This window comes from Leeuwenhoekiella sp. ZYFB001 (assembly GCF_011784865.1).
In the GTDB taxonomy this organism is placed as follows: Bacteria; Bacteroidota; Bacteroidia; order Flavobacteriales; family Flavobacteriaceae; genus Leeuwenhoekiella; species Leeuwenhoekiella palythoae.
In genome coordinates, this window is record NZ_CP050460.1 from 2,226,270 (window position 1) to 2,341,612 (window position 115,343).

Annotated in this window: 91 protein-coding genes (2 of these 91 cut by a window edge); 54 read left to right on the top strand and 37 right to left on the bottom strand. The window is 42.4% G+C overall.

The annotated features are described in order from the left end of the window. The 3 genes from HCN54_RS09690 to HCN54_RS09700 form a co-directional block, all read right to left on the bottom strand. Positions 1–246, bottom strand: partial view of a RagB/SusD family nutrient uptake outer membrane protein gene (locus HCN54_RS09690; protein ID WP_205881680.1) — the 5' end (the start) only. The gene continues 1,461 nt to the left of window position 1, outside the view; the window shows 246 of its 1,707 coding nt (coding positions 1–246); its start codon is at positions 244–246; its stop codon lies off the left edge, out of view. Positions 247–261: 15 nt separating this feature from the next. Then, positions 262–3,360, bottom strand: a complete 3,099-nt coding sequence (locus tag HCN54_RS09695) for a SusC/RagA family TonB-linked outer membrane protein (RefSeq protein ID WP_167597622.1) — start codon at positions 3,358–3,360, stop codon at positions 262–264. A gap of 1,158 nt (positions 3,361–4,518) precedes the next feature. Further along, the gene (locus HCN54_RS09700; protein ID WP_410503563.1) at positions 4,519–5,469 is read right to left on the bottom strand and encodes a glycoside hydrolase family 43 protein; all 951 of its coding nucleotides are present in this window, start codon (positions 5,467–5,469) and stop codon (positions 4,519–4,521) included. Between the two features lie 182 nt (positions 5,470–5,651). On the opposite strand from HCN54_RS09700, the gene HCN54_RS09705 reads away from it, so the two are divergent. Beyond that, positions 5,652–5,918 carry a YqiA/YcfP family alpha/beta fold hydrolase gene (locus tag HCN54_RS09705; protein WP_167597623.1) on the top strand — a complete coding sequence of 89 codons (267 nt, stop codon included), beginning with the start codon at positions 5,652–5,654 and terminating at the stop codon, positions 5,916–5,918. Positions 5,919–7,233: 1,315 nt separating this feature from the next. On the opposite strand, the gene HCN54_RS09710 is transcribed toward HCN54_RS09705, so the two are convergent. The 7 genes from HCN54_RS09710 to HCN54_RS09740 all read right to left on the bottom strand — a co-directional run bounded on the left by HCN54_RS09710 (position 7,234) and on the right by HCN54_RS09740 (position 19,290). Then, entirely contained in the window at positions 7,234–8,370 is a 1,137-nt protein-coding gene (locus tag HCN54_RS09710) for a cytochrome-c peroxidase (protein WP_167597624.1), read from the bottom strand. A 17-nt stretch (positions 8,371–8,387) separates the two neighbouring features. Next, positions 8,388–9,854, bottom strand: coding sequence for a hypothetical protein (locus HCN54_RS09715; protein ID WP_167597625.1), 1,467 nt, complete (start codon positions 9,852–9,854; stop codon positions 8,388–8,390). After that, positions 9,841–11,301, bottom strand: coding sequence for a RagB/SusD family nutrient uptake outer membrane protein (locus tag HCN54_RS09720; RefSeq protein WP_167597626.1), 1,461 nt, complete (start codon positions 11,299–11,301; stop codon positions 9,841–9,843). The genes HCN54_RS09715 and HCN54_RS09720 overlap by 14 nt, the downstream gene beginning before the upstream one ends. Positions 11,302–11,311: 10 nt before the next feature. Continuing rightward, positions 11,312–14,668: a SusC/RagA family TonB-linked outer membrane protein gene (locus tag HCN54_RS09725; protein ID WP_167597627.1), complete on the bottom strand. Its 3,357-nt coding sequence runs from the start codon at positions 14,666–14,668 to the stop codon at positions 11,312–11,314. A gap of 9 nt (positions 14,669–14,677) precedes the next feature. Beyond that, positions 14,678–15,790 (bottom strand): FecR family protein, encoded by a 1,113-nt coding sequence (locus tag HCN54_RS09730; protein ID WP_167597628.1) that lies wholly within the window; start codon positions 15,788–15,790, stop codon positions 14,678–14,680. Between the two features lie 70 nt (positions 15,791–15,860). Further along, complete coding sequence (locus HCN54_RS09735) at positions 15,861–16,472, bottom strand: RNA polymerase sigma-70 factor (RefSeq protein ID WP_167597629.1); 612 nt, start codon at positions 16,470–16,472, stop codon at positions 15,861–15,863. Positions 16,473–18,645: 2,173 nt separating this feature from the next. Continuing rightward, positions 18,646–19,290 (bottom strand): DUF6266 family protein, encoded by a 645-nt coding sequence (locus HCN54_RS09740; protein WP_167597630.1) that lies wholly within the window; start codon positions 19,288–19,290, stop codon positions 18,646–18,648. A gap of 565 nt (positions 19,291–19,855) precedes the next feature. Between HCN54_RS09740 and HCN54_RS09745 the strand changes: the two genes are divergently transcribed. Next, positions 19,856–20,116 (top strand): helix-turn-helix domain-containing protein, encoded by a 261-nt coding sequence (locus tag HCN54_RS09745; protein WP_167597631.1) that lies wholly within the window; start codon positions 19,856–19,858, stop codon positions 20,114–20,116. 104 nt (positions 20,117–20,220) lie between these two features. Here HCN54_RS09745 and HCN54_RS09750 read toward each other — a convergent pair whose 3' ends face one another. From HCN54_RS09750 to HCN54_RS09785, 8 genes are all read right to left on the bottom strand, one after another. Then, positions 20,221–21,477 (bottom strand): McrC family protein, encoded by a 1,257-nt coding sequence (locus tag HCN54_RS09750; RefSeq protein WP_167597632.1) that lies wholly within the window; start codon positions 21,475–21,477, stop codon positions 20,221–20,223. Beyond that, complete coding sequence (locus tag HCN54_RS17450; protein WP_205881681.1) at positions 21,470–23,851, bottom strand: McrB family protein; 2,382 nt, start codon at positions 23,849–23,851, stop codon at positions 21,470–21,472. The genes HCN54_RS09750 and HCN54_RS17450 overlap by 8 nt, the downstream gene beginning before the upstream one ends. Before the next feature lie 355 nt (positions 23,852–24,206). After that, a complete protein-coding gene (locus HCN54_RS09760; protein ID WP_167597633.1) occupies positions 24,207–27,509 on the bottom strand; it encodes an Eco57I restriction-modification methylase domain-containing protein in 3,303 nt (1,100 codons plus the stop codon). 480 nt (positions 27,510–27,989) lie between these two features. Then, complete coding sequence (locus tag HCN54_RS09765) at positions 27,990–29,159, bottom strand: PD-(D/E)XK nuclease family protein (RefSeq protein ID WP_167597634.1); 1,170 nt, start codon at positions 29,157–29,159, stop codon at positions 27,990–27,992. Between the two features lie 14 nt (positions 29,160–29,173). Beyond that, complete coding sequence (locus HCN54_RS09770; RefSeq protein WP_167597635.1) at positions 29,174–30,397, bottom strand: PD-(D/E)XK nuclease family protein; 1,224 nt, start codon at positions 30,395–30,397, stop codon at positions 29,174–29,176. Positions 30,398–30,417: 20 nt separating this feature from the next. Further along, positions 30,418–32,379: a DUF2779 domain-containing protein gene (locus tag HCN54_RS09775; protein WP_167597636.1), complete on the bottom strand. Its 1,962-nt coding sequence runs from the start codon at positions 32,377–32,379 to the stop codon at positions 30,418–30,420. 60 nt (positions 32,380–32,439) lie between these two features. Next, entirely contained in the window at positions 32,440–33,825 is a 1,386-nt protein-coding gene (locus HCN54_RS09780) for a PcfJ domain-containing protein (protein ID WP_167597637.1), read from the bottom strand. Positions 33,826–33,866: 41 nt separating this feature from the next. Beyond that, on the bottom strand, positions 33,867–34,823 hold the full coding sequence (locus tag HCN54_RS09785; RefSeq protein ID WP_167597638.1) for a helix-turn-helix transcriptional regulator: 957 nt from the start codon (positions 34,821–34,823) through the stop codon (positions 33,867–33,869). A 46-nt stretch (positions 34,824–34,869) separates the two neighbouring features. Between HCN54_RS09785 and HCN54_RS09790 the strand changes: the two genes are divergently transcribed. Continuing rightward, on the top strand, positions 34,870–35,046 hold the full coding sequence (locus HCN54_RS09790) for a hypothetical protein (protein ID WP_167597639.1): 177 nt from the start codon (positions 34,870–34,872) through the stop codon (positions 35,044–35,046). Between the two features lie 910 nt (positions 35,047–35,956). On the opposite strand, the gene HCN54_RS09795 is transcribed toward HCN54_RS09790, so the two are convergent. Both HCN54_RS09795 and HCN54_RS09800 read right to left on the bottom strand, forming a co-directional pair. After that, positions 35,957–37,054 carry a cadherin repeat domain-containing protein gene (locus HCN54_RS09795; protein ID WP_167597640.1) on the bottom strand — a complete coding sequence of 366 codons (1,098 nt, stop codon included), beginning with the start codon at positions 37,052–37,054 and terminating at the stop codon, positions 35,957–35,959. Between the two features lie 9 nt (positions 37,055–37,063). Next, a complete protein-coding gene (locus HCN54_RS09800) occupies positions 37,064–37,825 on the bottom strand; it encodes a hypothetical protein (protein WP_167597641.1) in 762 nt (253 codons plus the stop codon). 784 nt (positions 37,826–38,609) lie between these two features. On the opposite strand from HCN54_RS09800, the gene HCN54_RS09805 reads away from it, so the two are divergent. The 5 genes from HCN54_RS09805 to HCN54_RS09825 all read left to right on the top strand — a co-directional run bounded on the left by HCN54_RS09805 (position 38,610) and on the right by HCN54_RS09825 (position 53,070). Next, a complete protein-coding gene (locus HCN54_RS09805) occupies positions 38,610–42,866 on the top strand; it encodes a T9SS type B sorting domain-containing protein (RefSeq protein WP_167597642.1) in 4,257 nt (1,418 codons plus the stop codon). 739 nt (positions 42,867–43,605) lie between these two features. After that, positions 43,606–48,627: an ELWxxDGT repeat protein gene (locus HCN54_RS09810; protein ID WP_167597643.1), complete on the top strand. Its 5,022-nt coding sequence runs from the start codon at positions 43,606–43,608 to the stop codon at positions 48,625–48,627. Continuing rightward, positions 48,624–49,322, top strand: a complete 699-nt coding sequence (locus HCN54_RS09815; protein WP_167597644.1) for a hypothetical protein — start codon at positions 48,624–48,626, stop codon at positions 49,320–49,322. Before HCN54_RS09810 ends, HCN54_RS09815 begins: the two co-directional genes overlap by 4 nt. A 1,084-nt stretch (positions 49,323–50,406) precedes the next feature. After that, positions 50,407–51,831 (top strand): FAD-dependent oxidoreductase, encoded by a 1,425-nt coding sequence (locus HCN54_RS09820; RefSeq protein ID WP_167597645.1) that lies wholly within the window; start codon positions 50,407–50,409, stop codon positions 51,829–51,831. 459 nt (positions 51,832–52,290) lie between these two features. After that, positions 52,291–53,070, top strand: a complete 780-nt coding sequence (locus tag HCN54_RS09825) for a DUF1080 domain-containing protein (RefSeq protein ID WP_167597646.1) — start codon at positions 52,291–52,293, stop codon at positions 53,068–53,070. Positions 53,071–53,311: 241 nt separating this feature from the next. On the opposite strand, the gene hxlA is transcribed toward HCN54_RS09825, so the two are convergent. Together hxlA and hxlB are read right to left on the bottom strand one after the other, a co-directional pair. Next, positions 53,312–53,938, bottom strand: a complete 627-nt coding sequence (gene hxlA, locus HCN54_RS09830) for a 3-hexulose-6-phosphate synthase (protein WP_072980045.1) — start codon at positions 53,936–53,938, stop codon at positions 53,312–53,314. A 39-nt stretch (positions 53,939–53,977) separates the two neighbouring features. Next, positions 53,978–54,562 carry a 6-phospho-3-hexuloisomerase gene (gene hxlB, locus HCN54_RS09835; RefSeq protein ID WP_167597647.1) on the bottom strand — a complete coding sequence of 195 codons (585 nt, stop codon included), beginning with the start codon at positions 54,560–54,562 and terminating at the stop codon, positions 53,978–53,980. Between the two features lie 196 nt (positions 54,563–54,758). Here hxlB and HCN54_RS09840 point away from each other — a divergent pair, with 196 nt between their 5' ends. Then, complete coding sequence (locus HCN54_RS09840; RefSeq protein ID WP_072980463.1) at positions 54,759–55,604, top strand: helix-turn-helix domain-containing protein; 846 nt, start codon at positions 54,759–54,761, stop codon at positions 55,602–55,604. Here HCN54_RS09840 and HCN54_RS09845 read toward each other — a convergent pair. The 4 genes from HCN54_RS09845 to HCN54_RS09860 all read right to left on the bottom strand — a co-directional run bounded on the left by HCN54_RS09845 (position 55,601) and on the right by HCN54_RS09860 (position 59,089). Beyond that, positions 55,601–56,815, bottom strand: coding sequence for a porin (locus HCN54_RS09845; protein ID WP_167597648.1), 1,215 nt, complete (start codon positions 56,813–56,815; stop codon positions 55,601–55,603). The genes HCN54_RS09840 and HCN54_RS09845 overlap by 4 nt on opposite strands. 111 nt (positions 56,816–56,926) lie before the next feature. Then, complete coding sequence (locus tag HCN54_RS09850) at positions 56,927–57,802, bottom strand: DUF808 domain-containing protein (RefSeq protein WP_167597649.1); 876 nt, start codon at positions 57,800–57,802, stop codon at positions 56,927–56,929. 96 nt (positions 57,803–57,898) lie between these two features. Next, on the bottom strand, positions 57,899–58,354 hold the full coding sequence (locus HCN54_RS09855; RefSeq protein WP_167597650.1) for a hypothetical protein: 456 nt from the start codon (positions 58,352–58,354) through the stop codon (positions 57,899–57,901). A 285-nt stretch (positions 58,355–58,639) separates the two neighbouring features. Then, positions 58,640–59,089 carry a PepSY-like domain-containing protein gene (locus tag HCN54_RS09860; RefSeq protein WP_167597651.1) on the bottom strand — a complete coding sequence of 150 codons (450 nt, stop codon included), beginning with the start codon at positions 59,087–59,089 and terminating at the stop codon, positions 58,640–58,642. A 250-nt stretch (positions 59,090–59,339) separates the two neighbouring features. On the opposite strand from HCN54_RS09860, the gene HCN54_RS09865 reads away from it, so the two are divergent. From HCN54_RS09865 to HCN54_RS09875, 3 genes are all read left to right on the top strand, one after another. Next, positions 59,340–60,011 carry a response regulator transcription factor gene (locus tag HCN54_RS09865; RefSeq protein WP_167597652.1) on the top strand — a complete coding sequence of 224 codons (672 nt, stop codon included), beginning with the start codon at positions 59,340–59,342 and terminating at the stop codon, positions 60,009–60,011. Next, positions 60,012–61,280 carry a sensor histidine kinase gene (locus tag HCN54_RS09870; RefSeq protein WP_167597653.1) on the top strand — a complete coding sequence of 423 codons (1,269 nt, stop codon included), beginning with the start codon at positions 60,012–60,014 and terminating at the stop codon, positions 61,278–61,280. 81 nt (positions 61,281–61,361) lie between these two features. Further along, entirely contained in the window at positions 61,362–62,240 is an 879-nt protein-coding gene (locus HCN54_RS09875; protein WP_167597654.1) for an SdiA-regulated domain-containing protein, read from the top strand. A 315-nt stretch (positions 62,241–62,555) separates the two neighbouring features. On the opposite strand, the gene HCN54_RS09880 is transcribed toward HCN54_RS09875, so the two are convergent. After that, entirely contained in the window at positions 62,556–63,344 is a 789-nt protein-coding gene (locus tag HCN54_RS09880) for an SDR family oxidoreductase (RefSeq protein WP_167597655.1), read from the bottom strand. 200 nt (positions 63,345–63,544) lie between these two features. Further along, on the bottom strand, positions 63,545–63,817 hold the full coding sequence (locus HCN54_RS09885) for a hypothetical protein (RefSeq protein WP_167597656.1): 273 nt from the start codon (positions 63,815–63,817) through the stop codon (positions 63,545–63,547). 399 nt (positions 63,818–64,216) lie between these two features. On the opposite strand from HCN54_RS09885, the gene HCN54_RS09890 reads away from it, so the two are divergent. Beyond that, the gene (locus tag HCN54_RS09890) at positions 64,217–67,810 is read left to right on the top strand and encodes a metallophosphatase (RefSeq protein ID WP_167597657.1); all 3,594 of its coding nucleotides are present in this window, start codon (positions 64,217–64,219) and stop codon (positions 67,808–67,810) included. 679 nt (positions 67,811–68,489) lie between these two features. Here HCN54_RS09890 and HCN54_RS09895 read toward each other — a convergent pair. Then, entirely contained in the window at positions 68,490–69,296 is an 807-nt protein-coding gene (locus HCN54_RS09895; protein ID WP_167597658.1) for a helix-turn-helix transcriptional regulator, read from the bottom strand. Between the two features lie 74 nt (positions 69,297–69,370). Between HCN54_RS09895 and HCN54_RS09900 the strand changes: the two genes are divergently transcribed. The 14 genes from HCN54_RS09900 to HCN54_RS09960 all read left to right on the top strand — a co-directional run bounded on the left by HCN54_RS09900 (position 69,371) and on the right by HCN54_RS09960 (position 77,178). Further along, positions 69,371–69,589, top strand: coding sequence for a hypothetical protein (locus HCN54_RS09900; protein ID WP_167597659.1), 219 nt, complete (start codon positions 69,371–69,373; stop codon positions 69,587–69,589). A 10-nt stretch (positions 69,590–69,599) separates the two neighbouring features. Next, positions 69,600–71,603 carry a hypothetical protein gene (locus tag HCN54_RS09905; RefSeq protein WP_167597660.1) on the top strand — a complete coding sequence of 668 codons (2,004 nt, stop codon included), beginning with the start codon at positions 69,600–69,602 and terminating at the stop codon, positions 71,601–71,603. 2 nt (positions 71,604–71,605) lie between these two features. Further along, complete coding sequence (locus HCN54_RS09910; RefSeq protein WP_167597661.1) at positions 71,606–72,535, top strand: AAA family ATPase; 930 nt, start codon at positions 71,606–71,608, stop codon at positions 72,533–72,535. Next, entirely contained in the window at positions 72,536–73,171 is a 636-nt protein-coding gene (locus tag HCN54_RS09915) for an ATP-binding protein (protein WP_167597662.1), read from the top strand. Further along, the gene (locus tag HCN54_RS09920; RefSeq protein ID WP_167597663.1) at positions 73,168–73,479 is read left to right on the top strand and encodes a hypothetical protein; all 312 of its coding nucleotides are present in this window, start codon (positions 73,168–73,170) and stop codon (positions 73,477–73,479) included. The genes HCN54_RS09915 and HCN54_RS09920 overlap by 4 nt, the downstream gene beginning before the upstream one ends. After that, positions 73,476–73,715 (top strand): hypothetical protein, encoded by a 240-nt coding sequence (locus tag HCN54_RS09925; RefSeq protein ID WP_167597664.1) that lies wholly within the window; start codon positions 73,476–73,478, stop codon positions 73,713–73,715. Before HCN54_RS09920 ends, HCN54_RS09925 begins: the two co-directional genes overlap by 4 nt. Further along, a complete protein-coding gene (locus HCN54_RS17535) occupies positions 73,712–73,846 on the top strand; it encodes a hypothetical protein (RefSeq protein WP_262887885.1) in 135 nt (44 codons plus the stop codon). The genes HCN54_RS09925 and HCN54_RS17535 overlap by 4 nt, the downstream gene beginning before the upstream one ends. Continuing rightward, positions 73,806–74,075 (top strand): hypothetical protein, encoded by a 270-nt coding sequence (locus HCN54_RS09930; protein ID WP_167597665.1) that lies wholly within the window; start codon positions 73,806–73,808, stop codon positions 74,073–74,075. Before HCN54_RS17535 ends, HCN54_RS09930 begins: the two co-directional genes overlap by 41 nt. A gap of 1 nt (position 74,076) precedes the next feature. Further along, on the top strand, positions 74,077–74,727 hold the full coding sequence (locus HCN54_RS09935) for a DUF3164 family protein (protein ID WP_167597666.1): 651 nt from the start codon (positions 74,077–74,079) through the stop codon (positions 74,725–74,727). A 2-nt stretch (positions 74,728–74,729) separates the two neighbouring features. Next, entirely contained in the window at positions 74,730–74,915 is a 186-nt protein-coding gene (locus HCN54_RS09940; RefSeq protein ID WP_167597667.1) for a hypothetical protein, read from the top strand. Positions 74,916–75,211: 296 nt separating this feature from the next. After that, on the top strand, positions 75,212–75,649 hold the full coding sequence (locus HCN54_RS09945; protein ID WP_167597668.1) for a hypothetical protein: 438 nt from the start codon (positions 75,212–75,214) through the stop codon (positions 75,647–75,649). 145 nt (positions 75,650–75,794) lie between these two features. Next, positions 75,795–76,409 (top strand): hypothetical protein, encoded by a 615-nt coding sequence (locus HCN54_RS09950; RefSeq protein ID WP_167597669.1) that lies wholly within the window; start codon positions 75,795–75,797, stop codon positions 76,407–76,409. Then, positions 76,396–76,722 carry a hypothetical protein gene (locus HCN54_RS09955; protein WP_167597670.1) on the top strand — a complete coding sequence of 109 codons (327 nt, stop codon included), beginning with the start codon at positions 76,396–76,398 and terminating at the stop codon, positions 76,720–76,722. The genes HCN54_RS09950 and HCN54_RS09955 overlap by 14 nt, the downstream gene beginning before the upstream one ends. Continuing rightward, positions 76,723–77,178 (top strand): hypothetical protein, encoded by a 456-nt coding sequence (locus HCN54_RS09960; RefSeq protein WP_167597671.1) that lies wholly within the window; start codon positions 76,723–76,725, stop codon positions 77,176–77,178. It begins immediately after the preceding gene. A 4-nt stretch (positions 77,179–77,182) separates the two neighbouring features. On the opposite strand, the gene HCN54_RS09965 is transcribed toward HCN54_RS09960, so the two are convergent. Continuing rightward, positions 77,183–77,614, bottom strand: coding sequence for a hypothetical protein (locus HCN54_RS09965; RefSeq protein ID WP_167597672.1), 432 nt, complete (start codon positions 77,612–77,614; stop codon positions 77,183–77,185). A gap of 30 nt (positions 77,615–77,644) precedes the next feature. Between HCN54_RS09965 and HCN54_RS09970 the strand changes: the two genes are divergently transcribed. The 7 genes from HCN54_RS09970 (at position 77,645) to HCN54_RS10000 (ending at position 80,917) form a co-directional block, all read left to right on the top strand. Beyond that, the gene (locus HCN54_RS09970) at positions 77,645–78,112 is read left to right on the top strand and encodes a hypothetical protein (RefSeq protein ID WP_167597673.1); all 468 of its coding nucleotides are present in this window, start codon (positions 77,645–77,647) and stop codon (positions 78,110–78,112) included. A gap of 290 nt (positions 78,113–78,402) precedes the next feature. Continuing rightward, on the top strand, positions 78,403–78,876 hold the full coding sequence (locus HCN54_RS09975; RefSeq protein WP_167597674.1) for a hypothetical protein: 474 nt from the start codon (positions 78,403–78,405) through the stop codon (positions 78,874–78,876). 236 nt (positions 78,877–79,112) lie between these two features. After that, a complete protein-coding gene (locus HCN54_RS09980) occupies positions 79,113–79,334 on the top strand; it encodes a hypothetical protein (RefSeq protein WP_167597675.1) in 222 nt (73 codons plus the stop codon). A 4-nt stretch (positions 79,335–79,338) separates the two neighbouring features. After that, positions 79,339–79,566: a hypothetical protein gene (locus HCN54_RS09985; protein WP_167597676.1), complete on the top strand. Its 228-nt coding sequence runs from the start codon at positions 79,339–79,341 to the stop codon at positions 79,564–79,566. 9 nt (positions 79,567–79,575) lie between these two features. Beyond that, positions 79,576–80,136 carry a DUF4468 domain-containing protein gene (locus HCN54_RS09990; protein WP_167597677.1) on the top strand — a complete coding sequence of 187 codons (561 nt, stop codon included), beginning with the start codon at positions 79,576–79,578 and terminating at the stop codon, positions 80,134–80,136. A gap of 12 nt (positions 80,137–80,148) precedes the next feature. Next, positions 80,149–80,514 (top strand): hypothetical protein, encoded by a 366-nt coding sequence (locus HCN54_RS09995; protein WP_167597678.1) that lies wholly within the window; start codon positions 80,149–80,151, stop codon positions 80,512–80,514. Positions 80,515–80,593: 79 nt separating this feature from the next. After that, positions 80,594–80,917: a hypothetical protein gene (locus HCN54_RS10000; RefSeq protein ID WP_167597679.1), complete on the top strand. Its 324-nt coding sequence runs from the start codon at positions 80,594–80,596 to the stop codon at positions 80,915–80,917. Here HCN54_RS10000 and HCN54_RS10005 read toward each other — a convergent pair. The 6 genes from HCN54_RS10005 to HCN54_RS10030 all read right to left on the bottom strand — a co-directional run bounded on the left by HCN54_RS10005 (position 80,903) and on the right by HCN54_RS10030 (position 87,020). Further along, positions 80,903–81,343: a hypothetical protein gene (locus HCN54_RS10005; RefSeq protein ID WP_167597680.1), complete on the bottom strand. Its 441-nt coding sequence runs from the start codon at positions 81,341–81,343 to the stop codon at positions 80,903–80,905. The genes HCN54_RS10000 and HCN54_RS10005 overlap by 15 nt on opposite strands. Continuing rightward, positions 81,340–81,849 carry a phage virion morphogenesis protein gene (locus HCN54_RS10010; protein ID WP_167597681.1) on the bottom strand — a complete coding sequence of 170 codons (510 nt, stop codon included), beginning with the start codon at positions 81,847–81,849 and terminating at the stop codon, positions 81,340–81,342. The genes HCN54_RS10005 and HCN54_RS10010 overlap by 4 nt, the downstream gene beginning before the upstream one ends. Positions 81,850–81,979: 130 nt before the next feature. Next, positions 81,980–84,637 (bottom strand): DUF935 family protein, encoded by a 2,658-nt coding sequence (locus HCN54_RS10015; RefSeq protein ID WP_167597682.1) that lies wholly within the window; start codon positions 84,635–84,637, stop codon positions 81,980–81,982. A 27-nt stretch (positions 84,638–84,664) separates the two neighbouring features. Further along, positions 84,665–85,072 carry a phage protein Gp36 family protein gene (locus HCN54_RS10020; protein ID WP_167597683.1) on the bottom strand — a complete coding sequence of 136 codons (408 nt, stop codon included), beginning with the start codon at positions 85,070–85,072 and terminating at the stop codon, positions 84,665–84,667. After that, complete coding sequence (locus HCN54_RS10025) at positions 85,066–86,571, bottom strand: hypothetical protein (RefSeq protein WP_167597684.1); 1,506 nt, start codon at positions 86,569–86,571, stop codon at positions 85,066–85,068. Before HCN54_RS10025 ends, HCN54_RS10020 begins: the two co-directional genes overlap by 7 nt. Further along, positions 86,571–87,020, bottom strand: coding sequence for a YfeC-like transcriptional regulator (locus HCN54_RS10030; RefSeq protein ID WP_167597685.1), 450 nt, complete (start codon positions 87,018–87,020; stop codon positions 86,571–86,573). Before HCN54_RS10030 ends, HCN54_RS10025 begins: the two co-directional genes overlap by 1 nt. 170 nt (positions 87,021–87,190) lie before the next feature. On the opposite strand from HCN54_RS10030, the gene HCN54_RS10035 reads away from it, so the two are divergent. The 15 genes from HCN54_RS10035 (at position 87,191) to HCN54_RS10105 (ending at position 105,373) form a co-directional block, all read left to right on the top strand. Continuing rightward, positions 87,191–88,183, top strand: a complete 993-nt coding sequence (locus HCN54_RS10035) for a hypothetical protein (RefSeq protein WP_167597686.1) — start codon at positions 87,191–87,193, stop codon at positions 88,181–88,183. A gap of 58 nt (positions 88,184–88,241) precedes the next feature. Then, the gene (locus tag HCN54_RS10040; protein ID WP_240924849.1) at positions 88,242–89,357 is read left to right on the top strand and encodes a hypothetical protein; all 1,116 of its coding nucleotides are present in this window, start codon (positions 88,242–88,244) and stop codon (positions 89,355–89,357) included. A gap of 45 nt (positions 89,358–89,402) precedes the next feature. Next, positions 89,403–89,996: a hypothetical protein gene (locus HCN54_RS10045; protein WP_167597687.1), complete on the top strand. Its 594-nt coding sequence runs from the start codon at positions 89,403–89,405 to the stop codon at positions 89,994–89,996. Next, positions 89,990–90,421, top strand: a complete 432-nt coding sequence (locus HCN54_RS10050) for a M15 family metallopeptidase (RefSeq protein ID WP_167597688.1) — start codon at positions 89,990–89,992, stop codon at positions 90,419–90,421. The genes HCN54_RS10045 and HCN54_RS10050 overlap by 7 nt, the downstream gene beginning before the upstream one ends. Beyond that, entirely contained in the window at positions 90,418–90,936 is a 519-nt protein-coding gene (locus tag HCN54_RS10055) for a hypothetical protein (protein ID WP_167597689.1), read from the top strand. Before HCN54_RS10050 ends, HCN54_RS10055 begins: the two co-directional genes overlap by 4 nt. A 1-nt stretch (position 90,937) precedes the next feature. Then, positions 90,938–91,465 (top strand): hypothetical protein, encoded by a 528-nt coding sequence (locus HCN54_RS10060; RefSeq protein WP_167597690.1) that lies wholly within the window; start codon positions 90,938–90,940, stop codon positions 91,463–91,465. A 3-nt stretch (positions 91,466–91,468) separates the two neighbouring features. After that, entirely contained in the window at positions 91,469–91,987 is a 519-nt protein-coding gene (locus HCN54_RS10065) for a hypothetical protein (RefSeq protein ID WP_167597691.1), read from the top strand. Next, the gene (locus tag HCN54_RS10070) at positions 91,987–92,484 is read left to right on the top strand and encodes a hypothetical protein (protein WP_167597692.1); all 498 of its coding nucleotides are present in this window, start codon (positions 91,987–91,989) and stop codon (positions 92,482–92,484) included. Before HCN54_RS10065 ends, HCN54_RS10070 begins: the two co-directional genes overlap by 1 nt. Positions 92,485–92,685: 201 nt before the next feature. Next, a complete protein-coding gene (locus HCN54_RS10075) occupies positions 92,686–96,048 on the top strand; it encodes a hypothetical protein (RefSeq protein WP_167597693.1) in 3,363 nt (1,120 codons plus the stop codon). After that, a complete protein-coding gene (locus HCN54_RS10080) occupies positions 96,048–96,953 on the top strand; it encodes a hypothetical protein (protein ID WP_167597694.1) in 906 nt (301 codons plus the stop codon). The genes HCN54_RS10075 and HCN54_RS10080 overlap by 1 nt, the downstream gene beginning before the upstream one ends. Continuing rightward, the gene (locus HCN54_RS10085; RefSeq protein ID WP_167597695.1) at positions 96,953–97,513 is read left to right on the top strand and encodes a hypothetical protein; all 561 of its coding nucleotides are present in this window, start codon (positions 96,953–96,955) and stop codon (positions 97,511–97,513) included. Before HCN54_RS10080 ends, HCN54_RS10085 begins: the two co-directional genes overlap by 1 nt. Position 97,514: 1 nt before the next feature. Then, the gene (locus HCN54_RS10090; protein ID WP_167597696.1) at positions 97,515–100,013 is read left to right on the top strand and encodes a hypothetical protein; all 2,499 of its coding nucleotides are present in this window, start codon (positions 97,515–97,517) and stop codon (positions 100,011–100,013) included. A 2-nt stretch (positions 100,014–100,015) separates the two neighbouring features. Continuing rightward, entirely contained in the window at positions 100,016–102,829 is a 2,814-nt protein-coding gene (locus tag HCN54_RS10095) for a phage tail protein (RefSeq protein WP_167597697.1), read from the top strand. A 182-nt stretch (positions 102,830–103,011) separates the two neighbouring features. Then, complete coding sequence (locus tag HCN54_RS10100) at positions 103,012–103,842, top strand: DNA adenine methylase (protein ID WP_167597698.1); 831 nt, start codon at positions 103,012–103,014, stop codon at positions 103,840–103,842. A gap of 100 nt (positions 103,843–103,942) precedes the next feature. Beyond that, on the top strand, positions 103,943–105,373 hold the full coding sequence (locus tag HCN54_RS10105; RefSeq protein WP_167597699.1) for an exonuclease domain-containing protein: 1,431 nt from the start codon (positions 103,943–103,945) through the stop codon (positions 105,371–105,373). Here HCN54_RS10105 and HCN54_RS10110 read toward each other — a convergent pair. Further along, entirely contained in the window at positions 105,370–106,350 is a 981-nt protein-coding gene (locus HCN54_RS10110; RefSeq protein ID WP_167597700.1) for a bile acid:sodium symporter, read from the bottom strand. The two genes, HCN54_RS10105 and HCN54_RS10110, sit on opposite strands and share 4 nt — an antisense overlap. 256 nt (positions 106,351–106,606) lie before the next feature. On the opposite strand from HCN54_RS10110, the gene HCN54_RS10115 reads away from it, so the two are divergent. The 5 genes from HCN54_RS10115 to HCN54_RS10135 form a co-directional block, all read left to right on the top strand. After that, positions 106,607–107,632 (top strand): LacI family DNA-binding transcriptional regulator, encoded by a 1,026-nt coding sequence (locus tag HCN54_RS10115; RefSeq protein WP_072980073.1) that lies wholly within the window; start codon positions 106,607–106,609, stop codon positions 107,630–107,632. Between the two features lie 693 nt (positions 107,633–108,325). After that, positions 108,326–111,400, top strand: coding sequence for a SusC/RagA family TonB-linked outer membrane protein (locus HCN54_RS10120; RefSeq protein ID WP_240924851.1), 3,075 nt, complete (start codon positions 108,326–108,328; stop codon positions 111,398–111,400). Between the two features lie 56 nt (positions 111,401–111,456). Next, the gene (locus tag HCN54_RS10125; protein ID WP_072980465.1) at positions 111,457–113,259 is read left to right on the top strand and encodes a RagB/SusD family nutrient uptake outer membrane protein; all 1,803 of its coding nucleotides are present in this window, start codon (positions 111,457–111,459) and stop codon (positions 113,257–113,259) included. A gap of 72 nt (positions 113,260–113,331) precedes the next feature. Further along, the gene (locus tag HCN54_RS10130) at positions 113,332–113,997 is read left to right on the top strand and encodes a basic secretory protein-like protein (RefSeq protein ID WP_167597702.1); all 666 of its coding nucleotides are present in this window, start codon (positions 113,332–113,334) and stop codon (positions 113,995–113,997) included. 14 nt (positions 113,998–114,011) lie between these two features. Continuing rightward, positions 114,012–115,343, top strand: the 5' portion of a protein-coding gene (locus HCN54_RS10135) for a discoidin domain-containing protein (protein ID WP_167597703.1). Its footprint extends 495 nt past the window's final position; the window shows 1,332 of its 1,827 coding nt (coding positions 1–1,332); its start codon is at positions 114,012–114,014; its stop codon lies beyond the right edge, outside the window.

Sequence of the window (115,343 nt, forward strand, 5' to 3'; positions counted from 1 at the left end):
CCATAGCGCGTATTCAAAGCTTCGACCAAAACCGGGAACACTGCCATCTCCCTCTTTATTCGTGAGGCGCACACCTAAATAGCGGTTGATTACATAGGCCTCAAAAAGTGTGGAGTCTGCGAGTATTGCTGCGTCAGAAACACGATCTGTAGGTGTTATATCAAGATAATCGTCTTCACAACTTGTAAAAATTATGCAACTCAGTAATGCAGCATACATAAATTTCATATTCATAAAATAGTTCATAATGCGTTATTTTTTTTAGAATTGAACGTTAATTCCAAGATTAATAATTTTTTGCTGCGGATAAAATTGTCCGCTTTCACTAAAACCTTCAGGGTCGTAATCTTCTACATCTGTAAGGGTAAATAAGTTGAAAGCACTTGCATAGATCCTAGCACTTGCTAAGGTTAAACGCTCCATCAATGCTGATGGCAAGGTATAGCCCACCTGAATATTTTTTAAGCGTACAAAAGCATTATTATCTAACCAAAAATTATTGCGATATAAGCCTCCACTAATGGCAGAAGATGAGCGCTCGCTCACACGTGGGTAAGTTCCTGAGGTGTTGTTAGGACTCCATCTATTATCCGCCCAACTGCTATAAAAATTACCTACTGTTCCAGATTCGGGTAATACATATTGCCTTACTTGAGCCTGACCTGCAAATACTGTAGAAAAATCAAAGTTTTTATACGTTGCATTAAAAGTCAGACCAAAGGTCATACGAGGGATATTCCCAAATTTTGTACGGTATTGATCGTCTGCAGTAATTTGACCATCTCCATTGAGATCCTCATAAATCAAATCTCCGGGTTGAGCTCCAGGCACCGATGGAGTATTGTCAATTTGTTCTTGAGATTGAAAGATTCCTAATGTATTATAAACAAGATAGGTATTTAAAGACCTGCCGGTTTGCTGTTGATACTCAGGAATTCCTGCGGCTTCATCAATAAATTGAATTTCATTTTTAGCATAGGTAAAATTCCCCATTACACTAAAATCAAAATCACCAGTACTTTTTAATTGATACCCCACACTGGTCTCAAATCCATAACTATCTACTGCACCTATGTTCTCTGCAGGCACCAACGTTTGACCACCATACGGATTAACAATTCCGGTCACTCCTGGAATGGACGCATTTCTGTTGATTAAAATATCGGTTCTATTTTGAGAAAAATACACAAATTCTGTGTTGAAGTGCCCTAACCATTTTGCATTAATAGCAATATCAGTTTTCTTGGCAACCTCCCAAGTAATTGTAGGGTTTGCCAACCTCGTTAAGTCAATACCCGTAACCACCTCGTTGCCTATAACATATCTATTGTTAAAGGAGTAATTGTCATAATACTGAAATTGACCTATATTATCATTACCTAATTGACCATAAGACGCTCTTAATTTTAAATCATCAAAAAAGTCAACTTTAAACCATGATTCTTCAGATATTCTATACCCCGCTGAAATCGATGGAAAATAACCAAACCTTTTACCATCAGGGAAATTAGATGAGCCATCTGCACGCATTTGAAATTCAGCCAAATATTTTTCATTATAATCATATGCTATACGACCTAAGAAACTTTGACGAGTGAAATTAAAACTATACCCATAATTATTTCGATCTGTAGCTGCAGGTCCTCCTTGTGAAAGCTCTGGGGTTTCTGTTGTAGGATAATGAATACGACTCGCGCCTAACGTATTTGAATTGGTTTCACTTTGTTCATAACCTACAAAAGCATCAATACTATGACCATTAAAGTAGCCTTTATAGTTCAGTTTGAGGTTTGCTACACGTTGAGACTGATTGTATTGCTCCTCATTCAAAGAGGCTTGTTGATCTGGGCCTCCTCCTACAACTATAGGATCGTAAGTATCTCCCTCTCTATTGTAATTATATAGGGTATAAGGAGTTGCAAAGTTCTTGGTACTATTAAACAATTGATCTACTGAGAAAAAACCATCCACAGAAAGACCATCAACAAAAGGAAGATCATATTTTGCCTTTAAAATGCCATTAAAGACGTATTTAGGATTTTTATTAAGACCTCCTATATCAGTACCTAAAACAGCAGGATTGGCATTTTCGATTCCAGTTGAAGGCAACCCGTTAGGATAAAAAGCTGGAATGGTTGGATACGCTCTATAAATAGTTCTAAAAATATAACCTGCACCTTCGGTTGGGTATTGGCGTTCTTCTTTTCTTCCGTTCAATGACAAACCTACATTTAAACGTTCGGTCACATCAACATCAATATTCGAGCGAAAACTATACTGGTTGTACTTCGTCGCTCCATTTTCATATAAACCATCTTGAGATGTTTTTCCTATAGAGATGAAATAGTTGTTATTTTCCCCTCCCCCTTGTACATCTAGGTTGTGCTGTGTTTGAATAGCAACATCTTGTAGAGCTATATCGGCCCAATTGGTATTCGGATAGTTTATAGGATCTGCCCCTTCTCTAAAAAGAGCGATTTCGCTAGGATCGTAAATTTGATTAAAACCACCATCAGGATTGTTATAATAAGCAATCTCATTCCGAATATTCGCATAAGTCTCGGCATCCGCCATTTCTGGAAGTCGTGTAGGAGATGAAAATCCGATATCAAATTTATACGAAACCACCGGAGTCGCATTGTTTTTACCTCTTTTAGTAGTAACTAGTATGACTCCGTTTGCAGCTCTACTACCATAAATCGCAGCAGAAGCATCTTTGAGTACCGTTACACTTTCTATATCTTGAGGATTAAGACGTGAAAGCCCCCCTACTTGACCGGGAACTCCATCAACTACCACCAATACATCATTATTCCCGGTTGTAGCTAAACCACGTATAAGTATAGAAGAGTCATCATAGCCTGGTTCACCCGCTCTGTTTGTGGTGACAACTCCAGACATTCTACCAGCAAAAGAGTTAGAAAGGTTAGGCTGCGGACTCTGTGCTAAGGCCTCACCTTCTACCTCAGAGACTGAACCCGTTAAGGTGGCACGCTTTTTCCCTCCATACCCCACAACAACGATTTCGCTTAAGGATTGCTCATCTGGCATTAACGTAATGGTAAATGTAGTTTCATCATTAATAGGAAGTTCTTGAGTAGCAAAACTGATAAAAGAAATGACGAGTATTTTCTCATTAGGTTCCGAAACCGTTAATGAAAAATTCCCATCAAAATCTGTGGTAGACCCATTTGTGGTTCCTTTTATAAGCACCGAAGCCCCCGGCAAGGGCATACCGGTGTCGTCATAAACAGTACCTGTTATTTGACGATCCTGAGCCTGAACAAATGCCGTAAACAGGAAAAGTAAAAGAAAATACCTCAACCTTAAACTTGGAGGATTTTTAAAAACAGTATTCATATATGAAAGGTTTTGTAATACGATGTTCTCTGTGCAAATCAATAGCACAAGAAAACGTTTGCGTTAATTTATCGTTACAATGTTCTTAAACTTGCTGAATTTCCAACGGATGTTAATTGTCCATTTGTGGGGTACAAATCAACCTTAAATGGCAAGTTTACCACTTTTTATGCGTTAGATTAATAAAAGTGTAATTCTACCGACACTAAAAAGTGTTTACTTAACATTTGTAGTCCGAAAACGATTTATGACTTCAAGGCTGCTTTTGTTTTTATTCCGTTATTCGTGGTTTGTGATTTATAATTCGGGAATGCGTACCTAAGACTTTTTAAATACGGAGTTCAGAATTCAGTTGGCAGTAGGCAGTTGTTATGCTGCTGTTTGTTATTTCTAATCTATTATTTTGGATTGTGGGAATACGAAGTTAGAAATACGAAATACAAATAAGCAACGCACTGTTACTTCGAGTGATTCTCGAGCGCCTTAGCGCGAGAGGATTGTATCGAGAAGTCATATGAAGTCAGTAGTCCCGGTTGGCAGTTTGTTGTTCTCAGTTTACTGTTTGCTGTTTGCTGTTTGAAATACGAAAGTAGAAATACAAAATACCTCTTAAACGTCTTTTCGACCTTCGGGAGAAATCACATCTGCTGCGCACTTTGTCATAAGCCCTCATCCCCAACCCTTCTCCCGCAGGAGAAGGGAGCTTCTTTGCTAGTGAGATCTCTCCTAGCGTCGAGATGACTGCACACCTTTGAGAATGTTTTTATTCATACCCGAAGGGTTAGGGTTCTTTTTCTTCAGTATAGCAAGAGGCTCAGTTAAGAATTTCTGAAGCCTTGGAAGAAATTTAGGAGCCTTCTTGCGGTTTGCCTGATAAGGCAAAATACCTAAGAAAAAGGGTCTTTTCTTTTCTGCATCCGACGACCGCAGGGAGAGGAATGCACCTGTTGTGCTTTGTAATACTGTTAGTCGAATTAGTAATGGCAAAGAAAATGAATGAACATGATTTAAAACATAAATGTATCAAGCTAATAGTAATACATTAATACGAAGATCTCTCACCACCTATCCCAATGAATATAGAGAATGGTATCCCGCGTTGATGAGCACACACAGTTGAGAAATCACATCGTATTACATTGCAACCACGATCCCTGCTTACAACTTTATCTGTTTAAAACTATCTGGCACTAGTTCAAGTGTGCCGTCTTTCAAACGCAATTGAACACTACCGGTTTTACGCGGACCAACTTGATTCTTTGAGTTATGAGTATGCAGCACATAGCGCAGCATTCCGTTTTGATCTGTAAAGAGATCGCCGTGACCTATTCCCGGTTGTTGAGTAGTATTTTCACTGATTATGGGATTGCCTTTATACTTTGTCCAAGGCCCCAACGGATGGGTTGCTGTGGCATAGCCTACCGCATAATCAGGATTTCTGAAGTCATTAGCCGAATACATCAAGTAATAGGTTTTCCCCTTTTTAAAAACAGTAGGCCCTTCTGAAACCGGCCAATCGGTATTTTGTGTGTTTTCCCAACCTGTGGTGGCGTGTAAACATTCGTTTAGTGTTTCGGTTTTAATAGCTGAAAGATCTTCCGTTAGTTCAGCAACAAATATGCGGTTACCTTCTTGCAGACGCACATGATACAAATAGACTTTTCCACCATCAAAAAACACAAACGGATCGATCTGCTTTACCAATGCTGCTAAAGCAGTTCCGGAATTGGTAAAAGGTCCTAACGGACTATCAGCTGTTGCGATGGCGATCTGCTCGTTGGCGGTATACGCCATATAATAGCGTTCCTTATGCTTAAATACTTGCGGTGCCCAAAAGCCTTTGGTCCCAAAACCGGCTCCCTTCTTAAATGCATAACCGTCCGTTGCTCCCGCCGGACCCGACCAATGTTCCAAGTCGGTTGACGTATATACTAAAAATCCGGCTCCCGGTATTGTCGCATCCTCCTTGGTTCCATAGAGATAAAAGACACCTTCCTCTTCAAAGATCATTGGGTCTGCCAAAAGGATGTCATCTTCAGGTTGTTGGGCAACAACTGCACAATTTACAAGCAACAGAACTATAAGGCAAAAACGGATAGACAAAGGCACTGGTATTGATTTTTTAAATTAGCTATTTGTAAATATAAACTTCTTACACCAAGATCTTAGGGACTTCTTTTAAGCATCCTTAGGTTCGACTATCCCTTTCTATGAATTATTTACAAAGTGGCCTGTAAAACCGACGCGTTCTGACGCTTCCTCATACTACCTTTATAATATAAAATAAACCTATGAACATTCTTTACCTCCACGGATTAGACGGAAGCTTGAGCCAACCCAAGCGCAGTATCTTAGAACAGTATGGGGCTGTGTATGCGCCACAACTCGATTACCGTAACGAACCCAATTGTATGCGCTTGATTTATGAACAGTTTAAAGACCATAACATAGATCGCCTGATCGGAAGCAGTATGGGCGGTTATATGGGCTATTATCTATCAAATGCATTGGATTGTAAAGCCTGCTCTTCAATCCGGCATTGGCAGCACGCCCGGTAGAACAAGAACCCATGAATTTTAATCCACCTACGACACAGACCAAAACGCTCGTATAAGGTGCTGAGGATACTGTAGTTCCGCCGAAACAAACCCTGCAATTCTTAAGCAATCAAGCTTTATGCTGTGATTACCACATCAGCATACAACAAGGCTTGGCGCACCGCATTCCGATTACTATTTTTGAAACCGCGGTGCAACGCTTCTTTACTCACTTATGATCGCTGCCTAATATGTATTCCTTATTCTTAGATGATCTCCGAACACCGGAAATGATTTACCCGGCTTCCGCGGCTGAAACTTTTGTCGTGGTACGTAGTTGGCAAGGGCTATTGGATTATTTTTGTTGCTGATTTGTTATTCGGGATTGGGGAAATACGAAGTTAGAAATACGAAATACAAATAAGCAACGCACTGTCACTTCGAGTGATTCTCGAGCGCCTTAGCGCGAGAGGATTGTATCGAGAAGTCATATGAAGTCAGTAGTCCCGGTTGGCAGTTTGTTGTTTTCAGTTTACGGTTTGCTGTTTGAAATACACAAGGGTCTGTCACTTCGAGCGCATCCCGAAAGCTTTCGGGAGAGAAGCCTAGCTGATGAGATGCTGAAACAATCCCGATAGTTATCGGGACAGCACATCAGCTCTTATTCATAAGCGTTATACACTCATACCCGAAGGGTTGGATAAAATGAAAAATACAATAGTAGAAATACGAAATATCGCTTAAACGTCATTTCGACCATAGGGAGCAATTACACCTGCTGCGCACTTCATCATAAGGCCTCATCCCCAGCCCTTCTCCCGCAGGAGAAGGGAGCTCCCATGCGAGTGAGATCTCTCCTAGCGTCGAGATGACTGAACACCTTTGAGAAGGTTCTTATACATACCCGAAGGGTTGAACGCAATCAAAAATCCCTCGGTTCAGAATAGATGAAGGAAGCTCCGAAGGACAGGAGCGATAGCGACGCGGAGCTGACAAGGCGGTTTTTGCCTGGTAAGGCAAAAAATTCCTAAGCGAGGGCGTCGTTTCTTTTGGTTCGTTTTCTTTAGGCGAGTAAAGAAAATGAACAGAACATGGATTTAAAAATAAACTTTTATTCATCTTCCTTTCTTTTTGCATCGCCCAAAAAGAAACAATCCCGATAGTTATCGGGACAGCATGACAGCACTTATTCATAAGCCTTATACGCATTCTTACCCGAAAGGTTAAACACGATCAGCTCCCCTCCTCGTTGAGGATGATGGCAGCACGGCGCACGCCGTGTGCAACAGCTAGCGGGGTAGTATTGACACGAACGATCAAGAACCATCCCCTACTTTTACTTCGGTAACTTTGGTGCGCGAGTACGTAAATCACCGGAAATAAGCGTGTTTAAAAAGGCTTCTAAGGCATTCATCTCATCACGAGTAAGGTGGAGTTTTTGAAGGATGGGTGAGACTTCAGGGATCAGGGAATCCCGGGGAGTGCCCCGATAGCGTTTTTGAATCACTTGCGGATTTCCCAGATTATAATACTCTACCACATCACGCAAGCTTGGGAAATGTCCGTGATGCATCCAAGGGCCGGTACGCCCTACTTCGCGCAACGAGGGTGTTCTAAACTTTGCTATATCTGCCGTATCTCCGGTTACCGCAAATCTTCCGAAGTCTTCATCTTTGGTCCCAAACAATACCTGCCCATCGTTATGATACTGATTGTCGCTAAAATAACCACTATTATGACAATTGATACAGCGGGCTTTGGTACGAAACAAATGCAGCCCCAGCACTTCTTCATCGGTAAACTGATCTGCCTTGCCATCAATAAAGCGGTCAAACTTGCTGGTATGACTAATCAAGGTACGTTCAAACGTAGCAATAGCTTTTTGTATGTATTCTAAAGAAATAGTATCCTCCCCAAAAGCTTCCTGAAACAGGGGTTTATACCCTTCAACTTCAGCGATCTTGTCTACCGCCAGATTCAGGGTTTCATTCATCTCAACAGGATCGGCTATAGGAAAACGTGCTTGATCTTCCAGGCTGCTTGCACGCCCATCCCAAAATAACTCGTGCGCAAAAGCGGCATTCATAATGGTCATCGCATTACGCTTTCCATTTTGGCGGTCGTGCCCAAAAGAACGCGTGAGGTTATCCGTCCATCCCAATTCTGAATTATGACAAGAAGCACACGCTATTTGTCCGCTAACTGAAAGTCTAGGATCAAAGAACAGCTTCTTCCCGAGATCAGCCTTTGCTTTGGAGTACGGATTATCTTCAGGAAAAGGCACTTTGTCCAGATGGCCTATTTCTTGAAAATTGACGATGCTGCTGTCTAGATTGGGTGCAGGCCAGCGCTGCGGATCTCCCGAAGCATATACTTCACGAAGTTCGGCGATGCTGAAATATTCTTCCTGCTTCGTTTCCTTACAAGAACTCAAACAAAGCAACACGAGACACCATACAGACAGCTTATACATAATCAAAGAATTAAAATTTAAAGAGTGATCTCTGCCACACACGAATTACCAGACAAGTCTGCCGGGTCATCATAACCGCGATCACTATAGATATAATATTCTGAAGTGATAATTCCGCCGTACAGGGCATCATTGGTCACCCGCAGTTCTAGTTGCATTTCCCAAAGGTCTTCACTTACCTGACGGTAGCTTCCACTTCCTGAAATAGCCAGTTCAAACAGTTCGCCATCCCGGTTTGAAATAGTTAAGAACTGCGGAATCACCGCCACACTCCCTTGAGTGGTGCTGGTTCCGTTTTCGGGATAAAATTCAATAGCTGCATCGATATTAAAACCCGGTGATGCCGAAGCATCGGTGGCTTCATTATCAAACCAACGCTGCAGATTGAACGGATTGGTGGTTCTACCGGCCAATGGGGATCTAAACCCAATGCGATAAGCATCGTAATAAATATCATCACTAGGGTCTGCCGTGCCATTGTCTGAGCCTAAGATCGCGTTAGGATGGTCTGCATCTACCTCAACCGGTACTGCAAAAGCCGTCCAAGCACGCCAACTGCATACACCATCATTATCGTGATCCATCCAGTTTTCGCCACGAACTAAATAATACTGGTTACTGGTATCATAAAAATGCGAAGCCGGATTGGTAGCACGATCGCGGTCGGTTTGTATGGGTTTGATCACCAAAAGATTGGCATTCCCCGAAATGCTATACGCCGCTTGTTCTTGTAGGCTGATAATAGTCTGAAAATTAACATCAGAAGCACTCAAGTCCTCGTTTATGGTCAAGCTATACTGAATAAAATCAGTTCCCTGCTCGGTACGCTCCAAGGTATAGTCAAACCCATTTAAGAAGCTGAAAAGCGCTGCTTCATCTACCTCATCTTCAATATAGCCGTTAGGGAATTCTACACGAAAATCTACCGTTTCTCCCAGTGTTCCTGTAAGATCTATTCTGCTTGTGTTGAATTGATAGGTCGTGTTCACCGCACCTAAAGTAACTTCAAAGCGATCGCCAACCGTAGCATCGTTCAATGCTCCTAACTGAATGCTAGGATCAGAAACTCCGGTGAGACTAAAGGTTAAGCTTTCGCCAATACTCCAGCGCTGACTAAAACGCACCTCGATGGTATCAGTAGGTTGCGCAGCTGTAAATTGAAGTTCTTCAGGTTGCACCTCATAGGCTGTATCAGGCAAGTCACTGTTTACACTGTACGTAGCGGTCACCGTTTCCTTTAGTTCACTGGCACTCAACACCACAGGGATCTTTAAGGTGCGCAAGGAGGTATTTTCATACGTTGCTACCGGTAAAAAACTTCCACTTACTTCAGGGTATTCAAGAGGTTCTTGATTGTTGTTGACCAAAAAATTAAAACGCAACGATGCCGGCAGGTCTTGATTTTGCTGATTGCTCAAATCATCATCGGTACATCCTAAGATAAGGGCTAATGCCAAGAGAAATAGTAGTTTAGTAGCCTTCATTTTGTATCAAGTTTGCGTTGAGATTAATAGTACTTTGCGGGATAGGGAGCACAAAAAAGTTGGAGGGATAGTTCAGACTACAAGCAGTCGACAGACAACCGTCATTGCGGTTGACATCACGTCCCAAGCGTTTCAGATCAAAAAAGAGTTGGTTCTCAAAAGCGAGTTCGCGTCTGCGCTCTAAAAACAATTCTTCCTCGAGATTCTCAGTTGTTACTAAAGCAGGTAGGCCCGCACGCTCGCGTATCGCATTCAGGTTGCTCAGCGCGGCATCGGTATTGTTGCGTTGGTAAGCAGCTTCTGCAGCGATCAGGTATTGCTCGCTCAAGCGCAAGAGAGGATTCCCGGGATTCCCCTGAAACTTTCCGGTGAAATAATACGGGCGATTGACCAATTGCTCATTTTCTAACGTGGGTAATTCCTGCTCCACAAACAGCGCCCCACGTATATCTTCAGCAGCATATAGGTCAAGCAGGTCTTGAGAAGCTACATAGTCTGCATAGCTGGTTGCACTGCTATATCCGTATTGCGCAGCCCTACTCGCACCAATGGCGCCATCAGCGTCTACCGGAACTGATAGCTCCAATAAGATCTCCGATACCGGTTGCAGCGGTGCTTCCCAAGACTCCAGATAACTTTCTTTAGGCGTAAGCGTCACCCCTGAAGTTGCGATCACTTGCGTAGCGTGAGTATATGCATTCTCCCAGGCGCCTTGAGCCAGGTAAACGCGCGCCAGCAAGGCTTCGGTACTCATGGCTCTAAAATACGAGTATGCGGGGCCTTCCAGAATGGGAGCATCGGGAAACAGATTGAGTGCTTGTTCCAGATCGGCGACAATGGCCGTATAGGTTTCCTGCAATCCTAAACGCGGCGCGTAATCTAAGGTTTCCTGCAGCGTTTCAGTTTTATAAACGATTCCCGGCATATCAGCTTCGGGATAGTTGGTGTCCTGCGCATATACCTGCAGGAGTGCAAAATGCATCAGCGCCCGTACGCTCAATGCTTCGGCAGCAATAGCATCCCGTTCTGTAGCGCTTAAATAAGCTACTGCATCTAGGTGTTCTAACAGCAAGTTGGCCGCAGCGATCGTTGAATAACTGTTTCCGTAAAACGATTCCAGCTCGCTCTCTAAAGCCGTATCGCTAAAGTTATACACCTGTTGGACATTAAAAGGTACGCTGAGTTCGCCCTGATTGCTTCCTGAGGCTGTGGGCGAGAATTTTAAATTTCCGCCCTGCAGATCCGCATAAACCGTATAACGCTCAAAACGCAAGGTGCTTTCCATCAAGGAATACATGCCCGTTACAGCTTCTAGCATACCCTCACGGGTAGCCAACTGTTCATCAATCGAGATCTGACTTCCCGGTTGTTGTTCTAAAAAGTCACTGCAGCCTACCTGTACGAGCAGCAGCAACAAAAGACTTGTAGTATATCGTAATTTTTTCATCTTCATCTGTTTAAAAGCTGGTTTTAACCCCTAGTGAAATCGTGCGTGCCTGCGGATAGGTAAAACGAAATTCACGAATTCCGTTGCGGCCTTCCGGTGATTCATCTTTATACCAATAGGCTACATTAGACACATCGAGAAATACCGAAAGTTGGTCTACAGGAACCCTTAGTGTTCGTACCGGTACGTTGTACGTCAAGTTGATGTTACTCAGTTTGACAAACGTCGCATCGTATACATATTTACTCATATTTGGGGTTGTAGGATTGCTACTGCTCACTAAAGGCTGTAAGGCTGAGGTGTCTCCCGGGCCTCTCCAATAGTCAAACGCATTGACCGAAAGATTACGGTTTGTAGTGAGGTTGTACTGTGAGATCAGTTGGTAATCGGCCAAGTACTCCCCGCCTATTTGGTACGAACCTCTCACGCTCAGGCTTAAACTGTTCCCAAACTGAAAACTGGTGCTGAAGCCACCGTATGCATCAGGCTGACTGTCGCCAATAGGTTCCCAGTTGGCTTCAGTAAATAAAGAGCGGTAAGTGGCAAGGTCATAAACCTGATCGTTGTAGCGAATCAAGTCTCTTCCTGTTGCCGGATCAATACCTACCCAGTTCAGTCCCCAAATGGCCGAAGTACTATAACCGATGCGCTGTGCCAAAGCCCGAGCTGCAGTAGAATAATCGCTACCCAACCCAACTAGGTCGGTTACTTCATTTTTTAGGGTCGCTATATTGAAACTGGTATTCCATTTAAACTTTTTACTGTCTATCCATTGTATACGCGCACTAAACTCTAGTCCGGTGTTGTACATCTGCGCAGCATTGAGCTGTAGACTGCTAAACCCGTTTTCTGATGGAATATCACGCGAGGTGATCAGGTCTCTCAAATCGTCGTAATAGTATTCTGCCGTAAGCTGTAAACGCCCAAACAGATTAAGATCGAGCCCGGCGTTGTACTTGAGGTTGCGCTCCCAGCTTAACTGCGGATTGGGTGCAGCACTGGGCGTTGCTTCCGTCAGGCCATTGTAGCCCGAGTTGATGCTGCGGTTGTATAAGCCCAAAGCACGGTACGAACCAATACGCGAGTTGCCGGTGCTTCCGTAACTGGTGCGCAGTCTTAAAAAGTCTAACCAAGGGGTGTTGTTTAAAAAGTTTTCTTTAGACACTACCCAGCTTAAACCGGCACCGCCGTTGTAGGCAACATTGCTATCGCTCCCAAACACCGAACTCTCATCTCTTCGGAAGTTGGCTAAAAAGAAATACTTGCCTTTATAATCGTAATTCAACTGCCCGTAAAACGAAACGCGCGAGCTGTTATTGATATCGGCACGGTAGGTTTGATTGCTGAAACGATCATCGGCATTTGTATCGGGATCGTCATCCTGAATGGCATCGGCAACGGCATTGATCCTATCAGGATTTGTAAATCCGGTTCCTGAAGCATACTCCAGATCGGTTTGCTCCTCACTCAGTTCGAGTCCGCCCAGAACATCAAAACCGTGATCACCCCACTGTTTTTCATAAAAGGCTTGTGTTTGCCAGTTCCATCGGGTGCTGTTACGGCTGTTGATAAGGCGACGCCCCCAGCGTGGGTAGGTTGCTCCATCGAGTACAAAGGTTCCGTTACCTCTTCCGCTTTCATTAGCTCCTGAGAAATACCGGTCTTGTTCCTTATCTTTATAATCCAAGCCGAATAAAGACGAAATCTTTAAGCTTTCGGTTACCTTATAGTTGACATTAAAGCTTCCTAAGAGTCCGTAACCGGTGTTATCGTTTCGGTTTTGTGCGATGGCCGCTAGCGGATTGGCCACGGTATTTACACCAAGTAAGGCAAAGGAGCCGTCTTCATTATACGGACTCAAGCGTGGTACGAAAGCATAACCGTAATAAATGTTGGGCTGTGTACGTTGCTGATAATTGGGAGAAAGGGATAAGCGAAAGTCTAACTTCCCAAGGTCGTAACCCAAATTGATGTTGGCATTGATCTGTTTATTTTCATTCCCCATTTGTGGCTCATCGATATCCAGATAGGTCACACTCGCCCGGTAGTTGAAACGTTCTGAAGCGCCCGAAGCACTCAGGTTGTATTTAGTATATACGCCGGTAGTATTTAAGAGGTCAAACCAGTTAGTATCTATCCCGTTCTCGGGAAGTAAGGTCCCGCCGGTATTGCGTAAAAACTCATTGCGCAGTTGGGTGTATTGCGGTCCGCTTAAATACTGAATTTGGTTGATTGCTTCAGAGACCCCAAGCTGGGTAGAAAAGTTAAAACGGGTTTTGCCACGTTTTCCTTTTTTGGTGGTAATGATGATCACTCCGTTTGCACCATCAGCACCATAGATCCCTACCGCTGCAGCATCTTTTAATACGTTGATGCTCTCAATATCTCCGGGAGCGATCTTAGACAACGGATTAGTAAAAGATTCTCCGGCTACCCCTGCACCATCAAAAAAGTTATTATCAATCCCGGTTTCTTCGGTCATAATGACTCCATCAATAATGATGAGCGGCTGGGTAGAGGTTCCTAATAATGCATTGTTCAACGGTGTTAATGAACCCTGGCCACGAATATCGATGCGCACCGGTTCACCCACACCCGACGTATTTTCCACCAAAACCCCGGCAACCTGCCCTTCCAGCATTTTATCAATACTTTCAGAAGCCTGCTCAACAGGGATCTCATCGTCGGTAACGGTGACGATACTTCCTACCACTTCCTCCTTAAGCTTTTGGGTTCCGTAGGACGAAGTGATCACCACCTGATCCAGCTCGCTCTGGGCTTCTTGCAATTGAATGTTCAATCGGCTTTGCGATCCTAAGGTCACCACCTGCGTTTCCATCCCCAAGTATTTTACTTCTAACTGAACCGCATCAGGATTTGCAGCTTGCACCAAGTATTTAAAGTTACCGTCTGCATCAGTCATCGCTCCACGCCCGGTACCCAGTACCATCAAGGTCGCTCCGGGTAGTGGATTGCCTTGCGCATCTGTAACGGTCCCTTGCAGCATTCGGCTTTTTTGTGGAGCGGTAGTTCTTTTTTTAGACTGCAAGAGCATGACCTGCTTCCCTTTAAGCTCATAGGTATAGGGCAAGGATTTGAATAAGTTTTTTAAAAGTGTGGTTAAGTCCTGAGGAGTAGCAACCTCAGCTATTTGGGTATCCATATTGATCTTCCCTGCGTTATAAACCACGCGATAGTCACTTTGTGCCTCAATTGCTTCCACCAATTGGTTCAACGTATTTGGAGTACCGCTGGCAGGCAAACTGATTTGCTGTGCTTGAACTGCTGCCGAAAAGCAAAGCAAGAACAAGGCAATAACCCACACCGGATGTGTTACGCACCACCGCTTCTGTGTAATGTTTAGCATGTTAATAGATTAGTTGATTGTATTGGGTTTAGTGATTGTAATGTTGTTGTCTTCAATGTGATATTCAAAAGCCGTATCCAATTGAAGCAACTGCAAGAGGTCTTCAATAGGGACATCCAGTTTGAGCGTACCGCTAAAGCTTTGCTGGCCTAATTGCGTATATCGGTTGATGATCTGCACGTTGTAATGCCGCTCAAGGGTTTTAAACAGTTGCGCACTTGGAGTATCGTTTAACATGAGTTCGCCATAGATCCACGCGATCTTAGGCGCTACCTCTACCTGTTGCTTGCTCAACTGTTGAGTAGCCGTATGGTAATACGCCATCTCGCCCGGCACTAGACGTAACCCCTCTTTGCTGTTGAGCGCTTCAACGAGCACACTTCCTTCCTCTAGGGTCGCCGTAATATGCTGGGTGTCGGGATAGGCTTCTACATTAAACCGGGTTCCCAATACGGCTATCGTCATCGGCCCCGCAAGTACTTTAAAAGGTTTTTCAGCATTCTTAGCCACTTCAAAAAAGCCTTCTCCACTAAGTTGCACTACACGGATACTGTCTGCAAATACGTTAGGAAAGCGCAGGCTACTGCCCGCATTAAGGTGTACTCGGGTTCCATCGGCCAGTACCACCTTATAAGTTTTTCCGTAAGGCACTTTAAGGTATTGCTGCATTTGTGTGTTTCCTTCTGCCTGTTGGCTATAATCTAGTTGTCCTCCCGAGGCCTGTGCTAAGGGAATCCCGCTTGCGGTCGTGATCTGGGTAATCCCGGAATCTTGTAAGGTATACGTAGCGGCATCAGGCAGTGCTAACACCACCTCAGGTGTGGCAGTGGGCATCCCGGGAGTACGCGTGATATACCACGTGAGTGCGCCGCCCAACAGGAGTACCAAGATCGCAGCGTATTGCCACAGCTTCGTCTTTTTCTTTTTCGTAGGAAGCTGCGGACGGTAGGCCTTCAAGGTAGCGGCATCCATCGGTTCCTCTGCCGTTAAAGCCCAGGCGATTTTTAAGCGAATGAATTCACGTTTATGTTCCGAGTCTGCTGCGATCCACGCATACACCGCTTCGATCTCTACTTCGCTGGCTTCGTTATTAAAGTATTTATATAGAATAATGCGTTCCATTGCTATTTAAAGCGGGTTTATCTTACGTACAACTCAGCATTCGCAAACCCTATGTTAAATTGTGATTTTTTTAAGACTGACCCAATATCAGGGCCACAACGACCGCCGGTAGGTAGTCGCTTAAAGCTTGACGAAGATGGCTTAATGCCCGTGTCATATGGGCTTCCACCGTTTTTACAGAAATCTGAAGTTCTGCTGCGATCTCTGTGTTTTTTTTATGCTCCATACGCTTCATTTTAAAAATGGTTTGCGTTTGAGTGGGTAATTCGGCTATAAACCGATTGATGCTTTCCTGAAGTTCGTTTAAGCTGAGACTGTCATAGTCCATTGCCTGAAGCACCTCTAGATTGATGGCTTGCTCCTGCTCAGCCAACTTCTGGTTTTCGTACTTCCGTACCACCTGCTGATGCTTGATCAGATTCAGGCACTTGGAGCGTGCGGCGGTGTATAAAAAGGAAGGGATGCCGCCGGGCGTATCCAGCTTCTCCCTGCTCAGCCAAAGATTTACAAAGGCTTCCTGCGCTATGCTGCGCGCCTGTTCCTCGTCGTAAACAAACTGTTTACAAAAACCCGTTAAAGCGGGATAATGCCGCTCAAAAAAGTACGTAAACGCCTGTTCGCTTCCATTCTTCAATTGGGAGAACACTAAAGATTCAGCAGTGTGATCAGGTTTAGGGGACATGATAGGAAAACTAAGATGCAAATATACTCATTATTTAGAACGAGAATAAATAACTATTACTTTTTAAAATAGGAAGTTTAGTTAGGAGTGGCAGTTGTTATTCTATTGTTTGTTGTTTGGGATTTGTTATTCCGGATTGGGGAAATACGAAGTTAGAAATACGAAATACAAATAAGTAACGCACTGTCACTTCGAGTGATTCTCGAGCGCCTTAGCGCGAGAGGATTGTATCGAGAAGTCATATGAAGTCAGTAGTCCCGGTTGGCAGTTTGATGTTTTCAGTTTGCTTGTTTTCAACGTTACCGCGCTACCTGTCCCAACGAAGATTGGGAATGGTATTGCGTGTTCCGTATAATCTAAATACTAGTTCATAAACCAAAGGAGTAGCTCCCTTACTTGGAAGGAAGGGTTGGGGATGGATGTTAAATAAGAAACTAAAACATCCCTCTAAATCTCCCTTCAAAGGGAGACTTGGCTTATTGACTTTTTATAAAACACGGTGAACTCAAGTATTTTTTGATAGCAATAGAAAAACGAAATACAGAGTTCAGTTGGCAGGGGTAGTGGGCAGTTGTTATTCCATTGTTTGTTGTTTCTGATTTGCTATTCGGGATTGGGGAAATACGAAGTTAGAAATACGAAATACAAATAAGCAACGCACTGTCACTTCGAGTGATTCTCGAGCGCCTTAGCGCGAGAGGATTGTATCGAGAAGTCATATGAAGTCAGTAGTCCCAGTTGGCAGTTTTCTGTTTTCAGTTTGCTTGTTTTCAACGTTACCGCGCTGCCTGTCCCAATGAAGATTGGGAATTGTATCACATATTTTAGAGTTGGACAACTATCCGCACCTCTAACGCGATCAGCTCCCTCCTTGATGAGGAGGGGTGGCAGCGAAGCGCACGCGGTGCGCAGTAGCTGACGGGGTGGTGTTGCCGCAACTGTACTAGACCCCCCCTGCCCTGCTACGCGGGCTTTCCCCTCCTTCAAAAGGAGGGGAGCTTTGTTGTATTCTATTATTAATAATCCTTGTAATGTGATGCTGAAACAATCCCGATAGTTATCGGGACAGCATGACAGCTCTTATTCATAGGCGTTATACGCATTCATACCCGAAAGGTTGGATAAAATAAATAATACGAAAGTAGAAATACAAAATATATCTTGATGTTCGCGCGCGATTGTATCGCGTGTTTATGAGCAAGCACAGTCATTTCGACCATCGGGAGAAATCACATCTGGTATACTCTTATTCATAAGCGTTATACGCATTCATACCCGAAGGGTTAAACGAATCAAAAACTCCCTCGGTTCAGAATAGACACAGGAAGCTCCGAAGGACAGGAGCGGTAGCGACGCGGAGCTGACAAGGCGGTTTTCGCGATAGCGAAAAATTCCTAAGCGAGGGGCTCTTTTCTTTTGTTACTTTTCTTTGGAGAAGCAAAGAAAAGTAAAGAACAAGAATAAAGATACACTTTCTGTTCTTTTGCCTTGATGCCAAAGAACCAAAAAATCAAGGCTTATTTTTAGATCTTTCAAAACTACGCAAACGCCTTTGCCTGCGGATAGCAAACCGCTGCGCTAGGCTATCCTCCACTGCCCAACGCTGCGGCGTCCGCTTGTTTTACTACAGATCTAAAAAGTAGGCCAGTTTTTATTCAGTTGGCAGTTACAGTATTCAGTAAGCAGAATACTTATTTAAATCAATAAGAAGACGCTCTTATTCATAAGCGTTACACACTCATACCCGAAAGGTTTGATACAATTTAAAAATACAAAAGTAGAAATAAGAAATACCTCTTAAACGTCATTTCGACCATCGGGAGAAATCACATCTGATATACTCTTATTCATAAGCGTTATACACACTCATACCCGAAGGGTTAAGCTTCCTTTTGGTCAGTATAGCGAGGGTATCCCGTTAAGAATTTCTGAAGCCTTGGAAGAAATTTTGGGATGCGCTTGCGGTTTTTGCGATAGCAAAAAATACCTATCCAAAAGGCGTCGTTTCTTTTGGTTCGTTTTCTTTAGACGAGTAAAGAAAATGAACAGAACATGATTTAAGGTAAAACCTATCAAACTAACCTTAGGAAGCTCCTTGCATTAAAAGCCGAAAAAGAAAAGATATATAGAAAAACCTGCAGTACACCTGCAGGTTTCCTCCTCCTCTTGAATCCTAGATCAAAGTAACAGCACCCAAATACACACTGGTAGCGGCTTCTTTTTCATCGGCGGTGACGAAGGTTGCGTAGAGCTGGACCTCCATCCCGGCGAGATAAGCCGGAAATTGCAAGGTATCTGTCGTGGCATCTCGTTGTATACCGTCGTTAAAGATCAACGCGCGGTTAAGCGATTCCACATACCCGATCGCGATGAGCAGATCATCAGCTTGGGCAAAGCCCTGCCCGCTGTTGTCTTCCCAGGTTAGGGTGATCTGTTCGCCTGCGGCCGGTGCTGCTGCCGGATTCGCCAAACTCTGCAAATCCCCTTTACTGATGAGCACCCTGGGATAGTCTATCGTAAACCCACCCGACCCGTCGGGGATCACCACCTCTCTAATAAAATAGGAGGTCGCCAGGTTATAGATACTCTTATCCTGCTGGTTGCTCCCAAAGTAGCGCGACACCACGCTCTTGATGGGATTGAGAAAGCGTACCGCTGCCGCAAAGCGCAGACGTTGTTCTACCTGTGCTGTGGTGGGTACTTTGTTGCTAGGTGCCGGTAAGCTGCGCATCACATTTTTGCCGCGCCAGCGGGTCCCGATCACTGACCCTACTTTACCTGAGAAACCGCCCAGAATTCCTTTGTCATAAGTTGCCATAATAATGGATTTTTAAGTTAGACAATTGGTTTACAGGAGCTAAAGTAGCAGCAGCATGTTCCAAAACCAAGATACGCTCGAGCCTCGCCCGGCGCGGTATGGGCGTGCGTTGGGTAAGCGAGTAGGAACCGTTTTGTGCATAGTCTGGCATACAGTTGCACATAGCTGCAGGCAGTTCCAAAAAAAACAGGGGTTTCCTTCGGTATTGGTTCGGTATTCCTTCGGTATTGGGTTGGTTGTTTTTGGGGCAGGTTTTCCCCGCGCTTAGGTAGTGTTCTTAAAAAATAGGGTCTTGACCGAACGAAGTACGAAGCAAACCGGGAGCACAACCGTAAAAAACACGCAAAACACTGTTTTACAGAATTTTACAGTTAATTTGAGATCGTTTTTGGTTAAAATAGGAGAAGCCTTGCTTTGGTATGCCATGTATCTTAGTAGTCCCTCTTGATCATTAGAAGCTTTAACTAGCTTCTCGCCCGATAGTCATCGGGATGCACTCCCCTTCACCTGGTACAGGTGTGTGCTGTTGTGTAGTGTATTAACCTTGCCTTGTGGCGTAAATTAAATGGATATGAAGAACATCAACAACCACAAAGCCCCTAAACCCGAGATCGTATTATTAACCGATGCCGATTTGGTACGGCTGTTTCACGTGACGCCCTCCTGCCTGTACCGCTGGCGACGTAAGAATGTCTTGCCCTTTTTAAAGGTGAGCTACTCGGTGTATTACATCAAAGATGAGATCGAGACCTTTTTACGGCATAGAAGCCGGATGAACCGACTGCGGCAGGAGGATCTGGATGCTGACCCAGAAACCAAAAAGTAAGCTTTTAAACCCCTGCGCTGCGTGTTGTGGAGCGGGGGTTTAAATATAATTACACAAGAGCATCTGAAAATTACTGTTTTTAAGAACCTAATGCTTTTGCACTATTAGCTTGTTGAAAAGATCTGGTTATCCAACTCTTTCTTAAAGTCTTCACCTAATTGTTTATTCAAGGAATCATCACTATTTAATACAGATACGGTAGCTATACCGCATTGGTGATTATCATTGTCACCGATTTTTTCAAAGCCACTTAGGTTTATAGTACTAGCTGTGTTAGCAGGATATAGTAACAACGCACTAGCTGATTGCCAATACTCGTTGTACACATACATTTGTCTAAGGTCATGTGTTGAGGGTTTATTGTGCTCGATGACTTTCCATTTCGTATCAATGATTAGCTCCGTTTTATCACCATTCATAATAACAATATCAGGTCTTATCGTGATACCATTCCAAAGAACTTTCTTACGCTGACCCAATACGCGATACTGCTCTTCTTTAAAGGCTCTTTTCAGCTGAACTAGAATATACTCTTCCCACAGATTGTTCATGTCAAACAGCAAGGCGATCATCTTCTCCGAACCACTTTTTACATTTGGCGAATACTGTAGTATTATAAATCGGGCGATTTTTAGAGCAGTGATATAGGGTTGTTCTTTACGACCTAATACGAGTTTATCAAATGTTGCCGCTGTTGCGTGAATATTCCTTACCTCAGGAAAATCTAATTGGATCGCTTTGCATTTCCCATATAAATAGCCGCCTCGCGTAAACTGCTCTATGATACTTAGCGCTTGATTTAGAATTTGATGAATTAAATGGTTAGTATCATACACCTGATGCTCTGTGTAAAAGCGTTCTTTATGAACTAAATTTTGAGATACTTGTTTTGCAAAAACAAGCTTTCCTTTAAGGGTGTTGAGATTGCCCTGTCTACGGTAATATTTTTTAATCAGTCCTTGATACAAGAGCTTTTGCACCTCCTTTAAATACCACTCAAAATAAATATCCAACAGATGCTTACTTTGCTTAGTAACATTGGCGTGATCTACCTGATTGACCTTAAGTTTTTTAGTTACTTTGAGCATCTCAATCAAGGCTTTTTGCCAAGCATCCTTATTCCCGCTCGAGCGGTCTGCCTTAGGTAAAACCTCTATACAAACATCAGCTACTTGTAAAACGCCTACATACTGCTTGAAGATTATTTTCTTATGGCCAACTGTAAAGTATTTGTTATTGTGCAATTCATTGAGCTTGACCAAAGCATCAAAATGCTTTTTATTAAATACAGCCTTACCTCTAGTCGTACCGATTTTTAAACTATCATATTCAAAAACTTGTATGGGATTACGACTATGCATTGCTTGTTAACTGTTCTAATGCATTGCCTATATTAAATTGCTCATTGATCGGAATTAACTCATAGCGCTCGGAAATCTCAACACTATCATTAGTATCCTTAAACTTTGCGAATATCTTGTCATCTACTTGTCCTGCTTGTTTAACAAAGCCTTCCCCTAACACTAAACCAATCCTACTATAATCCCCGTAAAAATATTCTTGTAGGAGTGGGATGATGTTATCCTTAAACACTTGCTTGAGTGCTTCTTCTTTATTGGTTGCATCTTTCACTTTAAAAAAATACGAATGACCAATAGTATGATCGCGATCTAAAAGAGCCTCAATCCTTAAATTTATAATTTCTAATACCTCCTTAAGATCAAAACCAGCGACCGCAATGGCAGCAAACAATTCTGGTTGCGGCATAATCTCTTCAAACGAAAAGCGTCTGCGCAAGGCCGTATCTAAAGCTTCAACACTTCGGTCTGCGGTATTCATAGTACCTATAAGGTAAAGGTTAGGTGGTACACCAAATTCAGTTCGACTGTATGGCAATTTCACTTTTAATTCATTTTCCTCTCCCAAGCGCTTATCTTTTTCAATTAATGTAATCAGCTCACCAAAAATTGCCGATACATTACCTCGATTAATTTCATCTATAAATAAGGCATAGTTGTTCTCAGGGTCTGCTTTTGCTTTAAGCGCCAATCGTTTGAATATCCCATCTTGTATTTCATACTCCAGATCCGTGCTTTGTTCTTCCATTTTGGGTTTTATACCTTCTACAAAATCTTCATATCCAAACGACTGGTGAAAGGTTACAAACTCATAGTTCTTAATTATTTTTCCTGCATCGGGTTTGTAGTTTTTCCACTTTTCTAATATTTCTAGAGCTTCCGGATATTGTTCTTTTAAAAGTTCTTTTTCTATTCTCCAATTTGAAGATTGATCTTTATAAAATAGCTGCGGTTCACTGCGTGCCTTTACATTTACATTCGGACAATTTAATACCGTGTGTGCCTGCAGACGACTCCACAAAATGGGTTTAATAGTCTTTGCGCTTGAAAGGCGCTCTTTGGCTCTAACAATCTCATGATTCAAAATGTCATTAGAATTAGATAGTCCTAAATCCTGTAGCGCAACCGCAAAGGTTTGCCACCAAGTCAAATCTGCAACCAGATTTTCTAAATTCTGCTCTTTGGTTAAACTACTTTCAGAAACCGTAAACTGACCAAAATATTCACGCTGTAGTTTAAAAGTCTTACCTGTACCCGGTGGGCCATATAAAATCCTGTTCAATGGAAAATTTTTCTCTTCATTCATTCTCGATAAGGTTGAAGTTGATAGGTTACTTTCTAGATTTTTAAGACGTCTATATTGAGGCATTAAATTTTTGATGTCTTGTTTAGTGCGTTTTATTAAATCAAGCCATCCTGATACGCTTTCTAAAGGATATCTACACACTATTTCAGAGGAATTAAATTCTCCGCGCTCTTTAAAGTACTTCTGCCTTAAAGTAGAGCTATCGGCTAAACCCACGGTATCAATTTTAACTTCAAAATGATATACTGAAATACCCACAGTAAACGCCAGCCACTTTGCTTCAAAGTCTTCCTTAGATGGATATATTCTACTCCATATATACCCATCAAAATTATTAGCTTGATTGGTAGGCTTTTTTACTGTTTTGGCTACACCATTAGGAAACAAATCTCTCTTTACTTGTTTCGCCCAATGTTCATTCTTGACATAAGCTTCCCTTAAAAGATCATATTTTCGTTTAAGTTCTTTATCTGCTTTATTATAGCTTAAGCCTCTGGTTTCTTGTAAAACATCAAACTCACTTTTATTAAAAAAATGTATTTTATGAATACTACCTAATTCATTTAACGCACTTAGATCACTGTAAACTAAATGTTTTAGATAATTATTGGTCGTTCGTGCTTCTCTGTTCCACTCTGTAAGTTTTGAATCCTTTATTTTAGTATACAATGATTCTATCTGCTGCATATTTTCAGCAAGTATAGTACTAGGAATATCATTCCAAGATCTTACTACAAATCGTTCTAAACTTGTATGATCTGCAAATTTAAAAGTGCTATGATGTTCTAAGGCTATTTCATTATTTTTAATAAAGTTCTCGTCAAGAACAAAACCTATAATTGGCATTCCCCCTTCTTCTTTATAGGCTAGAATATTTGGCTTACCTAAAATCATCATCGCCTCCTCAGGGTTGGTTCTGAGCGCCAGCCTTAACTTGGTAGCATCAATTGCTACATGCTGTACTACTTGATAAGCATGATGGAGCCACTTATCAAAAAGCTCTTGGTGTTTTACACGCAGATCCCAAAACTTAAATAAGTCTTCTTTTTCTTTCTGTAAATATTCGATCATTTTATTTTTTTAATTAGTTGTACTCCAACCACTCCATAATGATTCACTTTTTTGCTTTACCCATTTTATATCCAAGCCCTTTTGAAGCGTTTTGGAGTGTTTCTTTGCTTGCGATGGTGTGTTTAGCGTATTATGCCATTTCTCTATATGCATTAAGTTACACTCGTGTTGTCAGTTCGAGTGCTTTTTGAAAGCCTGAGCTTTTAAAAAGTGTATCGAGAACCAGTAGAACTATATAGCTTCTCGACTGCGCTCGAAGTGACACGCTAACTATTCTCCACAATCTCAATTTACTCGTGTCATTCTATTTTACGTGAACTCGTGAATCAGAATTTAATAGCTTTCACGTTTTCGATTAACTATTCTCAACAATTGCAATCTCCTCCTCCGTCAAGCCATAAAGCTTGTAGACCATTTGGTCGATCTCGTGTTCGGTTTGATTGATCTGGGTTTGCAGGTCTTGAGCTTTCTTTTTGTTTTCTTCAAAAAGGGACATCCACTCAAACTCGTCTTTTTTGGTAAGGGCAGGCACCTCAACATAGTTCTCGTCCCGATAGCTATCGGTAGTGCTCGAACTGACAGTAGCGGCAGCGGCTTTTTGACGGAGTTTGTTATTGGCTTTGATGCTTTTATTGAGCTCTTTGATAAACTCACCAAACTCCAACTCGTGCCAGCTCTCTAGCTTGCGGGATACCTTTTCTAGTTTATATTGAGAAGTGAAAAAGGTTTGAAATTTATTTATTTTATCATTTAAATCACGATTTAACACAATTATTAATCTCGCATTTAAATCAAGTTTAGGCTCCTTACTTAATTCTGGCACAGGCACTTTTTTCATATATTGAGTAAAAAACCTAAAATAACCACCCCTAATGCTTGGAGATAATTTACTGTAAATAAAGTTGAAAACCTTTGAATTTAAATAACCAAGAAGACTAACGGAATCTGTATTAAAAAAATAGGCTGTGTTATTTAAGAAAAAATTTTCTGACCTATCTAAATAAAATCTTCCAACTGTGGAGATATCCGGATATATTATTTTGCAGCTATTAAACTTCTCTGAGTAAGAAATGGAACTCTGTAATTCATACCAAGGAATTTTAGAAGATGCTCGCTTTTGTAATTTCTCTCTGTAGTTTTCTAGATGTTCTAGTACCTCAGGATATTGGTCTATTTTTATTCCCCGAATTGATAGTATTATATACTTTTCCTTAAAATTTACTGAGTAGCGATGAATATTTCTTCCTTCAATTAATGGCTTAATGATGTCTGCATTTTTGACATTTTTATTAATTAACTCATCTCTTTTAATTCTGTCAATAATAAAAGCTTCATTTAAGCCAGTTTTTATCCCATAATATATCTCGTCTACTATAAACTCATTTAAATTAGACTTTGCTTGAAAAAATTTTGTTAGTAAATTATGCGAAGATCTTGCAATTAAGCTCCAACCTTGTGGGTTTAAAGATTCTCTGCTTACAAGAAACTTATTTTTATCGCAGTATTGCTTTAAATCGGCAAACTTTAAATTTTCAACAATAGTGGTATAAACGTCAGAATCATTTGATTGATTAAAAACAGATATTATCATTGGGTATGCAGCCACGTTCCTAAAGACATCTAAATCTCCAAAATCTATTATTTCGACTATATCCTTTTTCCCCAACCAATCGCGAAGAGGCTTGCCATAATTGGCTTGCATCCACTTATTAGCCACTATTATGCTGTAAATCCCTTTATTCTTCAATAACTTATCAATACTCAATTCAAAAAAATAAGTATATAAATCAGCTGTTCCTTGGTAAACCTTAAACCTTTTTTCTAAATAACTCTTCTGTTCAGAAAATAGCTCCTGTCTTACATAAGGCGGATTCCCAATTACCACATCAAAGCCTCCCTTTTCGAAAACCGCAGGAAATTGTGTTTCCCATTTAAAGGCTTTATCACCGGCAACGGCTTTACTGTCTATTAAACTGTTACCGCACTTGATGTTGCTGCTTAGGTCGTTGAGCTTTCGGCGGGGTTGAGCGGTACGTAACCAAAGGGACAGCTTGGCGATCTCTACAGACTCTTCATTAAGGTCTACGCCATAGATGTTGTTCTCTAAAATAGTGTTCTCAATATCTGCAAACACGAGCCCGCCTCCCAATACTTTTGCTTTGAGTTCGTCTATATAGCGGTGCTCTTTGATCAAAAAGTCTAACGCCTGGTTTAAGAAAGCCCCAGAGCCGCAGGCAGGGTCACAAATGGTGATCTGTAGCAACCACTCTCGGTAGTCGTCAAGAATGGCAACCAATTTTTTAAGCGTGTCTTTGTTACGGCCTTTACGGCTTTTAAAATACTCGGCTTCCTCAAAGCCCAGTTCGGCTTTCTTTTCCTCACAGAGTTTGCCTACGGTATTTTCAACAATATATTTGGTGATGTATTTGGGCGTATAGAACACCCCGTCTTTTTTACGCTTGCTGGTTTGCTTATCAAAGGTGTCGCCTTCTATTTCGGCATTCACGCTTTCGATCTCATTAAGCGAGTTCTCAAAAATATGGCCTAAGATGTTGACGTCTACCTGACTGGCAAAGTCATAGTTCGCCAGCTTGCGGGTATGTTTTAACAAGAGTTCGTCATCGATCACCAACTGGTCTAAGATCGCATCCGGTTTAAAGAGTCCGCCATTATAGGCATAGATTTCATCTTGCCCGGTGCCGCCTTTGCGCCCCTGATCGAGGTAATTGAAGTGCAGTTTAAAGCGGTCATACACCGGTACATCAACCGCAAGGGTCTGTAACTGCTTGTATTCATCAAGAATGGTCAGCGTCCAGTTGGGCGGTAAGAGTCCACGGTCTTCTGCAAAAAAGATAAACAGAAAACGGTCTATAAGCTTCTGCGACTTTTTAAACAGTGTAAGTTTGATGTTCTTTTGCAGGCGGTTACGCTCTGCGCGTTCTTCTTCGGTAAGTTCGGCTGTGGTGGCATCTTCCAGTTCGCTCTGGCGGTTACTGCGGATGCGTTTTACATTGCGCTTTACGAGGTCTCTAAAGAGTTCGCGTTTAAATACCGAGTAATCCTTATAAAACTCCTTAGTGATCTTTTCTTCCTCAGCGATCGAAGCTTCCTTTACTTTAAGCGGAAGGTCGCTCATCAGGTTATCGTGCTGTAAGCACAGGTACAACAGCGTAAAACGCTCGAGGGTCAATTCAAATAAATTGAACTCTTCAAACTCAGTCGCATCGTTGATGTAAAAGCGTAGCTTCTCAAAGTTAGACGTGATCACATACACACAGCCCTTTTGATTGGCCTTGTAATCAAACGCCTGCCGGCGGATGCTCTCTAAGTCTTTGGTATTGGTTCCCTTTAACTCAATAACGCCGGTAGCGCTCCCCTTTTTAAGGATTGCCCCGTCGGCCTTACGGTTGTTCTTTTCGTTCTTAAACTCGGTTGTGAGGTTATAGTTGGGATTGGGGTTTAAGGTATAACCCAGTATGCTTACAAAGAGTTCGTTTAAAAAGGTAGCCTGAAACTGCTCTTCCTTTGACTTACGGATGTTCTCCTGGATCACCGGGTTGAGGAAATAGGCGGTATATGCTTTATAGGCTTTGGCAACGGGTTTTTGATCTTGTGCGTTCAGGTACTTGTTGAGTACCGATGCTTGAAATAAGGCCATTTAGAGAATTTGGTAGTTGAAAGACTAAAAATAAGGAAATCAATACGTTTAATCACTTTTTAAAACTACGAGTAATACACAAGTTATTAATGAGGAAAACCTCATTTTACGCATAACCTTTTATAAAACAGCATATTAAAGCGAATATTAAATACCTAAACATCAATATAGCATTAGTAAAAACCTGCAAATAAAACTATCTTGTTATTATCTAAAACCCTGTAAACCAACCCATAAAAAAAACAATAACTGCTTACATGTAATACACGAGCTATGAATTCTACAAACGATCACGACCACCACAAGGGGCAACAGCCACACAACGCATCAAAGCAGACTTCTTATGACACCAAGTACTGCCGTGTCGATAATGAGCAACCTAAACCGCATCTGCCTTATGTGCGCCTGGGTACTTCAATTTATTATCTACGGAGTTGCAGTGATATCAAATCACAGAATTAAGGGGTGTACATTTTTTGTCTAAAGTGGTTGGGGTTTGCTTCTGTATTCGGTTAGAAAGGCATCTAACTTCTTAAAAATTGAGAGTAAATGATCTTCTTCTATTCTTCGAATTAAAAAGGCGCTTAGATAATTAAAGTTGATTTCTGTTTCGGTGTAATTTTTCTTTGCAAAATGACACCAGTTTTGATTAGTTTCTTTATAAAAGTTATTTGCTATACAATCATACTCTTTATCTGTAAATGCTATTTCTTTATATATCGATCGATTATTGAGGGCTTTCTTTTGCAATTCAACAATCACATTCATACTATGACTTTCATTATCCCATAGGCGTGCAAAACCTATTGTGAACATAAGATCTGGATTACGCTTTGAAAATATATGCAAATGGTTTTTGCCTTTGTTGTTTTTAATGACTAAAAAAGATTTATCCCGGTCTAATTGACTAAAAGCTTCTTCTATTTGTTTCTTTATATAATCTTCAAAACGCTCAAAAAACTTCTTAGCCTGTATTAAGCGATCTCTATTATCTTTATAAAATTGCAGCTCCTCTGGTTTCATATCTGGTGTACTCATATTTTGAATGTTTTGGGCTAAATCTTTTAAATAAACAGCATATTTATCACTTGCTTGAAGTAAGTATGATCCACTGTTTTTTAAAATTCTTTGAATTAAATCTTGGTGTAAAATGTTTATATAATGCAATACCGTTTCAGGTTTCTTACACTCGATATTATAAATTGGATCTAAGGAGAGAATGATCCCTATCATTTCAGACTCTTGACGCCCCTTTTTTATAATACTCTCCCAATAGTCATCAAGATCATTTGCTAAGAAGTGATACACTTTATTCTCAATGATGATGGCTTGCTGCTCATTATGTAACAGTAGGTCAATTCGCCCTCCATTATCTGTGTTATATTCGGTTTCTATTGCAAAATCACTAAAACTTTGCAAAGCTTCCTTTTCTTTGCCTAGTTTAGACTCCTGTATCAATTCAAGTAAACTTTGTATAAACAGGTCTTGAAATCCGTGCTCTTGTGCTACATCAAAGAAGAACGCGTAAATATTGGATAACACATTCTCGTAATGGGGTTGCTTTGCGATTTCTAAAAAAGTTAAGGGTTTGGGTTCGATTATAGGTATTTCTGCGGTGTCGAGAAATTCTTGGAGGGTGGTTAGGTTCATTGGGTGGTGATAAATTATTTGGTGTATTCTTGGTTGCGTTGCTCTAGGTTTTCTTTATTTCTTTCAATAAATCTTAATACCTCCTCAATAATTATTTCTTCTTTTTTCTTACGTATCTTTGGTTTTGTTAGTTCAACTAACTGCTTAAAATTACTTAAATCAATTTGTAAGCTTTGAAAAACGGGATACTGAACTGAATATCCTTTTCCCAATTTTGACCATTCAGAGTTTAACTTTAAGGCAACCGCTTCTTGCAATGTTGAATTACAAATTGAGATACTCAGAATGCCCTCAAAATTATTGAATGGCGCGATATAATAATAAACTGTAGCCTCTTGTATATGATTTTTAATTTGAGGTTTTACTACAATCCCAGATTCTTCATAATTGATATCACCCCAAATTTCACAAGTATAGTCTGCATCACTTAATTTTGTTTGCAAATTAAGTAATAGGTCATCTCTAAATGATTCTCTCACGTGTCGTTCAGCTAGATCATAATTATCCTTGATGTAATTAGCTTCTTCTAAATTACTACTGATCAAATTCTTGAATTCACTCATATATTTGGGAGTTAATTGGTTAGTTATCTTTCTTACTAATAAATAATATTGCTTGACACCATCAAGAACATATTGGTTTTTAAGGTCTTTTAGAGAATATTCTAACCATTCTAAAATTTCTGACTGATAGCTAATACAGTGATAATCTATACCAGCCTTTAAGTCACCAGCTGTTTTATTTACAGCCTCATTGATATTCCATTTAGTTAGATAAAGCACAATATCATTCTCTACACAAAAATTTTTATAGCGTGTCAATTGTAGCTCTTGATCGTCAGCATCAACCTTATTTTCAATAATTACTTTGAAATCATTAAAAATCAACAAAATATCTATTCTTCCACCAAATAGCTTATCTTCAGAGACAGGACCTATAGTATATTCAACAAAAACACTTGGCGTTGATTTCAAATTAGTATGAATAGGGTGCTCTTCTGATACTAAATCCTTTATGATACTTAAGAAATAAAATAGAAAGCAATTTCCCTGATGATGCGTCCCGTAAGGATTTAAAAGTTCTGCAATCATTGATGAATGTGTATGTACTTCCTTTTTCTCAATATTTGTAATACTGAAGATGTTAAAATCTTCTCCCGATTCTTTTAAGAAGCGCTTGTTTACGTCAATTAGCTCTTTAGTTGATAATAAAAGGTTTTGTAAATCATTTTTATGCATTGGTATTTATACTAGGTTAGTTAATTTTCTTGTATCACTTCTCTAAAATATTCCAGGATCATCACCATCGCGAGGGTGTCGAGTTCGCAATAGCGTAGGAGTCCGTTTTCTATTTCTTGGCGTTCTTCTGGGGTTACGGCTTCAAACTGTAGTTTTCCGTAGGCGGTAAGCGCTGCTCCTCCATCGCTGATGCCCTCAATGTTGGTGACTGCGGCATCCAGTTGTTCGGCATCCCAGTGGTCAAACAAGGGCGGCAGGTTTTTATACGGACTCACCACCGTACCGGCTTCGTCCTCCTGAATAAATCGGTGCTGGGGTGCAAAGTTGAGGCTGCTCACGTCAATGTGTTCCAGCGGCTGACTGTATTTAACCCTAAGGTAGGCGCTGCTGTTGAGCACCGCAGGCAATACCGCTTTGATGCTGTTAGACCAGCCCAATTGCAGGTCGTAGTAATAGTCGGTCACCAATTTATACAGGTCGATCATATCGCGGGCGCCCGTCCAGCTGTCTGCATTGCTACCGGTGTTGTGGCTGATGTGTTGTATAAACTGCATCAGGGCTTCCCGGTCGGGCTCGTCTGAGGTTTTGAGTTGGTTATAGATCACATTGAGAATGGTATTCTCGTGGTTGTGGTATCTAAAGATGCTTCCGGTATTGGTTTCCAGCGCTGCTTTAAGCGCCCGTACAAATTCAAAGTTGGGAAACGCGCCGATGCGGGTATTGATATATTCGGTATGGTGGGTGACGCTGCCATCCTCTGCTATGATATGATGGCTGAACTGAAACGCCAATTGCTCATAGGGGTGCATCCCCTTTACAAAGGGAATCGCCACGGCGGTGGTCTCAAAATCGATGCAATTGAGCGGCCAGGTAAACTGTGCAAAAGCATCTCGCAGTCCGTCACGTTCAAAATACGGCTCGGGATCCTGAGCGAGCGTCTTTTCCACTTGCAGGGCTTTGCGCTCGGTGCTGCTGATCTTTCCGGCTTCGGTTTTGACCTTTAGATCGGCATCGGTAAGCTCGTGCATAAAAAAGGTGCCGGCCTCCATCAATTTTTTAGAAGCTCTAAAATTCCATACCTCATACACCTTCGGTTTATTGATCTCGCCTACCCGAAGCTGCAACTGCTCCTGCCAGCACTCGTGAAAACCACTGCGGTGGGTTTCGGTAGGCTTTTCGGTATAAAACTCGCAGCCCTTGCAGTGTTTACCTATAGGTGTGTGTAGTTTGATATCTTCGGCATAATGCTGTTTAAAGAAGGTCAAGGTTTCGGCAAAAGTCATCCCCTCAAAGCTTGGGTTTGTGGTAAAAATCTTCTGAATTTCTTCCGCAACAGGGATCTTGGCTAAAATAGACGCGCCTAAGTCGGTTATCCGGAGTCCGGGAGTCACTCGTACGCCCGTACGCAGATCAGTGTCGCTAACGAGCTGAAAATGCTGATGCAAGCCATCTACGGTAGCCACAGCGTCTTTGTCGGCAAGGAAAAGATAGGGTGTGATCTGAAATTCAGGATGTGCCTGCGCGATCACATACTGCTGAAAGGCAACATCGTATAAATAAGCAGACCAGCCACCGGTCACGCTAAACCCGTCATGCCCCCTACTGCCTACGGATTTTGCTTTGACTTCGATAAGCTGGATCTGCTTTCCTTTTTTGACTAAAATATCGGTGCGAATGAAATAGCCGTCGTGTAGAAACGCGGCTTCAAAAATAACCACCTCTTTTTGCTGTAAGAGTTCGTGGGTGCGTGTAGCTAAAGCTTCATAATTATAATCTTCGCCTAAAATGGCGATGCCCTGCGGAAAGTGTAACCGTGCTAATTCTTCGATCTGAAAACCACCTTGGGCTAAGGCTTCGAGAAAGGTATCGCCCACCTGCTGATTTTCATACTCCGGCTTGCGGGTATAATACAGTTTAGTAGGGCAATCAAGGGCCAGTTTAAAACGAGACTTGGTTAGGAGTCGGTTATGAGTTTGGGGCATAGTTGATTATTGCTTTAAATATAGTTGCTATTTTTTTAATGGCTTTACGGAAATCCTCATTTAGAGGATATTAATGGTTAAATTATTTATTTCGCACCAGGCTTTTAACAGTTGCTCTTCGGCCTCAGTAGCATTACGGTTCATTTTTCCTTTAAACTGAACGACCGTTTTATCGATGACTTGAATGGTACAACACGGAGTAAAATGCCCTTTACGTTGCACCCGTAATCCAAAAATGCGAGAATAGTCCTGAAGACAACGATTTACATAACCGTAAACACAATGTTTCAACACTTTAGACTCTTTGAGTAGCGTATGGCTATCTATGATCTCTTCGATCTTATACACGCTGTCATCCAGAGTGGCTGTATAGGTTTTAAACGTTCTGGGCTCCCAAATGACCATGGGCTTCTCAAGGTCTACCTCTTCAAAACCGTAGCGATGCCAATGATTCATTTCCCGATTGAAGGACGCCAGCGTTTTATCTTTTAAGGAATAGGTACCGGTAGTGTCTATATCGGTGTAGCGCTTATATTCAATATAATCTAGAAATATCCTTGCACCATCAAAGTCCGCTTCTTTAAAATTGCTGATGTAAAAGCGTACTGCCTCTTGCCAAAAGGCGATGTCGTTTTCAAAGAGGTCAATTTCATAGTTCCACCTATGCGATAGCGTAAGTAACTCTAGTAGTGCATCTAGGTGCTGCGGTACATTTTTGTACAGGCGTACAATACTGCGGTAATGTTTCAGCGTATTGATTTGCTCAATCCCTTCTGTTTCCAGATACGGAATACCTCCATAGAGAAATAAGTGGGCTTCCTGTTTAGACAAGCCTAAAAACGGCAAGGTTTTTCTCAGGCTACGTTCTTCAAAAAGTACCGAAAAGATTCTTCGCTCTAGTGCAAGCAGCTTGGTTTTAGATGTATTGATATAGCCCGGCATCTCCAAACTACGACCAAATAAGAGTTCGTGTAGCGCAATACAGGCTTGCAGATCACGTACAGAGGTCCACTTCTGGGCAAACAGTCGTGCACAGGGTGACAAGCGGTTAGGGTGGTTGCCGTAATAACACGCCAGCTGAATCATCGCTTGTGCAATGAGTTCGCCCCGTAGCCACAAGTTGGTGGCCAGCACCTCTTTCATAAAACACAAACTGCGACTGAGCGCCTCAAAGGATTGGCGCGTAATCAGGTAATCATCTGCCATCAAATAATTAAGAGCCGACTTGTACAGCGGATACCGATATTCTTTGGCATCAAAATACGAATCAAAAAAGCTACTCCAAATCTCGTATAAGGTGGCCTTGCTTAGACACGGGTAATCTACTTCTAACCCAAAGTCGTGCAACTTCTCGTGTAACAGATGCAAGGATGCTGTTACTTTAGGAGGAAACGTATGCTGTGCTAAATAGGCTTGAAGATCCATAGACATTGTTTGTGATTTCAAAGGTCTAAGGAAGCTTCGCCAATTTACGTCGGTGGTAAAACTTATTTATAGTGCGCCAAAGCCTCTTGCATCATGTGCTGAATCTCTTCACGCAATTCTTGTGGCTCTTCAACGATCACAAAACTGTGCATTTTAAGGAGTTGTATTTTAAACTCGTAGTTAGGAATCAGCAAATAGGTTACAGTGCCGTATTCCGCATTCTTTTCATACTGAATGTCTTGAGAGCGGTGCAAAGGTAAGCTTTGTAAATACTTGAGGTGTTTATGATACACCTTCAGCCGGATCTTCTGAGGCCGAGCAGCCCCCTCATTAAAGTTGAGACCAACAATCTTAGCAAATTGGCCGAGTTGGTCTTCAAAGTCCGTACGCTTCACTAGGGTAGGTCCGCTGATTTGAAGCTCTTGTATCCGGTCGATCCCAAAGGTTCGGATCTCGTCTTCTCCCTCCGGAACGCCCACCACATACCAGCGGTTCAGGTATTCCCTTATTTGTAAAGGGGTTATGGTATATTCCTTTGTGGTTTGATTCCAATAATTGATATGTACAAAGCTCAGTTGTTGCTGTTGCTGAATCGCTGCCACGATGGTCTTGACTTGCTCGATGCCTTGGAAGATTGACGAATCGTCCAGGTGTACGATATCTGCCAGCTTGCTGAAATCAGTAGTCCCTTCTTTAAGCAAGTGGCCTACGTTAGCAAACTCGATAAGCTTTAAGAATTCGTAGACTGCTTCCTGATCGCGTTGCTCTACATGGTATCCGTTAGAAACACTCTCGTAGACAATATCAATAGAAAACTCCTCCCGGATGGTTTTGAGGTCACGCTCGAGCGTTCGGGAAGATACTTCGCCTCCGGTGAATTCGGTTACAGCATCTAGCAATTGGTCTTTTGAAATTCCGGGTTTATGGGTTACATAGCTGATAATTTTTGCGAGTCGGGCTGCTTTTTTGTACGTACTCATACTGTGGAAGGTTTCTTCAAAGATAAGATAGTCCGTCATAATTTGACGTACTTAATCTTTATTTTTATATTTTAAATCCAAACGTATGTCTACCACCCGAAAACAAAAGTATGCTCAACTTACACAGCAGCTACACGACAGCTTAAGCTTAATCAACAGCCTGAAAACGCAAGCTCTAAACCTCCATCAATACGCCCTCGCCGCGCAAGACCAAGAGGTTGAGGCGCTTTTGGAAGAGGCGGTGCGTAGACTTCAGGTATGAGATGTGAGACTTGAGACTTGAGACGTTAGATGTTAGATGTTAGATAAGAGAATATAGAACAGAGACTGTCTTGAGTACAAAGTTCAGTGGACAGTTTGCTGTTTTGTTGTTTATTGTTTTTGATTTATTATTCAGCGTTAAAGTACAAAGTAAGAATGCACAACGATCTGTCACTTCGAGCGCAGTCAAGAAGCTTTCAAGGGAGTGAAGCCTCACTGGATGAGATGCTGAAACACGTTCAGCATGACGCTTGTATCAATGTTACCGCGCGATTGTATCGCGTGTTTATGAGCACGCACAGTCTTTTAACTCGCTAGAGAAATAGCAGCCTTTAAGGAAAGAATATTAATTAATACTTCTATTTATACTATTTTCTTTTTTGCATCGCCCAAAAAAGAAACAAAAAAGTCTAGGCTTATTTTTAAATCCTTGAAAACTACGCAACCGCCTTTGCCTGCGGATAGCAAACCGCTACGCTAGGCTATCCTCCGCTGCCCACCGCTGCGGCGCTCGCTTGTTTTACTACAGATCTAAAAAGTAGGCCGGTTTTTTATTCCGTATTCCGTTTGTAGTTTACGATTTGCTGTTTGCAATAGAAATACACAACGGTCTGTCACTTCGAGCGCATCCCGAAAGCTTTCGAGAGAGAAGCTTTCGAGAGAGAAGCCTCACTGGATGAGATGCTGAAACACGTTCAGCATGACGCTTGTTTCAATGTTACCGCGCTGCCTGTCCTAATGAAGATTGGGAATCGTATCGCGTGTTGCGTTCACCCAAATACCACTTGATCAGTTCCCCTCCTCGTTGAGGAGGGGTGGCAGCCAAGCGCACTGAGTGTGTTGAAACTGACGGGGTGGTATTGCCGCCTATGCGCTAGAACCTCTCCTGCCCTGCTGGGCTACTTTCGCTTTTAATAACCGTGCTGATCGTAGGCAATATCATAGGTGTCGTTTTGGGTATTATAGCGAAGTACTAACCTATATTGCGAATCCGTACAAACAAAGAGTTCTTCTGCACTAATGGTCATCAATTCTTCTTGGTCTTTGTAAACGGTAAAAAAGATACCCTCTAAATGCGTTCCTAAAGTAAGTTCGATATAATCAGGATCAAAAGGTGGGATAGAAAGATCTATTTTTATTTCATTTCCTGTGATATTCTCAAAACGTTGTGAGATCTCTACCCCATTTCCGGCAAGCCATTCACCTACTCCTAAAAAACCATCGCTACTGCTGGTTTCAATGTAAAAATAGCTTGAATTGTCTGGCTCTTTGTTACAATAGTAATAATCGCTAAACCCACGAAAATCTATACTATAAACAGCCTGTGGCTCTTCAACGTCAGTCAGGTGAATAACCACCTGAACCTGAGTGGAAATACTTCCGTTAGAAACTCTGATGGTTGCCGTAAGCATAGGGTTAATCTCGTAATCATACAAACTACTATCGTTCACGAGGACCTCTCCTGCAGCATCAATAACGATAGCATTGGGATGGCTTTCTTCGATAAGTTCAAAGGTCAATTCACCATCATTGGTGCTTGCCTCAATTTGTCCTAGATAGGTTTGTCCATATGGATTTTCCTCAAGTGTTACTTCAAAGCCTTCGGCATTTAAAACCGATTCATAAACATCTTTGATTTGTATATCGACATTAGAAAACACTGCCGCAGCATTAGCTTCCACTTTAACTTTAGCGGTTATAGAAGGATACAACTCATAATCAAAAAGTGATGAATCTCGAACTTGTAGGACACCCGTTTTTTCATCAATAGTCAATGCGTCTTGTGGACTTGAAGCTTCTAAAAAATAGGCATACAACAACTGCTGTTCTGAATTGCCTTGTATAGTGCCTAGTACGCTTTGATTTTTTGGATTTTCATCCATAATAACCGTCAGATCATTTACCCAAAAGACCGTATCATTTGTTTCCGGTGGCACGACCTCTTCTACCTCACAACCATTCGCTATAAAAACGATTAGCAAAAAACTAAAAAATCTTATATTCTTCATAAGATGCTGTTAGTCTATATAACTAAAGGCTGCAGTATAAAAATCAACTGCACCGTTATGCTCATAATTTGTTGCCTTAATGGTAGCGTTGGTTGGGTAGTTAAGGTCATTATAGGAATAATCAACCTTGATATCGTATAAAGGATCGCCGTTTTCATCAAAGTATACAACTTGCGAAGGATTGTTATTAAACAAGAGCGCTCGAGCCTTTACCACTTCTGAAGCTTGTGGCGTCATGGTCAAATGAAGTTGCACGCCGTCAAGCACGTCTATGATGCCTGCAGCTTTCAAGGTATAGAAATACGGATTAGGCGCATCATCATAGGTAACCACGGCCATATATTCCTTGTCTATGGTAGTGCCGGTTGTAGGATCATAATCCTCACTATAAAAAGCAATGCGCTTAGGATTTCCGTTAGCATCATACTCCCGTACTTCCCCCACTTCAAATGCATTATAGGGCGACTGATACAGTTCTTCAATATCTAGATTATCGTTCTCACCGGTCACATTAACCAAGTCATCATCCTCGTAAATAAAATAGTCGGTATCCTCCCCGTTAGACACTTCGGTCAATCGGGTATTGGCATCATAGCTTAAAAATAAGGTCGTACGGTCTGAAGCATCTGCGGTTGAGGTTACGATCGTAGAGGTAATGTATTGCGCCTCTACCTCCCCATTCACTTCTTCAAATTCGTCTGAAGCAGTTTCAGAACAGGATAATGCGGTTAAGGCTGTTGCTGTTAAAAAAGCGAAGTACTGTTTTCTCATAATAGATTTGGTGTTCCTTTAATTTCGTTAAAGAAGCAAACCTAAACTTCTCTATACTATCTACTTTACAGAATTCAGTACTTTCTAAAAAAAGGGGATTTTTCCTGTAGGTGGTAGGAGTTGGCAGTGGGCAGTTTACAGTGGGCAGTCACAGTAGGCAGTTGGCAATTGTTATGCTACTATTTGTTATTTCTGATTTATTATTTGGCATTTAAGTAGTAATTACAAAATACAAATAGATAATGCTATGTCACTTCGAGCGCATCCCGATAGCTATCGGGAGAGAAGCCTAGCTCATGAGATGCTGAAACACGTTCAGCATGACGCTTGTATCAATAGTGTCGCGCGACCTATCCCAATGTTTCCACGCTGCCTGTTTCAATGAAGATTGGGAATCGTATCGCTTGTTACGTTCATCCAAATACCATTTTAAACCAATCAAGCAACTCCCTTCCTTCAAAGGAAGGGTTGGGGAAGGATGTAGTTAAAAAGACTAAAACATCCTTCTAAATCTCTCTTTCGATAGCTATCGGAAGGGAGACTTGGTTTTATTGACTGGTGTTCAAACAGACAGTCATTTCGACCACCGGGAGAAATCGCAGCCTATAGGTAAAAATAATGACCTAAACTTCAATTCATATTTCTGTTCTTTTGCCTTGATGCCAAAGAAACGATTCCGATAGCTATAGAGACTAGGCTTATTTTCAGAGAATTAAATGCATAGGCCTATACGTTTTGATAGAAATGAGTATTTTACACAAATTAATTCCTGCTATACAGGTGTATGAAACCAAAACTACTCGCACTCTTTTTATTCTTGTCCACCATTACCTTAGCGCAGCAACATAAGGCTGCCGCGTTAAAAAAACCAGATAAGGGCTTTATCAAAAACTATGGGCAGGTCGTAGATCAGAATAGTATTCCAAATGATGCCGTACGCTATCTTTTAAATACCAATGGACTTAACGTGCAATTGCGCGCTTCCGGCTTTTCCTATGATGTCTATGAGCGCAAAACACAAGCTACTCCTTTCGATTGGTTAGGATATACTACGGATATATTCAAGCCTCAAAATCGGTTTCAACCCAAAGACAGCGTGCAGACAAGTCTTTCCTTTCATCGGGTGGATATCGATTTTTTAGATACCAGCAACGAGATAAAAATTCAGGAATACGAGCGAGGAAGTGCTTATTACAACTATTACAATGTTCCTAATTGTCAAGAAGGAATAACCCACGTACCTTTTTACAAGCGTATTGTTTATAAAAATCTTTACAGAGGTATTGATCTGGAATTCATCATCCCTGAAGATCAAAGCAAACCGGTTGAATACAATTTTAAAGTACAACCGGGCAGTAATCTTGCCGATATCAAAATGCAGATTAAAGGTGCTCCGGTAGCCTTAAAAAACAATAGGCTTGAGCTCAGCCTTGCTCAGGGAATCTTACAGGAAACCATACCTAAAAGCTGGATTCAAGATGATGAGGCACAACAGGAAGTTCAGGTAAGCTACACCCAATTGGCAGCCAACACCTTTGGTTTTGAAGTAACAAATGTACTCCATTACAAAAAGCCATTAATTATAGACCCTACTCCGGTAAGGCTGTGGGGAACGTATTTTGGGGGGAATGAGCTCGAGACACAATATCAAGGGGGTGTACAATCAGACAGTAAAACCAATGTGATTATCTGCGGGTATACTAGAAGTAAAAACAACATTGCGACATCAGGCAGTTTTCAATCCTCTTATTATAACGAAACAGATTCGTCAGTAGCCCATCTTTCAAAATTCTCTTCCCAAGGTGAGCTTATCTGGAGTACATATTATGGCAACAATTCAGAATTTAGAGACATAGCTATAGCTACCGACGATTATATCATTGCGGTTGGCAACACCAATAAAACTGATAATGTAGCAACCGCAGGTTCTCATCAAGAAGACTTCCACAAAGGTTCATCAAATTATGTTGACGGGATAATTGTAAAATTTAAACCAGAAGGCACAAGGGATTGGGGCACTTATTATGGTGGAGAATTTTATGATGATTGCTTAAGTGTGAATACAGATTCTACAAACAATTTATATGTTGTCGGATATACGCACAGTAAAGAGAACATAGCTTCTCCTGGTGCATTTAGAGAATTTCCTGAAGTTACAGGACACGATAATTCTGATGCATTTTTAATTAAGTTCAACAAAGAAGGAAAACGTATTTGGTCAACCTATTATGGCGGCTCATTTGCAAATGGCGTCGATAGTGATAGTCAAGGAAATATTTATTTAATTGGAGCAGCGTATGGCTCCGAAGATTTTGAGAACATTGTAACCCCCGGGGCATTTCAAGAAATTCATGCCGATCTTAACACCTCTTTTTTAGACGCATTTGTAGCTAAATTTAATTCTGTAGGAAATAGAATGTGGGGTACGTATTACGGGGATCATTCCTATGATTTCGGAAATGAAATTAAAGTTGATTCAAATGATGATGTTATCATTTGCGGAACAACAAATGGCAGTAATCTCAATACCTATGAGGCCTTTCAACCGAATTCTGGAGGAAGCAGTGATGCATTCTTGGCTAAATTCAATACAGATGGTAAAGTTATATGGAACACCTATTACGGAGGGGCTGGGGCTGATAGTGCTGAAAGTATTTCAATAGATCATGATAATAATATTTTTTTAATCGGTGGGTCGAGTAATCTGAGCCCTTCACTTCCAACTCCTGACAGTTACCCAATTCCGTCCACTTACAAAAATGGATTAGTATTAATGGCCAAATTTGACACTATGGGTGATCGAATATGGACAACCTTTTATGGTGGAGAAAATCCCGATTATGCTTTAGATATTGAAATTAGTGACTTCGGTGATATACACGTGTTAGGTTATACACACAGCATAGTAGGTATAGCTACTACAGGAGTTCACCAAGAAACCTTTGCAGGTATATCTGACAGCTTTCTCGTAAAATTTAAAGATTGTGAATCAGCAATTACAGCTACAGCGACTCCATATCTGTGTACAGGGGAAGATATTCAGTTTACTGCATCGGGAGGTACTTCCTATACATGGAGTGGTCCCAACGGTTATAGCAGTACTGACCAAAACCCAATAATTGTTGCAGCAACCCCTGCACAATCGGGTACTTACACTGTTTTGGTTACTGGTGATGCGGGCTGTGACGACAGCCGTACGTTTGAGGTGTTAGTTTCAGCCCAACCCATAGCAAATCCTATCCCTCCCCTTGAAGCTTGTGAAGATTTCTATAATACAGGTATTTCTTCCGCATTCAATACCGCAAGTGTTCAAGACCAAATCTTAAACGGACAGACAAATAAAGTAATTAAATACTTAGACGAAGCAGGTACCGAACTACCCAGTCCCCTGCCCAACCCATTTACCAATACTACACCCAACACACAAACTATAACCGCGCAAGTTTATAACGTCGATAATCCACAGTGCTACTCAGAAACCTCTTTTGATCTCATCATAAGCCCTTTACCTCAGGTCAATTCTATTGCGGATCTTGTATTCTGCGATACAGATACCGATGGCATTACCACTTTTGACAGCTCCAATTTAAGGAGCGATCTTGTAGGAAGTCAGCCTAATTTAGAAGTCAGCCTGATACACGAAGATGGTCAACAACTCGCAGAACCCTTACCACAAACACTAACCAATAAAGTGCCCCACGAGGAAACCATTACAGCGCAAGTGACCAACACGCTTAACGGGTGTACTACTTCCACTAACTTCAAACTTATAGTAAGCGCGATCCCTAACATTGGCAATCTCCCAGACCTCATAGGCTGTGACGATAACAACGACGGTATCTCTGAGTATTTTAACACCGCTCAGATTGAAACCCTGGCGCTTCAAGGACAAACCGGAATGGAAGTTACCTATTATGATGCTTCGGGTAACCTGCTCCCCGGGCCCTTACCTGATCCTTATACCAACAGCCAGCCCTATAATGAAACCCTTACCGTGCGCGTAAGCAATACCCAATCGGGTTGCTATGCGGAGACGACTTTAAACCTGATCACCTCCGCCCAACCCCAAATCAACACACCGGCGCCCCGCTTTGCTTGTGATGCCGGTAATGGGTATTCCAGTTTTGATCTGACCGATATAGAACAAGAAGTGATAGGCTCTCAAACCGGATTAACAGTGCGTTATTCGGATGAATCGGGTAACGCATTGACCACTCCTCTGTCTGCCAACTTTCAAAATACGACGGTCTGGTCTCAACGCATCAACATACGCGTAGAAAACGCAGACAATGCGCGCTGCTTTAGTGAAACCTATCTCGATCTCAAGGTTAATGAACTCCCTCAACTCAGCATAGAGGAAGGCTTTGTGATCTGTGATAACGAACCGGGATTACAACTTTCACGTTCGGAACACTTTGACTTCTGGCAATGGGAAGATCCTGCAGGCACAAGTATCTCCTCAACGCCAGAAGCCTACCTGATACATGAAGGCAGCTACACACTTACCGTGGGCGAACTCCAAAACGGTATTCTGTGTACCAACTCTTACACTTTTACGCTAGAACGCTCTGCTCCTCCAACGATCACTACTGTGGATTTTGCCGACTGGTCAGACCACAACTTTATTGAAGTAACGGCCACCGGAGATGGGGTTTTTGAGTATAGCATCGACGGTGAAGACTATCAGGATTCTAATTATTTCCCCTTTCTTAAAGGCGGTGTTTATTCGGTGAGTGTACGCGATAAAGCCGGCTGTGGTTTGGCTAACACTGAAGTGGTTTTAGTCGACTATCCTAAAGTATTTACCCCCAATGGAGACGGGTACCACGACTATTGGCAGATCGAAGGTATTGAAGCCTTCCCCGATGCTCAGATCTTTATTTTTGACCGCTACGGCAAACTCTTAAAACAGCTGAGTCCGCAAGAGACCGGCTGGGACGGCAGCTTCACCAACCAAAACCTACCTGCTGCAGATTATTGGTTTGAGGTAGACTTAGGCAACGGACGTATCTATAAAAATCACTTTACGCTTAAACGCTAAGCTTTTTTGAAGTCAGCAGTTGCAGTTGGCAGTTTACGGTTTGCAGTTTGAAATGCGAAAGTAGAGATTCAACGCTAACGTCACTTCGAGCGCAGTCAAGAAGCTTTTAGGAGAGAAGCCTAGCTGATGAGATGCTGAAACGAGTTCAATATGACAGCGTGTATTAAAAAGTGTTACATTCACTCATACCCGAAGGGTTTAGTTTCCTTTTGGTCAGTGTAGTAAGTGCATCCCGTTAAGAATTTCTGAAGCCTTGGAAGAAATTTAGGGATGCGCTTGCGGTTTTTGCGATAGCAAAAAACACCTATCCAAAAGGCGTCGTTTCTTTTCTGCATCCGACGACCGCAGGGAGAGGAATGCACCTGTTGTGCTATGTGAAAATGCTAGTCGAATTAGTAATGGTAAAGAAAATGAACAGAACATCAATTGAAAAAATGAACTTTTATTCATACTCCTGTTCATTTTTTCCATCGATAAAAAATGAAGCAAACCTAAGAGCCGACAAAGGCAGGCCTCGGAGTTTTAAACCCTTTGGCGGCGCCAATAAAGGGTGTGTCACTTCGAGACAAGCCTCGGAACATTTAAATCTCGGTTATCGAGTAAAACAATTAGAATAGAAAATTAATCATCTCTATATAAGCATTTAAAGCCAAACTAAAATACGATATAAACATACTGTTATTAAAATACAATTTCTATTTTTATAGACTTTAGTATAGTCTACCATCAAATTTTATTAATGAAACAACTCTACGCGTGTTTATTTATAGCGCTTATAATACCCGTATTATCTTATAGTCAGCGATTTGTTTATGAATTTCAATCTTTTGAAGAGTTTGTTTCCATAGATGGTATTACTTTTTTTGTAGCTCAAGATGCAGAACATGGAAAAGAGCTCTGGAAGACCGATGGTAGCGAAAAAGGAACCGTACTTGTAAAAGATATTTATGAGGGTGGCTCTAGTAGCAATCCCGCTAACCTTTTCGTCTTTAAAGGGTCTGTTTATTTTTCAGCAGACAATGGGATACTAGGCTCAGAACTCTACAAAACTGATGGTACTGCATCGGGGACTATCATGGTAAAAAATATTCACGAGGCTCACCGCGTGGGTTCTCAACCCGGAAATTTTACACAATATAACAATGAACTTTATTTTACTGCCACCAATAAATACATAAATGGCAGCTATAACCTTTATAAAACTGATGGTACTGCAGAAGGGACAGTGTTGGTTTACGAGTTAGGCCCTTATACAACGGCTTCATTTGGAAACTTGACCGTTGCTAATAATAAATTGTACTTTAGAAATTCAAGAAGTTCTTTTTTATATGAATATGATAGTGCTACAAACCAAGTAACTGTAAAAGAGATAGATGAGCATTTATCTGTGAATTACTTAAATAGTTTTAACAACGAGCTCTATTTTATAACCCATACTACATACAATCAGGAAATACATTTCTACCGCTTACCTGAATCCGGGACAATTGTTCGCCTTAAGGATTTTGCTCAGGAGCAATATGGGAATATTGACATTAAGAACTTTATACAAGTGGGCGATCAGGTCTACTTTTCGATGACCATTGAAGATGGATCTGGCAATTACTCGAATGAGCTATGGAAAACAGATGGCACTCCTGAAAATACGCTTGTATTAAAATCATACGACTGGAAACGACATCTTTCTGGTTCCGAAATTTCAAACTTTACTTCCTACAAAAACCAACTTTACTTTAACGGCGGGGAGAGTAACTCTTATAACCTCATGAAGTCTGACGGTACAGCAGAAGGTACAGTACCCGTATCTGCCAATCGCATTATACCTGTAGACGTAGACTCTCGTTTTGTAGAGGCAAACGACCTGCTTTATTTCTCAAGTGGCTTAAATATATGGTCTTCTGACGGAACAGACGCTAACACAACGAAAAATTCTATACTAAGCCTAACACGAGATACCACCGGTGAACAATATTTTATGCATTCTGACGGTGAACAGGTATATTTTAAAGTACGACAACAAACCTCAACCTATACCCATAGTAAGCTATTATATAGCACAGAAGGTAGTGCTTTACTAAAAGTTGAAATCCAAGGGCAATATGTTGATAAAGGTAAAGAACTGTATTTTAATGCTAAAAAAGACAGTTTAATCCTAATTCCCTTAACGATACACAATAAGGGGCTCAAACCTTTACGCTTTTCTAAAATTGAAATTACCGGAGGCGAATTTTATTTAAATGGTGAAAACCTCAGCCTAAATTCTGTACAACAGGCCTATTTTCCACAAGAATTGGCTCCCGAAAAAAAGGGGATATTTAATCTTTCGTTTTTTCCATCTAAAAGTGGGTTTCAAAAAGGCTTGCTCACGCTTTACAGCAACGACACTCAACATCCTAAATTTACAATTAACCTTAGCAGTTATACTACTGAAGAAAGAGCTTCCAATAATGAAGGTTTAGCAAGTTTAAAAAAAGAAATTCAGTTTAAACCAGATTCAATAGCGATATCAAATCATAGCTTTTCTGATCAATCACCATTAGGAAGTGTTATAGGCTTTCTTAGCGTTTTAGACAATAGTGATGATTACATATATACACTAATATCTGGAGAAGGAGACCACGATAATGCTTCGTTCCAAATTGAGAACAACCAACTGCAAACAAACAAAACTGATTTTGATGCTACTTTAAATAATACGCTAAGCATTAGAATTCAGGCTAAACATAAAGATACTAATGATCTGACCACAGGAGTACTGGTTCTAAACGTAGAAGCCGCTGCTCCCCAAACTATCCATTTAGAATCCTGCCCTTTAGTTAGCCAAAGTATCAGTTACGAATTAAGAGACATTATCTATATAAATCAAACTGAGGCCGTAGCAATAGGCAGTCATGGAATGATCTTAAAAAGCTATGATGGTGGGCTCAGCTGGTCCCAAATAAAACATAAAGCCTTTTCCAGATTATTGAAGCTTCAATTTGTTAGCGATAAAACGGGCTATGCACTTGGAGAAAGAACGCTGCTAAAAACTATTGATAAAGGGGAAACCTGGACCAGTTTAGAAAACCCGTCCGTCACGTATCCCTATGGTACTAATATGTTATTTATCAACCCACAAACTGGTTTTATAATTGGGAATGAATCCCCCGTATATAAAACCACAGACGGGGGTAAAAACTGGCGTGTGGTTCTAAATAATTACAATGGAGCAACCGCAGGTTTTTTCTTGAATGATCAGATGGGTTTTCTTTGCGGTAACGCCCCTAACACCATATGGAAAACAACAGACGCCGGTGAAAGCTGGGAAACAGTTAATTTAAATCTGGAAGAATCCTATAACAGGAAGTTTGTAGCCATACATTTTACTACAGATCAAAAAGGTCTGTTATTCGACAATAAAGGCAATATCTATACCTCTAATGACGGCGGAAGCTCCTGGACTTTTAATAATGCAATCGAATCAGCTCCAACAAGCCTCTATTTTTATTCAGAAAACAGCGGTTATGTTGCAATTGATGGTAAGCTTTACAAAACTGAAGACGGTGGTGAAACCTGGTCTGTTGAGTATGATAACTATAGACTAACACCACTTGCCATTGCGCTATCTGAAGACCAGCAACGTATGTTGATGGTTGGTCAAAGTAATTATTATTCCGGCAACGTTATTGCTTATAAAGAGACCGGTACAGATTGGCAGATCACATCAGAACTTTTTTCTTCAGATGATTATCCGGTGAGTGATTTTTCCGAAGATTTAGGTTTTCACGCATCAGAAAACGGAATTCACATCACTCAGGATGGGGGTCTTACGTGGCAAAAAACGAATATGCCTGAAGATTACTATTTCAGCGCTATTAAAATAGCAGGAAATTCCGTGTTTCTACAAGGTAATGAAAATCTGTTTAAGAGTACAGATTTGGGAGAAACCTGGGTTGTGGTACCCACTAAAGAAAATACCGAAATACTACACATAATTAATGATAACGAGCTTATTTTGGTAGGTAGGGGTGAAATTTCAAGTATCTACAAATCCTCTGACGGTGGTTTATCCTATACCGAAGTTTATCCTGAGGGCTTTTATATCCGTAAAGCACATTTTTTAGATTCAAACCATGGAATCATATTAGGCTTTAATGACTTATTGATTACAAAAGATGGCGGGAACACATGGACTGAGTCAACAATCACTACAGATTCTGAAAGCAGCTTTTTACGTTCTGCAGCAATGTATAATACAGACCTTGCCATTGTAGGTTCAGATAGAGGTGTTATTTATAAAACGCTTGATGGAGGCATCAACTGGGAACGCATTCCAACCACCATACGCTGGAGCGTTGAATTTTTGCATGCTAAATCAGAACTGGAATGGTATGCTTCAGATGGAGAACACCTATATGTAAGTAATGATGGTGGTTATAGCTGGCAGGATAAACTACTGTTGCAAGAAGATTTTCACCAGTATCAGGTAGATAATGGTATTTTTTATTTTACAGGCGGTGACACGGATTTATTTAAAGCTTACACTTCAGATCAGCCTCCGGTTGCACCAGCATATATAGAAGGACCAACTTTAGTTCAGGTAGATAGTACTACGGGTTATTCAGTTATAAAAGAGGAAAATCAATCCTATATATGGGAAATTTCTGGTGGTCAGCAACTGTATTATCAAAACAATACTGCGCGTATTACGTGGGACTCACCGGGAGTTTATGAGTTGAGCATCACGCCATACACAGCCTGTACTATAGGAAAAAAACAGACTTATGAAATAAAGGTTCAAGAAGTAACGGGTGACGCTCCTGCGATCAACGGGCCTGATGAAGTTGTAGAATTCTCTCCTTCCCACACCTATTCGATAACACCTAAACCCGGAGCTTCCTATCAATGGCTTACAGAAGGTGCTATAAGTATAAAACCTGCTCAACATACGGTAGAAATAGACTGGGGTAATTCTGGTACTGGTATAGTTCAGGTAATAGAAACCGATACAGTGACCGGTAATCGATTTACAAATAACTTGGAGGTTACTATAACAGCATCTGCTCCTCCTGTAATTCAGGTTTTTGATGCCACCTGCCGAGGTAAAAGCAATGGCCGTATTAGCGTGAGTATCGATCTGGAATTGGAGCATACCATTAGAATACAAAATCTTAACACCAATGCGCTGACCATAGAAGAGTTCAATAAAAATGTAACTATAGAAAATTTAAGTCCGGGGGGATACAGCCTATGTCTTATTCGCACTATAGATCAGGCAGAATCCTGTTATTGGTTGGAAGTTGGGGAACCCGAAGCTTTTAGCGTGAAAACAAAAGTATCTAAGCAAGCTACAGATCAAGTTGAAATTGCTATTCAGGGCGGTACAAAACCGTATAGCATTTTTGTTAACGGTAAAGAAGTTGCTCGTACCCTTCAAGAGGTAGTCGCTGTGAATGCTAAAACAGGTGACTATCTCGAGGTTGTTTCTAATGGTAGCTGTGCTGTTTCATTTGAAGCGCATATCTATACCGATGAGCAAGCCTTAATTTACCCCAATCCAACTTCAGGACCTGTTACACTTGACTTGGTCAACGCAATGCTTTCTAATAAGAAACAAGTGAAGTTGAATGTTTACAGCAGTGCCGGTTTATTGCTTAAAAGCTTTGAGCAAACACCTATTAACCATAAATTGAATATAGACCTTAGCGATCTACCTGATGCAGTATACTTGCTTAAAATAGATGGTGAGGAACAACAAAACTTTAAACTAATTAAACAATGAGGATTCTAATTGGTCTTGCTATACTCATTTTCTTGGCATCCTGTTCTCCAGACAGTCCAGATGATTCTGAGAAGCCCGAGGAACCTGTTGCAAATGCAGCTCCTCCTGTGCCTGAACTTATCTATCCCACTGATAATTTACTCTGTATTGGGGCTGAACTCACTTTTAAGTGGTCTGAAGTAACAGATCCCGAGGATGATGCTGTAACCTATACTATTGAAGTTGCCACAGACCGTTCTTTTACTAATTTGGTAGAATCTAGAACGGTAAACGCGCATACACTCCCCTTAACTTTAGAAAAAGGAATCGCGTATTATTGGAGAACAAGGGCTCAGGACTCTAATGACCATCAGAGCTCTTATACTAAAACCAACGCATTTTACGTAGAAGGTGATGCTACAGCAAACTATGTCCCTTTTACAGCAAAATGTATTTATCCTTTACCACATACGTTAATCAAAGATGTACAGGAAATAAAACTCGATTGGGAAACAGTGGACCTAGACGGAGATGAGCTTACGTATACGGTATACATGAGAACGGGATCTAATACAATGACCCGTATAGCCGAAAATCTGACTGCAAGTGAATATACCATTCAGGTGGCTCCTGGAACCACTTATACTTGGAGGGTAGACAGCGCTGATGAGTTTTCAGAAAGTGTAGGTGATTTTTGGCAGTTTACTACCGAGTAGCAGAAACCTCAACATTCTATTACTTCTATGAATCAATGTTTCAGTACCGATACGCTTTTTTGTACTTTCTTATGAAGAACCTTAAACTAAAAATCTGGAGTCATCCAGAGCGCAGTCAAGTAACTTTTTAAAGTAAGCAGTGGCAGTTTTCAGTGAGCAATTGGCCTCTTGTTGTTTGTTATTTCTGATTTATGATTCTGGGTTTTTCTCGCGCTGCCTGTCCCAATGTTCTCGCTCTGCTTGTCCCAATATAGTTTGAGAATTATATCGCGTGTCTAGGAGTAGCCACAGTATTTACTATCGGGAGCAATCGCAGCCTGTAGGTAAAAATAATGACCCAAACTTCAATTCATCTTCCCTTTCTTTTGCCTTGATGCAAAAGAACCAACCTGCCTGTCGGCAGGCAGGAAGATCAAGGCTTATTTTTAGATCCTTGAAAACTACGCAAACGCCTTATCCTGCGGATAGCAAACCGCTGCGCTTGTGCATTCCTCTAGTTACACTCGTCGGATACAGGCCTCCGCTGCCCACCGCTGCGGCGCCCGCTTGTTTTACTACAGCTCTAAAAAGTAGGCCAGTTTCCCAAATAAAAAACGTGAATAGCATTCTTTAGCCTTCTTTTTCTTCAGTATAGGAAAAAGGCTCCGTTAAAAATTTTTGAAGCCTTGGAGAAAATTTAGGAGCCTTATTGCGGTTTTCGCCCTAAGGCGAAAAATACCTAAGAAATGTACCTTAACTAAATCAAGGTAAGCATTAGAATTGCTTTAGGCACATTCAATCTGACCTATTAAAACAATAGGAAATACAGATTAAAAAGAGGCTTTTCTTTTCTGCATCCGACGACCGCAGGGAGAGGAATGCACCTGTAGTGCTATGTACTAGAGTTGGTCGAATTAGTACTAGCAAAGAAAATGAACAAACACGATTTAAAGCAAAAAAACAATTCCCTTCCTCCCGAGACTTCGGGAGAAAAAGGCTTGAGGATGAAATGAACCCTCGCTTTCGCTTCAGAAACTAGCGAAACCCAATTTCTTTAAACATCTTTGCACTTGCTTTAATAACTGAAGTCATTCTGAAAATTCCAATGAACACCCCCACAAGCCATACCGCCTGCCCCGATTGTCACGGTCTGGGAAAACAGAACCGCGGACTCTCAAAACGTGCGAAGCAGCGGTATCAAAAAGCTTTGGAGGTGTACCAAAGGTTTCCTGATAATCCCAAGCCGGTAAAGCCCAAAGCGCATCTGCAGGTGTGTCCCACCTGCTCAGGAAGCGGACTCATCCCGGCCCCGCAACCTCCGAAGCCGGACATCACACGCTTTCCACATCTGGCGATCATTGGGGGTGGGATTGGTGGAACGGCACTGGCGGTGGCCTGTTTGCACCGGGAAATTCCGTTTACCTTGTACGAGCGGGATGCTAATTTTGATACCCGTGCACAGGGCTACGGCCTCACCCTCCAACAGGCACATACGGCGGTAAAAGATTTTGGAATAGAAAGTCTGGAACAGGGCATCGTTTCTACCCGACATATCGCACATACGCCAGACGGTACAGTGCTGGGCGAATGGGGAATGCGCAAGTGGGATACGCAAACCAACGCAACGCCTAAACGCACCAATATTCATATTGCCCGTCAAAACTTGCGCTCGGCTTTATTAAAACAACTTTCGGGTGCTGACGCGATACGCTGGGGACATCAGCTTAACGGGTTTAATCTGACGGAAACAGGTATCCAATTGAAGTTTGACACCCAAGGAAACGCCACTACAGCACACGCCGATCTGCTGGTGGGTGCCGACGGTATTCGCAGCAGCGTACGCGAGCTACTCTTTGAGCAAGAGCCCTATCCCTTGCGCTATCTCGATTGTATCGTGATTTTGGGGATCTGCGCGTTAAGCGATCTGCAAAATGCTGCTCATGAGTTACTGGATCAAAAAACTGTATTTCAAACCGCCAATGGGAACGAGCGTATGTATATGATGCCTTATGATCCCGAGCATATGATGTGGCAGTTCAGTTATCCGCTAGCGGAAGCCGAAGCTAAAAACTTAAGTGCACAAGGAGCTGAAGCCTTAAAAAAGGAGGTACAAAAGCGTACCAACTGGCACGCGCCTATTCCACAAATTATCGAAGCCACTCCGGCTGCTTTTATCTCGGGTTATCCGGTTTATGACCGGGAGCTGTTACGTCCGTTAGACTTTGCTTCTTGTGGTCCCGTAACCCTATTGGGCGACGCCGCCCATCCTATGAGTCCGTTTAAAGGTCAGGGTGCCAATCAAGCCCTGCTGGATGCGCTAGCCTTAGCCCGACGTATTACCAAAGTGTGCAAACCAAATACCTCCTGGAAGAACACCAACCTCCGTAAAAAGATCTTGACACCCTTTGAAACCGAAATGCTCAAACGCAGTGCCACGAAAGTAGAAGCCTCAGCCAAAGCTGCCCGTGTATTACATTCAGACCAAGTCCTGCAAGAACGCGACGGCCCTCGAGGGGGAGGTAGACAGTAGCAGTGGGCAGTCAGCAGTCGCAGTTTACAGTAGGCAGTTGCAGTTTACAGTAATGAGTTTATTGTTTGTGGTTTACTTGAGTGTTCGTGCGCGATTGTATCGCGTACTGAAAATCTCCAAAAACTTCTCATTCCAACAACAAGAAACATCACACTACACGTATAACTTCATCAGCTCCCCTCCTCGTTGAGGAGGAGTGATGTTACCGCAAATCTACCAAAACCACCCCTGCCTACTACGCAGGCTTTCCCCTCCTTCAAAAGGAGAGGAGCGTTATTCTAATCAGATAGCTTTTTTTGTTTCTTAGACTTCATTACGGTGCTATACGATTGTGATCTCTCCTAGCGTCGAGACGACGGAGGGCTTGCATTACCTAAAGCTTTCCATTCCCTGTAGGTCTAAATCCTAAGTGTATTCCATAAAAAATCTATACATTTAAAACGAATAGCATTGTTTTATATGAACTTTTTAAAGATTTTGGGACTGATACTCCTTGTGGTAAGCACCGCTTGCAACTCTAGAAATACAGCCGAAAACGAATGGATCACCCTTTTTAACGGGAAGGACCTCAGCGGATGGACACCTAAGTTTTATCATCACGAAGTAGGTGAAAATTATGCCGATACTTTTCGGGTGCAAGACAGCAGTATTGTGGTTGCTTATGATAACTATGATAGTTTTGATGAAACCTACGGACATTTGTTTTACGACGAAGCCTTTGCCTCGTTTCACTTAAAATTCAAATATAGATTTACTGATGAATGGATGGAAGATGCTCCAAGCTATACCTACCGCAATAGTGGTGTGATGTTTCATTCCCAAGCCCCGGAAACGATCTTAAAAGAACAAGACTGGCCGCTTTCGGTAGAATATCAAATGCTGGCGGAAGCCGAATCCGGAAAAACCAGACCTACCGGCAATATGTGCTCGCCCGGTACCGATGTGTATTATAAAGGTGAAAAATCTAATGATCATTGTATCAATTCGTCTTCACCCACCATCCGTTGGGATACTTGGGTAGATGCTGACCTCATCGTGTATCAGGATTCGTTGATTATTCATAAAGTAAACGGCAAAGAAGTGCTTCGGTATACCGATACGCAAATAGGCGGCGATGTAGCTAATGGCTACAATCCCAAACTCAAAGTAGATGGGCAAGCCTTAAAAAGCGGATACATCGGTTTACAGGCCGAAGGTCAAGGCGTGATCTTTAAAGACATTAAGCTTAAAAAATTATAAAGCAATCTTTTCTTGCTAGTTAGTAAGCAATGAAGCCTTGGTCGCTACCGCAAACTTTCCAGAGCAAGCCTGTCTGCCGACAAAGGCAGGCCTCCAAGATATAGCTTGGAAACATATTTTAATTTCGAGGCATCCCGATAGCTTTCGGGACAGAGTATAAAACCCTTTGGCGGAGCCAATAAAAAAGCTCCCTATTTGCGCAGGGAGCTTTTCGTTTTTCAACCAACTTACGAACTCTTGATTAGTTGAGTAATGCGCGAAGCGCTTTTGCTGCTTCTGCAGGATCTTCAGCCCCGTAGATCGCTCCACCGGCTACAGCTACTACAGCTCCAGAGTCTTTTACGGCTTTGATGCTGTCAAGGTTTACACCACCTGCGATAGAAACCGGCACTCCGGCACGTGCTGCCTCATCGATCAATACTTGAATCGAGTAGCCTTCTTCTGCCTGCTCGTCAAGACCTGCGTGTAGTTCCACAAATGCTACACCCAGTTCCGTTACTTCCTGTGCACGTTTTACACGATCTGCAACGCCAATGGTGTCTACCACCACACCTTTACCGTGTGCTTTAGCCGCTTTTACCGCCCCTGCGATCGTGCTGTTTCCGGTAGACCCTAAGATAGTGATGTAATCAGCACCTGCCTTAAAAGCCATATCTGCTTCCAACTCGCCGGCATCAGCAGTTTTAAAATCTGCAAATACTTTTTTGTCAGGAAATGCATTCTTGATTGCTGTAATTGCAGCCAATCCTTCACTTTTAATAAGTGGAGTACCCAACTCAATAATGTCTACATAAGGAGCCACTTTGGTTGCCAATGCAAGGGCATCTTCGGTTTTTAATAAATCAATTGCTACTTGTAACTTAGCCATGATATCTTGTTTTTAGTATATTAATAGTTATTCTTGTTCTTATTCTAAATTTGCGTGTCGCTGCCAGAGTTGGTCGGCAGTCTTTCCGCCTTTATTCCAAAGCAGCTGTATCAGAGCGTCTCCGTAGAGCAATAGCGCTTGCTCAAATAAACTACCGGCATATTGCTGAGAAACTTCAGCTTCTTGTTTGTTTTTTTGTGCCGCCGGAAGCACCACTACTACATCTGCCAGATCTGCTAAAAGCGATTCCATATTGGTGGTAAAGCAGAGTACGGCAGCTCCTTCTCTTTTTGCTGTTTTTGCTGCGTTCACGATACTGGTGGTACTTCCACTTCCCGAACCTGCAAGCAGTACATCACCTTTGGTAATCGCTGGGGCGGTGGTCTCTCCTACCATATGTACGTCAAAACCTAAATGCATCAAACGCATACCAAGCGCTTGCATCATAAATCCGCTGCGGCCCATTCCCATCAAAAAAATACGCTGCGCACGTTCTAAAGGAGCGATAAGTCCTGCGAGTTGTTCAAAAGCAACGCCTTGTCGCAGGTGCTCGTGTTCTCTGTAAATCAGGGCGATTACATCTGCTAATGCGGCTTCACTGCTTATCGTTTCAGGGGTTTGCATAATTGCGTGTTTTAATTAGGAAACAAAAGTACTGTGAAGCGCGGGGTACTTGTTTCACAATATGATAGATGTGTGGTACAATCTGCACATTACCAAAATATCTTAGGTACGATATGCTACTTTTGTGGTACATTTTAGAAATCAGTAGGTTTTCTCCTTATTACCTATTGTTAGCAACCCCTATAAAAAGTTATTTATGCTTAGTGACAAAGTTTTATATATACGTGATCTAGCCGACTGCCCACCTTCTTATCTGGACGACCCCGGAAGACGTGAATTTTTTGAGATCGTATGGTTACAGCAAGAAGATGCGCTGCACCCTCCGCAGTATGATTTTCAAACCGTCAATGGTCATTGGATCTACCTAATCCCACCGTATCGGGTGCATCAGTTGAACAAAGCCGGAAAACGCGGCGTGCTTATTTCTTTTAAACAAGAATTGCTCGAAGATGATCTAAAGGAATTTTTGCTAGATGTGTTCCGAATCTTTAACCTTCAGGGAGAGTTCTCTTGCTTACAAGTGAGTGAGGAACACGCCCAAAGTCTCTCTGCGGTGTATCAATTGATGTATGCCGAATATGATCAAGATGCGGTAAATCTTATTATGCTGAAGGCGTTACTGAAAGTTTTATTGCTGAAGCTTATCGAATTAAAAGAACAGCATTTTACACTTCAGGATCTCAATGAAAAGCGCGTCTATGAATTTATGATGTTACTCGAAAAGAATTATCTTGAGGAGCGTACAGCTGCTTTTTACGCCGGAAAGATGGGACTGAGCGCAAAGCGACTCAATCAGATTTTAAAAGAAAAATTAGACAAAACCGTGGTTCAACTACTCCACGACCGCTTGATACTTGAGGCCAAACGCCAGATGATACACAGTGAGCATACGATCAAAGAAATTGGCTATAACCTCAAATTTAAAGACCGTTCTTATTTTAGTCGGTTTTTTAAAACCCACACCGGTCAGACGGCACAGGAGTTTCAAAATCAAGCGCGCCGCTATGTGCTTAAACACGATAATACGCTGTATGCCGACTAAAACGAAATATCCCACTGTATTCTAAAACGCAGCTCGTTTTCAAGTTGGGCGTCTTCGGTCTCGTAGTCAAAACTTGATAGCTCGGCGGTGAGCTTGTTGCGGTGTCCTTTAAAAAACCAATTAAACGCCAAGGATTTTTCGTCTAGTGACGTTTCACTATCAATATTCGGATTGAAATTGGCGTAGCGCGCTGCGATCTCCAGTTGCTTAGGCCACCAGCTTATCGCCTGATGTGCAAAATACCCGGCTTGCAGATAATACCCGCGCAATTGGGTAGTCGCATCAGCATCGAGTTTATCAATCACCTCTTTATAATGCAACTCCGATTGCCAACTGAATCCACGATAAACAAAAGCGGTCTCAAAGTTCCCCTGATTGATACGGTACTGCCCGGGTTCTTGGGTTTCAAAACCGGTTAAAAATCCGCCGCCGGAAGAGGAAAATCGAGTAAACGGACTCCGGTTGGTCACTGCTGAAAAAGCGATTTGTGCTTCGGGAGTTTTGTGAATTTGCAAGTCGCTGATACCGCCAAAGCCCAGATCATCTCCTAATACATTCCATTGTAGGCGACCAAAATACATCAAGTTTTTATCGTCATTTTCGCTGTTAGAGCGTCCTGAGCCGGTAAGTACAGCCGCCCAGTAGCTAAAATCAGCTGCTCCACGACCTTCTAACCTTCCGTAGAGTTCAATACCTTGTTGCCGGTCTATGGTAAAACTTCGGTTTAGAATAGAACGGTCCACCAATTGTTGCGCACCACTGCTGATGCGGCGCTCGCGGGTAAATTCAACCTTCCACTGCCCTACTTTGATATTGAGCCATTTCCAGCGCTCGATCATAATTCTAAAATCAAGCAGATTCCCGCGCCCCAATTCGTACTCCCAATAATATTTCAACCAAGGTTTATACGCGTGCCCCCCTACTTTGAGTCGGGCTCTGTTAATCTTAAAAACCGAATTCTTTTCGTCGTTAAAATCATCAAAGGTCACCGGATCATTATCTCCCGGTGTGGCAAAGCGAAATTGCAACCGGCTCTGTATATGCAGACTGAAGGCATCGTCAGGTGCAGTAAATAATATGCCTTTGTTACCGTAATCGATATTCCAGCGTGATAGGCTGTCTTGAGGTAGTTCTTGAGCATAGCTGAAACTGTTCAGCAAAAGCAAACAAAAACTAATCGCATAAGTGATGCGGATGGAGCGCGTGCGCATAACAAAAGGGTTAGGCCTGCAAAAGTAAAATTATCTAAGCACTTAACCGCTTAGAAACCTTAAAGAAACCTTTAGGTAACACTCGGAGTTTTCAAGCAACTATAATTTCGGTTAGGCAGATGCCGATGTAAACAGTTTTCTGGCTCCGCTAATAATAAGCAACACCACAAAACCGATGACCAGTCCTAGTAAAAGATCGGCCAACATACCCGGCCACGTGTGAAAGAGGTCGTGTAGCACGTGAAGATTGTGTCTAAAAATTCCTCCGGAAACCAAAAGCAACGCAATGGTCCCGATAACAGATAAAGACTTGATCACTACCGGTAAGGCATTGACTAAAAACTTACCCACTTTATCAGAAAAGCTGTCGTCTTGCTCGTTCAGGTTGATGAGTTTAGCCCCAAATTCGTCCATACGTACAATAAGTGCGACGATCCCATAAACTCCTACGGTAGCAACCAAAGCGATGATAGAAACCACAATGATCTGATTTACTAATTCTTCGCCGGTAACCGTACCTAAAGCGATGATGATGATCTCTACGGAAAGGATAAAATCGGTTAAAATAGCCGACTTCACCTTTTCTTTTTCATAAGCTAAAAGTTCTTCTTCGCTGCGATTTTGTAAAGCGGGCCGCTCCTCTTCGTGTGCGTGTGGCACAAAAAACTCATAGATCTTTTCGGCACCTTCATACGCGAGGTAGAGTCCGCCAATGATCAGGATCACCGTTACCGCCACCGGCACAAAAGCACTGAGCAAAAAGGCCACCGGTAGAATGATGATCTTATTAAGCAGCGATCCTTTGGTGATCTTCCACAAGACCGGGATCTCACGATTAGACATAAAACCGGAAGCTTTCTCAGCATTTACAGCGAGGTCATCGCCTAAAATACCTGCGGTTTTCTTTCCGGCGACTTTAGCCATCACCGAAACATCATCCATAAGCGTTGCAATATCATCAAGAAGCGCAAAAAATCCTGAAGCCATAAGTGTATTGGGTTGGTTGTTTGCGGCAAGATAAGTTGCTCTTTTCTAAAAAGGCATTAAAAAAGTGATAATTTATACGATTGCAATGGGGTTAAACTAGAACGATTCGCGTGAACTCAAAGCGGTCTCTAGAGGCAATTTCTCTAAAATACGCCCATCGTGACTCACTTGAACTGCCAGTGCCGGAGCTTCGGCGTGCGCAAGTGCTAACTGATAAGTGACATACCCCTCAGCGACTTGCTGCGTTACCTGTGCGATACGATACGCATCGTAGGTTGAAGCAATTTTCTGCTGAACGGGTTCCGGCAATACGCTGGCATCTGCACTTTTTTGGGTTTTTAGCAAATAACCGTCTGCAGAGTACCAGTGTGTATGTTGCGCCTGATCTTCCACAAAGCTTACTTGATAGGCTTTAGAGGTAACCTCCCACTGTACTTCTTGTGCATCGGGATAGTGCACCTCAAAGTTGGTTTGCACATTTTTAGGAATTTCCTGCGCTTGGCTGCTCAGGCTTAATACTGCGGTCATTAAAATTAAAGCGATAGTTTTCATAAGTTCTATTTTTTAGTTGAGACAAAGTACCCGCACAAATCTGAAATCATTTAGGAGTTTTAGCCGCTCAGGATATTAAAATATGTTAAACATACTTTTGACATGAAGCCAGTGAGCGCGCTATATCAGGATACATAAACACTAAAAAAGCGTCGTAACCATCAGCTGCTGCTAATGGTGTACGACGCTGTGTAAAAGAGCGATTCGGTTAAATCAGTGGAAGAAACCAGCGGTTTGCTCGGTATTCAACTCAAAGGTTCATTCGTCAACTGCCTCAGAAATGTTTTAAGGTCTTGATCCCTTTGGCGCGTTTAATAAAGCATTTTGATCATCAAAAAAGAGTTCGTGCTCTTTCCCAAAAGTATTTTCAACTTCAACCATATACCGCGTTTTTCCGTCTTTGATATATTTTTTAGCCTCATCAAAACGGAAACCTGAGTAGTTTTGTTTCAGTTGATTCTGAATCCCTGCCGGCAGTTCGGTTTCACGAAGCTCTTGTTCACTAGCCACCACGCTTCCATCACCAGCATAAGACACTTCATAATCTAAGCGGTCGATCTCAAATTCTACCTCATAAGAAAACGTGTGCTGTTCCCACTCAATATCTGTAGCTTTAGGGTATGCCGTAGAGAAGGCTTGGGTCACCGGTGCCGGAACTCCGGAGTTTGCTGAAGTTTGTGCTGTAGCCAGACTAACGCCGCCCAACAGAATTGCAGTCATAAATACATTTTTCATCGTGTTTCTTTTTTAAATTTGAAACAAAACACGGGAGCAAAACTGAAAAGATTTAGGATAAGCTCACAACTAAAGTCAAACAAAGCCTGGCTTTTATACTAAAGTTTTACGCCGAAAACACTTAACTACTTAATTTTAAAAGCATCGTAACCTTTGTATAGTTCTTAGTGGTTATTAAAAAGAAGTGTCATTACCAATTGATTCCAGATTTGGGCTTTAGCCTTGCAGTCTATATTATGAAACCCCTGCTATGAAGATCTTAATTATAGAAGACGAACCCCAAATGCTGGATAATATGCGCCGCACACTGGAGCAGGAACAGTATTTAGTAGAAAGCGCTGCAACCTATACCGAAGCACTAGATAAAATTGGAGCCTATGCCTACGATTGCATTCTGCTAGATGTGATGCTTCCTGACGGAAACGGTCTAAAAATTCTCAAAGAACTTAAAGCCCAGCAAAAAGAGGAAGGCGTTATTATCGTTTCGGCAAATGATTCGTTAGACGATCGAATCGAAGGGCTCAACCTGGGTGCCGATGACTACCTGCCGAAGCCTTTTCATATGGCCGAATTACGGGCTCGGGTACAAGCGGTTTTACGACGCCGTAACTTTGAAGGGAATCGCAATATACAGTTGGGGAACGTGACCATCAATCCTGAAACACGCCAGGTTTTTATAGCAGATGAGGACATCAACCTCAACCGGAAAGAATATGATATCCTTACCTATCTGATCGCCAATAAAACCCGCCTTGTTACCAAAGCCGCTCTGGCCGAGCACGTATGGGGAGACCACATTGACCAAGCCGATAGCTTTGATTTTATCTACTCGCAGATAAAAAATCTGCGTAAAAAACTAGAACCGGCAAGCATCAACGTGCAGGCGGTTTACGGCGTGGGCTATAAACTTGAAGTCGATTAGATGCGTCTATTAAATTACACCACACAATACTTTGCGCTGCTACTTTTAGGAGTGATCACTATTTGGGCGGTCGCCTTTTATTACGCGATGCTTGATGAGATTTATGACAGTCTTGATGACGGACTCGAGAATCAGAAAATTTTGCTTCTTAAGCGCGCTCAGGAGGATCCTTCGATCTTAGCGCATAATGATTTTGACAAGCACGTGTATAGCTTTACTCCTATTTCGGCACCTAGCTTTGAACGGCAACAAGAGCGCTATCAAGATACCTTGATGTATATGCTGAATGAGGAAGATTATGAACCGGTGCGTATTTACGAAAGCGCCATACAGGCAAACGGCGGTTATTATAAACTGAAGATCATCACCTCGATGGTAGAGGAAGATGACCTGATCGAAGATCTGGTGAGCTACCTCATTGGCTTATACGCTTTTTTGGTCCTTTGTATTTTAATACTGAATAATCTTTTACTGAAGCGCATCTGGAAACCCTTTCACTATCTTATTGACCAACTTAAAGATTTTAAGCTCGACCGAAAAACCAGCTTAACTACAGCACCCACAAAGATCGAAGAATTTACGCTGCTCAATACGACGGTGACTGCGCTGATCGCTTCGGCACAGCGCTCTTATGAAGAGCAGAAACAGTTTATAGAAAACGCTTCTCACGAGCTGCAAACGCCTCTGGCAATCGTGATCAATAAACTCGAACTCTTTATAGAACAACAACCGCTTAACGATGAGCAGCTCGTGCAAATGGCTAGTGTTCTTGATAATCTTGGCAGACTTACGCGGCTCAACAAATCTTTATTATTGCTTTCTAAAATTGAGAATGAGCAATTTCAAGAGGAAGCTGAAGTAGATTTTAAGCAGTTGCTGCACCAAAGCCTTAGTGACTTTGAAGCTATCGCTGCGCATAAAAATTCAGCCTTAATTCTCGTTGAAGAAACCGAAATGTCCTACCGTATGAATCGGGATCTGGCGGTCATTCTGGTTAATAATCTTATTAAAAATGCGCTAGTACATGGCACACCGGGAGCACCTATTCATATCAGATTAAAGCAACATTCATTGAGCATTACCAATCAAGGGACACCTACTCCATTAAAAATTGATGATATTTTTGCACGCTTTAAAAAGTCGGGCACCAATGAGAAATCTACCGGTTTAGGATTGCCCATTGCACAGGCGATAGCGGTAAAGTACCAACTTCAGTTAGCCTATAGTTATACTGATGGACACCGGTTTACTTTAACGTTTCCTATTTAAGAAATGATTACGAAGCATTCACAAATCATTACCAATTCTTTTCAGAATTATATTGAATCTTTGCTTTTACAACCTTAACGTATGAAATATTTAGCCCATTACGTCATCTTTGGAGCGCTGGCTTTTAGCGGAGTTCTTTCGTATGCGTTTTATAAAAAATCGATCGCTGAAGAACGTGAAATTCTGGAAAATGCCAGTTACAATCTGGTGAACACTTGGGAATTTCCTGAGTTGCTCTATGAGGTAAGCGGTATCGCTTGGGTTAATGATTCTACCCTTGCCTGCATTCAGGATGAGGAAGGTGTGATCTATAATTTTAATCTGAATACCAGCGAGATCACTAAGGATACCCGGTTTGCTAAAGACGATGATTATGAAGCAATAGCCCTCAACGGTACGATGGCGTTCGTGATGCGCAGCGACGGGCACATCTTTGAGATTGCTGATATTATGGCCGATACGCTAGTGGTTTCAGATTTTAAGACGCGTTTTGATTCTAAAAACAATATGGAATCGCTCGCCTATCAACCGGAACACGACAGACTGATCACCATTGCCAAAGATGAAGGTCTTGACGAGGACCGCTACAAAGGTGTTTATGCAATTCCGTTGGAGACCCACGAGCAGGATGAGCAACCGCTTTTTGCGATCGATCTAAAGTGGGATGCATTTAAAGCCTTGGAAAAAAAGAAAATAGAAAACACGTTTAAACCTTCAGATATTGCCATACATCCTAAAACCGGTGATTTTTATATCGTAGATGGAACGAGTCCGCATCTGTTGATCGTTTCGGCTTCCGGTAGTTTTAAAGCCTTGCACGAATTGAATAAATTTCATTTTGCACAACCCGAAAGTCTTACGTTTAGTCCGGAAGGCACTCTATACATCGCCAACGAGGCAGCTAACGGAGTGGCCACGATGTTTGAAGTCACCTTAAAAGATAAAGAAGTAGAAAAATAAATTAGTTCAAGGCAAGCTCAAGGGTGTTGCATCCTTTGGCTCTGCCAGTATATTTTAATGTTTAGCAGCACAGCGGTGTGAGGCCCGCTTTGCGCATCAAATAGTAAACTAACTTAGGGCAAGTCCTTTAGGCGTTGGTTGAAAAAGAATTTTCAATTTCGAGGCATCCCGATAGCTATCGGACGGCGTATTAAACCCCTTTGCGGTGCCTATAAACTGAAGCTTTACTGCTTTTGAATTTTACATTAAAATTAAATGGAGAAGCCGCATCTATTGCTAGATGCGGCTTCAATATATAGAGAAAGCACGTGGCTTTTAATTTTCGGCGTTACCGTACATATTAGATTCTCCCCCATCGATCGCAATGGTTTGACCACTTACATACCCGTTAGCTTTACTTAATAAAAATGCAACTACACTGGCCACATCTTTAGGATCACCTAAGGCACGAGTGGGGTTTCGTTTTGAATATTCAGCTTCGGCAGCTTTAGGATCATCAGGGTTGACTTGCTTGAATGCTTCGGCAACCATAGGCGTTAAAATTGCGCCCGGAGCGATTGCATTGGTCAAAATTCCATCTTTACCATATTCTAAAGCGGCGTTTTTAGTCATTCCGCTTACAGCATGTTTACTCGCTACGTACGGCATCTGATTGAGCACCCCGCGAATACCTCCTACAGAGGCCACATTTACAATACGTCCAAAATTTTGCTTTTGCATCACCGGGATTACATATCTAAGTCCGTAATAAACTCCCATTAAATTGATGTCGATCACTTTTTTAAACACATCAAGATCGTAATCAATAATCGGAGCCTGTTTACCCTCAATTCCTGCGTTGTTGTACAGACCGTCAATTCGACCAAATTGCTTTACCGCCTGATCAACATAGTTTTTTACTTGTTCCTCGCTCGAGACATCTGCTTTTACCGATAGTAAAGCAACTTCAGGATTGATCTCTTTAAGTTTTTTCTCAGCATCTTTTAATGCGTCGTCATTATAGTCCACCAGAACCAATTTTGCGCCTTCTTTGGCAAGCAGTTCTGCAGTTGCTAGTCCCAGTCCCATCGCAGCACCGGTAATGATAATCACTTGATCTTTCATAGTATTTGGATTTTATGGGCGTAGTAAGTGGAAAATTAATCCCAAATTGCGCCTCAAATTAAAAATTGGTTTTCAGTAAGGGCATCGTAAATTGGAGCCGAGACACAATACTGTTGTATGTACAACAAAGTTAAGTTGCACTGAAAAATCAAGACGTTAAAAGCATCATAAGGTTTAAGTGACTATAAGTAAACATATCGTTAAGATATGGTTACCGGAAGCATGATTAAGGTTTCGACTCCGCCGGCTTCATCTTTAAGATAATCTACTTTCAACTTGTAATTGATATCGCGCTCTTCTGCGTAATAGTTGCCGGTCTTCTCATCAAAACCGCCGTAATCGGTATACGCGAGACTTACGATCTTGTTCTCATCCATCGCATTAAGTGTTTGTAAATCTTGCTCGCTTAACGTATAACGTTTGAGTAACTGATTGAGGCTGTGGGAAAAATGTCCTTTTGGTTGCGTTTTCATAGCGTTTCTTTTTTCTCAAAATTATTATGGGTAATAGGATTAAAATGTTAGTAAAATCTTATTTCACAGAAAATTAAGAGCAAAAGAACTGCGCGAATAAACCTCAAAATACACCTAAGACTAAGGATGCAGCGTCACGGCTTGCTTACCGGTTTCAAACAATCAGAACACGTCTTCTAAAATTTTAAGATGGAGTAGTATTGCTTTTAACAATATAGATTAGGGAAATGAAATTTGTTGAAACTTGAGAAACAGTATTAGCCGGACTTCTTCAATTTGTTTCGATACTAAAGCCTCAAAATCTCTTAACACTTATTTAAAACCGTGTTATAGAGGGTTAAAAAAGATTTCGCATTAACATATTTAGCATAATTTGATCCCTTAAACTTAATAACCTCTATGAATCACCAATACGCGTTTATTAGATCAATTTTTCAAGTTCGCTTTTTTTTATTACTAGTTTTAGTGCTTCCTGCGCTACAGACATTTGCACAGGATAAAGAAATAGAACAAACTTTTTATTTTACCGGAAACACCGGAGACGCTCCTAATGCCACTACAACTTCGGTTTTAGAAGCCATTACTACGATGTCTCAAAAGGATGCGAAAGCCACTTTTGTAGCTATCGGAAATATCACCCAACAAGGTTATCCGCCAAAAAAGAAAGACCGTAAGGAGGTGGAAACGTTCTTGCAGCAAGAACTGATGCAACCGCTGGAAGCTTTTAACGGAAACGTGATACTAATGCCGGGAAACAACGAATGGAATAAAAACGGTCACGAAAATCTGGACGATCTTGAATCTTTTATTCAAGACAACACCGAGATCGAATTCTGGCCCAATGACGGTTGTCCGCGCGAGATCGAAAATCTTGAGATGGACAATGTTGAGTTATTGATGATCGACTCGCAATGGTTTCTTGAAGACTGGGACGATCATTTGTATCTAAATAATAAATGTGACATCAAGACACGGGACGACTTTTTTGCAAAGTTTAAGGACGACCTTAAAGACGAGCAAAACAAAACCGTGATTGTTGCGGTGCATCATTCCATATTGACCTTGTCTCAACAGAATTTTATAGAGAACATAGGCGGTTTGACCGTTGAAGACTACTACAGTACGCTAAGACAAAAATATGCAGGCACGCTGGAAACACTAGCGAGTCAGTTTCCTGATGTGATCTTTGTTTCGGCGAGTGATCGCAACTTACAGTATGTATTTGATGATGGAATTCCGCAGATCATCAGTGGGGCAGCTTCAGAAAAACTTGACGGAGTGCGCAAAGCGAAAGACGGTCAGTTTGCGTCTAAAGCGCACGGTTTTGCCCGACTTACCGTTTATAAAGACCGAAGCTCGGTAGTCGAATTTTATGAAACAGACAACGGTACCCCTAAAAAGCTTTTTGAAAAAGAAATTCGGCGCCAGCAACCCAAACCTCAAGACATTAATAGTCCGGACATCAGCGGTATGGGTAGTACAAAGAAGGCTTCGATCTATACTAAAGAAGAAACAGATAAAAGCGGGATGTACCGGTTTTTATGGGGTGACCACTATCGCGATATTTATAGTAAAGAAATTGAAGCACCTGTACTTGATCTTTCAAAACTTCCGGGTAACGTTCACGCGATCTCTGAAGGCGGAGGAAATCAGTCGCGCTCGCTACGTCTGATTGACGATAACGAACACGAGTATACGGCACGCGAACTGCGTAAAAGTGCTGTGCGCTTTATTCAGTCTAAGATCACAGATCACTACGTACGTGATTTTATGGAAAATACTATTGCAGAAGATATCGTTCAAGATTTTTATACCACCGCGCAACCTTATGCGCCGTTTGCTTTGAATCCTATTTTTGACAGTCTTGATATATACAACGCGCAACCTAAAATCTATTACCTGCCGAAGCAAAAACAGTTAGGCATATATAATGAAGACTACGGCGACAAACTTTATATGTACGAGGCGCACGCGGGCGATGAAAACAAATCTTTTGAACGCTTTGGCGACGCAGATGACATCATAAGCACTAAGGATCTTTTGGCAGAAATACAAGATTCTAAAAAACACCAAGTGGATGAAGCTAATTTTCTAAAAGTACGCCTAATGGATTTTGCCGTGGGTGATTATGACCGACATTATGATCAGTGGCGTTGGTCTGCTTTTGAGCAGGAAGACGGTACCACGTTATACAAAACCATTCGCCGGGATCGTGATCAGGCGTTTCCTAAGTATGACGGACTCGTTTTAGGTTTGCTAAAGGTAGCGTTGATTGATTTTCGTTCTATGGAAAAGTATGACGAAGACGTAAACAGCGTTAAATGGATGAGTAGGTATGCATATCCGCTAGATCAGGCCTTCTTAAAAAGCCTCACTTGGGAAGATTGGGAACAACAAGTTCAGTTTATTCAAGAGCGACTTACCGATGAAACCATCGCTACTGCTTTTGCTAGCCTACCAGAAGCAGCGCAAGACCAAAGTACAGCAGCGATACAAAAGAATCTAAAAGCGCGTCGCGATAATTTAATGGATATTGCCCGCCGCTATTACGAGTATTTGATGCGTCATCAGATTCTGTTAGGAACCGGCGATAAAGATGAGTTTGTGATTACGCGTCAAGCTGATGGTAAAACCAGAATTAGACTGACTACCGAAGATGACCGCAGTTTTGAACGTACGTACGATAAAGTGCTTACCAAAGAGATCTGGATTTACGGGCTGGATGATGACGATACTTTTAAAGTAACCGGTGATGGCAATCAGTACATTCCGATTAAGATTTTAGGAGGAGAAAACAACGACGTTTATGATTTTGAAAATACCCGTGCGGTAAAAGCTTACGATTATAAAAGCAAGAACAATACGTTTGTAAATTCGGGTACGCGAAAATGGTTGGTTGACAGTTATGACATCAACACTTATAATGATGCCTCTCGTAAACTGGATGCCTTCTCTACCCTACCCGCGATCAATTACGATCAGGATACCGGTTTTTCTGCAGGTTTAAGTGGAACTTACACCACCTACGGCCTAGCAAATAATCCGTTTTCAACACAACAAACCTTGACCGCAAAATATTTTGCAGCTACACACGGTATTGAGTTGAAGTATTCAGGGGAATTTGCGCACGCTTTTTACAAATGGAATTTTGGTCTTGACGCACGCTACACCACGCCTAATTATGCGATCAACTTCTTTGGGACCGGAAACGAAACCACCTATGATCGAGATGCAGTAGATCGAGACTTTAACCGGGTACGCATCAGTCAGTGGAGTGTAAATCCGTCATTGATCTATCGCGAAGATCGCGTGCAATTGCGCTTTGGACCTACGGTCGAATCTTTAAACACCTCCTATTCCGGAAGTGGTGTTACCGGCGATACTAACGTTTTTGCAGCAGGTGATAATGTTTTCAATACGCAGTATTATGCAGGAGCAGAAGCAGCATTTCAATACAAAAATAAAAGTGGTGCTATTGCTTTCATCAGAAGAGGATTTCAGTTTGATTTGGTGACCGGATACAAAACCAATATCGATGAATACGATAACGAATTTGCTTATGTCAACCCGACCCTTTCGGTGGACTATCCCCTGCACCCTAGCGGAATGGCCGTTCTTGCTACTAAGATTGGTGCTGAGATGAACATTGGCGACACCTATGAATTCTATCACGCAGCTACTTTAGGTGGAAACAACAGCTTACGTGGTTTTAGAAATGAACGCTTTAACGGTAAAACGGCTTTTTATCAAAGTACCGATTTACGTGTAGGTATTGCCGAATTAACCACAAGTTTTATCCCGCTGCGTTTAGGCGTTTCTGCCGGATTTGATTATGGTCGTGTTTGGGTACCTAATGAAGATTCTGAACAATGGCATAACAGTTATGGTGGGTCTGTATTCTTAAACGGCTTTAAAGCGCTTACAGCCAATTTAGGCTATTACCGAAGTACCGAAAGCGATCGTGTGTTATTCACACTCGGATGGAAATTCTAAAACGCTGACACAATAACATAAAGAAACCGTGTTCCCCCGCACGGTTTTTTTATGCCCTCGATTTTCGATGGAAAAATTCCGTTAATACGGATTTTTTCCTTTTATAACAGTTCAAGATTTGCGTACTTTGCACTTATGTATAGGGGGTAAAACAAATAGTACAATATAAAAAAGGTCGAAAAAAGGTCATTAAAGCCCGTGTTTACAATAGATGCGGGCTTTTTCTATGCTTTTAAGTGAACTCAACGAATTGTACAAAAGGTTTAATTTTAGTTTAAGGTTGCTTTAAGCCTATTAAAAGTCTCAGAGCTAAAATACTCAAAAGGTTTAATATACCGCCATTTCTAGGGCTTAGACGTCGTTAATCGCTGCTGCAAGAGACTATATAATGCAGAAAATTACGCTCCTTCTTGTTTTATGCTTATACCTGCCCGTTACCCTTGAAAACTGCTTAAAATGGTTAGGTTTGCCGTTAGGATTGCCAATAGGATTGCCAAAAAAAGGCAAAATTTGATTAGTTTATAGGTGCTAATTGCATCAAAAAGCAGATTAAAACCCATTTATAGCATTATTCAAGGGGGGATAATACCAAATAAATTTATAATGAAAATCAAAAAAACACCCATTTTACGGGGCTTCAGTGTAGTTTCACTGTGTGAAAGCTTGAGATTTTAAGGTATTATTTGTTGATTTTAGGCATTGTAGTCTCAACATGCATTAAACGAGCCTCAAGATCATTCACCCGGTCATACATATCTGCGGGGTCTTGGAAGTCATAGATAAACGCAGTCTTGAGCGTCCATACCTCCAAAATATCTTCGGGCTTTATGGGGTAGCTTGGGTACTCGCGTCTGTTGTCTGACTTTAGATAGAGATTATTATATTTTTTAATACGGTTTAAACAGCGTTTAACCACGATACCGTCTTCCTTTGAAACGATAATGTATATCTGATTGTCTTTGATATCATCCTCCCAGTTCTCACACCACTCACCCACGGCAAGTGCGCCTGAGTGAATCGTAGGGAACATACTGTGCCCTTTTACTTCAAATATGCGAAAGGTACCATTGTTAAGTGTGGGTAAACGATAGCTAGGCAAGCTTTCTAAAAATTCAGGATCGCCAAAGCCGTCCAAGTATCCTGCTTGAGCAGGCACCGGTACCATTATAATATTCTCATCACCTTCAGGAGACACACTGATCACTTTAGGCATCTGCCCATTAGTATAATATGGGGCAGGTACTTCTTCATTAACCTGACCCACCTCAATGTTCTTTTTTATATCACCCAGACCAGAAAAGAACCAAGCTGGATTGACATCTTTATATGTATTGAGAAATCTCAATACATTATCCTCTGTAAGACCACTTGATTGATTTAAAATTCCATTAGATATACCTGTATCTCTATAGAACTGAGCCTTTTTAATCCCTTTTGTGTCAAGGTAATCAATGATTCGCTTCTTGAAAGTTGAAATTTCTCTCATATTTATTATGAAATTAGAGATATCTCTATTATATTTGCTTAGAAATATCACAGAATACCACAAATATAACATAAATGGAAAGCGCGAACACTATAGAATACCGTAAAAGCTTAAAGGCTAAACTAAAATGGGGTGATATGACTAAGATCGCGAAACTGGCCGAGGTTGATCTTATGACAGTAGATCGATGGTTTAAGAATAAAACTAATAATGCTGCAATTGAACCTGCTGCCAATGCTCTTTTAGAAGCGAGAAGCAAAAAAATGCAAGAAGCACTAAAAAACATCATATAAGCCCATTTAGATGATCACGAGCGATAACATATACGAGTACTACAACGGCAACCAACTTGGGGTTAATCAAGATGTCTTCCTTGAGCTTGGTTTACTTACGTACCATCAATTTCAGCATTGGTGCAGCAAAGAACGAGCAAAACTCAACCGCCTCCGCACAGCTGGAAGAGGTCGCACCGGTCTTATCGCGTGGTCGAGTATTCCTGATGAATTTTTGGCCAAGATCAAAGCAGTATTTGGAGACCCTTACCGTAAAGACGATGTCGACTCCTTTGTTAGCAGACTTAACAATGACGACAAAGCCGCGGTTTTCTTTATGAAAGCCGGCCTTTCACCCCAAAAAGAGTATCAGCACTATATCGAGGCGCAGATACTTAACCTTTACGGTGAGTTGCTCCAAGAAATAGAGGTTAAAGCGGCTCGCAACACTTCATTTAAAAAGACTCAAGGTAAGCGCGAACTTGCCAAGGTTATTGCTGAACTAAAAACGCTTAAGCGTGAAGATGGCAAGGCTAAATTTCCTCATAAATTACCAAGCAACCCTCGCAGCCTTGAGCGTCGCTATAAAGAATATGCAGAACAGGGCTATGAGCGCCTGATCCACGCCGGTACCGGTAACACCAACACCCAAAAAATTAAAGGTGCCCTTGCAGACTGGCTACTCGCTAAGTACTGCCTCCCACACAAGCCTAGTATTACAGACTTGCACCTTGAATACGATGCCTATCGTATCGCTAAGAAGTGGCCTTCACTTCACGAAGACGCCATTTATAAGTGGCTTCATAAACCGGAACAGAAAAAGGTTTGGGTATTAGCCCGCCACGGCAAAGATGAGTATGTGCGTCAGTTTGGTCACAAGACTACACGCGATAAGAGCGATTATTTCCCTTATGCATATTTAACCATTGACGGCTCCAAGCTTGACTGGATTCACTTTAAAGAAGGCGCGCCTTACTCAATGGGTGCAGATATCAAAGTCAACCTCATATTTGACGTGTATAGCGAGAAAATTGTAGGTCACGACTTTAGCCTTACCGAAGACCACCAGTCACATTTCCGCGCTTTTAAAATGGCTTTGCAGGAGACACAATGCAAGCCTGCGCTGTTAACCTATGATAACCAAAGTGGTCACAAAATGAAAGCGGTTCAAGAACTGTATAGCAATATTGTGACGGCTAATGGTGGTCAGCATTATGCCCACCGCGCTTATGAGCACGGTTCACCCGCTGAGCAGCTTATAGGTCGCTTTCAGCAGCAGTTTCTCAACAAGTGGTGGTTTTCAGATAAGCAAGCTATCACAGCACTTAAAGCAGACAGTCGCCCAAATATGGAGTTTGTTAAGCGTCACCGCGAAAAGCTCAAGACTATTGACGAGCTGCGCGAGGTGTTTGCCTATTCAGTTGAAAAATGGAATAATGCAGCCCACCCAAAACTAAAAGTAAGCCGCAACGAGGCCGCTACTCACGAGCAAACCTTTGCTTTAGATAAGATTAGCCCGCTTGATATGGTGCAGTTGTTTTGGGTTACTTCAACTAACACTAACACCTACAATCGTGACGGTATACGCCTTACAGTAGGTAAAGAACGCTATCACTTTGAAGTCTACACGGCAGACGGCCACGTTGATCTTGATTTCCGCGATAATTATACCGGTTGCAAATTCTTTGTACAGTATGATCCTGATCAGCTTGACAATTATGTGCGCCTATACTTAAGACTGCCTAACGGCGAAAGTAAATACATCGCAGACGCCGAGCCTGTCAAGAGCATTAAGAGCATCCCTTTACTTATGGATGATCAAGATCACGGGCGCGTACATAAAATGATAGGCACCCGCGATAAAGACGTCGAGCGCGTTCAGGCAGAGCTTGAAGCATTACGCCAGCGCACCAACATCACTGAAGAATCACTAATCGAAGACCAGGAACTTGAGATGAAGTTCAGAGGCCGCCAGCCAAAGCAGTCTCGTGCAATGGCAGAAGCCGGCGCAGGTTCTTGGCTTAATAAAATATAACTATGGTACCACAATCAGCAGAAGCAGTTGCCCATCATAAAGACCCTCGTGTCAAAACCAAAAATAAAAGCCGTATAAGCAATGCAGCTAAGAGCACCATTGTTAATGAGGTCGCTAAGGCTGCAAGCTTAACCAGTCAAAGGTCTGTAGCGATTAAGGCAATGGTGAGTACGGCAACCATTAGCCAGATGATCGCCGGCAATTGGGGCTTGATTAGCGACGATATGTTTCGCAAGGTTCAGGGCAATCTCAGCATTGAGCTAGACTGGAAGATCGCTATGACGGCAAACCTTAATGAAGCTTATAAATACTGCCACGCTGCCCGTATGCAAGGGCTTGCGCTTCTCATTAGTGATAATGCCGGCAAGGGTAAATCAAATGGCTATAAGTTCTATGCGCGCCGCAATGAGAATGTGATGCACGTAGAATGCAAAGCCAGCTGGACTAAAAAAACCTTTGTACGCCACTTGCTCCTTGCTATGGGTGTTCAACCTATAGGAACCACCGAACAAATGCTGGAGAAATGGAACGATCAAATCATTAGATGGGCAAAACCGTTGCTTATTCTTGATCAGGCTGATAAACTGAAAGACCCGCAGCTCGATATGTTTATGGAGTTCTACAACGACCACGAAGGGCACTTGGGGATCATCCTGAGCGGCGTGCAAGCCTTGCGCAAGCGTATTGAACGCGGTATTCAACACTCAAAAACGGGGTATGACGAACTATACAGTCGTGTAGGACGCCGCCACATAGAGCTTGACCCTATCAATCGCGACGATGTTGCAGCTGTTTGCCGCGCCAATGGTGTAGACGACGAGGAAGACATCACATTCATTTATGACACGTTTGGGGGCGATTTTAGGCGCGTAAGACGTGAAATCAAGAGAATACACCTAGCGAGACAAGAACAGCCGGAATTGAGTGAATAAATGGCAAAAATTAAACGTGCAGTCTCGGTTGACGAGCTGCTAAAGAAAAAATTTAAAACGCTCCCCCTTGAGGGGCGGTTCAAAGAATTAATAGGAACACCAGAGCGCTCCGGCAGTTGGTTTCTTTTTGGAAACTCAGGAGAAGGTAAAACCACATTTCTAATGCAATTAGCAAAATACCTCACACAGTTTGAAAAGGTCGAGTATAACTCGCTTGAAGAGGGTGCGCGTATGTCTATGCAGGAGGCAATTAAAGAAAACCGAATGCAAGAGTGCCGCCGCGGCAGCTTCAAAGTATTAGACAAGTTGACTATAGACGAGATCAGAGAGCGCCAGTCGCGCCACAAAAGCGCAGGCATTGTAATTATTGACTCGGTACAGTACGCCTTTCTTGACAAGCGGGGCTACAAGGCGCTGCAAAAGGCTTGCCCTAACACCTTGTTTATATGGAACAGCCACGCTGAAGGCAAGCAACCTATGGGCAGCCTTGCAAAAGCCATAATGTACGATGCCGATGTAAAGCTGCATTGTGTAGGCTTTAGAGTGTTTGCAAAAAGTAGAATGAACCGCGGGCAGCTTTCTAAACCATACACCGTATGGGAAGAGGGCGCAAAGCAATACCACGATATCTTATGAAAGCAATAAACGAACTATTAAAAGAAACGCCGCAGGAGTATGAGCTAACGCTTTTCTCGCTTTGGCTAGAGTGGTGCCAGAAAAAAGCCCACAATCAAGAGCAGCTGCAAATGTTGCTGAGTAATAACGCACTCTTTACGTGGTGGCGTGAGAACCTGCGCACTTTTGAGCGCTATTTCGCAGACGATGTAAGCAGCTACAATGGCAATCTCGATCGTGATACGCTTAAAGATATCTACCGCGATTATACCAGCGTGATCCACAAGCACTACAGCAAAGTATTAATTAAAAAAGCATTGGCAATATGAACGCACACCAATTATACGATCGCAATGACCTGATCACTGGGGTACTTAAGGCAACACGCGAAAGCGCTTACTTCTCAGTTAGTCAACGCACCTGCCTGCATCAGCATCGCGCCGCAGTAATGCACGCACTTGATGATATCAATTCGGGTGACACAGGGAGCGCAACACCCCTATACGAACTACCGGCACACCTTGAGCGTATTGTACTGCGTGTGCGAATGGATTTTAAGATATGAGTGGGTACCACGACCGCGCGATCAGCGCAATGATACAAGCCTATTTGGCACGAGAGAAATGGAACGAATTAAGCAAACAAGATTATGACAATGGAGACACCAACACAGCACGAGATCGACGAGAACATTAGAAATTTTCAGAGAGACCTAGACAAGATTCTATCTGAGCCGTATACGCTCAACATTGAGCACTTGGAGGAAGGGCTTCCTTATAAAGCCAATGTTTACACCCGGGAAACCATAGACACTACCCAAATTGATCTACTGGAAGACCACGCAGACAACTGGAACCTTAAACTCACCTTCTCGGCTACAGACACCGGGAGACTATCAATAAACTTTAAAATCATAGAAGACTAAGATGAATACAACACAGGACACCACCGCAGAATTAACCGAAGAGCAACTGGAGGCTAAACTAAAAGAATTGCGCGCCAAAAAAGCCAAAGCCGCAGAACGCGAAAAGAAAGAATACGAGCGCAAGCGCGATGAGACTATTAACCTCATTATGAAATTAGCGCTTCAAACCAATGAATATTTGGTAGAGCTTAAAAACTTATGTCATAACCGTATGGAGGAGCAGGCAGAACTGCTTAACAATTACGGTCAGATGCGTAGCAATAGTAAAGGTGGTTTCAGTATCACTAACGAAGCTGGTGATTATCGCATAACCCGCCGCAGGGATACAGAACCAATTTGGGACGAGCGTAGTATAAAAGCTCAGGAACTAATTCGAGAGTTTTTAGGCGAAACTATCAAAAAGCGTGATTTAAAAACTTACGAGATCTTAATGTCTTTCCTTCAGAAAAATGAAAAGGGAGAGCTTGAGTATGCCCGGGTAATGATCCTCCTGCAACACGAAGCTAAGTACGACGATCCGCGCTGGGTTGAAGGGCTCCGTTTGATCAAAGAGAGTTACAGCAACCACCTTAAAGGGTTTGGTTATGAGGTCAAGCGAAAAGGCGCAGACGGCAAATGGCAAACGGTTAACCTTCAATTTTCAAGTATCTAATTATGGGAGTAACAATTGAGCCAACGGTAAACGCAGACACCTACTGGGTAAACTCTAAAGAGGTGTATCAAGATAGTAACGGCAACTGGATCGCAAAAGAAGAGCTTACACCTTCTGAAACCAATGCCTTTAAATGCTACATAGGTCGCAAGATCAAGCTAAAAAATCGCCCTGTCACTAGGGATTAAAAGAGAGGTGCCGACACCCAAAAGCCGCTGTCACGGTTGATGCGCTGTCACTGCCGCTCCTGCTGAGCCCTTGAAAATTATTAGGCAGGAATACCGGTCAATGTGTGCCACCAGTAAAGTCATAGCACTAAGCGACAGAACGACCGCCCTCGTGAGCGAGATCACGAAAACCGATAAGGCTGGTGTAATAGACAGTATTTGCTGAGCATCTATTCCCGGGGTTCGACTCCCCGGCTTATCACAAAATAATCTATAAAGGTTATAAAAGCAATTATAACCTCATTAAGGTATAATCTATGAAAGCCAATAAAAAGCAAAAGCAGCTCATACACGTTAACGCGCCTAACCGCGATACCAAAGAAGAATGGGTGCAATGGGCAACGGGTGACAATGACAAGATCAGTACCAATGATCTCACCTATGCGCAAGCCAACGCCATTTTAAAACAAATGGGGCTTAAACCGGTGCCAATGGCTACCGCAGACCTTGCCAGTACGTGGGGCAAATTTGATAAAAACAACCAGCGCCACAAAGCCATCTTAAGCTTGCTTATACAAATCAAATGGACAACAGATCACCCGCGCTTTGGTCGTGTGGCAGATATCACCCGTTTTGGGGCTTGGCTGCAAAGCGATCGCGCACCGGTGCGCAAGCCGCTGCTCAAGATGCATCCCGAAGAGGTAAGCAAGATCATTAACGCCCTTGAGGGCATTTTAAAAAGTCTGTATAAATGAAACCGCAGCCTTTTGAAACCGTCTGCGAGCATCCTTTAGAAGCCCGCTACATACGCGTAGTAAACCTAAGCGCCACATGTGAGACCACCATAACCGCGTGCCGCCAATGCGGAACAGATATAACAGAACCAAAAACAGATTGTATATGACACCAGAGCAACATGATAAAATTCAAAAAGTTTACGAACTCGTTAAGCGAGGCGTTTCCGGTGAAAAGGGGGCGGCACAGGCTGCACTTGATCGCTTGATGAAGAAATACAACCTAAGCGCCGAGCAGATTCAAAATATAACCTTCAAAGAATACCGCTTCAAATACGCTCAAAACACCGAGTTAATGCTATTTGGCACCCTGTTTAAGTACTTCTTTCCAGACAGGCAGATGAAAGCAAGCCGAGACACTTGGGATGTTAGAGAAATTGCCATTAAGCTAGAATATATTGATTGGGTAACGCTTGAGTGTGCCTATGAGTACTTTAGAAAACATATGCGCGGCGAATACCGACGCCTCGTTACTCCCAAGCTTAAGCGGTACCGAAAGCCGGCTAATAAAAAACGAGCCCGTGAAAAGCTTGACAAGATCTTCTTTTCAAATTATGTGATCGCCTCAAAGCTTTATCGTGAAGGTGACCTCAAGCAAATTGATCCCTTTGAGCTAAGCGAAAAAGAACGCCGCGACCGTGAAGCGCTTGAAGGCGTAAAAGGAGGCGAATTCAATACCCAAGTAACAACCGGTTTATACTTAGAAAATGCATCCAGTTAAAATCAAACAAAAACCAGAGCATTACCTCGTCATGGAGCAGGTACTGCACATGGGACAAACGCCAGATACAACGACCCGCATAGGCAAAGCAGCGGCGGCCATATTACAAAAGGTACTCGTGCGAGTAGCAAAGAAAGCAATTGAAGCCCGTATGTCACCAAATGACAAGCCTAAATCGCTTGAACTCGCCTACTACGAGGCAGACGCCATCGAAAGACATTTGCGCATAAACCGGGGCTTATTTCGCGCCGGTACTTATGAATACAACGCGGTGGTTAGCATCGCACACGAACTGGATCAAAAATTACAATAAATGGAACAAGTAACAACTTACACCGTAAAGGGCGATAGCCTTTCCGTTTTATGGGAGTTTAAATACGATTTAAAAGGCAATTTAATCAGCTTTCAAATTCAGGATAAACCGCTCTCAACAAAACAAATCACTTGGTTATTTAAAGAGGGTAACTTCCCGGAGACCGAGGCGATTATGAAAAGCGTCTGGCTCAAGGCTAAAAAGTCGGTCTTTGAAATCATCATAGGTGAGCCTGATCTAAGCTTTGACGCGTTTTACAATGCCTACGATCATAAGGTAAAAAAGAGCCAATCACAGGCCTCTTGGAAGCGCCTTTCTAAAAAAGACAAAATAGCCGCCTTAGGTCACATCCCAACCTATGACAAGTTTTTAGCACGTAAACGCTACAACAAAGCCGCCCCCAGCGTGTACCTCAATCAGCGCTATTGGGAAGATAACCACGGAAGTATTCACTAAAAAACTATTTGCTGCTACGTTTTTTGAATTCTTTGCGCATCGAAATAGTTGCAATAATAGCTGAATGAATTGTGAATGGTAAAAAGAAAAATAAAATCATTGCTTCTAATGGTAATGACTTAATTGACACTTGAATCACAGACATTAAACCTAAAACCAAAATCTCAAGGGTAACGGCCTTGAAGCAATGTTTTAATGCCTTCTGCTTTTTCAGTTTACCAAACGAAAAATATGAATGGCTTGGAAGTAAAAACAGTAGACCACCGCTAATGCTTAATGCAAAGCAATAACAAATTTCAAGTACAAGATCAGAACGTTTTAGAATCTCAGGATAAAAAGCTCCAAAATAGGAATACCAGAATGGCATCATAACCATAAATACTAAGATTGATTTAAGTCCTTCTTCCGCGTCCTTGATGTCTTTAAAGCTTATCATATTTAAATTTTAACAAATAAAACAAAAAAAATGAAAATAGTATATATCGCACACCCCATAGGCGGCAACGTCGTACGTAATCTAGAAGCACTTGCAAAAGTGATACGTCAAATTAACCTAGCAGAACCTGAGGTGGTACCGCTTGCGCCGTATTACGCAGACGTGCTGGCACTTGATGACAACAACCCGGCTAAACGTGCCAGAGGTTTAGAAAACGGGCGCTGCGTGCTTAAAAGCGGCGCCATACGTGAAGTATGGTTATATGGTGACGGTGTGTCTCCCGGGATGCTTGGCGAAATACGCCTCGCTGAAGCTTTAGGTTTGCCCATCTTACCTAAAACTCAAGGCACGAAAACCGCTTATAATGCTTTATTAGCAGGTGGCGCACTTGATACACCGGTGCGCGGTGAAAGCTGCTGCATAAAGAGCTGTGATGAACCGGTATACAACTTGAAATATTGCTTTCATCACTGGAACATTGCAAACGAAGATTGCTAATTAATCCTAAGCATCTAAAAGGTTGTAAATAAAAACAACGAGGACTATACCGAAAATAATTTTTAAAAAAACACTAATTATTTTAGTGTCCTCTTCAATTTGCTCCTTTGTCTTCCCTTCGCGTTTTACAAATGAGGGTCCCAACCATCTCACGACGAAAAAAGCAATAACGAGATATAAAATGTATATAAGAAATTCTTTATTCATTGGTACTTATAATTTATTAGAAACAATGTAAACCTCAATAATTAATTTTTAAAAGTTTACATTTAAAAAGAAAATGACACCCAATGACTGAAGATAAGAATAAATATAAACTAGATAATTGTAAAGAGCGTAAGACTTTAGCTTGGCAAGGATTATTCTATAGCACACAACGAATCGATTTATTAATTATTTCAATTTCTGGAGCTGGTATTTATGCCTGTCTAGAGACTTTGAAATATTTACAAAATCCAATGTATTCTAACGTCTGTTCGAACTGGTTGCTCAAAGCCGCTGGAATAGCACTTCTATTAGCTATAATAACAAATTTTGTGTCTCAATCTTTTGGACAAAAAGCTAATTATGAAGATTGGCTTATGAGCGATTATGATTTGGATAATATATATAATCCTTGTGATGAATCTGAAAAAAAAATACAGCATCACGACACAAGAGCAGAACTGTTTTCTGGTTGGACACGACGCTGCAATTACGCAAGTATGGCATTAATGGCCATCGGTTTAACACTACTTATCTTAACGTATCTTATTTTCTTCTAGGTGGTCGCTCTACTCCTTTACCGGGAGGATTATTTCGAGTATCAGGTCTAGGATTCCCAGTATTTGGTTTGGAAGGTGGCCCTTGAGGTTTTGATGGTCTTGGATGGTTCGGTCTGTCTTGTTTAGCCATAATGTGATTAAATATTTATTAATAATACACAATATACTCAATGTTAAGGAAATCTGTAATACTTGTTTTTCAGATTGTTGTATCTTTCTAACTTAAACTTAGGATTATGAAAAATTATATTGTGTTCTTCTTAAAGTCTGACGGAACGAGTGATTCAACATCAGCAGACTATATAACATTAAAAGACTTTGATAGCTTTCCTACTAAGAGCGAAATGATAAAGTCTGCCATTGAAAAGATTGGTAGCCCAAATGGAAGAGTTCGGTTTAAAGGGATATCTGGAATAATAGAGGTTTCTGAGGAAGAATTAAATAACTGGAAACAATAAAATTATGGCTAAAAATTTATATGATTTAGAATTGCACGAGCAGACAAATATTTTTTCAGACAAGCAAAGAGCAGTTGACTGTTTGCGAGTTCCGGGGGGATGGGTTTACATTACTTATACATACGACCCAGAAATCAACGAACAACCCGTTAGCTCAGTTTTTGTTCCATACAATGGAGAATTTAAAGACAAGAAAAGAACCGTTAAATGGAGTGATCCAAGTATCCATTAAGATCAAGCAATGAAAATACTACTACTCCTACTATTCATTTCAACAGCTTCGTTTGCACAAACATGGCATGTAACCCCTGAGGGTTTTAAATATGGTGATGAAGACTATCAAGTAGCCGAGTTTAAAGACGCTTCAGCGGCTGTATTATATGACCGTGTATTGGCTTATTTGCACCGGCAATATAAAAACCCGGATGCTGCACTAAGTACCATTGAAGACACTCAAATTACAGTTAATGGTTTTGAAGCTAACGCGGTACCACGATCTAAAGGCGGTAATGTATTTGATTTAGATTATACCTATACCATTCGCTTTAAAGACGGCAAAGTGCGTATAGACGCTCCTTCTCTTGAGATGACTACCTTAAGAACCTCAGATTATAAACGTCTTGACTTGGTAACCAATGACACCGGAGGTTTTTTAACTGGCAACTATGGTATATATAAAAATGGGAAACTTAAAAGCGAACTTGCAAAAGAAACCTTAGAGACCTTATTCTCTTTTCGGTTTATAGGGCTACTCTCCGCTGCTTTAAATGAGTCTCCAGTTACTGAAAGTAGCGACTGGTAAATAACCTGTAGTATGAAAAAATTGATTAGAGATAATAAAGCTAAGAACGCAATTCTCAAGCATCTAAATAAGACAGATCGTTTGGAGTCAGAAGGAATTTGGCAATTATCAGAAATTCTAAATAAAGATATTGATTTGCTGTTTAAGGTGTCTATCGATTTGGTGAAAGACGAATATACTACAGAAATGAATACTACCACTAGAACAGGTGATTCAAAACTTATAACAATAACTAGAAAAGGCAAATTGCATATTAAAGATGGAGGTTACCCTTCATCTGGATGGGAATTTATTTGGGAAGTAGCAAAAAAGAATAGAGATTTTATCATTGCCGTTGTTGCAATTATCATAAGTATTCTTAGTTATTTTAAAGAATAGCGACTGGTAATAACCTGTTAAAAACACCCATTGCTAACGGCTTGCTTATTATATAGCAAGCCGTTATTTTTGTTACTAGATGAAAGGGCAATACTCACTTTACGATAATCTTATTTTTCAGCCTATTGAGCCGGCGCACAGCAAGCCCAATCTAGCGCGCCGTGCTGACGCTATCGCCCATAGGTACTATTATTATGGTTCTATATGCCGTATGCTGTATGAAGATTGCCTACATCACTTACACCTTGAATTCTTCCTTGAGCCAGACACGATCTACAACGAACTCAAAAAACGAACTGCCCTGGTTAATCGCCTCGTTGATGCGCGTACACCGGTTGCAGAGCTGCGCAAGCAATACCCGCATTTTGACTGGTCTGGGCGCGTGAATTTACCCGGCGTCTAGCGCAGAGCTGTCTCGGTATTGCGTTGTGAAAACCAACTCCAGCACTGTAAATTGATCAGGTCGTTTTTGTTTACGTTTACCCACACACTCCAGCGTGTTAATCTGCCCATTGCTCCAACCTTGCAAAGCTTGATAGACAGCCTCTTCGACATCATAATAAAATAAGCTTTTTTCGCGTGCAGCTTCAGGAGTGACGGCATTGGTGTTACCCCTCCAGTCTAGGCATATTGCAACAGTGATCTGGGCGTTACATTCCTGTATTTTTACATTCAAATTTTGCCGCCGGGGTTCTTGAATGTCTATCAGCGTCGCAGGGAACAGAATAGGCGGTTTCTCATAATTCATTTGCCCCTTGTCTTCATCTGCCCATTTGATAACGTCAAGGGCTTGCAGGCGGTCTGTTAGGTCTATAAATAGCGTTTTCATCGATTGTTGTAAAATGCCGTAAGGCGGTTAATAATAGCTTGATTGAGATACTTAGAATTGCCGGCAAATTGACGCTTGGGCATCTTGTAGTCTACTTTGCGCGTATGTTCTTTGATCTGTACCCGTTTACCTTTACCCATAAAATTGGTATTGGTATAGCCACGCACGTTTTGCACGCCACGCACCCGCAAGCCTTCATTATGAATGCGGGCATACGGTACCTTAACATTTCCAGCTGAGATCACCACGCGGTTGGCGTTAACTTGAGTGGGTCTTATAGATGCCTGTAAATTTCCGGTTCTGGTGAGTATTCTCCCGTTACCGCGTGTCTTTTTTGCGGCATACTTTGGGTTGAGTTGCTCCCAAGGCACACCATCCCACTCTTGTTTATCAAAACGCTCTTTAAAGAACTCCGTCGCCGTTTCAGATACAATCACCGGTACCGCAGTATCAAAACGATGCTCGAACTTTGAAAACCAGTTATTTAATTGCTGTTTGTAATCCATTTAATGTATCTTTGTACTGTTATGATGGCGGTAAAGGAAGGGCTGCGCACAGGTAAGCAGCTGCAACGGCTGATAAAGACGGCGTCAGAAATAACATCCTGTAAGACCTTGCCCTCGCTTTCGCGGGGGCTTATCTTTTTATAAGCAGTCCACGCCGGGCTTTACTGATCACACTTTCCTTTTCTGCGATCTCATACCAGCTGATCAGTTTTAGACTTCCGTTATCCATCTTAACAACGATCTGTATAGCCACATCCTGATAATACTTGATATACGTATAGGCGGTGAGCTTTTCTTCAGTAAGCCACACCTCCTCGGCCTCCTTAAGCCCTTCACTTAGCGCGTTAAGCAATGTCGTACGATGTGCGCGCTTTTTACGAGCATCTTGGGTATGACGATCAAAGTCTTTTTTACCAACGCTTACCGGCCTGTTATGATAGTCACGCAATACCTTTTCGCCTTCCAGCTCTTCTAAGGCTTCCCAAAATGCCACCGCCGTATCTTCGTATTGTGGAGCAATACCTATTGCTCTGTTTTTCATCGTAATAAAGTCAAGCAGGTCAAAATCTTCAGCGCCTAGTTTGCGTAATGTGAAATCGGGGTCTTTACTAAAGTTCTTCAGGTACCTTTGATTCTCAGCAAATACAAACTTTCTCTTCGCCCGGTTAACGCCAAAACCGCTTTTGGTCTCCCGCTCAAATTTGGGCGAGTCGATATAAGCCATTGCACGCGCCCGGTCTGCATCAACTTTAGATAGATCAACCTCGTGTTTCATACGCGGCAGGATATAGCAGCGGCAGTTCCAGCCATTAGGCGGGAATAGCTTATCCCAAATAGGATCATTTGCCGGTAGCGTTACACCTTCCAGCGCAGCATGTTCCGGACGCACGAGATTGTCACCAGCTGTTTTATACTGCCAATACGGGAAAATATCGGTTTGCTTGATCAAGCGGTAATAATTCGCTGAAGCTTCACCGGTTAACTGCGCCGTGTTGTACTCGGTCTCGAGGTAGTCTTTACGCGATTTATCCAAGAATTGTTTACCCAGCTGGTAGAACTCTTCAAAGCTTGTTGCGCGGCGAAAAAGCGCGTTGAGCTGCTGCACTTCCCAAAGGGTTTTGGCTCCGCTAAATCTAAACAGGTTTTGCTCAAATGCAGTGAGTAATCCCGGATCATCAACTCCATAGACAAATCCGGGAGCGTCTGTGAGGTTGATTTTGTTTCCGTCAATCCAGCCGGTTCTAAGTCCGTTAATGAGCTTATCTGCTGTACTGTTAAACAGCTCACCATCGAAGACGGTATTGCCACCACGATTCCAGAACCTACGTAAATAATCGTCATAGTTAAAGTCGTCTTTAAAGTTTAGATCAAGCGTGTGGATGTGTCCAGCTGCCCCGGTCGTCTCCGCCGGGGCTTTTGAAAAAAAAGGCAAAAAGCGTCTGAGCCAGCGCATCAAAGCGCTATCAAGTTGCTCCTTGGTTTCCTCTTCAGAAAGGGAAAGGTTCACCCGATCGGGATCTTCTTTTTTGTTAGCCTTTTTTGCCCCGGGTTTCGGTTCCGGTACCGGTGGCTTTTGTTCCTTCTGCTGAGCCTTAAGGCTATCGTAATTCTCAGGCTTTGGCACGTCAAAAGTCTCGTAAAAGAAATCGTCGTCAATGGGCAGTCCTAACTCCTTGCGCATCGACTTGTACATCTCATAGCTTTCCTTAACTGTGAGTTCCTGACTTTCGCCCTGAATGATAAAACGACCACCTTGAGTATCAAACCCGGCACTTTGCAGGATGCGTATAAAACGTGAGTTTAACACCCGTCTAACGTAGTTTAAATCGGTCTCGTGCTTGCTTTCGTCCTGCTCCTGATGGGTTTTACTTTGAGCATAGCCAGAGCTGGAGCTGCTCTCGGTAGTCTCGGTGGTGCCAATTAAAGCCTTTGATATTTCGCCATTGAGAAAGCGCAAAAAGTTACCGTGTGCATCGCCCGTGGCATTGACGTTATTCTCTTTGATGTCGATGGTGGTTCCATCGGGTCGTATGATGGTACCGCCTGCGCCAATCTCTTGTAAAGCTTGCTGAAGCTGCACGCGTTGCTTCTCGTCAAACCCATTCCACATCGCATCGATCAAAGGATTCCCAAACGTCTGGATAAAGGCCGCATAGTCGCCCAGTCCGCCACGCTTTAAAATAGCGTACGGCGAGGCTTTCATATACAGTCCTAAATCTTTGATCTTACCGACCTCCATAATGGTTTTGGCATAAATACCCTCGCGAATGTTAACGCCCTCCTCGCTGTAGCTGTCATAACTCAGTATACCATTCTCAGGGCGGTAATTGAGACGCGGCAAAAGTCCGGCGTCCATTTCCCAGCTGCCGTCCTGATCTTGCCAGAAGGTAGGCTCCATCATAGAATAGCCCCAAAACTTTGCGTTCATAATCTCATCGAGCAGGTCGTCAAAACCAACGGAGTCAATTAGATCATTAACCGCATCAACCGGCGTCCCTTCCTTATCTACAAATTGCCAGTTGGCTGCTTTGATAGGATCGCGACGCTTTCCAGTCACCGCCTCGACGTGACCGTCAAGGTCAACATCGGCATAGAGGTTATACAATAAGCTGCGCCGTGGGATTTGAGATTCTGCGCTTTGAATTGCGCGCCTCCAGTTAGGTATGTCTTGCTCAGTACGATTGTAAGGTCGTACCTCGATCTTATGCAATACGATCTGATCAGGAGCGCCAGCCGGTTTGGTAACCTTTGTCTTGGTTATTCGTTTATTAGATACTTTTCGTGCCATTTAAATTCGTTTTAATCGGTGTTTAAATTACCAGCGGGTATTGCGCTTAGGTGCGCTGCTAACGTGAAATAGTTGGTCTGCGCTTTCTTCAATTGCAGGCGGCCAGTTGCGCGGTACCACCTTGCCACTTTGTATGTCTTTTAACCAACTTATAGCCTCATCGCGGCGTGTCTTGCGAAGCTCCATATCGGTTGCCGGATTTGCCAATACAATAAAGTGCCAAGCGGCAAGGTCTTTAATAATCACAAGCAGCATGTCATCCCGCGCGTCGTCTTCACGCGCAAAAAGCGTATCTACATCGTAGCGGCTGAGATAGCCCATAGCCTGAGCCTCAGCGGCAGCCATTGCGTCGTTAAGTATGTCCTCGTCGCCACGATCTACCGCATTGAGTATTTCGGCATATAAGTGGCTTTTAAAATCGTCACGTGTTACCATCGTTTATTGTTTGTGCGCCTTCCGGCATTAGTTTGTATTTGGCTGGTGTCTGCGCCTACTTTAGAATTCACACTCCAAACGGCACCCTCTACCGCATCGGGGCCATCATCGTGTGCCCGGCTCGTGGGTGAAAGCGCAAGGAACTGATCCTCCATATTTTTCATGTGGTCAGACTTCTTGAGCTTCTCGTTAAACCAGAGTTTCTCATTTCGGTTAAGGGGTTCGAGTAAGGATTCAATCCTAAAGAACTTATCAGGCTTGACCCGTGGGTCTGCCATTAAAGGCAGGGTAAGCTTGTGACGTTTGTTTGCCTTTATGATCTCCAGCTTTAGGCTGTCATCAATAGAAGGCCACTCAATGAGAAAATACACCGGTACCTTACCGTTTACCAGCTTAATAATCTCATACTGCCAGTCGAGCATATCTGCGGTACTGGTCTGCGCGCAAAAGACTTTAACCACGTGGTACTCGTCACCATAACGGCCTACCAATGCCGTGGCTTTGTAGTCGTTCTTTTTACCGCCCTTATACGAGGGATCGGTATAGGCCACAAGGAACCGGTACCGGTTAAGCGGCATCATTTTTTTATAGTGCAGGTTTTCAAAAACCTTCCCTTTGGTTATCGGGTTATTGAAGTATTCGCCCTGAGCTGAGATGTATGAAATTTTACTCAATACCCGGTCGATCATTGCCTCGGTGTTTTTTTGAGGCCAAGTAGATTTGCCGTTCTTATCGCGTATGTTGATCACCTCGGCATAGTCGGCTATTTCCATTGCCTTTTTGATACAACAATGCTCGGCTATGATGTTACCGCAGAAAATAACCAAGAGCGGGTTTGAGATCGATCGCGTCGCATAGAATGCACGTTCTAACCAATCCCACTTCTTATCTACGGTGTCCGGGTTTCGGCAATCCTCGTCAGTGTCAAAGTCATCAACGAGCAGCACGTCTGGTCGTACGGCGTCGTTACGCGTACCCCGTGGCGACTGACCGGCACCAATGGCGCGGAAGGCAACACCTTTGCGGGTGATAAACTCATTATCTGCCCAGCTGCCGTGCTTCATTTGCATCCCGTAATCATTGATGATCCGGTTATTCTTTTCGAGCAGTACCTTATAGGGTCGTAAAAGCCGTTCGGCGTTGTCTTTAGAGTTACTGGTAAGTACGACGTTTTTCTTCTTACCGGTAAGGGTAAGCTTGAGCACTTCCATCATTGTACGTCCAGACTTTGACAGCTCCCGCGACCACGCGCGCACCTCATAGAATTCTGCATTGCTCATCACCCGCTTAGTGGCCTTGCGGTGAAAAGGAGCAGGCTCTGAGGTATAGAAATTAGAGAAGTAATATTTAAACCACGCCTCGTCATCGGTCTCCAGTTCTGCAACCCGTTTCCGTTTTTCGCGCTCGGTTTCATTAGAATGTACCGGCGCATCCCGGTTCATATCCTGTACAAACTCATCCCAATCAAACTCCGCCTTTTTTTCTGCTGCTGTACGCATTACTTCATTTTTGATTTGATAAACACATCAGCCAGCGCAGTGACTTCTTTGGCCTTCTCAAAGTCGTCCTCCCGGATGTGGTTGATAAAGTCCTTCATTACCTCAATGGTGTCAGCCAGCGAGGTTTCGGTTTCTAATTGGCGTACGGCTCCGGTAAGCTTGATCAGGGTGTCTGCCTCTTTAGAATTGGCAAAGCGCTGTCCCTTCTCTTTGGCCATTATAAAGTCGTTGAGTTCGGTGATTTGGCAGTATAGGCGGTGCAGCTCATTCTCTTTAGTAATGATCACACTTGCCCGTAGTGATTCCCAGCCTTCCTCTTTTACCCACTTATTCATTGTCACGGCAGAAACCCCAACCCGGTCGGCGAGTTCCTTTTGTACGGTTACACCTTCTACAGTATAGAGCAGCTTGGCGTAGTCCTTTTTGCGCTGTATGGCTTCTTTTTTCATAGGCCAAAGGTGCAAGCATCCACGCCAAAAAAGAATTTGTCTTTTGTAGCGCCATCTCTTGCAGGGGGCAGCGTACCCTTTTACCGGGGGGTATTACCAAGCTGCATTTTTTTACCCCTCGATACCGATACATCTTTGACCCATCAAAATGCAACAAGCAGCAGGCAACTATGAAAAAGAGTACAAGACGATTCCCAATTAGTACCGAGGCAAAAAACAGCAACGGTTTCCGCGTACGTACCGCAGGAATCAACTTAGCAGATTTTAAAACCAATCCGCTCTTATTGTGGATGCATATACGTCCTAAGGGCGAAAAGGCTGACGAAATCTTACCACTAGGATATTGGGAGGATATCGAATTAAAGGACGGTCAGATTACCGGCGTGCCTGTATTTGACGACACCGACGATTTCGCAATGAAAATCTTTAAAAAGGTTGAAAACGGAACGATCAAAATGGCTAGCGCTGGGCTTTTACCTCTTGAATTTGTCGAAGTAGACGGTGAAAAGTGGCTCGAAAAATCAGTGCTTAAAGAGGCTTCCATGTGTGATATAGGCTCTAATAGTGAATCTGTTGCTGTAGTGCTTTACAACGAAGCCGACGAGCTGGTAAAGCTTTCTGAAGTACTTACAAATCTTAATCAAAACACCGAAATACCTATGAAACTTATTCAATTAACTGCGTCTACGATGGCGCTGCTTAAACTGTCAGACGGTGCCACCGAGACCGATGCGCACACCGCAATCGCAGAGCTGGTAACACTGAGCCAAACCCAAGGCACTCAGATCAAAACCTTAGAGAGCGAAAAGGATGCATTACAGCTGAAGCTTGACGAAGCTGAGAATGCCGGCAAAGATGCTAAGATCATCGCCCTTGTTGACAAAGCCGTTGAAGATCGCAAGATCACTGCCGATCAAAAAGAGGGAATGATCAAACTGGCTAATGCTGACTTTGACGCAGCAAAAGCACACTTGGATTCAATCCCATCTACCCCAACCGCTTCAAGCCAAATGAAGACCGACGCACCCGCCGGTGATGAGCTTATGAAGTTGACCTACGACGAGCTTGACAAGTCTGGCCGCCTTATCGAACTGAAGGAAAAGAACCTTGACGGTTTTAAAGAAAAGTACAAAGCCCGCTGGGGTAAAGAGTACCAAGCATAACAAAAACCCCACCCGGAGGTAACCGGGATCATCAATCACAATCACAAAAACGAACACAATGAAACATTTTTCACCACTTAACCTGCTGTATAACGCGTTGATCATCTTTGTCGTTGCAGCTGTATTTTTTGGCGCAACACCTATGGTGGCCTGTGCTTCTGTAGCTGCCGGAGCGATCACTGGTACAGCTATGTCTTTTGTACCTAAAGGTCTTGCGTTTATGGCTATTCAAAAAGAAATTTGGCTTAACCATATTGAGGAAGAAATCTTCAAGGACAATAGTTTCCTTAAGGATTCATTCAAAGCAAATGACTTTGTGGTCGGAGGTCGTGCCGTTCACGTTCCACAGTCTGGTGGTTCAGGTAATGTCGTAAAAAATAGGGCTACACTTCCCGCAACGGTACGTAAGCGTAATGATACCGATGTTATCTACCTGCTTGATGAATATACTTCTGATCCGGTATTGATTCCTAATATTGACACGATGGAGCTTTCCTATGATAAGCGCTCAAGTGTATTGGGTGAAGATCAGGACAAACTCAAGCAAACAGTTGCAGAGGAAACCATTTATAACTGGTTAAACAGCCCTGCTTATACCGGGTATGGAGCAACATCATTACCAAGCACTCAGGTATTAGAAACCACAGGAGCTAATGATGGTGTGCCAGCTGCTTCAGGAGCTACAGGTACTCGTAAAAGAGCTACGATAAAAGACCTTCAGCGAATGGCTACAAAATTCCGTACTGAAAACCGCTGGTTTGAAGGTCAGATGACAGCCTTACTTACTCCTCAGGACTTAGAAGATATGTTCCCAGCAGATAGCACAACTACAGCTACCTATATGCAAAGTGTGACTGAGCAAGAACGTCGTAATGGTATCATGTACAAAGCTCAAGGATGGAATATTAAATCCAGAAGCTCTGTAACTCGTCTAAACGATGCAGGTACCATTTTAACGCCTGAAGCAGTAGGAAGCGCTACTGACGATGCGGCCAGCTTATTCTGGTATAAAAATGCGGTAGAATTTGCTATGGGTGACATCGTCTTCTTTGACGATTTAGGAAACCCTGTGTATTACGGGGATGTCTATTCATTCTTAGTACGTGCTGGTGGTCGTGCCCGTCGTGCTGACTACAAAGGAATCGCTTTGCTAAAACAAGCAAAAACAGCCTAAATATAATTAGCCCAAGCCCTTCACTGGGCTGGGCTAATAATCACTATGCAAACCTCTAATCAACTTACAACACTGGTGTTTAGTCTGGTCAAAAAAGCATTTACCTATCAGGACGGCGCGCTTGTCGTACTGGTTTTGCCCGGCTCATTCGGTGCAAAAAAGTTGATTGCTGAGTTAACGAGAGACATCAGCCTTAAGGATATGACAATGCCGCTTTTGGCCTTTGGAGTCCTTACGATCTTATACATACTGGTAAGTATTGCCGATTTCTATACAGGCACGCGCGCAGCAAAAAAAGAGCATCTAATATCAACGGGATCATCCCGCGGCTATATGAAAAGCGACAAGCTGTGGAGCAGCGTCTGGAAGTTTGCCGGCGTAATACTTATAGCAAGCATCTTAACCGTGTTTTGCCTCTTGTTTCTCTTGGTGGGTCTCACTTGGCTTTATGATGGGTTTCTGTTTGCAATCATAGCCTTCTACTTTGTAGTGATCAGTTTTGACCTGCATAGCATTGGCGAGAACCAGTTGAGACGCTTTGGTAAAAAGCCAAGCTTTTACAGCTTTATTGATAAGGTGTCAGTAGCCATACGCACCGGTCTAATTGAGAAAGCTTCAAAACTATTTGACAAATGGTAGGCAGTACAGATTGCATACATAAATACGGCGAACCCACTCCGTCTATGGAGCGCAAATGGTTAACGCTTTGGGATGTGCCTGACGCAATTAACCGCGAGCTTCCGGTAATACCTAATAAAATCTATTGTAACCGCGATCTCATAGCACCGCTTGAAAATGCCTTTTGGAACATCATTTCAAATTGTTTGCAAGACGAGGTTAAGACTTGGGACGGCTGCTTTAATGTGCGTTTAGTACGTGGTGGCAAAACGTGGTCACTTCATTCCTGGGCAATTGCGATTGACATCAACGCCGCGTGGAATGGACTAGGAAAAGAACCGCAAATGAGTAAGGAACTGGTTAAGTGTTTTACTGATGCCGGCTTTGATTGGGGCGGGACTTGGACACGTAAAGACGGAATGCACTTTCAACTTAAACAGATATGAAAAAACACATTGTAATACGCTGGATCGCCCGCATTGCTTTAGCATTGGTTACGGTACTATTGATCCTTTCAGCTGGAAGCTGCAAAAGCAAAGCAACCCTAACCGAAAGTACAATGGTACGCGATAGCACGGTGACCACCGTAACTGTAGTACCACGCGACACGCTGGTTAAGGTTCCGGGAGACAGTCTCAGGTTAACCACGACCATTGCAGAGCTACGCAAAGCGCTTTACATCACTGAGACCCGCAACCGGGTGACAGCAGCTATAGGGTTACAAGGTGATAGCCTAACAGTAGATTGTAAGATTGATTCTTTACTGCTGGAGCTTGAGCTACGAGATACTACCATCAACACCTTGCGCGATCGACTTGAGAAAATTGAAACCGTGGAGAATGTGCCTGAAAAGTATGTGCCGTTTTTGGTCAAGCTACTGGCTTGGGTAGGCGGTTTAGCCCTCGTTTATTTAGGCTTTAAAGCCGCTTTAACCTATTTCAAAATCAAAATACCCTTTTAGTATGAAACCAGAAGAAATCGCGAAATCAATATTCGCACGCAACCCGGAAATTAAAGAGCTACACATCACTGCCGATGGTCAGGCCTTTCGTGACTTACACGCAGCCGAAAGCCACGCACAGCGCTCTAAAGATCAAAAGATCGCAAGCATTAAGCGTGACGGTAAAGCCAAAGAGCAAACGCCAGACGCTGATCCTGATAAGAGCTTTGCAGACAACGCCCAGAAAGTGGCAAAAGCTGCAAAGGTAAAAGATACGGTGAACCCTGATAGTCCGGCAGCAGCTGCGCAAAAAACAAACGACACTGACGCAGACGCAAAAGGTGACGATACCACAAAAGACAATGCACTGGAGGCGATCCTTGACGGTAATGTTAAAACTGTTGCAGGTCGTGTGGCAGAAATTGACAAGGTAGAGACCCTTGACGCTCTTGCAGAACTGGAAACCGCTAAAGGTGAAACCAGCCGCAAAGGCGTTCACGAAGCTATCACAGCCCGTAAAGAAGCAATTACTAATCCTAAAGAAGACTAAGCAATGCCAAAGTATAGATACGGTCTCGCGAGCCTTAAAATCGACGACATTAATGCGGCAGACGGCCTAGGCGCCGGTAGCCCTACAGAATTGAAAGACGACGTCTATCGTGACACGTTCAACATCGTTGAGGAGGAAGGTACTTCAACCCCTGTTTACAATGAGATGGACGTAGACCCGGTTATGGAGTTCACGGAGAAAGGTAGAATTTCTGCAACGCTCCAGATTATGGACACTAGTGTAGAAACGCTTGCCTTGCTTTGTGGTGGTGAAGTGGTGACCGTTGCCGGAACTTCTAAGACTTGGAGCCGTCCTTCAGAAAACCTTCACGTTGAGAAGCGCCTTGAATTTGAAACCTTAGATGGTTACAAGATCGTTATACCTCGTGGGCGTGTAAATGCACGAATCAATCATCAAGTGCGCCGTAACGGTATCGCATTGGTAGATGTGACTATTATGGCTCTTAAGCCATTGGTTGACGGTTTGGCTGCATTTGATATGGTAGAACCAATTGAAGCGTAATGAAAACCGAGCATCAAGAAAATCCGGCAACGGAGCATCTCGCAGCTCAAACCATCCTACATAGGGGCGTCAAGGTAAAAGTTGCCGCCCCTTTTTTTCTAAGATGGTTTGGTAAACGCACAATAGCGCTCAAGCTGACCTCTCCTTATGAAGGCACCATGTACCGCGTGGCTGCGTATTATCTCAGTACCGGTCTCAAAGATCATAAGCTGGAGAACACAAGCACAGAAGAGGCTTTGGCATTGATGAGCCTACACGGCAAAAGCATAAGCAAAGCGGTTGCTTGTGCCATTCTTAACGGCTACTGGAGTGGTAAACTCTTTACGCGGCTATTAGCGTGGTACTTGCGATGGCATTGCAAACCTCGTGAACTTTTTACGCTCACCAGCGCCTTACTAATTTACGGCGGTACCGCGGATTTTATGAGTACTACCAGATCGGTTCGCAAGATGAAACTGACGACTCCGAATCTGGGTCAGAACAATCAGGGGAGTTAAAGCAAACCGGCTTACATAGCCCTTGGGGATTATTATACCAGATTATAAAGGAAACCGGATGGACGTGGCATTATGTGCTATGGAAAGTCTCGCGTGCAAACCTCCTGCTTATGATGGCAGACCGTGCAAACTTCAAGCACGTTAAACGAGAAGATCAGGTAATTGAAGATACAGGCGCAGCCCTGTTCAACAAAATTAAGCGTGGAAAAAATTGACCCTATAGATATTGAGTTTTTGATCAACTCACCTGAGGCAAAAGCCGAAGCCCAAAAGGTACGCGATTACCTGAAGAAAATTGGGCAAGAGGCCGAATTGAGTCAGGCAGAGATCAATGATCTATTGGCAAAGCTCAAAGCTTTGGAAACGACTCCGGGTCTGGATGTACCGGCTAAGAAAGCTGCTAAAGCCAAAAGCACGTTTAACGGCCTTGGCAACTCAATCAACCAGATCACCCGCGAACTTCCCGCCTTTACCTATTCTGCCCAAACCGGGTTCTTGGCACTTTCAAACAACATCCCCATTCTCGCCGATGAGATTGGTCGCCTCCGCAAAGAAAACGACGCACTGGTCGCCAGTGGTAAAAAAGGGGTGCCGGTTTGGAAAAGTGTAATAGGTAACCTTTTTAGCTGGAATGTTGCCTTGTCATTAGGTATTACACTAATTACCGTTTATGGTAAAGAAATAGCCAATTTATTTAGTGAGTTATTTAAAGGTCGCACGGCTATTGATGAGCATACCAAAAGTGTTGAAGCGCTCAATAAAGCCTATGAATCTAACGAGTATCAAAAGGTTATTAAAGACCTGATCACGCTGCGCTCTACCATTCAACAGGCTAAAGACGGAATTATTGATAAAGAGGTCGCCCTTAAGCAGTACAATGCAACCCTTGGCAAGGTTTATAAAAACACCGACGATCTCAATGAAGCTGAACGTATTGTGGTCGAAAAAGCGCCCGCGTATATTGAAGCGATGCTATATAAGACAGCAGCTACCCTTGCCGCAGCTGATGCAGCTAAGCAGCTGGCCGAAAATGCTAAAGCGCAATTTGAAACTGAGGAGGAAATTGCAGCCAAGCAAAAAGAGGAAGCCGAAGCACGTGCAAGAGGGGTCTCAACAGCTTCACAAGCTCAAGGTAATTTTACCAACCTAGCTGCGAATAGTGCTGCATTTCGTCAGAAGGTTCTAGCTGATGAGCTTAACGAACTGGAGAACGATGCTAAAACCGTAGCCGATAAGAGTCAGAAGATCGTTGACGACCTGAATAAAAAAGCGGCTGAGATTGCCAAAGCTGCGGGGCTTGACATTTTTGGTGACGGCAAAACTGATGCTAATCGTAAGGAAGTTAACGAGCGTAAAAAGCTGCTTGAGAAAATTGCAGACCTTGATCGGGAATATGCACGCAAGCAACTGGATCGTGATGCCGAAGAGCTGCAAGCCCTGCGCGATAAGTTTGCAAAAGTGCGTGCATTGATCGAGGAGTTTAATGCTGACCCAAAAAATGCAAAGGCTAAAATTGATCTAACCGGTTTAGGAGTAATTCAGCAAAGTGCCGAGACTGATCTGCAATACAAGCAAGAAACCCGAGCATTAAAAAAAGAGCTGGAGCAACAAAAGGAACTTTTCCGCGAATTTGAAGAGTACCGAAAGCAGTTTGGCATTGAGAAGGCTAGAGAACGTTACAAGGGCGAGCTTGGTGAGTTTGAAACCTTTCGCGATTACTTGCAGGATATCATAAAAAGAAACGAGGCTGCTTTTGAAGCTGTAGCCTATGGCACCAATACTGGAGGTCAAGGTGATCGCGTAGATATGCTCACCGATCTGGCCAATACCGAAAAACGTATACAGGCCGAAAAGCTTAACGATCTGCTTGCCGAGTTGATGACTTTTGAAGAGAAGCGCAAGCTGCTTACCGAAAAGTATAATGCTGAGCGCCAAAAAGTACTGGAAGCGGGTGCGATTGCTGAAGCCGAAATATTACGCCGAAAATTTGAAGAACAGCTAAATGCCTTAGGCGAAGAGTATGCAGAAAGTACCGAGGCATATAAGCGCCTTTTGCGCGGTGTAGATGGCTTAAGCCGTGCCGCTGCTCAAAGTGTTATTGATAGCGCCCAAAAAATGGTTAATGCGCTGCTCGCTGCGGGGGTGATATCTCAAGAAACTGCTCAGGACATTCAAAAGAAAATAGATGCGTTAAGCAGGGATTTAGATAACAACACCGCTAATAAACTCAACGAAATTGCACGAAAAACGCAACAGATCGCAAGCGCGTTTCTTGATTTGGGCGACTCCGTCGGTTACTTCGATGAAGGATTAGGTGACACGATTACCACCATAGGAGAACTCGCGGCTGTTGCGGGTGATGCAGCACAAGCCGGTGCCAGTTTTGCGAGTGGTGACATTGTTGGAGGAATTACCAGTACAATAAATGCAATATCTGGTGTTTTTAGAATAGCCGCCAAAGCACGGGAGAGTGAAAGAAAAGCAAAAGAAGAACTCCTGCGTATCAATCAACGTATTGAAGATGGTGAGCGCCGCATAAATGAAATCTTGCGCGATCGTAATATTTTACGCGCACAGGAGGTAGAATTTACCCTCGATGGTATCGCTGCGCAACGTGAAGCGCTCAAACTTGCTCAGCAACAAAATGCACAAGACGAGGCTGCATTACTCAAGCAGCTACAAGGCCAGCAATACATAACCGGAAGCTATACTGAAAAATACGGGGGATTCTTAGGCATAGGCCAAAAGACCCGCGTCGTAAATGAATATGCTAGTCTATTAGGTAAAACCTTTGAAGATATTGAGCGGTTCTACGAGCAAGGACAGTTGGATGACCGCGCCAAAGAATTATTTGAGCAGCTGCGCAACCTTAAAGAAGAGGGAGCAGATATAAACGGGATGCTTGATGATTTACAGGCCAAAGCAAACGAGATTTTTACCGGTACCACGAGTAACGCAATTTCAGATAGTATCATAGAAGGACTACGTCAAGGGAAAGACAGCTTTGAGGATTTCTCGGGAGATATTGAAACGATGTTACAAGCTGCAATTTTAAACGGGATCAAGTACCAAGTACTTGAGGAACCCTTAAAGCAACTTTATGAAAACTTTGCCGCCTATGCTGAAAGTGAAGGCGAACTGAGCGCCACAGAAGCGCAGGCCATACGCGATCAATATCAGGCGCAGGTACAAAAAGCGATTGATCAGTACGAGCAATGGAGTTCTATACTTGATGAAGACCTTGTGAATGGCAACCAAACACAGCAAGGCCTACAAGGTGCTATACGTCGCGAGATGACCGAAGAGACCGCAAGCGAGTTAACCGGGCTTTTCCGTGGGCAGTATGACATCACAAAAAAACATTTTCAGCTTTCTGAGCGCTGGTTTGCAATGGAGCAAAAGTGCTGCGATGCTACGATGAACATAATGGCCAGCAACGCCCTTATAGAAGAAAACACCCGCAATACTGTAATACAGGTAATGTATGCGGTGGCTGAGCTTAAAACAATTTCAAAACAAACCAAGTCGGCTTCTGGGCGTGACTTAGGAAAACCCGGAGGATAATGTACACCATCAACAACATAGCATTTGAGACCTACGGCATCACCTCCGGGCGTATAGACGGTAGTAACATCGCACTGAGCGGTCAGCTTGATATGCCGGCACGTCTTGGCAAAACCTTTCACGACTGGACGGGCGAGGAAGGTGTAGAACCTTATGTACTCGCAAGCGAAATACGTCACGGCGGTCGGGATCTTGTTTTCTCGGGTTACGTGGTAGCCACAACCAAAGAACTCGCGTACACCCGCCTTGCTGAGTTTTACGACGCGGTTAAAGCTTACGACGATCTGGTGACGCTGGCAACGCCTTACGGTTCGTTTGAAGTGTACATCAATGACCAGATCGAAGCAGAACACCTGCAATTGGGTTGGCTGTCTATTCGTATCACCTTTAGAGAACCGGTGATCAATTTTGGAGCCAATTTGTTAAGCGGTACCGAAAGTGCCGCTTACCATATCGACGGGGTTTCGCTCAAAGTTTTAGGAGCGTTTGTCACCCGTTTAAACGACAATTTAAGCCTTCCTAAACCCAAGGCTCAAAACGTGACTTTCTACCAGACCGAAAGCTACCAGATCACACCGGCAAGCGCACACGAGTTTGAAGCTGTGCTGGTATTCTATGCCGATAGCTACGCACAACTCGCGCAGCACATGCAACAGCTGCACAAGCTGCTAGCCGCTCCCGGTATGCGCCTTATAAATATAGACGGCATCCCACGGGAATGTTTCAACATCAAAGGTGTTGAAGTGCGAAATATAAAAGTGGCTAGTGACTTTGCAATGTGTGAAGTGACGGTGCCGCTAATGAGTAAACAAACCGGCAAGCCTCTTGAAACGGGATACTTGCTGGATAATGAATACAACAACATCGTAACCAATTTATACGAACTGATTAAAATATACGCGTAATGGATAAGAGATTTTGGAAAGGTATGACCTACCGCGCCGCCCTTAAGCGAAATGATAAAGTGCTGATAGGAAATATAGACAATGAGCAGCCTGAGTATATTGATTTAAGTGAGATTATAAAGGTTTTAGAGGCTCAAGACTTTGAACACATTGGTATTTTACTCGCGGTTAATCTTGATCAAGCAGATAACCCGCCTTTACTTGACGAAAATGCGAAAATCAAGCTCATACAAATACCTGCCGAGGTGTTAAAAGTTGGTGAGATAACCACCGATGAAAGTGTTGTAATTGAGGAAAAGTATATACGTGCAAACGTAAGCAGCTATACCCAGCCATCAATTTTGGCTCAAGCCGGTGACGAGCGTACCTACTATTTTGACTTTGAACCTACCAATTTACTCAATGTATTTGTACAAACCGAGGCCGGTGTACTCTCAAGGCTTAACGATCCCCTGAGTGATTATACCACCACGCTTGCCGAAAAGAAAATTGTAATAAATAAACCTATAAACGACGGTGACACCATCGTCTTTCAATACGAACACCTAATAACTGAATAAAATGGCAAACTCTCCATACATAACCCCAGCACAAGTAGATGAGAAAGTACAGGCTGCTTTAAGTAAAGGTATAAGCGCTTCAGCTAAAGGCTTTAAATTATTTACAAATCCCGCCGCGAAAGATGCATTTTTCAACGGAACTCCTCCTGCTGAAGACACCCCTTTTATTTATACAGATGCCGGAGAAAGCAAAGCAGAATTTTACCAGCGAGCAAGCGATAATACTACGCAGGTTTTAAAGGAGGCGGGATTGACTGCGGCAGATATATCGCAAAGTGAGCCGATAGAAAATAGCTCTGAATTAGCTACTTCTGGACAGCTTTATGATGTTAAAAAAGCTACGGATCAAAAGTTTAAACAGGTAGATGTAACTACTCAGGTTGAGCCTGATGCAGACAATTCTAAATATAAAATATTTTCATTCGGGAGTTCCGGTGGTTATAGCAGAATTAACTCTTGGTATTTTGGAAAGTCTGGAAAACCGATTAAAAGTATAGGGATTTTTATTTGTCGCGCGACTAGACTTGCTGCTTCAACAGCAGGACTGCGCGTACAATTAGTAATTAAAAAAGCCTCAGGAGGTTCTGAATCTCGTGTTCTTGACTACACTATACCTCAGACAGAAATTGACGAAAATTATACGTTCGATACCGAGCCATCAGATAAGAGCGTATGTGAAAGAATTATAGATCTTGACACCCCTATAACCCTTGAAGATGGCGATCAACTATTTTGTAATCAATCATCACCTGACAGGTACTTACCTATTTACTACGAGGGTGATAATCTTGCAAATGAGTCTGGTGAATGGAATAACGGTGCGGGTAATTACTCGCGGCAATGGTATGGCAGTTACGTAAATGCAAATTATACCACGGTACCGTCTGCCCCTTCAGAGCCTAATCCAAACGTGCTGCATTTTTACGATGCGCAAGAATCTGAAATTATACTTTCGGATTTAAATAAGAAAGTAGAAGAGAGCTTACCCGATTTGGAAGATATCTCAAGTATAGTAACCATCCCTACGGTTGTGAGAGGTTTAAACTATGATGATAGAACTTTAAATTTTACAGCTCGAATACCGGTTGAAGGGATATTCACGCAAGCTTTAAAATCCGCAAGGGTCAACGGTTCAGCTAGCGCTGTGATCGACTTTCAAACAAACACTGATGGAACTACAAATGTTTCTTTGACTTTAAGTGCAGATAACTATAAGACGGAAACTTTTACGATTCCTTTTAGGCACAGCCCTTTGTCTAGTTTGCAAAACGTAATGATAAAGCTAACGAGTATAGGTGATAGTCTAACTCAAGGACAAGTAAATGGATCAAACGGAAATAAGATAGCTTATTCTGTTATTATTGATTTTCTTGTTCAAGCACTAAACGCTGATATAGGTAATGTTGCACTTGTTAACGTGGGTACTATGCTAGGTATAGATACTTTAACCCAATTCGATAGAACTTATACAGTTAGGGCTTGTAACGAAGGTCGTGGCGGTTGGGCAATTTCCGATTACCTTAGAAAGTTCACAAATACACGCAGACAAAACGGAAGTAATACACCTTACAGAATAGTGGGTAAAGCCGCTTGGGATTCTTTAGGACTTGGAACAATGACACGTAACGGAACGCCCGGGAGGACTTATGTCGGATTCTCAAACACAACAGCAACAGGTGATTTAATGCGTTTAGCTTGCCACGGGTACTATGAGGCTGACCCTACTGAGGAACTTTGGGATTGGATCGTAAATGTTAACGGTGTTACTTCATTTACTTACGATAGTGTTACTTATACTTTTGGAGGCACTTATTCAAGTGCAGACGATGAAGCACAAAAAGCTTATATTTTGTATCGATGCACTACTGATGTGGATAATCCGTTCTTTGACTTAGACACAGTAGAAAGTAGCGGTGGTTCTTATGCTTTCAATTATACTGAGTATCTCAACAAATACAAGACTTTAGCATCCGATGGAGTTACTAGATTAGTAGTAGGAAGTACGGCAGGAACACTTGTAACTGATGTAAACGAATATGACGTCTGCGAACCTACCCACGCTTCTATTATAATGACTGAAAACGACGTTAATAATATAAGTGACGGATCATTAGTAATACCCGATGTCATACTAATGGGGGAACGCATACACGCTCACAACTCATCTATTAAGATATTAATGGGTACGAACAGAGGTTACGGGGTGTTTAATAGCGGTCTTTACTCTCAGCAAGGTTACATAAAGGAAACCACTGTTAATTCCTATAGGCTAGCAGCATATCAGGCTCTTAAAGCAGAATTAGAAATAAATACAGATTTTGATGAGTTGCCTTTATACGCTATCCAATCACCAAAAGGTACAGCAGGGGCAAAATCTTATGACACATTTGATCTTGATAAGTTAGACAGGTGGAATGGTGATGGTCTTCACGCTGGGGATATTTGGGGGTATTTTGACCGTGCGTATCAGATTTTAGCTTGGATTGCTTCAACATTATAAACATGAAATTATTTGTATTAAGAAACACTATAAAAATAGCTCAACTCCCGCTAGATGATCGATCGATGTTCACCCACAAGCTAATGGGTGAGCATAAGATCGTTGTGGATAGTATTACGCACGCTCCGATGGCCATACAGATAGGTGACTATATTGAGTGGCGAGGTGAACGGTACTACATCAATACTGCACCGGGTATGGAGAAGATAAATAACTTCACGTACCGGTACGTTATAGAGTTTGAGGGTGAGATTTACCGCCTGTATAACAAAATCTTTATGGATGAGGGTCAGGCTTCATTCTCGTATCACGGTGACCCGCAACTTTTCCTTGAGTTGCTCTTAACCAACATCAACAGCATCGATGCCGGTTGGTCTATTGAGAATGTTGAGGCTGCCCCAGATCAAACCTTGACCTTTGCAGACGAGAGCTGTCGCAGCGCTTTAACCAAAATTGCTGAGGCCTTTGAGATGGAGTTCCGTATCACAGGCAAAAGCATATCAATGCAAAAAACCGTGGGCGTAGATACCACACTTCAGTTTGAATACGGTCGTGGGAAGGGTTTGTATAGCATTCAGCGTAACCGAATCGATGACAAGAACATCGTAACCCGCGTTTATGGCTTTGGCGCGCGTAAAAATTTAGATCAGGATTACCGAGATGGTGCAACACGTCTCGTATTTGAAGACCGCTATCTTGAGCAAAATACGGAGCTATATGGCGTGCGTGAAGGTTCGGTAACTTTTGACGAGGTCTACCCACACCGCACCGGAACGGTCACAAGTATCGATGCATTAGACCGCCGAATCATTAAGGATACCGCCCTTAATTTTAATGTTAATGATTATTTGCTGGAGGGAACCGTGGCAAAGATCGTTTTTAAGACCGGAGCACTTGCCGGTTATGAATTTGAGATTGAATACTACAGGAATGCTGAGCAACAATTGCGTTTTAATCCATTTGTTGAAGAGAATGGCTACACGTTGCCCAATGATTTGAATTACCCGGAGGTTGGCGATGAATATACGCTAGTGGATATTAAAATGCCTCAAAGCTATATAGAGGCTGCCGAACTGGAACTACAAACCAAAACGCAAATCTACCTCAAAGAAAACAGCGTACCTCGTGTAATTTATGACCTAGACATTGATGAGAAGTATATACGGGAGCGCGGTATTGATTTACGCGTGGGAAACATCGTGCGCGTGCTGGATAGCGATTTAGGTATTAATAACAAGGTACGCGTAGTGGAGGTTAACTACCCGCTGGTTAACCCTGATCAAGTTTCTGCGGTTATAGCAGATAGTATTCCATACACCATACAAGAACGCTTGGTGGCCAATACAGTAGACAACAAAACAGAAATTCGTGACGTAGACCGGGAACGTGTAGAACTCGCCAGACGTTCGGCTTTACGCTTTAGAAATCTACAAGACTTGATCTTTGACCCGGACGGGTACTTTGACCCGGAGAATATCAAGCCGCTCAGTATTGAAACCTTTATGCTCAGCGTGGGTGCCAAGTCTCAAAACTTCGGACTCATTGGAGTAAGCATTCAAGCCAATGCTGAAGGTGACGCTAATGCACTAACCATTAGCGGTGGCCAGCTTGCACATTATGAAATTGATATTGAAGAACTGGGCTATGTTTGGGATATTGATCCCGCCAGCTTTGAAAACCTTGATCCGGCTAAGCCCTATTATATTTATGCCAGTTGTACTACTACTGCCTTAACCGGTGAGTGGATGATAAGCGACACGCCCAAGCGTGTAGACGAGCAAGCCGGTAAATACCTTTTTAACTTGGGTATTCTTTATGCTGTTGCAGATGATCGTCGTGACTTTGATTTTACAAACGGTATGACGTTCATAAGCGGCGACACAATCACCACTGGTCGAATTAAGAGTCTTGACGGTCTTAACTTCTTTGATCTAAGCGAGGGAAAGTTTAAGATTGGCAATGAAGGTAGCTCATTGGACTTTAACGTCACCGAAGCCGGAAAACTAACCCTTGACGGTGTTTTGGTCTCCAGTATGATCTTCGCCGATAACGCAGTGATTGAAAATCTGATCGCACGAACGCTCAAGACTTCAGACACCGGTAAGCGCATCGAAATCACCGATGCAGACAATAACATCGTATTTTATAATGAAGTTGGCGACGAGATACTCACCATTGACGACGATGTAGATGTCGAAGTAACTTCAAGCGCTCCGCTTGGAGGAATGCGGTTAAGAAATCCTGTAGGTACTGAGTTTGGCTCGTTGTCTCCAAACGGTTTTTTCTCAAACGGGAGCGGCTTATACTACCTGACTTCTAACGGTGCGATTAATGCCTCATTAATGGGCATTTTAACGCGCATAGAACCCAATCGAGTTAATGCAGGGGTATTTGGAGTAGACGCCACCGGAAATGGTGTAGGAGGTTACTTTGAAGGCGGATTAAAAGTCGTTGGAGATTTAACGATTGACGGAATATCAGGATTTTTCAACAATGCAGCTCATCACCTTAATGTAGACGAAATCCCATATATTTCTAACGGTCACACCATAGGGCAGTATGATCACATTATAATAGTCAAGAGTGATCAAAACCAAGACGTTTATTTACCGCCAAACCCTAAAAAAGGCCGCATAATAGAAGTAAGAGTATCTAACCCCGATGGAATACCCAATAGCCCATCTACAACAGTGATAGAAAACGGCATTCAAATTAAAAGAAGCGGTCTAGTAGACTCGGTTAACCTAACAAATGGTGAACGCGGCATTTTCAATTATGACGGAACCGTCTGGCAATTCAACAAACTAGGAATTTAAATAACCGCTTTGGAGGTGCGGGATAAAAGAGTCCTCCAGCATTTTAAAATCTCTGACCATTCTAAAAACACGAGCCACAAGGCTACTGGAGGACATAAGTCTTTCCGGTTGCTTTGTGGCTTTTCGTGTTTAAATGGTCAGAGGGACAAAAATAAACATTCATCAATCAAACACTAATAACAATGCAGAAATTTAAATCGGCGCCCTTGCCGTTTCAGGGGCAGAAAAGAAACTTTGTAAAGGAGTACAGCGAGGCATTAAAGAAGTTCCCAGTAGATGCTACTTACGTAGACCTGTTTGGTGGCTCTGGATTATTGAGTCGCGTCACCAAAGACGTACATCCTGAAGCACGAGTGATCTATAATGATTATGACAACTTCAGCGCACGGCTAAAAGCGATACCTCAAACCAACTTATTGCTTGCTAAATTGCGGCAAATTACTGCTCCTGTGGCACGACAAAGTAAAATCCCAATAGACTTAAAGAACCGAATAATTGAAGCCGTAAAAACGCACGAGAGTACGTTTGGGTATGTGGATTACATTACGTTGTCAAGCTCGATACTGTTCTCAGGTAAATATGCTACAAGCTTTAAAGAGTTGAGCAGCTCCACAATGTATAACACGGTAAGAAAGTCTGATATAACTCAAGCTGAGAGATATTTAGAAGGGCTTGAAGTTGTCAGCAAGGATTATAAAGAGGTTTATCAGCAGTTTAAAAGCGACAATACGGTTTATCTGCTTGATCCACCGTACCTAAGCACAGACACCGCCACTTATGGAAGTGATAAGTATTGGAAGCTTAAGGACTACCTTGATATTTTGGAGCTACTGGAAGGCTCGAAATACTTTTATTTCACCTCAAATAAATCAAGCATCGTCGAACTTATGGAATGGTTTGAAACCACCACACTTGTTTCTAATCCTTTCAAGTGGTCAACGACCACCACCAGAGAGAACCCGGTCAATTATCAGCATAAATATGATGATATTATGATCTATAAGCAGGATTAATTTAAAAGCCCTTTAAACATCATTTAAAGGGCTTTTGTATTTTTGTAAAAAATGTACTTTTCGATTTCGGAAAGTGTACAATTCGAATTCGCGATTATATATGAAAGAGGCCAAGTTTGCAGTTATTGACGTTGAGACTACCGGTGGCGGGATCAAAGGCAATAAAATTACAGAGATCTGCATCATTGTTCTTCAGAATGGTAAAGAGCTTAACCGGTTTACTTCACTCGTAAATCCGGGAAGAGAAATTCCGCTGTATATTGAAAAACTAACCGGCATCAATGACCGGATGGTTGAGGATGCGCCTTATTTTGATGAAATTGCGCCACAGATCCTAGAGCTTACTCGTGATTGTATTTTTGTCGCACACAATGTTGGTTTTGATTATAACGTGGTGCGAGCAGAATTTAAAGAAGCCGGCATTGATTTTAACCGGAAACGCTTGTGTACCGTTCGGCTTGCCAAGAAACTCATACCGGGATTGTTTTCATATAGTCTGGGCAATTTGTGTACTTCTATAAATATTCCGCATTACGACCGGCACCGGGCGCAAGGAGATACCGAAGCTACGGTAATCTTATTTCAACGCTGCCTGGACCTTGATCCGGATTATGAAGTCATCGAGGAATTCCTTAACCGAAAGTCCAAAGAGTCTTACTTCCCTCCACACTTTAAAGCGCAGGATTTTGAGAATCTTCCGCATAAACCGGGTGTGTATTTCTTTAAAGACAAAAACGGAAAACCGCTTTACATCGGTAAGGCGATAGACATACAAAAGCGGGTGCTTTCGCATTTCAGAGAAAAGAGTAATCGCAAATATGAATTGCTGCAAAACACGCACAGTATTGACTATGAACTTACAGGCAGTGAGTTGCTGGCACTGTTGCGGGAAGCTGAATTGATTTTAAAATATTACCCTAAGTACAATAAAGCACAAAAGAATCCGTCGAAACCTTATAAGCTCACCTCCTATCATAATAAACAAGGGATTGAGCAGTTTGCGTTGCATAAAAACAAGATCGCACCGGTGAGTTGGATGCAGTTTTACACCCGTGAAGAGGCCATTCAGTTTATGGAGCATCTTTGTGAGGAATTTGAATTATGCCCTAAATATTGCGGCCTGCAACAAGGCGTGGTTACCTGCAATCATTATAAAATACACAAGTGCAGTGGTGCGTGTTCTGGTGATCTTAGTGTTGCTGATTACAATCTGCGCGTATCTAAAGCGCTCGATTATATTCACCAGTACGAGCAGTCCTGCCTATTGGTAGAAAAAGGCAGAGAAACGGGTGAGAAATCTTTTATCTATTTAAAACAAGGTCGGTTTTCAGGATATGGTTTTATAGACGATGCAGCAGATTTTAATCATCACGAGGATTTTGAGCATTATCTAATTCCGCAGAAAAGCTCGGCTTACGCAGACCGTATTGTGCGTCGCTATCTTGCCACAGAAAAGCATATTGTACGCTTGCCGCTTACTTCAGTAGAGCAGCATACGCAGAATATTTTTGAAAATTGGTTTGTAGATTAAAGCACTTCCTGCTCAGTAACTCTTCGGGCAAAACGAGAAGCAACCGCACTGATGATCATAATTTGCGAAGCGTGAAAAAGCATTAACGGCAATAACACTAAGCCCAAGCCGGGCATTCCGGTAAAGATGATCTTTGAAAAGACGGTGCCGTGTACCAACGATTTTTTGGTTCCACAAAATTGTGCGGTTATTTGATCTTCAATCGAAAAGTGTAACCATTTAGCAATGCTTCCGGTCAACCAAAAGACAACAGCAAACAGGCTTAGTACTCCACCCCATATTAAAAGCAAATCTAACCAAGAAACCGAAGCGAATAGTCCGTCTGAAAACGACTCGGCAAAGCTTTTATAAATGATGAGTAAAATAATACTCTTATCAAATAAAGTGAGTTTTTTGCTATGCTTCTGAACAAAACCTCCTAAAAACCGCTGCAACAACATCCCTAAAATCACGGGGAGTAAAATCTGAACCACCAGCTTGGTATAGATCTGGGTAAAATCAAAATCGCTTTGCATATCGTCTATAAAAAGGCCCATCCACAGCGGCGTGATGATAATGCCTAGTATTCCGGAAATACTGGCATTAAAAATGGCCGCCGGAATATTTCCTTTAGCGATGGAAACCATCACAACAGACGAACTCACCGTTGAGGGTAAAGCGGCTAAAAAGAAAAAAGACAACCACAGGATCTCGTGGGTTTCATTCTGTAAAAGCGGCCGGAATAACAGCACAAGCAATGGAAAAATTAAAAACGTACAGGCCTGTACTAATAGATGGAGTTTAAAATTTCCCAACCCCGCTTTCAACTTTTGCGGACTCAACTTAAGTCCGTAAAAAAAGAAGATCAACGCAATCCCTATGGCGCTAATAAGATCTAAAGGCACCGGACTTGAAGCAACGCCCCACTGAGGGAAAAAATATGCGATTGCGATAACCACGATAATTGCTACTACAAAACGATCAATTTTTATGCGCATAGAGGGATGTGGAGTTATAAGATCAAAAAAGGAGGCAAAGTTAAGGCAGATCTTTATCCTAACTTGGTAGCATTCTATCTGATTTTAAAAGATTTTTTACGCATTTTTTGATATTAATTGGCTGAAATGTGCTTTTAGTCTAAAAAAGCAGGCGTTATCTCATCTTAATCAATATTTTTATAAACGTTAAAACCAACCACAGAAATCACGAAAGGCAAGAAAAGCCTCATTGATCTCTTGAGAACCTGAATAACGCATGAAGCAAAAGCGCCCATCTATAAAAGACATTGCAAAAGCATTAAATGTCTCTATAACCACCATTTCATTTGTATTAAACGGCAAAGGCGAAGAACGAAAGATTTCAAAAGAAGTCATTAAAAAAATTGAAGACTACGTAGAAGAAATCAATTATCGCCCCAATCAGGTTGCTCAAAGCTTACGTACCGGAAAAAGTAAAATTCTGGTCTTTATGGTCGAAGATATCGGGAATAGGTTCTTTGCTAAAATCGCCAGGATCATTGAAGATATCGCTTATGAAAAAGGCTACAAAGTCTTGTTTTGCAGTAATGAAAACAATGATAAGCGCTCCAGAGAGCTCATTAGAGTTTTTCACGAACGACAAGTAGACGGATTTTTAATCATACCCTCTCCCGGAATAAAAAAGGATATTGAAAACCTAATTAAAAGCGATATCCCGGTAGTACTGGCTGACCGCTATTTTGAAGATCTCGATGTGCATCACGTGGTGATTAACAATTATGCAGCCGCCCAAAATGCGACGCAGCATTTGATTGATAATGGTTATAAAAACATCGCGTTCATTTCGATAGATACTCAGCAAATTCAGATGAAAGATCGCGCGAGAGGATACCGTGACGCTGTACAGCAAGCAGGCTTATCTCCTACGGTTCTTGAATTGCCTTTTGAGGAAATTCACAAACCTGAAGGAAAAAATAAAATTAAAGCACTACTTACCGGAAGCAATGGGATCGATTCCGTTTTCTTTTCTACCAATTATTTGACGCAGGCATCTTTAGAGATCATCAAAGAATTGGACCCAAAACTCATTTATGATCTGGGGATCGTGACCTTTGACGACAATGAGTTCTTTAGGATCAATACGCCTTCGATCACAGCTGTAGCTCAACCGCTTCAAGAATTAGGCGAAGAATTGATGCGCATTATGTTCAAACTTCTCAAAAAGAGTGACAAAGAAATCCCGGTGATCAAATCGGTGCTTGATGCAGAATTACTCCCGCGAGAATCTTCTAAAAAGAAGTAGCTTTCGCTCAATTTTTCAACCTATAACAAATTGCGAAATAGGTTTAAAGGCGTTTCGGTAAGCTTTATTAAATAAATAAAATGAAATCCATTTTAAGAAGATCTAATCCTTCTAAAATGGATTTTTTTATGAGAAATAGTTCCTCAAAAACCGGTCATGAATTTTACTTCCCTCCTATCTTACTCTTTCGGTATTGAAGACGGCGAAGCGAATTTATGTTAAAATACTATCATTTCGGCAGTAGATGATATCACCAAGCTCTTTGATTTTTGAAAATTATTAATAGTTACGAATAATCAATAACTATAAAAACGCGTCATTAAACGGCATCTGAAACGTATTGTAGTGCTTTTAAGACATAATGATGCAAATCGACTTTTATTACTAAAACAATTGCATTAACTAATCAATATTGCTATTTCAATTATATTCTGTAATCTTCCTATCGCATAGTTAACTTCAATTTATAACTTTAGACGTGAGAATTTTAGATTAGGCAACGTTCTCTTAAAGATTTGGTAAAACGTTTTACTAGTTTTAGCAATCTTTTAACGGAAACACGAATAATTTAAAAACTCAGTTTATTGGATGAAAAAATTACTTTCTCTCATTGACAAGTATTCTTTTTCTCTAAAGGTCCTTTATCGACCCAGAGAAACCAGGTGTAACATCCCGGTTTTAGGAATACTTCTCATGACATTGCTGTTGAGCACCACTTCAACAATGTATGCCCAAGAAGAAACCGGTATTACAGTTACCGGTACAGTAACAGACTCGCAAGGAGTACCGCTCCCCGGAGTCAACATTAAAGAACAAAACACTACTAACGGAACCCTAACCGATTTTGATGGAAATTATACCATTACGGTAAGCGATGGCGAAGCAACGCTTGTATTCTCGTATGTAGGTATGAAAACTGCTGAAATTCCTGTGAAGGGGGAATCCAGTATTGACATTCAGATGGCAGACGATGCGCAATCTCTGGATGAAGTAGTATTAGTAGGATACGGAAAACAGAAAAAAATCAGCGTGGTAGGTGCACAATCTACGATCAAGGCAGACGAACTAGAATTACCTGTTGCCAATTTGGGTACTATGCTTGCCGGTCGTATTTCTGGGATTACCGGGGTACAACGCTCAGGTTTACCGGGTTACGATGGCGCAGATCTATGGATTCGTGGTATTTCAAGTTTTGGTAATGCATACCCTCTGGTTCTGGTAGATGGGGTTGAGCGTTCTCTAGACAACATAAATCCACGTGATATTGCATCCTTCTCTATTTTAAAAGATGCCTCGGCAACCGCGGTTTATGGAATTCGTGGGGCTAATGGCGTGATCTTGATCGAAACCAAAAAAGGTAAAATAGGTAAGCCACAAATTACATTAGACTATTTTGAAGGGGTAACGCACTTTACTAAAACACCAGATCTTGTAGACGGTATTACCTATATGAATTTGGCCAACGAAGCCTTAACCACGCGTGGGGATCTACCTAAATATTCTCAGGAATACATTGACGCCACAGCATCAGGCGAGAATCCGCTGCTTTACCCTAATGTCAACTGGATGGACGAAGTTTTTAAGAGCTACGGACGCAACAGACAAGCTCTCATCAATGTCACCGGAGGCGCCGAAAGCGCTCGCTATTATGTGTCGCTTGGATACTACAACGAGACCGGACTTTTTCAAACAGATCCTAATGTGAGCTATGATTCAGGTACTGGTTTTGAGCGTTATAATTTCACTTCAAACCTTACCCTTGATTTGACTAAAACCACAGATATCAATGTTGGGATACAAGGTTATTTGTCAGACGGAAATTACCCCGGAACACCTACTTCAGCTAATATTAGCTTAGAAGATCAGATCTTTGGGACCGCTTTAGAGGCACCACCGGTAGAATACCCTGTGCTTTATCCGGGAGGTTATGTTCCCGGTAGAAGTGCCAATGGCGGCTTACGCAACCCGTATGCAGAAGTTGCATTGCGAGGCTACCGTACAATTACCCGTACCAATCTCAACACTAACCTAAACCTCAACCAGCAGCTGAGTTTCATTACTGAAGGTTTATCACTGCACGGTCTTTTTGCTTTCGATTCGTTTAACGAGCAAAATGTAGCAAGGTCAAAACGCGAAAGTACCTACTTTGTAGATGCTAATTTTCCATACACAGAAGATGGCGGTTTATTGCTTAATGAGACCTACACAGGTACTAACTTTCTTGGCTATGATCGCAGCAATGGTGGAAACCGCAGGTTCTACACTCAGGTTTCTGTAAACTACGACCGCAGTTTTGGAAAACATAGCGTTAGCGGTTTATTGCTTGCTAATCGTACCGATTATTCAAATGCATTTGCCGGCAACTTTACAGAAGCTATACCTTTTAGAAATGAAGGTCTAGCAGGTAGAGCTACCTATTCCTATGATGACCGTTATTTTCTTGAGGTGAATGCGGGTTATAACGGTTCAGAAAACTTTGCTCCTAACAACCGCTACGGGTTTTTCCCATCGCTGGCAGTGGGTTGGGTCGTATCTAACGAAAAATTCTTTGAACCTATTAAGGAGCATATTGATTACTTTAAACTGCGCTACTCAGACGGTTTGGTAGGGTCTGATTCGGGTGCAGGGCGCTTTGCCTACCTTAACCGTGTAGAAAGTGGGCAGGATGGATATTACTTTAGTGAAAATAGACAGTATGTAGATGGAATCGCGCAAACCTATTACGGGGTTGATGTGGTTTGGGCCGAAGCGCGCAAACAAGATTTAGGGATTGAGATCAATGCCTTTGATAGTAGATTAAGCCTGATTACAGATTTCTTCTACGAGCGTACCGAAGGTGCCTTCTTAAATCGAAGCGACATTCCTAATTACATTGGTTTAACTACCGATCCTTACGGAAATATAGGGGTTACCGAAAACAAAGGTTTTGACGGAACGCTTAACTACAGTCATCAATTTCAAGAGCTGCGCCTTTCGTTTAGAGGAACCTTCTCTTATAACAAAAATAAAATCGTTGAGAATGGAGTTCCAGAACAACCTTATCCTTGGTTAAACCGTCAGGGTACAGGTCTTTTAGCTAACGTAGGTTATGTAGCTGAACGTTTATTCACTCTAGAAGATGACCTTGATGGCGATGGCTTTATTACGACAGAAGACGGTTTCCCAACTCAGTTTGGACAAATTCAACCGGGAGATATCAAATATTCAGACCTGAATGGCGATGGCCAGATAGATGCTTTTGACCGTAAAGTAATTGGTGATGGTGATGTTCCGGCACTGACTTACGGTTTTGGAATTACTGCTATTTATAAAGGTTTTGATGCGAGTTTATTCTTTCAGGGACAAAGTTTTTCTGACCGTTTTATAGGCGGTTACGGTATTCGCCCATTTATAGGTGATGGTGGTGAAGGTAATATCTACACCACTAGTCTGGATCGCTGGACAACTGAAAACAATGATGCTTATGCCACCTACCCAAGGCTTTCTTTTAGTGCTTCGGGGATAGGACAAACAAACAACAACCAAAACAGTACGTGGTGGTTGCGAGATATTGACTTTTTAAGACTGAAAACTGCCGAAGTAGGTTACACCTTCAAAGAAACCTTTTCTAAAAAATTTGGTGTTGATGATTTTAGAATCTATATGCGCGCCACTAACCTGTTTACCCTGAGCAAATTTGACCTTTGGGATCCCGAATTGAATACCAACAATGGTGGGCGTTATCCTAACATTTCGGTAGTATCCTTAGGAGGAACTTTTCAATTCTAAAAAAATAATTGAATCGCAATACCTCGTGTAATGCAGATTCAAAAAATATAAAACTTATGAAAAAACTAATAGTAACACTTATTCTTAGCGGATTATTGCTCTCCTGCGGCGATGATTACTTAGATCAGGTGCCTGATGATCGCCTTACCTTTGAGGAGACCTTTGCACGTAGGTCTACCGTTGAACAGTATTTAGCTAATGTATATTCACAAATACCCAGTGAGTTTGCACAGCGTTATACTACGACTGAAAACTCTGGACCTTGGACCGGCGCTTCTGATGAAGCCGAATATGTTTGGGGATTCCATATGGGGAATTTCCTGAATATTGGAGACTGGAATGCGACTACTCAAAATGTAAGTAACCTGTGGTCAAACTTTTACCGCGGAATTCGATCTGCATCTACTTTTATTGAGTCGGTAGATTTATGCCAGGATTGTGATCCTGCAATCATTACACAGTACAAAGCCGAAGCGCGTGTTTTGAGAGCCTATTATTACTTCAATTTAATGCGAAGCTACGGCCCGGTTATTTTGTTGGGAGAAACGCCAATTCCTGCTGATGCAGACCTTCAAGCCTTGGGTTTAAAAAGAAATAGTATTGAAGAAGTAGCTGCCTATATCACTTCAGAATTAGACGTGGCTGCAGCAGATCTTGAAGGTACAAGCTTTACAGGTAATAATGCAGGTCGTATGAGCACACCTTTTGCAATGGCGATTAAAGAACAAACGCTGCTATTTGCGGCGAGTCCCCTTTTTAATGGAAACACAGATTATGCTGATTTTGTAGGCACCGAAGGGGAAAACCTTATTCCTCAAAATTATGACGTGAATAAATGGAAAGCTGCTGCTGATGCTGCGAAAGCTTTTATTGATAAATACGTGCCTAACACCTATAGCCTTTACGAGCGCTTTAACGAGGATGGTTCGTACAACCCTTACCTTTCTACACGTGATGTGATGCTTGTAGATTACAATTCTGAAATTGTTTACGCGCGCCCGGGTGGTGCTAATTATCTGCATTATGATATGACTCCTTACCACTTAGGTTCGGCTACAGAAGTACGCGGTGCCGGTGGTTTGAGCGTTACGCAAGAAATGGTAGATGCCTTCTTCACCTCAAATGGAAGAGCTATTGACGATCCACAGGCCAATTATGTGGCTGATGGTTTCTCTCAATTTCAGGCGCCCTATGATTTTACTACGAGAACTACTTTTAATCCGTGGACCAATAGAGAGCCACGTTTTTATGTGGGAGTAACCTATAATGGCAGTTTATGGCTAAACCGTAATTTTGGTGATATCATTACCAAGACTTGGTTTGGTGGAAACTCTGGTCGCCAGGCAGGTACTAATGACTATCCTCCTACCGGATACATCGCAAGAAAAAAACTTCCGGTTGGCGATTACAGAAATAACAACCGCTCACTACCAATGCTGCGTTTAGCAGAGATCTATTTGGATTATGCCGAAGCACTAAACGAGTACGACCCGGGAAATCCTGATATTTTAACCTACGTCAATCTCATTCGCGAACGTGCAGGAATTCCTGAGTACGGTTCTGTAGAACTGGATGCTCCTGCAACCCAAGAAGCTATGCGCGAGGCGATAAGAAAAGAACGCCGTGTAGAATTATTCTTAGAGAACACCAGATATTTTGACGTTCGTCGCTGGAAGATCGCTGATGAAGCCCTCGCAGGAGAAATGCACGGTATGGATATCAATGCCCGTACTGAAGAGGAGTTCTACAACGTAGTGACTTTTGAGACACGCATATTTAGACCACAAGATTATTTGTGGCCTATTCCACAAGATGAATTAAACGCAAACCCGGAGCTTGTGCAAAACCCGGGTTGGTAAACCAGTAGCCACAAGATTAGGCTCCTGCCCACGTACAGGGCCTAATCTTAATTTATAAAAACATACGATATTATGAGAACATTATTTTTTAACGCTTGCGTGATCGCTTTAGTAAGTCTAAGTCTTACCGGTTGTGCTCAAGCTCAAAATAAATATACCTTAACCTACACCAGTCAGGATGAAACTTTAGATCCCGAAATTCAAGAAGGTATTGAAGAGATCTTTGAAAAAGTGTATCCTAAGCTGGTACAGGATTTTAATCCTGCTGCTCAGGAACATGTAACTATAAAAATTGATACAACTTACGATGGTGTAGCTTATGCTCACCAAGGAGCGATCACGATCAGCTCAGACTGGTTGCATAAAAAACCAGAAGATCTTGATCTGGTTACTCACGAGCTTATGCACTTAGTACAATCTTATCCCGGAGGTGCAGGACCCGGTTGGTTAACAGAAGGAATTGCCGATTACGTCCGTTATAAATATGCTTTAGATAATGAAGGAGCGGGATGGTCCCTTACCCCGTTTAGCCCTTCTCAAAGTTATGAGAACGCATACCGTATTACGGCGCGCTTTTTAGTATGGTTGACGCAAAATTACGATGAGGACCTTGTCGTGAAGCTTGATGAAGACTTACGTACCAAGCAATACACTCCTGAAACTTGGAAGAAATACACGGGTAAAACCGTAGATGAATTATGGGAAGAATATGCTGCTAACCCCAAGGTAAGCATCTAAAAAAATAGATAATTATGAAAAAAACTATATACACTATCTTACTGGCATTTGGGGTATTTATGATGCTTCAATCCTGTGGAGATGACGACTCGTCTCTGGTTACCGGCGAGCCGGATTCTGTTGTGAATAATGATCCTGAAGGTTCTCCGCTACGCGGAATTACACTTAGCTGGAATGACCAAGATGAAGATGTTTTACGTCAATATTTTGATGTTTCGGCTGCGGTCTATTACGACGCTGAAGTAGATCGCGCAATAGAATGGCCATTCAATTTCTTTAGTAATTCATGGGCCTACGTGGTTGAAAATTACGGTACCTATGGTGAAAAGAGTTTGCTTTATGTGATTGGTCACGGCGAATCTGACAGCCCTACGTATTACAAAACCATCTTTGATGATGATGCCGGCAATCGTAGTTTGATAGATCTTCCTATCACAACTACTGAAGGATCGGGTGCTACGCTTGATATGGCTTCTGCTTTAATGGCTCAAGTGGTTGAACACTCTAGCAACGGGGTTCATAAGTCACCTGCAGCTGCAGTTTGGGGAGACACCTACAATCAGATCTTCACCTATGACCTCTATGTAAATCTTGGCCTCGAGGCAGAGGCCGAACGAGTAAAAACAGCGTTCAGCGCTACCTCAGTAAATTATCCTAATACCGAAACCTTTTGGTTCAGAGATTGGTTTTTGCCTATTTATGAGACCTACAATGGAGGTATCACGCTCAACAACTTTTTTAAAGTTCTTGCTGCCAACTATCCCATTGACGGAACCGATTATGCCCGCGATATGAATTTAGGCGAACTCGTGCATTTTTTTAGCGGTGCTACCGGCGAAGATCTTGAGCCGCTTGCAGAAAGTGCTTTTGGTTTTGATGATACCAATAAAAACGAATTGCTTCAGGCGCGTGCAGAGTTTCCTAATTTGAACTATCCTTTTGATCCCGCTTCAGAATTGATCGACGTTACTTCAGAAGGCAACGCGACAATCGTAGTAAGTAGAGATCACCCTAACGGCGCAGACTCTGCCGAAGGTTCGCTTAAAGTGATTGATAATGATTACACCACAAAGTTCTTAACTAATGGTTTTCCGCAGGAATTTTATATGCAGCAAAACTTTGAGTTTGCTCAGGTGGTAAATAAATACACATTTACTTCGGGTAATGATGCGCCTGACCGTGATTTTAAAACCTGGGAACTTTTGGGTTCTAATGACGGAGCCAACTTTGAGGTTTTAGATACACGTACAGACCAAACCTTTACGGCGCGTAATCAAACTAGAGAATTCACATTTGACAACGATCAAGCTTATCGCTATTATCGTATTAATGTGCTAGAAAACAAC

Coding starts and splice junctions, on each gene's coding strand:
- HCN54_RS17535 (WP_262887885.1), top strand. CDS start 73,712: ATGAGTGGGTACCACGACCGCGCGATCAGCGCAATGATACAAGCCTAT.
- HCN54_RS09815 (WP_167597644.1), top strand. CDS start 48,624: ATGAGGATTCTAATTGGTCTTGCTATACTCATTTTCTTGGCATCCTGT.
- HCN54_RS10100 (WP_167597698.1), top strand. CDS start 103,012: ATGCAGAAATTTAAATCGGCGCCCTTGCCGTTTCAGGGGCAGAAAAGA.
- HCN54_RS09740 (WP_167597630.1), bottom strand. CDS start 19,290: ATGGCAACTTATGACAAAGGAATTCTGGGCGGTTTCTCAGGTAAAGTA.
- HCN54_RS09965 (WP_167597672.1), bottom strand. CDS start 77,614: ATGATAAGCTTTAAAGACATCAAGGACGCGGAAGAAGGACTTAAATCA.
- HCN54_RS09710 (WP_167597624.1), bottom strand. CDS start 8,370: ATGTATAAGCTGTCTGTATGGTGTCTCGTGTTGCTTTGTTTGAGTTCT.
- HCN54_RS09805 (WP_167597642.1), top strand. CDS start 38,610: ATGAAACCAAAACTACTCGCACTCTTTTTATTCTTGTCCACCATTACC.
- HCN54_RS09845 (WP_167597648.1), bottom strand. CDS start 56,815: ATGCGCACGCGCTCCATCCGCATCACTTATGCGATTAGTTTTTGTTTG.
- HCN54_RS10060 (WP_167597690.1), top strand. CDS start 90,938: ATGAAACCAGAAGAAATCGCGAAATCAATATTCGCACGCAACCCGGAA.
- HCN54_RS09960 (WP_167597671.1), top strand. CDS start 76,723: ATGGAACAAGTAACAACTTACACCGTAAAGGGCGATAGCCTTTCCGTT.
- HCN54_RS09885 (WP_167597656.1), bottom strand. CDS start 63,817: ATGAAAACGCAACCAAAAGGACATTTTTCCCACAGCCTCAATCAGTTA.
- HCN54_RS10065 (WP_167597691.1), top strand. CDS start 91,469: ATGCCAAAGTATAGATACGGTCTCGCGAGCCTTAAAATCGACGACATT.
- HCN54_RS10000 (WP_167597679.1), top strand. CDS start 80,594: ATGAAAGGGCAATACTCACTTTACGATAATCTTATTTTTCAGCCTATT.
- HCN54_RS09915 (WP_167597662.1), top strand. CDS start 72,536: ATGGCAAAAATTAAACGTGCAGTCTCGGTTGACGAGCTGCTAAAGAAA.
- HCN54_RS09925 (WP_167597664.1), top strand. CDS start 73,476: ATGAACGCACACCAATTATACGATCGCAATGACCTGATCACTGGGGTA.
- HCN54_RS09930 (WP_167597665.1), top strand. CDS start 73,806: ATGGAGACACCAACACAGCACGAGATCGACGAGAACATTAGAAATTTT.
- HCN54_RS17450 (WP_205881681.1), bottom strand. CDS start 23,851: ATGATCGAATATTTACAGAAAGAAAAAGAAGACTTATTTAAGTTTTGG.
- HCN54_RS09945 (WP_167597668.1), top strand. CDS start 75,212: ATGAAAGCCAATAAAAAGCAAAAGCAGCTCATACACGTTAACGCGCCT.
- HCN54_RS10015 (WP_167597682.1), bottom strand. CDS start 84,637: ATGGCACGAAAAGTATCTAATAAACGAATAACCAAGACAAAGGTTACC.
- hxlA (WP_072980045.1), bottom strand. CDS start 53,938: ATGGCTAAGTTACAAGTAGCAATTGATTTATTAAAAACCGAAGATGCC.
- HCN54_RS09990 (WP_167597677.1), top strand. CDS start 79,576: ATGAAAATACTACTACTCCTACTATTCATTTCAACAGCTTCGTTTGCA.
- HCN54_RS10025 (WP_167597684.1), bottom strand. CDS start 86,571: ATGCGTACAGCAGCAGAAAAAAAGGCGGAGTTTGATTGGGATGAGTTT.
- HCN54_RS09895 (WP_167597658.1), bottom strand. CDS start 69,296: ATGAGAGAAATTTCAACTTTCAAGAAGCGAATCATTGATTACCTTGAC.
- HCN54_RS10040 (WP_240924849.1), top strand. CDS start 88,242: ATGAAACATTTTTCACCACTTAACCTGCTGTATAACGCGTTGATCATC.
- HCN54_RS10085 (WP_167597695.1), top strand. CDS start 96,953: ATGGATAAGAGATTTTGGAAAGGTATGACCTACCGCGCCGCCCTTAAG.
- HCN54_RS09985 (WP_167597676.1), top strand. CDS start 79,339: ATGGCTAAAAATTTATATGATTTAGAATTGCACGAGCAGACAAATATT.
- HCN54_RS09880 (WP_167597655.1), bottom strand. CDS start 63,344: ATGAAAGATCAAGTGATTATCATTACCGGTGCTGCGATGGGACTGGGA.
- HCN54_RS09980 (WP_167597675.1), top strand. CDS start 79,113: ATGAAAAATTATATTGTGTTCTTCTTAAAGTCTGACGGAACGAGTGAT.
- HCN54_RS10095 (WP_167597697.1), top strand. CDS start 100,016: ATGAAATTATTTGTATTAAGAAACACTATAAAAATAGCTCAACTCCCG.
- HCN54_RS09955 (WP_167597670.1), top strand. CDS start 76,396: ATGCATCCAGTTAAAATCAAACAAAAACCAGAGCATTACCTCGTCATG.
- HCN54_RS09745 (WP_167597631.1), top strand. CDS start 19,856: ATGGATATGAAGAACATCAACAACCACAAAGCCCCTAAACCCGAGATC.
- HCN54_RS09770 (WP_167597635.1), bottom strand. CDS start 30,397: ATGCATAAAAATGATTTACAAAACCTTTTATTATCAACTAAAGAGCTA.
- HCN54_RS09910 (WP_167597661.1), top strand. CDS start 71,606: ATGGTACCACAATCAGCAGAAGCAGTTGCCCATCATAAAGACCCTCGT.
- HCN54_RS09970 (WP_167597673.1), top strand. CDS start 77,645: ATGAAAATAGTATATATCGCACACCCCATAGGCGGCAACGTCGTACGT.
- HCN54_RS09735 (WP_167597629.1), bottom strand. CDS start 16,472: ATGTCCCCTAAACCTGATCACACTGCTGAATCTTTAGTGTTCTCCCAA.
- HCN54_RS09820 (WP_167597645.1), top strand. CDS start 50,407: ATGAACACCCCCACAAGCCATACCGCCTGCCCCGATTGTCACGGTCTG.
- HCN54_RS09905 (WP_167597660.1), top strand. CDS start 69,600: ATGATCACGAGCGATAACATATACGAGTACTACAACGGCAACCAACTT.
- HCN54_RS09850 (WP_167597649.1), bottom strand. CDS start 57,802: ATGGCTTCAGGATTTTTTGCGCTTCTTGATGATATTGCAACGCTTATG.
- HCN54_RS10005 (WP_167597680.1), bottom strand. CDS start 81,343: ATGAAAACGCTATTTATAGACCTAACAGACCGCCTGCAAGCCCTTGAC.
- HCN54_RS09765 (WP_167597634.1), bottom strand. CDS start 29,159: ATGAACCTAACCACCCTCCAAGAATTTCTCGACACCGCAGAAATACCT.
- HCN54_RS09730 (WP_167597628.1), bottom strand. CDS start 15,790: ATGGAACGCATTATTCTATATAAATACTTTAATAACGAAGCCAGCGAA.
- HCN54_RS09865 (WP_167597652.1), top strand. CDS start 59,340: ATGAAGATCTTAATTATAGAAGACGAACCCCAAATGCTGGATAATATG.
- HCN54_RS10050 (WP_167597688.1), top strand. CDS start 89,990: ATGGTAGGCAGTACAGATTGCATACATAAATACGGCGAACCCACTCCG.
- HCN54_RS09950 (WP_167597669.1), top strand. CDS start 75,795: ATGACACCAGAGCAACATGATAAAATTCAAAAAGTTTACGAACTCGTT.
- HCN54_RS09975 (WP_167597674.1), top strand. CDS start 78,403: ATGACTGAAGATAAGAATAAATATAAACTAGATAATTGTAAAGAGCGT.
- HCN54_RS09720 (WP_167597626.1), bottom strand. CDS start 11,301: ATGAAAAAATTACGATATACTACAAGTCTTTTGTTGCTGCTGCTCGTA.
- HCN54_RS10010 (WP_167597681.1), bottom strand. CDS start 81,849: ATGGATTACAAACAGCAATTAAATAACTGGTTTTCAAAGTTCGAGCAT.
- HCN54_RS10080 (WP_167597694.1), top strand. CDS start 96,048: ATGTACACCATCAACAACATAGCATTTGAGACCTACGGCATCACCTCC.
- hxlB (WP_167597647.1), bottom strand. CDS start 54,562: ATGCAAACCCCTGAAACGATAAGCAGTGAAGCCGCATTAGCAGATGTA.
- HCN54_RS10125 (WP_072980465.1), top strand. CDS start 111,457: ATGAAAAAACTAATAGTAACACTTATTCTTAGCGGATTATTGCTCTCC.
- HCN54_RS09995 (WP_167597678.1), top strand. CDS start 80,149: ATGAAAAAATTGATTAGAGATAATAAAGCTAAGAACGCAATTCTCAAG.
- HCN54_RS09785 (WP_167597638.1), bottom strand. CDS start 34,823: ATGACGGACTATCTTATCTTTGAAGAAACCTTCCACAGTATGAGTACG.
- HCN54_RS09935 (WP_167597666.1), top strand. CDS start 74,077: ATGAATACAACACAGGACACCACCGCAGAATTAACCGAAGAGCAACTG.
- HCN54_RS10115 (WP_072980073.1), top strand. CDS start 106,607: ATGAAGCAAAAGCGCCCATCTATAAAAGACATTGCAAAAGCATTAAAT.
- HCN54_RS09875 (WP_167597654.1), top strand. CDS start 61,362: ATGAAATATTTAGCCCATTACGTCATCTTTGGAGCGCTGGCTTTTAGC.
- HCN54_RS09900 (WP_167597659.1), top strand. CDS start 69,371: ATGGAAAGCGCGAACACTATAGAATACCGTAAAAGCTTAAAGGCTAAA.
- HCN54_RS09855 (WP_167597650.1), bottom strand. CDS start 58,354: ATGAAAACTATCGCTTTAATTTTAATGACCGCAGTATTAAGCCTGAGC.
- HCN54_RS09810 (WP_167597643.1), top strand. CDS start 43,606: ATGAAACAACTCTACGCGTGTTTATTTATAGCGCTTATAATACCCGTA.
- HCN54_RS10055 (WP_167597689.1), top strand. CDS start 90,418: ATGAAAAAACACATTGTAATACGCTGGATCGCCCGCATTGCTTTAGCA.
- HCN54_RS10120 (WP_240924851.1), top strand. CDS start 108,326: ATGACATTGCTGTTGAGCACCACTTCAACAATGTATGCCCAAGAAGAA.
- HCN54_RS09725 (WP_167597627.1), bottom strand. CDS start 14,668: ATGCTAAACATTACACAGAAGCGGTGGTGCGTAACACATCCGGTGTGG.
- HCN54_RS10020 (WP_167597683.1), bottom strand. CDS start 85,072: ATGGTAACACGTGACGATTTTAAAAGCCACTTATATGCCGAAATACTC.
- HCN54_RS09760 (WP_167597633.1), bottom strand. CDS start 27,509: ATGGCCTTATTTCAAGCATCGGTACTCAACAAGTACCTGAACGCACAA.
- HCN54_RS09695 (WP_167597622.1), bottom strand. CDS start 3,360: ATGAATACTGTTTTTAAAAATCCTCCAAGTTTAAGGTTGAGGTATTTT.
- HCN54_RS09705 (WP_167597623.1), top strand. CDS start 5,652: ATGAACATTCTTTACCTCCACGGATTAGACGGAAGCTTGAGCCAACCC.
- HCN54_RS10110 (WP_167597700.1), bottom strand. CDS start 106,350: ATGCGCATAAAAATTGATCGTTTTGTAGTAGCAATTATCGTGGTTATC.
- HCN54_RS09940 (WP_167597667.1), top strand. CDS start 74,730: ATGGGAGTAACAATTGAGCCAACGGTAAACGCAGACACCTACTGGGTA.
- HCN54_RS10030 (WP_167597685.1), bottom strand. CDS start 87,020: ATGAAAAAAGAAGCCATACAGCGCAAAAAGGACTACGCCAAGCTGCTC.
- HCN54_RS09775 (WP_167597636.1), bottom strand. CDS start 32,379: ATGCCCCAAACTCATAACCGACTCCTAACCAAGTCTCGTTTTAAACTG.
- HCN54_RS09790 (WP_167597639.1), top strand. CDS start 34,870: ATGTCTACCACCCGAAAACAAAAGTATGCTCAACTTACACAGCAGCTA.
- HCN54_RS09840 (WP_072980463.1), top strand. CDS start 54,759: ATGCTTAGTGACAAAGTTTTATATATACGTGATCTAGCCGACTGCCCA.
- HCN54_RS09715 (WP_167597625.1), bottom strand. CDS start 9,854: ATGAAGGCTACTAAACTACTATTTCTCTTGGCATTAGCCCTTATCTTA.
- HCN54_RS09920 (WP_167597663.1), top strand. CDS start 73,168: ATGAAAGCAATAAACGAACTATTAAAAGAAACGCCGCAGGAGTATGAG.
- HCN54_RS09825 (WP_167597646.1), top strand. CDS start 52,291: ATGAACTTTTTAAAGATTTTGGGACTGATACTCCTTGTGGTAAGCACC.
- HCN54_RS10035 (WP_167597686.1), top strand. CDS start 87,191: ATGAAAAAGAGTACAAGACGATTCCCAATTAGTACCGAGGCAAAAAAC.
- HCN54_RS10045 (WP_167597687.1), top strand. CDS start 89,403: ATGCAAACCTCTAATCAACTTACAACACTGGTGTTTAGTCTGGTCAAA.
- HCN54_RS09890 (WP_167597657.1), top strand. CDS start 64,217: ATGAATCACCAATACGCGTTTATTAGATCAATTTTTCAAGTTCGCTTT.
- HCN54_RS10090 (WP_167597696.1), top strand. CDS start 97,515: ATGGCAAACTCTCCATACATAACCCCAGCACAAGTAGATGAGAAAGTA.
- HCN54_RS10070 (WP_167597692.1), top strand. CDS start 91,987: ATGAAAACCGAGCATCAAGAAAATCCGGCAACGGAGCATCTCGCAGCT.
- HCN54_RS09800 (WP_167597641.1), bottom strand. CDS start 37,825: ATGAGAAAACAGTACTTCGCTTTTTTAACAGCAACAGCCTTAACCGCA.
- HCN54_RS10130 (WP_167597702.1), top strand. CDS start 113,332: ATGAGAACATTATTTTTTAACGCTTGCGTGATCGCTTTAGTAAGTCTA.
- HCN54_RS09860 (WP_167597651.1), bottom strand. CDS start 59,089: ATGAAAAATGTATTTATGACTGCAATTCTGTTGGGCGGCGTTAGTCTG.
- HCN54_RS09750 (WP_167597632.1), bottom strand. CDS start 21,477: ATGCATAGTCGTAATCCCATACAAGTTTTTGAATATGATAGTTTAAAA.
- HCN54_RS09795 (WP_167597640.1), bottom strand. CDS start 37,054: ATGAAGAATATAAGATTTTTTAGTTTTTTGCTAATCGTTTTTATAGCG.
- HCN54_RS09870 (WP_167597653.1), top strand. CDS start 60,012: ATGCGTCTATTAAATTACACCACACAATACTTTGCGCTGCTACTTTTA.
- HCN54_RS10105 (WP_167597699.1), top strand. CDS start 103,943: ATGAAAGAGGCCAAGTTTGCAGTTATTGACGTTGAGACTACCGGTGGC.